The 115,343-nt window shown below is 46.1% G+C and carries 96 protein-coding genes, 1 pseudogene and 1 riboswitch (2 of these 98 running past the window's edge); of the genes and pseudogenes, 36 read left to right on the top strand and 61 right to left on the bottom strand.

Annotation, left to right across the window (positions count from 1 at the left end; genetic code table 11):
• The 22 genes from AB4Y93_RS05560 to AB4Y93_RS05455 form a co-directional block, all read right to left on the bottom strand.
• Positions 1–172: the start of an extracellular solute-binding protein gene (locus AB4Y93_RS05560; RefSeq protein WP_441889803.1), read on the bottom strand. It extends 1,430 nt beyond the left edge of the window; the window shows 172 of its 1,602 coding nt (coding positions 1–172); its start codon is at positions 170–172; its stop codon lies off the left edge, out of view.
• Between the two features lie 19 nt (positions 173–191).
• A complete protein-coding gene (locus AB4Y93_RS05555; RefSeq protein ID WP_441889801.1) occupies positions 192–2,555 on the bottom strand; it encodes a helix-turn-helix domain-containing protein in 2,364 nt (787 codons plus the stop codon).
• Positions 2,556–2,742: 187 nt separating this feature from the next.
• Positions 2,743–3,873, bottom strand: a complete 1,131-nt coding sequence (locus AB4Y93_RS05550) for a glycoside hydrolase family 88 protein (protein ID WP_441890512.1) — start codon at positions 3,871–3,873, stop codon at positions 2,743–2,745.
• Positions 3,874–3,897: 24 nt separating this feature from the next.
• Complete coding sequence (locus AB4Y93_RS05545) at positions 3,898–4,779, bottom strand: carbohydrate ABC transporter permease (RefSeq protein WP_167279993.1); 882 nt, start codon at positions 4,777–4,779, stop codon at positions 3,898–3,900.
• 11 nt (positions 4,780–4,790) lie between these two features.
• Positions 4,791–5,645 (bottom strand): ABC transporter permease, encoded by an 855-nt coding sequence (locus AB4Y93_RS05540; RefSeq protein ID WP_441890510.1) that lies wholly within the window; start codon positions 5,643–5,645, stop codon positions 4,791–4,793.
• Positions 5,646–5,787: 142 nt separating this feature from the next.
• Complete coding sequence (locus AB4Y93_RS05535; protein ID WP_441889799.1) at positions 5,788–7,428, bottom strand: extracellular solute-binding protein; 1,641 nt, start codon at positions 7,426–7,428, stop codon at positions 5,788–5,790.
• A gap of 489 nt (positions 7,429–7,917) precedes the next feature.
• The gene (locus AB4Y93_RS05530) at positions 7,918–8,247 is read right to left on the bottom strand and encodes a GNAT family N-acetyltransferase (protein WP_441889797.1); all 330 of its coding nucleotides are present in this window, start codon (positions 8,245–8,247) and stop codon (positions 7,918–7,920) included.
• Positions 8,248–8,357: 110 nt separating this feature from the next.
• Positions 8,358–9,611, bottom strand: a complete 1,254-nt coding sequence (locus tag AB4Y93_RS05525; RefSeq protein ID WP_441889795.1) for an ABC transporter substrate-binding protein — start codon at positions 9,609–9,611, stop codon at positions 8,358–8,360.
• A gap of 61 nt (positions 9,612–9,672) precedes the next feature.
• Entirely contained in the window at positions 9,673–11,244 is a 1,572-nt protein-coding gene (locus tag AB4Y93_RS05520; RefSeq protein WP_441889793.1) for a response regulator transcription factor, read from the bottom strand.
• Between the two features lie 14 nt (positions 11,245–11,258).
• Positions 11,259–13,079: a cache domain-containing sensor histidine kinase gene (locus AB4Y93_RS05515; protein WP_441889791.1), complete on the bottom strand. Its 1,821-nt coding sequence runs from the start codon at positions 13,077–13,079 to the stop codon at positions 11,259–11,261.
• Positions 13,080–13,137: 58 nt separating this feature from the next.
• The gene (locus AB4Y93_RS05510; RefSeq protein ID WP_441889789.1) at positions 13,138–13,950 is read right to left on the bottom strand and encodes a carbohydrate ABC transporter permease; all 813 of its coding nucleotides are present in this window, start codon (positions 13,948–13,950) and stop codon (positions 13,138–13,140) included.
• 1 nt (position 13,951) lies between these two features.
• A complete protein-coding gene (locus tag AB4Y93_RS05505; protein ID WP_441889787.1) occupies positions 13,952–14,866 on the bottom strand; it encodes a carbohydrate ABC transporter permease in 915 nt (304 codons plus the stop codon).
• 90 nt (positions 14,867–14,956) lie between these two features.
• Positions 14,957–16,273: an ABC transporter substrate-binding protein gene (locus AB4Y93_RS05500; RefSeq protein WP_441889785.1), complete on the bottom strand. Its 1,317-nt coding sequence runs from the start codon at positions 16,271–16,273 to the stop codon at positions 14,957–14,959.
• Between the two features lie 566 nt (positions 16,274–16,839).
• Positions 16,840–18,210, bottom strand: coding sequence for a hypothetical protein (locus AB4Y93_RS05495; protein ID WP_441889783.1), 1,371 nt, complete (start codon positions 18,208–18,210; stop codon positions 16,840–16,842).
• Positions 18,200–18,787 carry a sigma-70 family RNA polymerase sigma factor gene (locus AB4Y93_RS05490; RefSeq protein ID WP_441889781.1) on the bottom strand — a complete coding sequence of 196 codons (588 nt, stop codon included), beginning with the start codon at positions 18,785–18,787 and terminating at the stop codon, positions 18,200–18,202. Before AB4Y93_RS05490 ends, AB4Y93_RS05495 begins: the two co-directional genes overlap by 11 nt.
• 133 nt (positions 18,788–18,920) lie before the next feature.
• Positions 18,921–19,577, bottom strand: a complete 657-nt coding sequence (locus AB4Y93_RS05485) for an HAD family hydrolase (protein WP_441889779.1) — start codon at positions 19,575–19,577, stop codon at positions 18,921–18,923.
• A 23-nt stretch (positions 19,578–19,600) separates the two neighbouring features.
• Positions 19,601–20,161 (bottom strand): AAA family ATPase, encoded by a 561-nt coding sequence (locus AB4Y93_RS05480; RefSeq protein ID WP_441889777.1) that lies wholly within the window; start codon positions 20,159–20,161, stop codon positions 19,601–19,603.
• A 299-nt stretch (positions 20,162–20,460) separates the two neighbouring features.
• Positions 20,461–20,919: an NUDIX domain-containing protein gene (locus AB4Y93_RS05475; protein WP_441889775.1), complete on the bottom strand. Its 459-nt coding sequence runs from the start codon at positions 20,917–20,919 to the stop codon at positions 20,461–20,463.
• Positions 20,916–21,440, bottom strand: a complete 525-nt coding sequence (locus tag AB4Y93_RS05470; protein ID WP_441889773.1) for a GrpB family protein — start codon at positions 21,438–21,440, stop codon at positions 20,916–20,918. The genes AB4Y93_RS05475 and AB4Y93_RS05470 overlap by 4 nt, the downstream gene beginning before the upstream one ends.
• Before the next feature lie 679 nt (positions 21,441–22,119).
• Positions 22,120–23,997: an ABC transporter ATP-binding protein gene (locus AB4Y93_RS05465; RefSeq protein WP_441889771.1), complete on the bottom strand. Its 1,878-nt coding sequence runs from the start codon at positions 23,995–23,997 to the stop codon at positions 22,120–22,122.
• Positions 23,994–25,721 carry an ABC transporter ATP-binding protein gene (locus tag AB4Y93_RS05460; RefSeq protein ID WP_441889769.1) on the bottom strand — a complete coding sequence of 576 codons (1,728 nt, stop codon included), beginning with the start codon at positions 25,719–25,721 and terminating at the stop codon, positions 23,994–23,996. Before AB4Y93_RS05460 ends, AB4Y93_RS05465 begins: the two co-directional genes overlap by 4 nt.
• A gap of 3 nt (positions 25,722–25,724) precedes the next feature.
• Complete coding sequence (locus AB4Y93_RS05455) at positions 25,725–26,201, bottom strand: MarR family winged helix-turn-helix transcriptional regulator (protein ID WP_441889767.1); 477 nt, start codon at positions 26,199–26,201, stop codon at positions 25,725–25,727.
• Between the two features lie 290 nt (positions 26,202–26,491).
• On the opposite strand from AB4Y93_RS05455, the gene AB4Y93_RS05450 reads away from it, so the two are divergent.
• On the top strand, positions 26,492–26,977 hold the full coding sequence (locus AB4Y93_RS05450) for a C40 family peptidase (RefSeq protein WP_441889765.1): 486 nt from the start codon (positions 26,492–26,494) through the stop codon (positions 26,975–26,977).
• 122 nt (positions 26,978–27,099) lie between these two features.
• A complete protein-coding gene (locus AB4Y93_RS05445) occupies positions 27,100–27,603 on the top strand; it encodes a GNAT family N-acetyltransferase (RefSeq protein ID WP_441889763.1) in 504 nt (167 codons plus the stop codon).
• Positions 27,604–27,699: 96 nt separating this feature from the next.
• Here AB4Y93_RS05445 and AB4Y93_RS05440 read toward each other — a convergent pair whose 3' ends face one another.
• Complete coding sequence (locus AB4Y93_RS05440) at positions 27,700–28,629, bottom strand: manganese-dependent inorganic pyrophosphatase (protein WP_441889761.1); 930 nt, start codon at positions 28,627–28,629, stop codon at positions 27,700–27,702.
• 217 nt (positions 28,630–28,846) lie between these two features.
• Here AB4Y93_RS05440 and AB4Y93_RS05435 point away from each other — a divergent pair, with 217 nt between their 5' ends.
• From AB4Y93_RS05435 to AB4Y93_RS05400, 8 genes are all read left to right on the top strand, one after another.
• Positions 28,847–29,623 carry a Cof-type HAD-IIB family hydrolase gene (locus tag AB4Y93_RS05435; RefSeq protein WP_441889759.1) on the top strand — a complete coding sequence of 259 codons (777 nt, stop codon included), beginning with the start codon at positions 28,847–28,849 and terminating at the stop codon, positions 29,621–29,623.
• 227 nt (positions 29,624–29,850) lie between these two features.
• On the top strand, positions 29,851–30,738 hold the full coding sequence (locus tag AB4Y93_RS05430) for a VOC family protein (RefSeq protein ID WP_441889757.1): 888 nt from the start codon (positions 29,851–29,853) through the stop codon (positions 30,736–30,738).
• 82 nt (positions 30,739–30,820) lie between these two features.
• Positions 30,821–31,513, top strand: a complete 693-nt coding sequence (locus AB4Y93_RS05425; RefSeq protein ID WP_441889755.1) for a metal-dependent hydrolase — start codon at positions 30,821–30,823, stop codon at positions 31,511–31,513.
• Between the two features lie 141 nt (positions 31,514–31,654).
• Complete coding sequence (locus tag AB4Y93_RS05420) at positions 31,655–32,332, top strand: response regulator transcription factor (RefSeq protein WP_441889753.1); 678 nt, start codon at positions 31,655–31,657, stop codon at positions 32,330–32,332.
• Complete coding sequence (locus AB4Y93_RS05415; protein WP_441889751.1) at positions 32,329–33,807, top strand: sensor histidine kinase; 1,479 nt, start codon at positions 32,329–32,331, stop codon at positions 33,805–33,807. Before AB4Y93_RS05420 ends, AB4Y93_RS05415 begins: the two co-directional genes overlap by 4 nt.
• A gap of 190 nt (positions 33,808–33,997) precedes the next feature.
• Positions 33,998–34,708, top strand: a complete 711-nt coding sequence (locus tag AB4Y93_RS05410; RefSeq protein WP_441889749.1) for a polyphosphate polymerase domain-containing protein — start codon at positions 33,998–34,000, stop codon at positions 34,706–34,708.
• A gap of 4 nt (positions 34,709–34,712) precedes the next feature.
• The gene (locus AB4Y93_RS05405) at positions 34,713–35,423 is read left to right on the top strand and encodes a DUF4956 domain-containing protein (RefSeq protein WP_441889747.1); all 711 of its coding nucleotides are present in this window, start codon (positions 34,713–34,715) and stop codon (positions 35,421–35,423) included.
• 20 nt (positions 35,424–35,443) lie between these two features.
• Positions 35,444–37,153 carry a CotH kinase family protein gene (locus AB4Y93_RS05400; RefSeq protein WP_441889745.1) on the top strand — a complete coding sequence of 570 codons (1,710 nt, stop codon included), beginning with the start codon at positions 35,444–35,446 and terminating at the stop codon, positions 37,151–37,153.
• A 229-nt stretch (positions 37,154–37,382) separates the two neighbouring features.
• Here AB4Y93_RS05400 and AB4Y93_RS05395 read toward each other — a convergent pair whose 3' ends face one another.
• Both AB4Y93_RS05395 and AB4Y93_RS05390 read right to left on the bottom strand, forming a co-directional pair.
• Complete coding sequence (locus AB4Y93_RS05395) at positions 37,383–39,050, bottom strand: ABC1 kinase family protein (RefSeq protein WP_441889743.1); 1,668 nt, start codon at positions 39,048–39,050, stop codon at positions 37,383–37,385.
• A gap of 14 nt (positions 39,051–39,064) precedes the next feature.
• Entirely contained in the window at positions 39,065–39,364 is a 300-nt protein-coding gene (locus AB4Y93_RS05390) for a phasin family protein (RefSeq protein ID WP_441889741.1), read from the bottom strand.
• A gap of 217 nt (positions 39,365–39,581) precedes the next feature.
• On the opposite strand from AB4Y93_RS05390, the gene AB4Y93_RS05385 reads away from it, so the two are divergent.
• A complete protein-coding gene (locus AB4Y93_RS05385; protein ID WP_441889739.1) occupies positions 39,582–39,788 on the top strand; it encodes a small, acid-soluble spore protein, alpha/beta type in 207 nt (68 codons plus the stop codon).
• 200 nt (positions 39,789–39,988) lie between these two features.
• On the top strand, positions 39,989–41,179 hold the full coding sequence (gene fabV, locus AB4Y93_RS05380; protein WP_441889737.1) for an enoyl-ACP reductase FabV: 1,191 nt from the start codon (positions 39,989–39,991) through the stop codon (positions 41,177–41,179).
• A 319-nt stretch (positions 41,180–41,498) separates the two neighbouring features.
• Here fabV and AB4Y93_RS05375 read toward each other — a convergent pair whose 3' ends face one another.
• Complete coding sequence (locus tag AB4Y93_RS05375; protein ID WP_441889735.1) at positions 41,499–42,518, bottom strand: LLM class flavin-dependent oxidoreductase; 1,020 nt, start codon at positions 42,516–42,518, stop codon at positions 41,499–41,501.
• Positions 42,519–42,790: 272 nt separating this feature from the next.
• Here AB4Y93_RS05375 and acnA point away from each other — a divergent pair, with 272 nt between their 5' ends.
• Entirely contained in the window at positions 42,791–45,499 is a 2,709-nt protein-coding gene (gene acnA, locus AB4Y93_RS05370; protein ID WP_441889733.1) for an aconitate hydratase AcnA, read from the top strand.
• Positions 45,500–45,553: 54 nt separating this feature from the next.
• On the opposite strand, the gene AB4Y93_RS05365 is transcribed toward acnA, so the two are convergent.
• The 4 genes from AB4Y93_RS05365 to aroC form a co-directional block, all read right to left on the bottom strand.
• On the bottom strand, positions 45,554–49,231 hold the full coding sequence (locus tag AB4Y93_RS05365) for a rhamnogalacturonan lyase family protein (RefSeq protein ID WP_441889731.1): 3,678 nt from the start codon (positions 49,229–49,231) through the stop codon (positions 45,554–45,556).
• 248 nt (positions 49,232–49,479) lie between these two features.
• The gene (locus tag AB4Y93_RS05360) at positions 49,480–49,944 is read right to left on the bottom strand and encodes a DUF4830 domain-containing protein (RefSeq protein WP_441889729.1); all 465 of its coding nucleotides are present in this window, start codon (positions 49,942–49,944) and stop codon (positions 49,480–49,482) included.
• 126 nt (positions 49,945–50,070) lie between these two features.
• Complete coding sequence (locus tag AB4Y93_RS05355; RefSeq protein ID WP_441889727.1) at positions 50,071–50,754, bottom strand: TerC family protein; 684 nt, start codon at positions 50,752–50,754, stop codon at positions 50,071–50,073.
• A gap of 88 nt (positions 50,755–50,842) precedes the next feature.
• Positions 50,843–51,898 (bottom strand): chorismate synthase, encoded by a 1,056-nt coding sequence (aroC, locus tag AB4Y93_RS05350; protein WP_441889725.1) that lies wholly within the window; start codon positions 51,896–51,898, stop codon positions 50,843–50,845.
• A 107-nt stretch (positions 51,899–52,005) separates the two neighbouring features.
• Here aroC and AB4Y93_RS05345 point away from each other — a divergent pair, with 107 nt between their 5' ends.
• From AB4Y93_RS05345 to AB4Y93_RS05320, 6 genes are all read left to right on the top strand, one after another.
• The gene (locus tag AB4Y93_RS05345; protein WP_441889723.1) at positions 52,006–52,899 is read left to right on the top strand and encodes a LysR family transcriptional regulator; all 894 of its coding nucleotides are present in this window, start codon (positions 52,006–52,008) and stop codon (positions 52,897–52,899) included.
• Between the two features lie 100 nt (positions 52,900–52,999).
• The gene (trhO, locus tag AB4Y93_RS05340; protein ID WP_441889721.1) at positions 53,000–53,923 is read left to right on the top strand and encodes an oxygen-dependent tRNA uridine(34) hydroxylase TrhO; all 924 of its coding nucleotides are present in this window, start codon (positions 53,000–53,002) and stop codon (positions 53,921–53,923) included.
• Between the two features lie 6 nt (positions 53,924–53,929).
• Positions 53,930–54,184 carry a DUF1450 domain-containing protein gene (locus AB4Y93_RS05335; protein ID WP_167279957.1) on the top strand — a complete coding sequence of 85 codons (255 nt, stop codon included), beginning with the start codon at positions 53,930–53,932 and terminating at the stop codon, positions 54,182–54,184.
• Positions 54,185–54,188: 4 nt separating this feature from the next.
• Positions 54,189–55,082 carry an oxygen-dependent tRNA uridine(34) hydroxylase TrhO gene (gene trhO, locus AB4Y93_RS05330; protein ID WP_441889718.1) on the top strand — a complete coding sequence of 298 codons (894 nt, stop codon included), beginning with the start codon at positions 54,189–54,191 and terminating at the stop codon, positions 55,080–55,082.
• 134 nt (positions 55,083–55,216) lie between these two features.
• Complete coding sequence (locus AB4Y93_RS05325) at positions 55,217–55,591, top strand: MerR family transcriptional regulator (protein ID WP_441889716.1); 375 nt, start codon at positions 55,217–55,219, stop codon at positions 55,589–55,591.
• Positions 55,588–56,349 (top strand): SDR family oxidoreductase, encoded by a 762-nt coding sequence (locus AB4Y93_RS05320; RefSeq protein WP_441889714.1) that lies wholly within the window; start codon positions 55,588–55,590, stop codon positions 56,347–56,349. The genes AB4Y93_RS05325 and AB4Y93_RS05320 overlap by 4 nt, the downstream gene beginning before the upstream one ends.
• A gap of 261 nt (positions 56,350–56,610) precedes the next feature.
• Here the strand turns inward: AB4Y93_RS05320 and AB4Y93_RS05315 are convergent, their stop codons facing one another.
• Positions 56,611–58,224: a response regulator transcription factor gene (locus AB4Y93_RS05315; RefSeq protein WP_441889712.1), complete on the bottom strand. Its 1,614-nt coding sequence runs from the start codon at positions 58,222–58,224 to the stop codon at positions 56,611–56,613.
• Entirely contained in the window at positions 58,221–60,053 is a 1,833-nt protein-coding gene (locus tag AB4Y93_RS05310) for a cache domain-containing sensor histidine kinase (protein ID WP_441889710.1), read from the bottom strand. Before AB4Y93_RS05310 ends, AB4Y93_RS05315 begins: the two co-directional genes overlap by 4 nt.
• A gap of 161 nt (positions 60,054–60,214) precedes the next feature.
• Between AB4Y93_RS05310 and AB4Y93_RS05305 the strand changes: the two genes are divergently transcribed.
• From AB4Y93_RS05305 to AB4Y93_RS05290, 4 genes are all read left to right on the top strand, one after another.
• Positions 60,215–61,072 (top strand): carbohydrate ABC transporter permease, encoded by an 858-nt coding sequence (locus tag AB4Y93_RS05305; RefSeq protein ID WP_167280079.1) that lies wholly within the window; start codon positions 60,215–60,217, stop codon positions 61,070–61,072.
• The gene (locus AB4Y93_RS05300) at positions 61,073–61,903 is read left to right on the top strand and encodes a carbohydrate ABC transporter permease (protein ID WP_441889708.1); all 831 of its coding nucleotides are present in this window, start codon (positions 61,073–61,075) and stop codon (positions 61,901–61,903) included.
• A 113-nt stretch (positions 61,904–62,016) separates the two neighbouring features.
• Entirely contained in the window at positions 62,017–63,327 is a 1,311-nt protein-coding gene (locus tag AB4Y93_RS05295; protein WP_441889706.1) for an ABC transporter substrate-binding protein, read from the top strand.
• A gap of 194 nt (positions 63,328–63,521) precedes the next feature.
• Positions 63,522–64,466 (top strand): ribose-phosphate diphosphokinase, encoded by a 945-nt coding sequence (locus tag AB4Y93_RS05290; RefSeq protein WP_441889704.1) that lies wholly within the window; start codon positions 63,522–63,524, stop codon positions 64,464–64,466.
• A gap of 1,023 nt (positions 64,467–65,489) precedes the next feature.
• Here the strand turns inward: AB4Y93_RS05290 and AB4Y93_RS05285 are convergent.
• The 6 genes and pseudogenes from AB4Y93_RS05285 to AB4Y93_RS05260 all read right to left on the bottom strand — a co-directional run.
• Positions 65,490–66,056 (bottom strand): NUDIX domain-containing protein, encoded by a 567-nt coding sequence (locus AB4Y93_RS05285; RefSeq protein WP_441889702.1) that lies wholly within the window; start codon positions 66,054–66,056, stop codon positions 65,490–65,492.
• A gap of 468 nt (positions 66,057–66,524) precedes the next feature.
• Positions 66,525–67,511: a Gfo/Idh/MocA family protein gene (locus AB4Y93_RS05280; RefSeq protein WP_441890507.1), complete on the bottom strand. Its 987-nt coding sequence runs from the start codon at positions 67,509–67,511 to the stop codon at positions 66,525–66,527.
• A 76-nt stretch (positions 67,512–67,587) separates the two neighbouring features.
• The gene (locus AB4Y93_RS05275) at positions 67,588–68,520 is read right to left on the bottom strand and encodes a DMT family transporter (RefSeq protein ID WP_441889700.1); all 933 of its coding nucleotides are present in this window, start codon (positions 68,518–68,520) and stop codon (positions 67,588–67,590) included.
• Between the two features lie 126 nt (positions 68,521–68,646).
• Positions 68,647–68,810: riboswitch (FMN riboswitch) on the bottom strand.
• A gap of 84 nt (positions 68,811–68,894) precedes the next feature.
• Complete coding sequence (locus AB4Y93_RS05270; RefSeq protein ID WP_441889698.1) at positions 68,895–69,950, bottom strand: LLM class flavin-dependent oxidoreductase; 1,056 nt, start codon at positions 69,948–69,950, stop codon at positions 68,895–68,897.
• A gap of 206 nt (positions 69,951–70,156) precedes the next feature.
• Positions 70,157–70,324 (bottom strand): hypothetical protein, encoded by a 168-nt coding sequence (locus AB4Y93_RS05265; protein ID WP_441889697.1) that lies wholly within the window; start codon positions 70,322–70,324, stop codon positions 70,157–70,159.
• Between the two features lie 115 nt (positions 70,325–70,439).
• Positions 70,440–70,574, bottom strand: a pseudogene (locus AB4Y93_RS05260) (glycosyltransferase family 2 protein); the annotation flags it as partial.
• Positions 70,575–71,183: 609 nt separating this feature from the next.
• On the opposite strand from AB4Y93_RS05260, the gene AB4Y93_RS05255 reads away from it, so the two are divergent.
• The 6 genes from AB4Y93_RS05255 (at position 71,184) to AB4Y93_RS05230 (ending at position 77,021) form a co-directional block, all read left to right on the top strand.
• Positions 71,184–72,047, top strand: a complete 864-nt coding sequence (locus AB4Y93_RS05255; protein ID WP_341805857.1) for a PRD domain-containing protein — start codon at positions 71,184–71,186, stop codon at positions 72,045–72,047.
• A gap of 46 nt (positions 72,048–72,093) precedes the next feature.
• Positions 72,094–72,582: a PTS sugar transporter subunit IIA gene (locus tag AB4Y93_RS05250; RefSeq protein ID WP_441889695.1), complete on the top strand. Its 489-nt coding sequence runs from the start codon at positions 72,094–72,096 to the stop codon at positions 72,580–72,582.
• Positions 72,583–72,607: 25 nt separating this feature from the next.
• Positions 72,608–74,053, top strand: coding sequence for an N-acetylglucosamine-specific PTS transporter subunit IIBC (gene nagE / locus AB4Y93_RS05245; protein WP_441889693.1), 1,446 nt, complete (start codon positions 72,608–72,610; stop codon positions 74,051–74,053).
• A gap of 96 nt (positions 74,054–74,149) precedes the next feature.
• Positions 74,150–74,413, top strand: coding sequence for an HPr family phosphocarrier protein (locus tag AB4Y93_RS05240; protein ID WP_441889691.1), 264 nt, complete (start codon positions 74,150–74,152; stop codon positions 74,411–74,413).
• A gap of 9 nt (positions 74,414–74,422) precedes the next feature.
• A complete protein-coding gene (gene ptsP, locus AB4Y93_RS05235) occupies positions 74,423–76,177 on the top strand; it encodes a phosphoenolpyruvate--protein phosphotransferase (protein ID WP_441889689.1) in 1,755 nt (584 codons plus the stop codon).
• A gap of 250 nt (positions 76,178–76,427) precedes the next feature.
• Complete coding sequence (locus AB4Y93_RS05230) at positions 76,428–77,021, top strand: hypothetical protein (protein WP_441889687.1); 594 nt, start codon at positions 76,428–76,430, stop codon at positions 77,019–77,021.
• Between the two features lie 62 nt (positions 77,022–77,083).
• Here the strand turns inward: AB4Y93_RS05230 and AB4Y93_RS05225 are convergent, their stop codons facing one another.
• The 4 genes from AB4Y93_RS05225 to AB4Y93_RS05210 all read right to left on the bottom strand — a co-directional run bounded on the left by AB4Y93_RS05225 (position 77,084) and on the right by AB4Y93_RS05210 (position 82,946).
• Positions 77,084–78,664: a SagB family peptide dehydrogenase gene (locus tag AB4Y93_RS05225; protein ID WP_441889685.1), complete on the bottom strand. Its 1,581-nt coding sequence runs from the start codon at positions 78,662–78,664 to the stop codon at positions 77,084–77,086.
• A gap of 57 nt (positions 78,665–78,721) precedes the next feature.
• Positions 78,722–80,665, bottom strand: coding sequence for a TOMM precursor leader peptide-binding protein (locus AB4Y93_RS05220; protein WP_441889683.1), 1,944 nt, complete (start codon positions 80,663–80,665; stop codon positions 78,722–78,724).
• Positions 80,662–82,557 carry a putative thiazole-containing bacteriocin maturation protein gene (locus AB4Y93_RS05215; protein WP_441889682.1) on the bottom strand — a complete coding sequence of 632 codons (1,896 nt, stop codon included), beginning with the start codon at positions 82,555–82,557 and terminating at the stop codon, positions 80,662–80,664. The genes AB4Y93_RS05220 and AB4Y93_RS05215 overlap by 4 nt, the downstream gene beginning before the upstream one ends.
• A gap of 170 nt (positions 82,558–82,727) precedes the next feature.
• Positions 82,728–82,946 carry a hypothetical protein gene (locus tag AB4Y93_RS05210; protein ID WP_441890505.1) on the bottom strand — a complete coding sequence of 73 codons (219 nt, stop codon included), beginning with the start codon at positions 82,944–82,946 and terminating at the stop codon, positions 82,728–82,730.
• Positions 82,947–83,271: 325 nt separating this feature from the next.
• Between AB4Y93_RS05210 and AB4Y93_RS05205 the strand changes: the two genes are divergently transcribed.
• From AB4Y93_RS05205 to AB4Y93_RS05195, 3 genes are all read left to right on the top strand, one after another.
• Positions 83,272–84,153 carry a pirin family protein gene (locus AB4Y93_RS05205; RefSeq protein WP_441889680.1) on the top strand — a complete coding sequence of 294 codons (882 nt, stop codon included), beginning with the start codon at positions 83,272–83,274 and terminating at the stop codon, positions 84,151–84,153.
• Positions 84,154–84,263: 110 nt separating this feature from the next.
• Positions 84,264–85,526: an oxalate decarboxylase family bicupin gene (locus tag AB4Y93_RS05200; protein ID WP_441889678.1), complete on the top strand. Its 1,263-nt coding sequence runs from the start codon at positions 84,264–84,266 to the stop codon at positions 85,524–85,526.
• Between the two features lie 82 nt (positions 85,527–85,608).
• On the top strand, positions 85,609–86,286 hold the full coding sequence (locus tag AB4Y93_RS05195) for a cupin domain-containing protein (RefSeq protein ID WP_441889676.1): 678 nt from the start codon (positions 85,609–85,611) through the stop codon (positions 86,284–86,286).
• Between the two features lie 93 nt (positions 86,287–86,379).
• Here AB4Y93_RS05195 and AB4Y93_RS05190 read toward each other — a convergent pair whose 3' ends face one another.
• Genes AB4Y93_RS05190 through AB4Y93_RS05180 form a run of 3 tightly spaced genes read right to left on the bottom strand, consistent with a single transcriptional unit; the run spans position 86,380 to position 90,285 of the window.
• Positions 86,380–87,468, bottom strand: a complete 1,089-nt coding sequence (locus AB4Y93_RS05190) for an ABC transporter ATP-binding protein (RefSeq protein WP_441889674.1) — start codon at positions 87,466–87,468, stop codon at positions 86,380–86,382.
• A complete protein-coding gene (locus AB4Y93_RS05185) occupies positions 87,465–89,162 on the bottom strand; it encodes an ABC transporter permease (protein ID WP_441889672.1) in 1,698 nt (565 codons plus the stop codon). The genes AB4Y93_RS05190 and AB4Y93_RS05185 overlap by 4 nt, the downstream gene beginning before the upstream one ends.
• Before the next feature lies 1 nt (position 89,163).
• Complete coding sequence (locus AB4Y93_RS05180) at positions 89,164–90,285, bottom strand: ABC transporter substrate-binding protein (RefSeq protein ID WP_441889670.1); 1,122 nt, start codon at positions 90,283–90,285, stop codon at positions 89,164–89,166.
• Positions 90,286–90,453: 168 nt separating this feature from the next.
• Between AB4Y93_RS05180 and AB4Y93_RS05175 the strand changes: the two genes are divergently transcribed.
• The 4 genes from AB4Y93_RS05175 (at position 90,454) to AB4Y93_RS05160 (ending at position 95,400) form a co-directional block, all read left to right on the top strand.
• Entirely contained in the window at positions 90,454–91,362 is a 909-nt protein-coding gene (locus tag AB4Y93_RS05175) for a LysR family transcriptional regulator (protein WP_441889668.1), read from the top strand.
• Between the two features lie 88 nt (positions 91,363–91,450).
• Positions 91,451–93,088, top strand: coding sequence for a spore germination protein (locus AB4Y93_RS05170; protein ID WP_441889666.1), 1,638 nt, complete (start codon positions 91,451–91,453; stop codon positions 93,086–93,088).
• Positions 93,089–93,110: 22 nt separating this feature from the next.
• Positions 93,111–94,214: a GerAB/ArcD/ProY family transporter gene (locus AB4Y93_RS05165; RefSeq protein WP_441889664.1), complete on the top strand. Its 1,104-nt coding sequence runs from the start codon at positions 93,111–93,113 to the stop codon at positions 94,212–94,214.
• Positions 94,207–95,400 (top strand): Ger(x)C family spore germination protein, encoded by a 1,194-nt coding sequence (locus tag AB4Y93_RS05160; protein WP_441889662.1) that lies wholly within the window; start codon positions 94,207–94,209, stop codon positions 95,398–95,400. The genes AB4Y93_RS05165 and AB4Y93_RS05160 overlap by 8 nt, the downstream gene beginning before the upstream one ends.
• 64 nt (positions 95,401–95,464) lie before the next feature.
• Here AB4Y93_RS05160 and AB4Y93_RS05155 read toward each other — a convergent pair whose 3' ends face one another.
• The 16 genes from AB4Y93_RS05155 to AB4Y93_RS05080 form a co-directional block, all read right to left on the bottom strand.
• Complete coding sequence (locus AB4Y93_RS05155; RefSeq protein WP_441889660.1) at positions 95,465–96,322, bottom strand: TolB family protein; 858 nt, start codon at positions 96,320–96,322, stop codon at positions 95,465–95,467.
• Between the two features lie 28 nt (positions 96,323–96,350).
• A complete protein-coding gene (locus AB4Y93_RS05150) occupies positions 96,351–96,956 on the bottom strand; it encodes a pentapeptide repeat-containing protein (RefSeq protein WP_441889657.1) in 606 nt (201 codons plus the stop codon).
• A gap of 97 nt (positions 96,957–97,053) precedes the next feature.
• Positions 97,054–97,440 carry a GIY-YIG nuclease family protein gene (locus AB4Y93_RS05145; RefSeq protein ID WP_441889655.1) on the bottom strand — a complete coding sequence of 129 codons (387 nt, stop codon included), beginning with the start codon at positions 97,438–97,440 and terminating at the stop codon, positions 97,054–97,056.
• Between the two features lie 228 nt (positions 97,441–97,668).
• Positions 97,669–98,634, bottom strand: coding sequence for a hypothetical protein (locus AB4Y93_RS05140; protein WP_441889653.1), 966 nt, complete (start codon positions 98,632–98,634; stop codon positions 97,669–97,671).
• Positions 98,635–98,869: 235 nt separating this feature from the next.
• Positions 98,870–99,325 carry an SRPBCC domain-containing protein gene (locus tag AB4Y93_RS05135; protein WP_441889651.1) on the bottom strand — a complete coding sequence of 152 codons (456 nt, stop codon included), beginning with the start codon at positions 99,323–99,325 and terminating at the stop codon, positions 98,870–98,872.
• Between the two features lie 74 nt (positions 99,326–99,399).
• Positions 99,400–103,242: an S-layer homology domain-containing protein gene (locus tag AB4Y93_RS05130; RefSeq protein WP_441889649.1), complete on the bottom strand. Its 3,843-nt coding sequence runs from the start codon at positions 103,240–103,242 to the stop codon at positions 99,400–99,402.
• 161 nt (positions 103,243–103,403) lie between these two features.
• Positions 103,404–104,504, bottom strand: coding sequence for an AbrB family transcriptional regulator (locus AB4Y93_RS05125; RefSeq protein ID WP_441889647.1), 1,101 nt, complete (start codon positions 104,502–104,504; stop codon positions 103,404–103,406).
• A 33-nt stretch (positions 104,505–104,537) separates the two neighbouring features.
• A complete protein-coding gene (locus AB4Y93_RS05120) occupies positions 104,538–105,188 on the bottom strand; it encodes an MBL fold metallo-hydrolase (RefSeq protein ID WP_441889645.1) in 651 nt (216 codons plus the stop codon).
• A 51-nt stretch (positions 105,189–105,239) separates the two neighbouring features.
• Positions 105,240–105,641, bottom strand: a complete 402-nt coding sequence (locus AB4Y93_RS05115; RefSeq protein ID WP_441889643.1) for an RrF2 family transcriptional regulator — start codon at positions 105,639–105,641, stop codon at positions 105,240–105,242.
• Positions 105,642–105,871: 230 nt separating this feature from the next.
• The gene (locus AB4Y93_RS05110; protein ID WP_441889641.1) at positions 105,872–106,051 is read right to left on the bottom strand and encodes a hypothetical protein; all 180 of its coding nucleotides are present in this window, start codon (positions 106,049–106,051) and stop codon (positions 105,872–105,874) included.
• Positions 106,052–106,150: 99 nt separating this feature from the next.
• Positions 106,151–108,517 carry a glycoside hydrolase family 95 protein gene (locus AB4Y93_RS05105; RefSeq protein ID WP_441889639.1) on the bottom strand — a complete coding sequence of 789 codons (2,367 nt, stop codon included), beginning with the start codon at positions 108,515–108,517 and terminating at the stop codon, positions 106,151–106,153.
• Positions 108,518–108,586: 69 nt separating this feature from the next.
• Positions 108,587–110,308, bottom strand: coding sequence for an extracellular solute-binding protein (locus tag AB4Y93_RS05100; protein WP_441889637.1), 1,722 nt, complete (start codon positions 110,306–110,308; stop codon positions 108,587–108,589).
• A gap of 79 nt (positions 110,309–110,387) precedes the next feature.
• Entirely contained in the window at positions 110,388–111,296 is a 909-nt protein-coding gene (locus AB4Y93_RS05095) for a carbohydrate ABC transporter permease (protein WP_441889635.1), read from the bottom strand.
• A 14-nt stretch (positions 111,297–111,310) separates the two neighbouring features.
• The gene (locus AB4Y93_RS05090; RefSeq protein WP_441889633.1) at positions 111,311–112,273 is read right to left on the bottom strand and encodes an ABC transporter permease; all 963 of its coding nucleotides are present in this window, start codon (positions 112,271–112,273) and stop codon (positions 111,311–111,313) included.
• Positions 112,274–112,431: 158 nt separating this feature from the next.
• Positions 112,432–113,958: a response regulator transcription factor gene (locus AB4Y93_RS05085; RefSeq protein ID WP_441889631.1), complete on the bottom strand. Its 1,527-nt coding sequence runs from the start codon at positions 113,956–113,958 to the stop codon at positions 112,432–112,434.
• A protein-coding gene (locus AB4Y93_RS05080) for a sensor histidine kinase (RefSeq protein ID WP_441889629.1) crosses the window boundary here: on the bottom strand, positions 113,951–115,343 show its 3' portion. 398 nt of this gene lie beyond the right edge of the window; 1,393 of the gene's 1,791 nt are visible here — the last part of the coding sequence; the start codon falls outside the window, past its right edge; the stop codon is at positions 113,951–113,953. Before AB4Y93_RS05080 ends, AB4Y93_RS05085 begins: the two co-directional genes overlap by 8 nt.

Below are 115,343 nucleotides of genomic sequence, written 5' to 3'. Positions count from 1 at the left end.
CAGCATTTCCGTTTAATTCAGCCCAGTAGGTAAGCGTATGTCCTTCTTTTGTTTGAGTGGAATTCCCTGCTTCGGGCTGTTGTCCTTCGTTATTCGATTGCTTGCAGCCGGTCAGACTAGTTATCGTGAAGACTGCGATCAGGAGGATCGTCATTATGTGGTGTTTCATCATCTTATTAGCCTCCTACCCGCTAATTCATTTCTTTGTATTTGCCTGGTGTAATTCCTTCATACTTTTTGAATACACGGATAAAGGTCGCAGCATCATTATAACCAACAGCCTTTGACACCTCATTAACGGATTCTTGATTTTCAGTCATCCGGCGCTTTGCCTGCTGAATCCGATACTTATGAAGATAATCGAGCATACCTTCTCCCGTCTGCGTCTTAAACAGCTTGGACAAATAACTGCCCTTCAGATCAAAATACTCTCCGATCGTATTCACGTTCATATTCGAATCACTAAAATTCTCTTCAATATATCCAGCAACACGTGCCGTTAGATCCCGCAGTGACTCCGCACGCTCATGGGTAACATTTGATTCCAGCCTAGTTGAAGCGAAAGCGCATACATCCTTTAGTAAAGAATGAAGCTCCTGCTGCATCTCTTGAACCGTATCACAGGCGAGAATACTGTCCATCCATTTCGGATTATCGTTCAGCACACTTCCCTCTCCATTACCCAGTTCATTAATAGCCTTCACCATCGTCCCCACCAGATTAAACATAAAGCATTTGGCCAGCGTTAACGACATCACCGGCTTATGGAAGTTACGTTCCGTAATCTCATTCATGAAGTCGGAGGCTTGTTCAAAGTCGCCAACCTTAATCAGATTAATCAGCTGCTGCTCAGCCTGCAGCGGATAATAATAGCCGAATTGGACGTCCTCCGAAGGCATCGTACGAATCTCGTCATACGTAATGATGCCTTTTTTGCCAAGCACCATTTTATATTCCATCGCATCTACCGCTTCATTGTAGGCTGCAGCAATACCCGGTAATAAGCTATGCTTGCCGCCAATCGCAACCGTAAGGTCCATATCATAACGCTTCAAGAAGCGCTGAGCTTCCGTCGCGATCTCATGCAGATCCTTCTTATAATCGCCGTCACCCTTATCTTCCGCAGATAAATTAACGAGACAGACCATCATATCATCCACTTCTGCCACATAACCTGCATGTTTATATCGTCCTGCGAGTTCCTCCACGACGTTACTGATGATGAACTGGAGGAATCTTCTGCGGTCATTATCGTCGATGCCCGGCAGCTTCTCGTAAAGGCTTTCATCATTCTCGATCACAAATAAAATAACCGCGTAATCCTCTGAGATTTGCTCCATCCGATAGGTCTTGAAAGCTTCTTCGTATGGAATAGGAGAATCCAACCGCCCTTTGAGCAGCCTGCTCAGCATATTCGACCGCAGGACATTATGGTGCATCTGAAGCTGCATCGCAATATTGTCCTTCTCGCTTCGCGTCCGGCTGATGGCCCGTTGAATAAAGCTAAGCTCATTCCATTCGGTATGCTCATCGGTTGTATTTTTATCCGATAACGATTGCACCAGCTTCTGAATAGGCGAATAATTGCGACGCATGAAGAACCACGTGAGCACCCCTGCACCCATCACGCTAATTAGAATACTTACTAAGGTAAGCTTGCGCACATATTCAGCTTTCTGCCAATAAATACTGCTTGGAATAACAAGCGCATACTTGAGGTCCGACACGGAGGATTGCAAGTAGAAGATTTCCGAATCACCCGATTTCATTGAGGTTGGCATCTCTTTACCACCGCTCATTACCTTTTGCAGAACAGCCTCTTCGCCCTGCTTCTTCGGCAGATTCGACAGCAGCACCTCATTATTGCGATTCAAGATGAGGACATAACCGCCGCTATAGCCCGAAATGTTTTCTATTGCATCTTGGAATCTCGCCAGATCCGTCATAACAACTACCGTACCAGCCTTCCTGCTGTTCAAATCCTTCGGCAAGTGAGTGATATAAGCAATGGCGGTCTGAGTCAAGCGTGCATCGGTATGCGGCAGTACCGTAAATTGATTATGCTCGGAGCCCTCAATGGCTTTCACCCATCCGTCATAATTCATCTGTCCCGTCTCATGTAAGGTTGCGAACGCCGTCTTCATATCCCGGACGTTGCCAGAGCGCAAGACCGCATGCTCCCGCTCCCACGTCACGTAAAATTCATCTATGGATGCATAGGAGGATTGATAGGTTTGAAATTCCTTCACGAGCTGGTATGCATCGAATTGCACATCCGCTTCGGACCTGTTCGAGTACATTAAGGTTTGCAGCCTGGCATTCCAGGTCAGCTCCATCGTCAGCCGTTTCATCTGATCAACCTGATTGTCGATGGTATAGCCAACTTGTTTGAGCAGCGAATCATTGGCGCGATGAATTTCGCTCCGAAGGGCTGCACTCGACTGTGAATATACAATTAAGCTGATTAGGATAGGTACAAATAATACCGCACAATAGGAAATGAGCCAGGTCACAATGATGCTCTTCCGTTTCTGCCATATGGATCGAATGTTCAAGCCGAAATCTCCTCGCCTTAGCTTTAGACCCTTATTATAAGCATAGAAAAGGCACATTCGGAAGTAACAATATGTTCAAAACAATTGACGATAGCTCAACTGACCGATATTTCCACCCTAAAACAGCACAAATAGCCCGATTGGATTCCTCCATTCGAGCTATTTGTTAGGATATCTATAAAGCTGATTAGAACATGCGCTGTTTCCAGCCGTTTAATTTGGCAATCGCCTCAACGAAGAAATAGTCTCCGTAGATGAGCGATACATCGACATTTTGTCCGGCTGGTTTATGTCCGGTGCCATGCTTTAAAATGGCCTCATGCGATGGTTCATCCCATGTACCGTAGTTAGCATAAAGCGATCCCAGAATCCGCTCCGCTGCTTCGCGGTATACGCGCCCTTCCTTCTCTGTCAGAAGAGCAGCCAGCTCGATCAGACCCGATGCTGCAATCGCACCAGCTGAGGTATCCCGCGGCTCTTCATCCATTTGCTCCGATGCCCGGAAATCCCAATGCGGAACATGATCTTCTGGCAAATTTGCAATGAAGTAATGGGCAACACGCTGCGCAGCCCGCAAGTATTCAATATTGCCCGTATAACGGTATGTATTCGCCATACCGTATAACGCCCAAGAAGCGCCGCGGCTCCAGCCCGAATTTGGTGCTGCCCCTTGGCCACCGCGCACCTGGTCGAGTTCGCCGGTTTCAGGATCAAAGCAGACAATATGATTGACGGAGCCGTCTTCCCTGATAAAATGACGGAGCACGGTATCGGCATGTGCGCTGGCGATATGCGCAAATCGTGGATCTCCGCTTTCTGTCGATGCCCAGTACAAGAGAGATAGATTCATACAAGTATCGATAATCGACCACCCATGCATATCACCATTCCAGGCACGGATAAATCTGCCGTTCAGATTGAACCGGCCGGTCATAAAGTTGGCAGCAAACAAACCACGGCGCCGAGCATCTTGATCACCGGTAATCCGGTATTTCGCAACCGCCGTAGGTAGGAAATGAAAGCCTACATCATGATCGAAGGAATTGGGTACAAGCATCTGTGCTTCAAGCCGCGCATCCCAATTCCAAGCTGACGTCTTATATTCCTCCTTACCGCTCACTTCGTTCATCAGCCAGAGAATGCCCGGCCAAAAGCCCGAGGTCCACCAGTCAATCTTCTGATCATCATATATGCCGTCTGCTTTCGCAACATGCGGAGACTTATCTCCGATTTGAATGATCATGCGCTCTACCTTCTCTTCGAGCTGCTTCCAAATCTGTGAAGTGTCAAGTGTCCGTTGCTCTGAACTAGTCTGCATCATCCTGCCTCCCAAATGTCGAAATTAGCCTTTAACCGAACCTACCATAACGCCTTTTACAAAGAAACGCTGGACGAATGGATAGACACATAGAATGGGTACCGTCGCAACCATAATGGTTGCATATTTGATCGTTTCACCGATCTGGAACCGATCTCCTGCTGAAGCCCCTGAAGACATGCTGTCTGTAGAGTTGGCAATTAGAATTTCTCGCAGCACCAGCTGCAAAGGGAACAGCTCGCGGCTTCTAATAAAGATGGACGCGTAGAACCAGCCATTCCATTTGTCTACGGCATAATACAGGATCATAACCGCGATAACAGGCATGGAAAGCGGAATTATGATGCGGAACAGAATCGTGAAATGATTCGCGCCATCAATCTTGGCCGATTCTTCGAGTGCCTCCGGAATACCCTTAAACGCCGTACGCATAATAATCAGGTTAAAGGTACCGATTGCAAACGGAATAATGGTTGCCCATAAGGTATTAAGTAAGCCTACTCCCTTCACCACTAAATATAATGGAATTAGGCCGCCTCCGAAAAACATGGTTAATAGAATGAGTCCCATAAACAGATTATTCCATAGCACATTGTTGCGGGAAAGCACATACGCGCCAAGCGCTGTCATAATCAGATTAAGCACCGTGCCAAACACAAGGATGAACAATGTATTTTTATAACCGGTCGTAATACCCGGGTTCTTGAATACGCTTGTGTAGGCCTCCCAGCTGAATCCTAGCGGATGCCATAGAATGCCTTTGTTCGCTACAAGCTGTCCTGCATTACTGAAGGAGGCGAACAGCACATATAGCAGCGGGTATAACGTCGATACGATCAATATCGTCAGAACGGCGTAAATAATTACGTCGAATACTCTCTCCGAGAAGGTCGCCTTTATTTGCATCTATTCTCACCTCACCATAAGCTGCTTTTGTTCACTTTGCGGCTGATATAATTGGCGGTCACGAGCAAGAGCAGGTTCACAACCGAGTTGAACAAACCAACCGCCGAGCTGTAGCTCCAGCCAAACTCCAATAACCCTTTCCGGTATACGAAGGAGGAGATAACATCCGCCGTATCGTACGTAACCGGGTTGTATAACAGGATGATTTTCTCAAAGCCAACGTTTAGCATATTCCCCATCCGCAGGATGAACATGATCGTGATCGTAGGCAGGATGCCTGGAATAGTAATGTAGAAAATCTGCTTCAGCCGGCTTGCGCCATCCATCCTTGCCGCTTCATACTGCTCCTGATCGATACTCATCAAAGCCGCGATATAAATAATTGACTCCCAGCCAATTCGCTGCCAAATCTCTGACAAAATATAAATCGGACGGAACAGCTCAGGCTTCTGCAGCATCGCTTGACCGTCATACCCAAATAGCATAAACAATCTATTAATAATGCCGTCACCATTCGTAAAATCAGTAATAATCCCGCAAATAACGACAAGAGAAATAAAGTAAGGCATATACGTGATTGTCTGGGCTACCCGTTTGAATGTCTTGTTGCGAACCTCGTTAATGAGCAGCGCCAGCAGAATCGGTGCGGGAAACTCAAAGATTAGCGAATATAAACTGATGACAAGCGTATTCTTCAGGATCCGTGTAAAGTAATAGCTGTTGAAAAAATCATGAAAATGCTTTAGCCCTACCCAATCGCTGCCCAGAATGCCCTTCATTGGCGAATAGTCTTTAAATGCAATCAGTGCCCCGTACATGGGAATATAGTGAAAAATAATATAGTAGGCGATGACTGGAAGCATCATCAGATACAATAGTTTGTTAAGCTTAAAATCGCTTACGATTCGGTTCTTCTTGATTTGCGGATTTGCCACGTTGGTGTTCACCTCGCTCCATATTGAGGGAGAGGGAGAAGGCATAGCCCCCTCCTCCTCGAACTTCTATCTATTAACGGCTGTTATAACGGTCAAGAGCTGCTTGCTGAATCTCAATCGCTCGATCCAAGTTGAGCGATTTCATCTTCTCAACATACTTGTCGAACGCCTCAACCGGGTCAGTACCCAATATGATCTTGAGCGACATTTCGTCTACAAGTGTATTGACGTCATTCATGATGGCTGCATATTCGGAAGATTCCTCCGGAGATGGCGTGATTGGCGGCAGCTGGTATTTCGCTGCGTCTGTTTTTTGCCATGTTGTAACCGCATCACGCTGGGACTGAAGGGCGAAGAATTGTTCTGCATAACGTTTGTCCTGAACGAATGGACCATTATAGCTGCCGCGTGCATACAGCGAGATTGCTTGTGCAGGAGCAAGCTTGTCCGGGTTCTTGAGCAGAAGATCTGTGTAGGTCGGGTAGTCATTTACCAAGTTGTAGCTGACACCTTCCGTACCAAAGTTGAAGAATAATCCACCTTCTTTGCTGTAACCGTAGTCGAGCATTTTGACAGCGAGCTCTGGATCTTTCGCTTGTGTAGTAATCGCAACTGTACCTTCGGATGCGTACGCCGTGTTATGCTGGCCGAATTTTGGCGTGTCGCCTTTCTTCAGGACAGGATATGGTGCACCGACCAAAACAGCTTTAGGATCCTTCGCTTCTACAAGCGGCTGCCATTTGCCAATACCGCCGCCGGCATTGCCGATCGATGCCCCCGTTGAGCCGGATGCGATATTGCTGTCAACCGATTTGGTGTCTGCTGTTGCGATGTTTTTGTCGATCAGACCCTTGGAGTACCAATCACGGAACAATGCTAGATATTGCTTGTAGCCGTCTTGCTCAGGGCCAAACACAACCTTGCTGTCCTCTTGGTAGAAGCCGCGTGTTACACCAAATGCGCCCATAAAGGCACCGTTGCCGCCATCATTAAAGAAGCGTGGCTTGCTGTTAAACGTAAGTGGCGCTGCTGCACCTTTCTTCTCTTTGAACGCGGTAAGAGCAGCTGTCCAATCGTCAATCGTTTCCGGCACCGGCAGGCCAAGCTCATCGAGCCAGTCTTTGCGGATAATAGGGCCTTGGAAGACACGAAGATATTCGTCACCACGGATGAACGGGAACGCGTAGTAGCTGCCGCTGTCCGTTTTTACCATTTTGTCGATGTCCGGATTGTCCTGCAGATACTTCTTCAGGTTAGGTGCGTATTTATCAATCAAATCATTCAACTTCACGATATAGCCGTCTTGAATCGCTTTCTCTGGACCACCCGGGAAGTCTCCGATGAAGTTGTACTCCACCATATCCGGCAGCTTGCCGGAAGCGAGCATTACGTTAAAGGCTTCTTTTACTTGTCCCGTTGGCGGTTCGGTGAACTCCAGCGGTACACCGGTCACTTTCTGCCAGTCTTGGAAGAACGGAATATCTTTGTGTGATTCTTTCACGCCAATCAATTGACCGTTAATCTCGCCCCAATACGAAAGCGTCTTATCTGTCTTAATCGGATACGTTGTTGCTTCTGCCGGCTGTTCAGCCGAATTATTGCCGTTACTGCCCGTGTTGCTGCTCGAGCTGTTCTTATCATTATTAGAAGAACATGCTGCAAGCATTGTTCCCAGCAAAGCGATGCTAAGTGAACCTGCTACCCATTTTTTCATGACCCTACCTCCGTTTATTTGTGTAGTGAATGGCTACATCCACAGATTAACGAATGAGGGGAGGTGTCGATATGGGCAAAATGTGCAATGGGATGAGGATTTGATAAGGGGGAATTGACGATTTCGCCATTTAGATTGATTGATGGAAAAGAGATGAAGTGATGATTTGTACAATGCAATGGGGAAAAACGAGAAATGATGGAAAAGAGGAAATCCAAGGATAACTGATTGGGCAAAGTTTTGCCGGAATGACGGATATGTATCTCCTTACGGCCGCTGTTGCCATCGTGAAATTTTGAACAACTCGTTTTCAACGAGATTTCACGACTGGCAAAGGCGTACGCTTCGCTCCTCCAGGAGATACATTTCCTCTATTCCTACCCCTTCTCGAAGTAAGGAGAAAAAAATAAAAGAAATGGATAGAGGTCGGGATGATTTCCGATACCTCTATCCATTTCTTTTATTGAACAATTTTCAACTATGGAACATCTAAATCTTTTTTCTCCATAGTCCTCCCGAACAAGGAACGAACCCACAGTCTGTATAGAACGCTTGGTGCTTTATATCGTATGTTAATGTTACAATTTCAAGCCCAGCTTGTTCAGACTCTTGGAGTAGTCTCTTTACTAAGGCCTGACCTATTCCTTTTCTCTGATGCTCGGGGTGTATAATGATATCTTCCATATAACCATGTTGTAATCCCATTCCCGCGACATAACCAAATGCAATAAGCTCATTCTTGTCATCCCTGAGACCAGCCCAAAAATTGCAACGTTCAAATAATGCTGGATAATCAGAATGCCGTCCATCCCAACCCACAAGCTCTCTTAATAGTGGGACTTCACGCGGTTCAATAGGTAAATTGATTATAATTAGTTGTTCCAGTTAATCATCTCTCCCAATATCATTAATAATCCAACTTAAAGCTATCAACTCGCTAACAGCTCATTTAAATTTTGCTCCAGATCCTTGAGACCTTTGACGGGATCCAGCCGGTTCGCGATGATATTCTGAAGCTCTTCTGACAGAACGGTGTACAGGGCCGCGTATTTATCTGTATTCGGCGCCAGCTTCACATGCTTTGCAGCCTCTAGAAACAGCTTGCGGTAAGGAAGATTCTGATAGTGGACATCATTTTGCACAATTGGATTGGCCGGAACATGACCCGCTTCCCCCCAGGTCAAGCTGCCTACCTCAGAGAAGTACTGGATGAAGGACATCGCCGCTAGCTGCTTCTCCTTCGTCACATAGGTCGGTATAACCAGAGTATGCGAGCTTCCCCATTGCTCATTCCCGCCAAATAAAGATGGCAGCTCCATAATGCCGCTATGAAGTGAAGCATCTCCGAGATGATGCCCAGCCTCCCATATACCTCCTATCCAAAATACGGCCTTGCCATTATGGAAGGTATCCCATGGCGTTTTATCATTTAGATCACTTAGACCATTCGCATACAGCTCCTGAAAAAATTGAAGGACTTCCAGTGCTTTATCATTGTTGACAGCCGCATGTTTCAAATCGGGAGTAAGCAGCTCACCCCCAGCCTGATAATACATATCCAGGAAGGGCTCCTGAAAATATGGTGTATTAACTGCAAGCGGCTGTACACCAGGAAGACGGTCCCGCAGCAAGGTAAGGAAATCCATAAAAGCCACTGGAGTGATCTGATGCAGCATAGAGGTGACGTCACTCTCATTCATACCGGCTTCCGCCAGCAAATCCTTGTTGTAATAAAGCATGTGAAAATGTGTATCCAGCGGAACAGCATACGTTTTGCCGTCATAAGCGACGCTTTTTCTATTCTCTTCCGCAATTGGGCTGACATCGAATCCGGACTGACGCATCAGCTCGTCGAGCGGTATAATTTGCTTTGCTTTTACAAAAGGTGATACCCGGTCGGCATGAGCAACGGCCACATCAGGCCCTTTCCCAAAAGATAATGCCGTGCCTAATCGAACATAGTATTCATTGGATTCCAATCTAAGCTGCCTGACGACAACTCCCTGTTGGGATTCGTTGTAGGCCTTGATGATCTGTCCAACATAGTCGCCTTCACCGCCTCCAAATGGATTCCAGAACAGAATCTCGACCGGCGATTCGGAAACATTATGGTTTGTGTTCCGTGATTTACTTGGACCGGTACATCCTGATAATAGGCTTATACACACCACTATGCTAATCACGTTTACCAATCTTACAGAAAGCTTTTTCCCCACACTTTCACCTTCAGGAATCCGTATTTTTTCAAAACACTTCTTTATCCTCTTTAACCAAGCTTCTATATTCGGATGGGGTTGCTCCTGTTATCTTCTTGAATACTTTGGAGAAGTATTTGGGATCTGGGATTCCAACCAGCTGTCCAACTTCGGCAGCTTTCATCTCTCCAGCAAGAAGTACCTTTGCTTTCTCAATACGTACTCTTGTGACATATTCCAGGAAGCTTTCTCCCACTTCTTTCTTAAATAAATTCGCAAAATAATTTTTGCTTAAATGAACAAATTGACTAATCGATTGCAAAGATATCTCCTGCTGATAATGCTGTTGAATATACTGCGTGGCTTTTACAATACTGTTCCGATCACTGTTGTAGATACGAATCATATGATCCTGCAGCTCGGCGAATGCCTGGATGAACCACTCCCGGCTTTGTTTAATCGTCTCAAGCTTGGATAGTTGATCAAAATATTGCTTTTTCAGATGGAGCACTTGATCTTGATCATTGGATACATCTGGCCACATGGAAGTTAATATCATAAGCAGCTCAAGAGATATGATCTGCACAAGATCCGGATCCTTCCGTTTGCCCAGCTGATCAAACAGGCTGCCCACATATTCATTCAGCTCTTTCGTTTGCAGCCCATAGAGAAGAGTATGAATATACGACTGACTCACCTTGATTGGTGTGCCGCTCTCCTCTTCTGCAGTGGTAAGCTCCGAATAGGCAATGACTTGTCCAATCCCTAAAAACAATCTTTGTCTGGCGGAAGCCGAAGCCTGGTTATAGGCCTTACTTAATTCCGTCCATTGATTAGCTCTGCCGCTTAATCCAATCGTACAGTCCAGCCCATAACCATCCGCCAAATTGGATAAAATGCTCCTTGCCAGCTGCTTTGCCCAATGTTCATCCGATTCTGCCGCAGTACCATTCGAACGATTAGGTATAGGCAAAAGAACGTTTATTTCCCCTTGCTTATCTGCAAAGACGGCAAATTTCCGATCTCCCCCTATGTGTTCAATCGTCTCATGAATGACATGCTGCTTCTCAATAAATCCACGGTCTGTCGAATGAATAAAAATGTGCAGGAGATAAGCAGGCATGTGCAGCTCACCCAGCTCTGCTTCCTCGAGATTTCCCTCTTCATATGAACTGCCTTCGATCAGCCCCAGCAGCAGCTTTTCCTTGCGCGCCGGCTCGTCGATCGTTGCTTTTCCTCCAATCGAATCTAGTGAGTCCTTCACATTCATCAGCGCTTTCTCGAAGTCCCGCGGCATCATATCCGACTTGATCAAATATTCGGATACACCATGGCTAATCGCTTTTTGAGCATATTGAAACTCTTCGAGATTGCTTAAAATAATAATTTTCATCGCGTATCCGCTGTTTCGCACTTCTTTTATGAGCTGAATGCCGTCCATAATTGGCATCTTTATATCCGTGATGAGAATATCAGGCGGATTCAGGTGAATGAGCTCCAATGCCTCTTTCCCATTGGCAGCTTCACCCGTCACTTCTATTCCTGCCTTTTCCCAGTCGACCATAGAACGAATGCCATAACGTACGATAAATTCATCTTCCACAATGAGTACCCTGTACATCAGCTGAATCTCTCCTATTCCAAGTAAGGAAGCCGGATTGTAATAACGGTGCCCGATTCCGGCTCGCTTACAATATCGATGCCATACGCCTTGCCGCTGATCAGCTTAATTCGTTCATCAACGTTAGCGAGCCCGATTCCCCCCGTCTTTTCGCCCGTCTCATGATGCCTGAGAAGACTCTTTGCAAAAGCAGGATCCATCCCTTTTCCGTTATCGGAAATTTGGAAGCGTATGCCTCCATCCGAACCTCTGACACATGTAATATCAATTTGCCCCTGCTGCTCGGAATCGGAAAAAGCATGTAAAATGGCATTTTCAACGATTGGCTGGAGGATCAGCTTAGGTGTCTGCAAATGGCGGACCGCGTCCTCTACGTAAACATTGGTTTCGATATTATAATGAAAACGGAACTTCTGAATGCCGAGATAGCACTGTACATGCTCAATCTCCTCTTCTACCGTTACCGTTTCTTTCTCTTTGTCCAAACTAATTCGGAGCAGACGTGATAAGAGGCTAACCATCTCCGCTGCATTATTCGCTTTCTGGATTAGTGCCGTCCACTTAATGATATCAAGGGTATTATACAGAAAATGAGGATTGATCTGCGCCTGCAGCGCCTTCAGTTCCGCATTTCTCTTCTGGTTCTGCTCTTCGTATACAGTCTTCAGCAGCTCATCAATCCTGGCGACCATGTAATTAAAGTTACTGCCTAATATATCAAATTCGTCGCTATGCTTCCTTACCCGGAATCGAACGGTCAAATCCCCCGACATGACCTGCCTCATCAGCCGGATCATCTTAAGGATCGGGTTACTAATTGAATTAGCCAGGAATATGGCCGTCACAATGGATAAGACAATACATAGTAGCGCAATAATCCAGAACATTCGAAGCAGCCGGTCAGAATCCTTATATAGAACTGATTCAGAGATGACATTAACAACGATCCAGTCGTTGGTATGCAGCTTTTTGAAATTAACAATCAGCTTCTTCCCATGCTCATTAAGCGGAAAGCGGAACTCCTCCTGGCCGGAGTGTACAATCTGACTATAGCCTTGTTCGCCAAGCACCTCACTAACATTTCTCCCAATCATGCTATTGTCGCCATAAGAGACGATTTGCCCCTGCCCGTCAATGACGAAATTTTGAATATCCCGATCGTTATTCGTTGAGCTCGATCCCAATTCTCTCAACACTTCACCACGAATATCCAGTACAGCAATAATGCCCACCGGACTGTCGTCAGAAGACTTATAAATCTGTTTGGCTAGCGAAAATACATCAACACTCTGCGTATTCAAGCTGTCTACATACGTGTTAAAGCGAGTTGGGAACCATCTGAAATTGCTTCCATCCTCAAGCGTCGTCAAGAAACCGCTTACGTCTTTTGGCGTGCGATTCTTCCAACGGTAAATACCTTTTATATAATGATCCTTGGAAATAAACGATATGGATTGAATGTCCTGATTAATTGCAATAATGGTGGAAAGCTTCGTCGTAAGCGACAAGCTGTCGATATCATAGGAATTCGAGGAGCTCTCCCGATCCATGTCCCGAAGCATCCGAACAATCTCTCCGTTATTGACAACCTGCATCATCAAATCTTTATAAATGCCAAGACGAGTATCGATATTATCTGCCGTCTGCTTCAGCAGCTGCTCCGAATACTCGGTTACCTTTTCATTAATGGTTGATTTGGAGAGAGAGTAGGAGATGGTGCCCATTATGATTAACGGTGTAAGAGAAAATAGAAATAAGAGCAGCATCCATTTGTAGCGTATGCTGCTCTTCCATATATTCATCGAGGGCAACGCCCAGCCGAACTTTTTTATCATTATTCCTCGTTGCTCCTGCAGGACACGCGGTTCACTCTTGCCAGCGACTTCATTGTCATTAGCCTTTCACTCCAGACATCGCCACACCTTGAACGATGTGCCGCTGAAGGAGTGCGAAAACGACAATCGTTGGAATCGCCGCAATGCCGCTCGCTGTCATGATCATATTTAAAGACATAATATTATTCGATAAAAAGGTAGGCAGTCCTGCCGATAATATCATATTTTCTTCCGATGTAATAGAGAGATATGGCCATAGGAAATTATTCCACGATAAAATAAGAAAGAATATTCCCACCGAGACCATCGCTGATTTCGTGAGCGGCAAGCAAATATTCCACCAGATTCGAAAATTCCCGCTTCCATCAATTTGTGCAGCTTCAATATAATCCTTCGGAACACCATCCATAAACTGCTTGAGCAGCAGGATGCCGATTGGATTGGTTATGCCAGGCAGGATAATTGCCCACTTGCTGTCAATCAGATTCAGATGCAGCGTTGTTTCATAAAGCGGAATCAGGATAGCTTCCGTTGGAATAAGGAGACCTGAAGTAATAACAATAAATAAGATACCTTTACTTTTAAACGGCAGCTTGGAGAACGAATAAGCCGCCAGAGAGCTGAGAAATATCGATAGCAGAGTTGTAATGACACCAATAACAGCACTGTTCCAGGTCCATCTTAGGATCTCGGAACCCGTAATAACCTTCTTATAATTGCTTAACGTCAAATCGGTAAAATGAACCCAGTCTGCCATCGTATACACATTCGTTCCGTCCGGCTTCAAGGAGACTAGCAGCATCCAGATGAGAGGGAATATGAATAGAATCGCCAGTACGATTGCAATGATGTTAACAGCCCACTTGTTCATGTTATTCCCCTCCATTCTTTCGATCCGTTAGTTTAAATTGAATGACCGCAATGAGAAGCATGATGATGCAAAATACGATTGACTGAGCCGAAGCAAGACCAAACATATCCTTCTTAAAGCCCGTCACATAAATATAACGAATCATTGTATTGGTGGAATCACCCGGACCACCGCCGGTCATGATTTGAACTTGACCAAATAATTTCAAACAGCTGATCACTTGATAGAAAACCTGGATTTTCATCACTCGCGACAATCCCGGCAAGGTAATATACCAGAACTTGCTCCAAGCTCCCGCTCCATCAATCGTAGCTGCTTCATAATGATCCTGAGGAATTTCCTGAAGTCCCGCTAGAAAGAGGACCATGACGAAGCCTACTGTCCACCAGTCTGTCGCAATGGTAATGGCCCACCATACGAATCGGTGATCGGTCAGCCAATTAATATCCTGAGGCAATCCAAGCAGTCCTAATAAAGCATTTACCGGTCCATTCTTCGGGTCAAACAGTTTCAGCCAAATAAAGCTCATAACCGATACCGACATGACATACGGCAGAAAATAGACGGAACGAATAAGCGTCCTCATCCAAATCCGTTGATTAATAATTAGCGCTAAAATCAGGCCTAATACGATAACCGTTGGAGCACAGATGAGTACAAAATAAAATGAGTTCCATAAATACTTGTAAAAATCGCTGTTTTCAAAGATCCGCTTATAATTGTCTAACGCCACATACCGCTGYATCCCTTGAATATTCCACACATGCAGACTAATCCAGCCGCCTCGAAGAACAGGCCACAAATAGAAAATGATAAACGGGATCAAAAACGGCACTATATACACAATAGCCTTCAGTTCGGCTATCGCTTGAATTCCTATTTTTTTCTTACGCAGCTCTATCGGTTTCATCTCCATATTACGATCTCCTTGCTGTTCATTCATTAGGGGGAGCCGAGGCAGCAGAGATTTTAACCCCCACTGCCCTTGCTCTCCTTAGCGAGCCTGTTAGTTAGCCAAAATCTCGTTGATTTGCTTCTCCATGTCCTTCAGGCCATCTTCAGGCGATTCATTATGGAAAATAACGTTCTGCAGCACTTCGGAAATCGTCGTAATAATCGTTGTATAATTATCGGTTTGTGGTGCGAATTTCACAGTCTTCTGTGCTTCAATAAAGAACGAACGATATGGCAGCTTGTTATACTCGTCACTATTGGTTACATTACTATTCGCAGGAACATGCCCTGCTTTCCCCCAAGTCTGACCGCCTACTTCAGAGAAGTACTTCATAAACTTAGCAGCTGCTTCTTGCTTCTCAGCCGAGACATATGAAGGAATAACAAGGGTGTGCGAGCTTCCCCAATGGGTTTGGCTGCCAAAGATTGCAGGCAACGGCATTGCACCGATATGCTTCGAAGCATCACCTAGCAGCACGCCTGCTTCCCATACACCACCAAACCAAAATGCGGCTTTGCCATTGCTGAACGTATCCCAAGGATTCTTATCGTTGATGTCCGCATATTGTTTCGAGTAGATTTCATCATAGAACTTCAAGACACTGAGTGCTTTATCGTTGTTAATAGCTGCTTTCGTCATATCCGCAGACAGGATATCGCCGCCAGCCTCATAATACATATTCAGGAACGGCTCTTGGAAATAGGGTGTATTAACGGCCATTGCCTGCACATCCGGAACAGCTGTTTTAATTTGTGCCAGTGTATTCAGGTATCCTTCCGGGCTCATCGTGTCAAATTTAGGAGTCTCATCCGCATTTAGAAGATTAGCCTTTTTGAGAATGTCCTTATTGTAATAAAACATGTGGAAATGGGTGTCCAGCGGTACAGCATACGGTTTGCCGTCATACGATACGCTTTCCATATTCGATGAACTGATCTGGCCAAGATCGAAGCCAACCTTAGTCGCAAGCTCATCGATCGGAACAAGCTGCTTCGCTTTCACGAATGGAGAAATCCGGTCAACGTGGGCTACAGCTACATCCGGCCCTTTGGAAGAGGAAAGAGCAGTGCCAAGCTTCGCGTAATATTCATTTGATTCCAGCCGCAGCTGCTTCACCACGACCTCTTGCTGGGAGTCGTTAAATCCTTTAATAATTTGATCTACGAAATCGCCTTCCCCGCCACCGAACATATTCCAGAACGTAATTTCTACAGCTTTGCCGCTCTTGCTGCCTGAAGTCTGCTCATTTGCTTTGTTATTCGCAGCTTCGCCAGTGCCTCCGTTATTGTTCGACGAACATCCGGACAGAGCCAAAGTCAGCGCCATTCCTGCGGTCAGCATCATTCCAGCTTTCTTTTTTGCTAACATGTTTCGACTACCCCTCTCATCTTAACCATGGTTGGGAAAGCGCTTTTACAAGAATGTAAGTGCTTTCTTAATACACACTTTACCGTGTTTGCTTCATCAGCCAAACCGATAAAACGCTCAACTTAAGAGTACAAAAATAAGATTTGCTCAGTTCTGAGCGAGTCAGGGGTAGACGATCTTACGATTGGTGTAGAAATGAAAGCAATTCAACGAAGAGGCTGTCTCATAAGTCATGGTCTCTTTGGTAGGGAGAGTCTAAAGTGCTGCGTAAAAGGTTTGGGCCTCCGATCGCTGTTGTTCCCGGATTTCTTGATTACAACTCGCGTAGCGGTTTAAATCCGGGAACAAAGCGAACTATAAGCTTTCTGAAAGAAAGCTACATCGGAAGCATACACTTTCGCTTCTCCAGCTCAAACCTTTTACTCCGCACCTCGTCTCCCTCACAGGGCAGACCCATTCCTAAAAATATAGCCTATTCGTTTCGAATAGGGATGGTAGGAATGAATTAAAAAGAGGCTGCCCCATAGTCATTGTAATGACTTATGGGGCAGCCCCTTCGGTACTGCTTATTCCATATCGAGTGGTAACCTCCAAGGTCCTTTGATTAAGAAATGTGGTTCTGCCAGCGAAAAACGAAGTACTGTTTGATCAGGCTCTGTTTCGAGGTGGATCGTCTTCATTAAGGCAGAGTTCTTTTTGTCATGCTCCCAACTAAAAGAATCATTATAATCTGAACCTGGGTATCGAATCATAAAATATAGCAATGCGCTAGGCTTCAACGGATCAAATTGTACATCCACATCGAGTTCCACGGTTGTTTCAGTAGTACGTCTAATATGAGTAAATCGGACTGGGAAGCTGCTAACTTCTGCTGGAACGTCAATGATCTGTTTCTTGCCAACTTCGGGGAGAGGGATTGAGACTTCTTTTGAGAACACTTCCCTGTCCGATACTTCAATATTGGGAATAACAACCGTATATGGTGACACTCCGTCTTTGAGCTCATAAAATTGAAAATCAGATGAATACGATTGTGCCTCTGACTTAACAAGTTCTGCTTTCTTACCATCACCATCCTCGACATACAAGCCGCTATCCTTGAGAATTGGGGATACCCCATAGGAATTAACAGCATGGCTTGACTCAGGGAGTTTAGAGATCATTTGAACACGGACGATTCCGTCATCTAGCCTTGTTGGGAATGCTGTCACGCTTACACCCTCATGTACATCGGTTGAGCCAAGATGTTCAAGATCATCGGCCGATCTAGGTTGGACCAGCTTCAAAGGACCAATAGTTGTACCGTTAATGTATAAAGTGATCGTATCCGAAACAGACACTTCCGTACCTCTCTCCGGGTTGTAAGTACCGTACCAGTCTCCGGCAGAGGATAGTAAAGATGCTTTAAATTTATAGGTTCGATCATTAATCTCAGCTTCGAATTCCTTCACTTCAGGTATCTGTACGCCGCGTAGTGTAATCGTTGCGCCATTCGATTCTAAAACGATGCCGTCTATCGTCAACTTTCCTGCATCAATTGACTGCACATAAGGCTTCTCCAGCACGTAAGTCAGTTGCTCAGGATCTCCCTCCTGAACAACCCCAATACCAGGGAGATATTGAAGCACCTTCTTGAGTCCAGCCTGCACGGAAGGAGTAGCCCCAACCGCAGCAAACAGAATAGCAAAAATAGCCGCAACCACAGCAATCTGCCGGTATCGGAATTGGGGAAAGCTGGCTGTAGTAGTAGGGTGCAGATTAATCTCCTCAGATTGGATCCTTGAGAGCGTACGAGCCTTAATTCGGTTGATTGAGGCAATATCACCTTCAGTTATAGGCTGAGAGGATGCCTCAAATGATTCAAGCAGATCCAATTCTGCTTGATCCTCGTCGTGTTGGTCTATCAACTCATATATGGCTTTTTCCTCATCTTTCATGATTTATCCCCCTCTCTTCAGCATCCTTCAGCCCTAATGCCTTCTCGAGTGCAATGCGACACCGATAGAGCCTGCTTTCTATAGCTTTCTTAGTAAGGCCGAACATTGCTGTAAGTTCATCCAGGTTCTCATAATAAAAATACCTTCTCCAAAACAAACTGCGGTCTGGCTCACTCATCCTTCGAACAAAGTCGATAAGCTCCCGGGTTGATTCACGGGAAAGTACATTTTGTTCAGTGGGATTGGGACTGTGTAAGGATTCCACATCACGGAGCCTCGTCACTTCAGTACCTGGACGCAGAAGTTTGCGTCGAAGATCCAATGCTTTGTATTTGGAAAGGACAAGCAGCCATGTGCGGAACGAAGCGCGGCTTTCCTCATAGCTGTCAATATTATGCCAGGCAGCCAGAAAAGCGTCACTCACACATTCTTCAACATCCTCGACGCTGCCTGCGCCAGATAACACGCGTCTAACGAGAGCTTGAACGCTCGGTCCAAAAAGATCTATTGCTTCTTCTAAGGCGTGTTTGTCGCGGCTTTTGAATCTTTTAACCCATTGATGCTCTTCATTATTCATTGCATGAACCTCCGGCGTTGTTCTACTGATTACTACGTGGTTGTTTATGTAGATCACTCACGGAGTGTGGATTTTTTTCCAAATACCGCTATAAAATAATAAAAAGCCGCTCTATCAGAGCGACTCCTTGTCTTCAATAAATAAACGGAATTAGCTCTTCCAGATCATAGATGACGGCGTCTGCTTCGACATCCGAGGAGTATGAGGAGTTATGTTTCCACACAGCCCTCATACCAACCGCGCGGCTTGCTCTTATGTCGGCATCTGGATGGTCGCCTACAAAAACGGCTTCCTCGGCTTGAACACCTAGTTTAGTTAATGCACGCTGGAAAATAGCCGGGTCTGGCTTCCGCAAGCCTTCCCATTCGGAGATAAGAACCTCGTCAAAGAAATGGCTGATCCCGAGAGCTTTGAAATTATCGTATTGAAACTGTCCATAGCCATTCGATATTAGGGCGATTTTTACACCATGACTTTTTAGCCGAGAAAGCATATTGATCAGATTAGGGAATCCGATACAATGCTTTTGAAAAGAGATAAGGTAATCCTGCAGCGGCTCTTCCCAGCTCATATTTTGAATATGGAATTCACTCAGCAGCTGTTCATAGACCTTGTCCTTCCACACATAACCATGCTGATCAAGTTCGATAAACCGTTTTACGAAAAGGTCTTTCTCAACCAAATGAAACTGAGGGACTCGGTCATATTGATCGTTAGTAAATAATTCAAGCGAAGTATCCCGATCGAGCAATGTGCCATCCAGATCAAAGAGTACAGCTTTAACCTTCATTTTCAGGAGTCTCCTTTACACTTCTATTTCAAATGAAATCGTTGTTTAATCAAGTAGGCTGTTACATCTGGAGCAAGATCCTTCGTCTGGATTCGTATGTAGTTCTTTCTTGTAATCTCGCCAGGCAAAGAATTCAACCGATGTTGCTCCATCGATAGCATTAAGTTCTTTTCAGATTGCTCAACATCCCGCTTTGTTGGTTTATGCTGCAGCCGATGTGGAGTTCGATTACGAATTAACCTTTCCTCAAGGGCAGCCTCAAGCTCAACAAAGCAAACCTCATGCCCTTTTGATTCAAAAATAGCACAAGTCTGCTCAATGAACTCCCAGTCATTCGGCAGGTCGAACGCCCAAACATATGTGAATATTAACCCTGCTTTGTCATTCTGAGCCATCTGCTCAAATATTTCTCTGCGAATCAAATCAGAAATCCGCCACATCTCAGGACCAAATCCAAAATAAGGCTGCAGCAGCTCAATCGTCTGATGATTATGGAACAGCTTTAACGAAGTGATTTTTTCAAGCTCGTGACCTATCGTCATCTTCCCAACAGCTTGTGGACCAAAGATCAGGATAAACTTCATATCACCATCTCCTCAAAGGAATTATCGCTCTGTATCAAACGTGAACAAACACGTCTTAGGAAAAGCACCTTCTGGTCCATTACATTGTTCAAACATCACGTGTTGCTCGTTTCCATCTTGTTTGAATTTAATTGACTTGCAAGTGAACTCATATCCAGCGTCACTACTATAAGCATCTCTTGTACTTGGGGAGCAGTCTGTTCAGTGCTAGAGCACGAAGATAAGCTTAAACTAACCAGAATGAGTAGAAGGATTGAAATATATCTAATATTCATTGAGCCACCTTTATGATTAAGCTATTAATTCACATCGCCCAAATAACGTGTATCACGATCCATGTTTTTTATTGGTTTGACAATTGCCTTGGGATATACCCTGATCTCATCCAGCTTGTTGATCTCGATCCATTCGATACCCACTTGGTTCGCATCCGGAATCGTCACATTCTCAAAGGTTGGATGAGCAGAAATGAGCGAGCATTGAAAATAAAACTCTACCTGATGCGCCTCAGAATCCGATTCTGCAAATTCGTGGTTTTTTCCGATATATTCTCGAACATAGATGAGGTCTCCAACAGTCACCTTTTCACCAAGCTCTTCTAAACACTCTCGTCTCACTGCATCCTGCAGGTTCTCACTTAATTCCTGTCCTCCACCTGGAAAAATATAAAACAACCCTTCATCATCTTTATTTACCGTCAATAAAATTCTCTCATCTCGAATAATAATAGCTTTAGCTGAGTTACGAATTGGTCTCATGTTAACCCCCGAAGATTCATATTTTTTATTAAACAATTAATAAATTCCGTTTTGGCATCGGCATATGCCAGCTTATCTGTATGGTGTGATAAAGCCAACATTTCCTTAAGCTGCTCATAATCCCTTCGAGCCTCAGCATCCTGAATCAAATGATCACGAAAAGCAAGCTGTCTCAATAAATAAGGGCTCCCCGACTGATACATATGTATTTGATGCGTTCTGGGCTCCCCTTTATTAAAATAATGCCGGTCAGGCAATACATTGGTTCCTTTATACGCATACCCTATTTTTTCTAAGCATGGAACGCATTCATCCCCGTCTTGAAAATCTTCTAATTCAATAGCGATATCAATAATTGGCTTTGCTCTCAGATGTTTCACAGCGGTACTTCCGATATGATGAACAGCCACAATAGTTCCGCCTATCTCACTTTCGATTCTTTCCTTCTCTTTCAAAAACACTTGCTCCCACTCCTCTGTCCAAGGAACAAGAAATACTTCTCCTTGCGGCAGACCAAGCATGTCTTTCACTCCTCTATCTAATCGAATGAATCACAAATACCATATCCTGGGACTAACAATTATACTATGTCAGGTTTAATAAGAGAAGGAGGTTGAGGTACGATCTATGGGAAAAATAAACGAGGTTGAATACTTCCGTCCTTAACAGAAAGTGATCGGAAATGGCTAAAAGGAACTGTGGGTACTTGAGTGCGGTGGCGGCAAAGCAATCTAGAATTAATCGTATATGGCTCATCATAACAAATGACAACGTAGATGCATTAAGATTTTATCAAAAACGCGGCTATCGACTATCCGCCATATATCCTAACGCAGTAGTTGAGGCAAGAAAACAAAAGCCCTCTATCCCTCTTACCGGAAATTATAATATCCCCATTCAAGATGAAATCGAGTTAAAAAAAGATCTATAACTCAATACAAAAAAAAGAGAAAGCGCAATAAAATCACGCTTTCTCCTTCAATCTGCCTCCCCCCAAATCGATGCGGGGGAGGCTTTACTGTTGAGGTTTAGGGCTAGGGGGGATGGAGAGTTTGTATCTCTGGAGGAGCGGAGCGTTCGCCTTTGCCATTCGTGAAATCTCGTTGAAAACGAGTTGATTCGAAATTTCACGATGGCAACAGCGGCCGGAAGAGATACACACCCGCAATCCCTTGCCTTCCCCTACCCCACAGCATCACCCTAAACCGCCTCGATTACCTTCCCTGTGAACTGACTATTATACAAATCCGCATAGAAGCCGCCTTGCTCAATAAGCTGCACATGGGTACCCTGCTCAATGATCGAGCCTTGGTTCATCACGAGAATCAGGTCGGCATCACGAATCGTCGACAGACGGTGCGCGATAACGAAGCTTGTTCTGCCTTCCATCAGATGGCCCATTGCCTTCTGAATGAAGACTTCCGTACGTGTATCAACACTGGAGGTTGCTTCATCAAGAATGAGAATTGACGGGTCAGCCAATATAGCGCGGGCAATAGTCAATAACTGCTTTTGCCCTTGCGAGATATTAGAAGCTTCTTCGTTCAGAATCGTATCATAACCGTCCGGCAACGTTCGGATGAAGTGATCCGCATGCGCGGCTTTAGCTGCGTTTACGACATCCTCTTCCGTTGCCCCTTCACGTCCATAAGCGATATTATCACGTATTGTACCGTTAAAGAGCCATGTATCCTGAAGCACCATCCCGAACATGCCCCGCAGATTACTGCGTCTCATATCGGTAATATTGACACCATCAATGGTAATCCGTCCATCACTCAGCTCGTAGAACCGCATGAGCAGGTTAACCAGTGTTGTTTTACCAGCACCCGTTGGACCAACGATCGCCACAGTCTGACCAGGCTGCACATCAATGTTCATGTTATCGATCAATGTTTTGTCAGCTGTATAACCAAACTTCACATGTTCGAACTTAACGGAACCATTAGGACGAGCAATCGTTTTTGCAGGATTTGCCTCCAGTACTTCCTCTTCCTCATCCAGAAGCTCAAATACCCGTTCTGCAGAAGCGATCGTCGATTGGATCACGTTCGAAATATTCGCCAGCTGCGTAATAGGCCAAGTAAACTGTCTCGTGTATTGAATGAAAGCTAGAATATCACCGACCTCAATCGCCTTTTTCGTCACGAGAATACCGCCAACGATGCTGACAAAGACGTAGCCAATGTTACCAATGAAACTCATGATCGGCATAATGATGCCAGAGATAAATTGAGCACGCCAGCCCGCATTATACAATTCGTCATTCATTTTATTGAATTTCTCAATCGATTTATTCTCATGTCCAAAAGCTTTAACGATTTTATGGCCGGTATACATCTCTTCGACATGACCGTTCAGCTTACCAAGCTCGGCTTGCTGCTTCACAAAATATTTCTGCGAGCGTTTCGCAATAACTGCCGTTGCCGCCAAACTGACCGGAATCGTTAAGAATACGATCAACGTCATCAGCGGACTGATGGTGAGCATCATCACGATAATACCGACCAACGTAATGACTGAAGTAATTAGCTGAGTTAAGCTCTGCTGGAGCGTATTAGCGATATTATCCACGTCATTGACGACACGGCTTAAAATATCACCGTTAGACTTGGAATCAAAATACTTCAGTGGCAGCCGGTTGAATTTCGCATTCACCTGCTTACGCAAATCATACACGGTATTCTGCGCTACACCCGCCATCAAATACTGCTGAATATAGCTGAACACGGAACTGATAATGTACAAGACAACAAGAATGAGAAGGATTTGAGTAATCCCATCAAAATCAACTCCTGGACCGCCGCTTTGCTTTCCAAAAACACCTTCATACAGCTTTGTCATCGCTTTACCCATAATTTTAGGGCTCACGATACTAAATACGGTGCTGAGTATAGCTGTAAGCAATACAAGCATCAGCTTGGTTTGATGCGGCTTCAAATAAGCCATTAAACGGAACAACGTTCCTTTGAAATTTTTCGCTTTTTGTACCGGCATCCCAAAACCGCCGGGACCTCCCATACCAGGGCCTCTACCTGGACCGCCTGATGGACGACCATTACCTTTTTGCTGGCTCACGCGATCTCCTCCTCAGACAGCTGCGACGATACGATTTCCTTGTAGACATCGCATGTTTGCATAAGCTCTTTGTGATTGCCGATTCCCGCAATACGCCCTTCGTCCAGAACAATAATACGATCAGCATCCATAACGGTACTTACACGCTGCGCTACAAGCATCACTGTAGCATTACCGATCTCTGGCTTAAGTGCCGCACGCAGTTTTGCATCCGTCTTGAAATCCAGCGCGGAGAAGCTGTCATCAAACACATAAATCTCCGGTCTTCTCACCAATGCACGTGCAATGGACAATCGCTGCTTCTGGCCACCTGATACGTTATTGCCGCCTTGTGCAATTGGCGCATCATAGCCATTCTCCATCCTGCCGATAAATTCCGAAGCCTGTGCAATAGCTGCAGCATGTTTGATTTCTTCGTCATTTGCTTCTTCATATCCGTAACGAATATTTTCCGCTACCGTGCCCGTAAAGAGAACTGCCTTTTGCGGCACAAAACCGATTCTGTGGCGAAGATCCTCCTGTGACATATCTCTGATATCCATGCCATCAATAATGACTTGTCCGTCATTTACGTCATAGAAGCGCGGAATCAAGCTTACAAGTGTTGATTTTCCCGCACCAGTACCGCCAATAATAGCTGTAATCTCGCCTGGACCTGCCTGGAACGAAATATCTGATAGCGCTGGCTGCTCTGCACCAGGATAGCTGAAAGTAACGTTTTTAAACTCTACGTACCCTTCCTTACCGTTATTCTTCTTGGTTACCGCTTTGTCTGTCAAAGTAGGCACCATCTCGAGCACCTCATTAATACGCACAGCCGATGCCTGTGCACGAGGAATCATAATGAGCATCATCGACATCATTAGAAGCGAGAACATGATTTGCATGCCATATTGGATAAAGGCCATCAGTGAACCAATTTCCATATTGCCGTTGTCGATCCGAATACCGCCGATTGCGATAATAACAATTGTCGAAATGTTCATGATCAGCATCATAAGCGGCATAAGAACCGCCATAATTTTGTTAACACGTACCGCAGTATTGGTCAAATCCGCATTCGCTGCATCAAACTTTTTGTTCTCATAGCTAATACGGTCAAACGAGCGAATAACACGAATCCCCGTTAAGCCTTCACGAAGAACAAGGTTTAACTTATCAATTTTCACCTGCATCGCTTTAAAAAGTGGAATTCCTTTGCGAACAACGAGGAAGATCGCACCAGCAAGCACCGGAATAACGACTACAAATACAAGGGACAGCTTCGCGTCCTTTGAAATCGCCATAATAATACCACCGATACACATCATCGGTGCAGTGATCATCATACGAAGAATCATAATAAGCACTTGCTGCACCTGCGTAATATCATTCGTAGTCCGAGTGATCAGGGACGCAGTGCCAATCTTATCAAACTCCTGCAGAGAGAAATTCTCGACATGTCCAAACACCTTCGTGCGGACGTCCCGTCCAAACCCCATTGCAGATTTTGACGAAAAATAACTGGCCAGCACGGAGCATATCCCGCCCCCAGCGGCTACAAGCAGCATAAATCCGCCAATCTTCCAAATATAAGCTTTGTCTCCTGTCTGGACACCTTTGTCAACGATATCAGCCATTAATGTTGGCAGATACAAATCCGACAGCGTCTGCAGGAAAACGAATACTAACACACCAATAACAAATAGCCGAAATGGCTTCAAATAGCGGAACAATTTCAACATGATTTAATCATCTCCACCTGAATCAGTCTGATTCAATTGTTCGAAATAGACACTGACCTTCTTGAGCAGACGAGTCAAATTTTCCGTATCATCATCGCCCAAATATTCAACAAGTCCGTTCATTCGATCCATATATCCTCTTAATGCATTTTTGGCTGTCTCGTCTCCCTCAACGGTAAGCGATACCCTCACTGCTCTTCTGTCTTTGGGATCCTCTTTACGGACTACCAAGCCTGTTTCTTCTAATTGATTGAGAAGCTGCGTCACCGTCGGCGAAGTAACACGTAAGAATCTGCTTAATTCAGATACTTTGACCCCTTCATCACTTTGTTTACTCATTCGTTTAATCACAACAAGTAACCGAAGCTCACTATGCTTTTTCTTAGGCTCCATCGGCTGATGATTCCAGTTCATTTTATTGAACAGCATAAACACTTCAATCAGTTTCCGCGCTGCGGTCTCTTCTCCACCGCCGGCCATTTGATCACCTCAACTTTAAATATGTAAGTCACCAATTATTTTAGCACTCATATTAATAGGCTACCTAATTATATTTCAACATTTTGCCCTCGTCAATCTAAATGAGATTTATTGCAGGTGATTATTAGCAGATTCTCATTTATTTCTCATAAAGATGAATGCCCTTACGTTTTACTTGCCTTTCTCTCTAATTGTAAAAATTTATGCTGTTTCGATTGTGTTATAGTAAATCCAGTCAAGATGGAATCTGAATTCGAATGAATTTACAAACGAAAGGAAACCATACAACCATGAAAACACTAAAATCCCTTAAAAAATTAATGACTTTAAGTATTCTTGCTACAATCGCAATGTCTGCTTTCACTTTAAGCTCCACTTCGAACCATGCAGAGGCTGCAACTGCAAAAACCCTTGCTTTAATTAGTGAAGGGAAAAATTACTTAGGAGTGCCTTACCAATACGGTGCCCCAGTCGGTATTACATATGCTTTTGACTGCTCCTCCTTCACGAAATTTATGTTCGCTGGCCTAGATGTTAACCTGCCTCGTACAGCAAGCGAGCAAGCAGCTGTTGGCAAAAAGGTTCCAAAAACGGAACTAAGCACTGGTGACCTTGTATTCTTCAGAACAAATGGAATCAGCATCAGCCATGTAGCCATCTATGCCGGTTCTAAAAAAATTCTGCACAGCTCCACTAGCCAAGGCGTAACCGTATCGGATATGTCCAGCTCTTACTGGAATACCAAATATGTAACTGCACGCCGCGTATTAAACTAATCTTATTTCACATACAAATGGTTGAGCTTCTAAGCTCAGCCATTTTTTTATATGTTTAAAGGATAATTTGTCATTCCTATGGAATTGTTGGTGGAAGAGCAGATGCATTTGGAGGGGTCGACTTGGAGATTAGAGTTTTGGATATAGAAGATGCTGAATGTTGCCATGAGCTTCGGCTGCAATCTTTGCTGGACAGCCCCGAGGCCTTCTTAACCACTTATGAGATTCAGAGCGCTCGGCCCATAGAAGAGATCCGTCAGCAGATTAAACCTGAAGATGGGCGTTTTACTTTAGGTGCCTTTAAGGACAACCAGCTTGTTGGCATGGTTACTTTCGTTAGGGAAATCAGACCCAAAATCATTCACAAAGGAAATATCTACGCTATGTATGTTGCACCAGGTGCTCGAGGTCAAGGATTAGGTAAAGCCTTGATTCAGGAACTGGTGAGAAGAGCCTCCATACTGGATGGCCTGGAGCAAATCAACCTGACCGTCATTTCCGATAATGCTGCAGCCAAACGGCTTTACGCCAGCTGTGGCTTTAAGGTGTTCGGGATTGAACTTAATGCTATGAAATCCGGCGGGCAATATTGGAATGAGGAAAATATGGTGCTGTTCTTAACGTAAAAAAGACCGTTTTCTCAAACGAGAAAACGGTCTTTCTTCTATTATATAGTCTTATTTGCTCAATGTTTCGGTCAGAACCAGAAACTTCGAGCTATATTATTTGCTCAAAGTTTCGGTCAGAACCGGAACAATTTGCGATTTACGCGAAACTACGCCTTTAAGAAGAGCTTTGTTGCCTTCCAATGTTACATTGTAAGCTTGTTCAACCGCAGCTGCTTTGGAACCCAAAGTAAGTGCGATGGAATCGCTGTTCAGGATGTCTGTTACAACGAGTACGAACAGATCAAGACCTTTTTGTACGATAATTTCGTTGATTGCTGCTTCAAGATCAGCTTGGCGAACAAGTACATCGTTCGTATCAACCGCATTTACTTGAGCGATTTCAACTTTAGCGCTGCCCATCGAGAACTCTTTAGCATCAAGGGACAGAAGCTGTGCGATTGTTTTGTCGCGAAGATCAGCGCCAGCTTTCAGCATTTCAAGGCCGTATATGTCAGCGTCAACGCCAGCGATTCCAGCCAGCTCACGAGCTGCCGCTACGTCTTGATCTGTACAAGTTGGCGATTTGAACAGAAGGGAATCCGAGATAATAGCGGAAAGCATCAGACCTGCGATTTCTTTGCGGATCTCTACGCCGTTTTCTTTGTACAATTTGTTAAGGATTGTCGCTGTGCAGCCAACTGGCTCAGCACGGAAGTACAAAGGACCAGCAGTCTCGAAGTTTGCGATACGGTGGTGATCGATAACTTCAACAACGCGAACTTTGTCAATATCGGAAACGCTTTGCTGGCGTTCGTTATGGTCAACCAAAATAACGTTGTTTACTTCACCTGCTACTGTCTCAACAAAACGTGGAGCTTCGGTTTTGAATGTATCTAGTGCATATTGTGTTTCGCCGTTAACGTCGCCAAGGCGTACTGCTTCTACGTTAAAACCTAGTTTCGCTTTCAATTCCGCATAGGCAATCGCAGAACAGATTGTATCTGTATCCGGATTTTTATGCCCGAAGATCAATGTTTTTTCCATTGCGTGCATTCTCCTTATTTCCCATTAATAGAAACCTAAAACTGATTATATCGCATTATGCGTTTAATTCCTACTACACCGATTTGGTCAAAAGTTCAATCCTACCGCTGTATTGCTCGATTATTCCAGCCTTTGAAGCTTGCCTATTAACAGAATTCGATGGTATAGTACCTCAATATATAGAAATCCGTAATTAAGAGAATAGGAGAGCCTACTTATGTCTTATAAAATTGCTTTCTTTGACATCGACGGTACATTACTTGATGAAGAAAAACAAATTCCACAGGATACCATTGATGCGATCCGTGAACTGCAAGCAAGTGGTGTTCCTGCTGTAATCGCTACGGGCAGAGCGCCGTATTTCTTCGCTCCGATTGCTGAGCAGCTTGGCATTGATTCTTATGTCAGTCTAAACGGCGCCTATGTCGTGTACAAAGGCGAAGCGATCTATCATCGTCCGATTCCTCGCGAAGACGTGGAGATCTTAGTGAAGCATGCTAATACAAACAACCATACACTTGTCTACGAAGGGCATAATGCTTTTTACCGGAATACGGAGTCACATCCTCATGTCTTTAATTCCGTTGCATCCCTGCAGGTTGCACAACCTGGCTTCGACCCGGACTTCTGGCAGAAGGAAGATGTCTATCAAATCTTCTTACATTGTACCGCTGACGAAGAACATCTATACGAAGAAGCTAATCCAGGTCTGCGTTTCATCCGCTGGCATGAGACGGCAATGGACGTTCTGACCAATGATGGCTCCAAGGCTCAAGGCATTAAGGCGCTGCTGAAGCTTCTTAATATCGCTCCAGAGGAAGCTGTCGCTTTTGGGGACGGCCTGAATGATAAAGAAATGCTGGAGGTAGTTGGTCTTGGTATTGCCATGGGTAATTCCCACAAAGAGCTGATGCCTTTCGCCAACTATATTACTTCGCATGTGAGTGAGAGCGGCATCCGCAAAGGTCTTGTACATGCCGGTCTAATTAAATAATGTGATTGAACAGCCCGCGGATCCCGCGGGTTTTTATTTATTTCTAGGTAATCATGTATCGTAATCGGCTTTTTTTTCCAAACTAACCATTGACTGTTGACACCGTCCTTTAAGTCCTGCTCTCCCCCATCTCTCAAGCTCTCCTTTACCAGTCCATAACTTGACAACACTAAATATATTATTTATATTTATTTACAAAAAGTAACCGAGTGAAGGAGGGCTTCATCATGTCCATAAGCATTCATCCAGACACAAAACTTGGCGAAGTAAAACTTAAAATCAGCAATTTGACACAATCTCTTCGCTTCTATACGGAAATTGTTGGACTCAAGGTATTAGCTCAAACCGAACATACCGCCGCTTTGACAGCTGATGGCCAGACAACTCTCGTATTGCTTGAACAAATACCAGATGCTGTTGTAGCACCGGAACGCAGAAGAACGACCGGGTTGTATCATTACGCTTTGTTGCTGCCAAACCGCAAGGAGCTTGGCATAGTGCTCAAACGGCTGATTGCCAACCGAACATCAATCGGACAGGCTGATCATTTGGTAAGCGAAGCGCTGTACCTCTCGGATCCCGATAATAACGGAATTGAGATTTATGCTGACAGACCACGGTCTGAGTGGAAACGCGATGCCAATGGCGATTATGTCATGGCAACGGATCCGATCGATTGGGAAGGTCTATTACAGGAAGCCGGCGAAGAAGATATATCGAAAGGTTTGCCGCCTGAGACGATTATGGGCCATGTCCATCTTCATACAGCAGGCCTTCCGGAGTCACGGGCCTTTTACACTGGCTTGCTTGGCTTTGATATAGTCGGCGATTACGCCCAGATGCGGGCCTTATTCGTATCTGCTGGCGGTTATCATCACCATCTTGGACTTAACATATGGGCAGGAATTGGTGCACCCGCTCCTTCGCCGCAATCAACTGGTCTTGATTATTACACCATCGTGTACCCGGACCATGGCGAGCTGTCCTCCACCCTCGAGCGTCTGCTTGCCGCTGGCGTAACCGTCGAACAGCAAGATGATGGGACTGCCTTTGTTACTGACCCTTCAAGTGTTCGTATTAAACTTACCACCAAACTTGTCCAACAAAACGATTAAGCTTATGCTTACGATGCAAGAATCATCACGAATAGTCTTATCCTGACCATTTGTGTGATAATTCTTTTAAGGAGCTGTTATAATGACAGATATTATTTTCCACGGTCATTCTTGCGTACAGATTTCATCGGGTGACAACTCGCTTGTGATTGACCCCTTTTTAAGAGGCAATGAACTTGCAGTCACTAAACCGGAAGATATTAAAGTAAACTCCATTCTTCTGACACATGCTCATGTAGATCACATTCTAGATGCGGAGCCGATCTCCAAAGCGAATAATGCTCCAGTAGTTGCTAATGTCGAGCTTGCTACTTATATGTCCTGGAAAGGCGTCGAGACCATTGGCATGAACATTGGCGGTACCGTTGATCTAGGTTTTGCCAAAGCGAAGATGATTCAGGCTTTCCACAGCTCTGGCATTACAATTGCAGAAGAGCAGCGTATTATTTATGGCGGTATGCCAGGCGGCTATATCATTACGATTGATGGGAAAACCATTCTCCATACTGGCGATACGGGCTTATTCGGAGATATGAAGATGATCGGCGACCGTTATGACATTGACGTAGCTCTCATCCCAATCGGTGATCACTACACGATGGGACCTGAAGATGCGCTGCAAGCAGCAGAATGGTTCGGCGCGAAGCTGACCATCCCTGTTCATTACAACTCGTTCCCGATTATCCGCCAGGACGCAGAAGCTTTTGTGCAAGCACTCGAGGCAAAAGGCTTAAAAGGCCAGCTGCTCGAACCAGGCCAAAAGCTATCTATATAAGTACTGCATCAAAGCTGTCTTCCGACTATGGAAGACGGCTTTTTTTATTTTTTAATATCCCATTAATGAAATACAGCCCAAAAAAAGACGATAATAACAAGACAAGTTATTAGGTTAGGCAGAAAATCGAGGTGTTTTTCTTTGAAAGGAATCAGATTATTGCTCGCGGATGACGAGCCGAATATTTTACAGTTTCTTGAGCTCGGATTACTAAGTGAAAGCTTTGATATACGCACTGCTCTGGATGGAACAGCTGCTTTGGAACTTGCTAAAGAGTTTCAGCCGCATGTCATGATTCTGGACGTGATGATGCCGGAGATGAACGGTTTTGAAGTATGTCATGCGATCAAAGAATCCGGGGCTAACGTGGCTGTCATCATGCTTACCGCAAAAGACGAAATCGAAGACCGGGTCAAAGGGCTGACTCTTGGCGCTGATGATTATGTGGTCAAGCCATTCAGCTTCGAGGAGCTGCTGGCCCGTATTAAAGCACGTCTGCGCAACCAATTCCCGAGTCTGTTAGGTGATGCGTCTTACGGCCCTTTCCGTATTAATGATTTGAAAAAAGAACTGATCTACCAGAATCAAACGCTTGAGCTGTCCCCCACCGAATATGAACTGCTTAAATATATTGTTCAGAATAACGGCATTGTGCTTAGCAAAGCACAAATCTTGGACAGTGTATGGGGCTATCGTTTTGGCGGAGAAGAGAATATCGTCGAGGTCTACATCCGTTCGTTGCGTGACAAGCTTGGCGATAAGGAGCACCGGCTTATCCGTACTCTTCGAGGTGTCGGCTACCGGATGGATCTGACATGAGACTTCCGCTCTTGTCCCCCCGCTCCTTGCGGTTCCAGCTGCTCCAGCGCTCCCTGCTTGTCGTAGCTGTGCTGCTGCTAATGATTGGTTTTCTGCAGTATGTGTTGATGAAAAATTTCCAATATAAAAATAAAGCTGAAGCACTGGAAGCTCAATTAATATCGCTTCCCCATGATTGGTTCAACGGAGGCAGATTCGGAGGAGTCGGCGGTAATACACCAAGTGGTGCACCGCCTGATAATAGGCAGCCTCTACCATCTCCTTTTTATTATCAGCCCGGCTTGTCCTTAGCTTCTATTGATCTCGACGGCAGCTTCACGGATCTCTCTAACAACGAAGGGTTAAGTGCGCCGCAATTATCGAAGGAGCAATACAAAGAGCTTCTGCAGGAGCCAAGCCGCAGCACCACTCATGGGAACTATCGCATTTTGACTGACAGCAGCGGTACCAAGCAGCTTGTTGTCTTTCATGTAACTGGTCCACCGGGTTATCCGGATGGCATAATCCAGGCCGGAACAGATATAGCCGCCTTGCAGCAGGTTCTTCTAACCCAGCTTGCCATCTTTATCGGACTATCTATCGCTGCACTAGCTGCCGGGATATCCTTCTATATTCCACTGCTTCGCCGTACGCTTAAGCCGCTGTCGAACATGGTGCAGACCGTCAGCCAGACAGATGCCGCTAATTTGAACGAACGTCTTCCTCTTTATCATGGTCAGCAGGAAATCGATCAATTAGCAGCTGCCTATAACGGGATGATGGAGCGTCTGGACGATTCTTTCGAGACGGAGCGTCAAACGACCGAGCGAATGCGGAGGTTCATAGCGGATGCCTCACATGAATTGCGGACACCGCTGACGTCCATCCAAGGCTTTATTGAAGTATTGCTTAGAGGAGCCGCGGTTAATCCCGAACAGCTTCGCTCTGCCCTAACCAGCATGCAGATGGAATCAAAGCGTATTAATAAGCTGGTGGAGGATCTGCTGCTGCTGGCCAAGCTGGATCAAGCTCCGGCGCCTCTTAAGGTTGAGCTGACCTTGGAACTTCTTTTACAGGAAATGGAACCGCAGCTTAGACTACTAGCGGGTAACCGGATCGTGAACCTGGCATTCGAGCAAGATATTCAGGTATCTGCACATCCCGATCAAATCAAGCAAGTGGTGTTAAATCTTTTCCTCAATGCCGTGCAGCATACGGATTCAACCACCGGGAACGTGTCGCTAAAGCTTTCAACAGAAGGAGAAGAAGCTATTATCGAGGTTGCTGACAATGGCTCAGGAATCGGAGAAGAGCATCTTCCCCAGTTATTCGAACGGTTCTACCGGAGCGAATCATCGCGGACACGCAAAAGCGGCGGTGCCGGTCTTGGCCTCGCTATAAGTAAATCCATCATTGAAATGCATCAAGGCACTATCGAAGTAGATAGCTTTATTGGATCCGGCAGTACATTCCGGATTAAGCTGCCTCTGCTATAAGCTTCTCGATATGAACGTTAATAAGGCTATCCTGTCATCATTCATGACGGGGTAGCCTTTTTCATGTGACTCCAGCTCAGTGCGACATTCAGCGTTCTTTCAGCCAGCATTAAGATTAGCATCAGAATCAGCCTATACAATAAGTTTTGTTAAGAGAATGTAAACGCCATGAGAGAAATGAGGTGGAATCATGAGCAAGCTCAAATATAGAAATGAATTGAAATTTTTCATCAATCATCTGCAGTATTATACGATTCGCCAGCGCTTGAAAAATCTCATGCAGCCTGATGAACATGTCGGGTCTACAGGTGAGTATCATATCCGAAGCTTGTACTTTGATGATATCAGCAACTCGGCATTGCATGACAAATTAGGCGGCTTACGAGACCGGAAGAAATACCGGATTCGTATTTATAATGGCCAAGACAAGATCATTCATTTTGAGAAAAAGCTCAAGCGCATGGACTACATCGCCAAAGTGAAGGAGCCGCTCACAAGAGACATGTACGATCGCATCATGGCTGGCGATTATGAGGTCTTAAATGTGCCGGACAAGCCGCTGTTCATGGAAATCTACAATGAGATCCACGACAACCTGCTCCGTCCGAAAGTGATTGTTGACTATGTTCGTGAACCCTATGTTTGTGAGAACGGGAACGTACGAATTACTTTTGACAAGGATTTGCGGACAGGCCTGCATGCGGTAGACATTTTCGACCCGGACCTGGCTCCTATTAAGGCAATTGATGAAGGCTTCATTATCCTGGAAGTGAAATACGATGAATACATTCCGGGCTACATTCAGACAGCACTTCAGCTGGAAGGGCTGAACCGGCAATCGGCATCCAAATATGTCATCTGCCGCAAATTTCTGAAATTCAACACATGGGAGGATTACTAAACCAATGGATACAACTGCAACAACTACTGCGAATGATACCAACACGTTTACCGATTTACTTAAGAGCTCCGTCCTCGACAACTTCAGTACAAGCATCGATATATGGAAAATGCTTATTACGCTTGCTATCGCTTTTCTGATCGGACTCTTTATTTACACCTTATACAAACGGATTTTCAGCGGTGTTCTCTATTCAAAAAGCTTTAACGTCTCGCTAATCGGGATGACCATTATTACTTCCGTCGTTATTCTTGCGGTCAACTCCAACCTCGTCCTCTCACTCGGTATGGTTGGTGCACTGTCGATCGTTCGTTTCCGTACACCAATCAAAGACCCAACTGACCTGATCTTCCTGTTCTGGGCAGCAGCCGCTGGTATCGTAACAGGTGCAGGCTTCTTCTCCCTTGCTGTCATTGGTTCTGTTGTGATTGGACTTGTCCTCTTCCTCTTCGTGAAAGGCGGCAAAGTCGAAACCCCTTATCTGCTTGTTGTAAATTGTGCGGATGACGAAAGCGAGAAAGCGATTCATACACAAGTTGGCAAACTGGTTAAACGTTATAACGTGAAGCAAAAAACCGTTTCTACTGGAAATATTGAAATGACGCTGGAAGTTCGTCTTAACGATCAAGAAGGCCGTTTCGTGAACGAATTATCACAGATCGCCGGCGTAAGAAATGCCGTTCTGATCAGCTATAGCGGAGATTATGTATCGTAATAGATGGGATGGTGCTTAAGATGAAAGCGAAGCTTGTTCTAACGCTCTTCTCCATCATCCTCGTCATTGGATTAACAGCCTGTGGATCCAAGCCGGAAGCAAGTAATGACGGAGGAACAACCGCGGATAAAGCGGCAACCCCCAAGGAGGAGCAGTTTTTAGACGAAACCGTATTTCCAAAGGATAAGGTTGTTGATGTCAAAATTACAATCGATAAAGACGAGTTCCAGGACATTATTGATAATGCCAGCGCAGAGGAATACCATACCGCATCGGTTGACTATAACGGCGAGCATTACGATAATGTCGGCATTCGTGCCAAGGGCAATCTAAGTCTCCGAAGTGTCGTGCAGATGGATGATTCCGATCGATACAGCTTTAAGCTGTCCTTCGATGAATATGTGAATCAAACCCTTGGTGGCATCACCAAGATTAATCTTAACAATAACTATAGCGATGCTACTTACATGCGGGAGTTTCTCACGTATGAATTGGCTGAACAGATGGGATTGCCAACACCAAAGTTTTCTTTTGTAAATGTGTATGTGAATGATAAACTTTGGGGCTTTTATTTGGCCGTTGAACAGATTAGCGATGAGTACTTGGAACGCAACTTCGACAATGCCTATGGCGCGTTGTACAAAGGGGTTATGGGTACAGGCAGCGACTTGCTTTGGATCGATGATAAGCTTGATTCCTACCCGGGTCTTACTCAGAAATCCAAGTCCTCCAACAATGATATTCTAATCGACATGTTAGACGAGCTGAATAACGGTACCGATCTGGAAAAATATATTAACGTTGATGACGCTCTAGGCTATATCGCCTTGAATACAGCAACCGTTAATATGGACAGCTATATTGGCGGCAACAAACAAAACTATTATTTGTACGAGGATGACGGCGTCTTCTCGATTCTGCCTTGGGATTATAATATGGCCTTTGGCGGTATGGGCGGCGGCAATTCAAGCAGTCTCCTGATTGACGAACCGACTCAAAGTGCAGTAGCTGACCGGCCTCTTGTCGCGAAGCTTCTAGCCGTTGACGAGTATAAAGAGAAGTATCATGAGATGCTTCAAAAGATGATTGACGGTTATTTGTCGGATGAGAAATTCACAGCAAGAGTAAATGAGCTGAACACGATGATCTCATCGTATGTCAAAGCCGATCCTTCCTCGTTCTATACGTACGAGCAGTATGAAGCTGGAGTGAGGTCGCTCATCTCAACAAATGCGAGCACTGTGAGCAATATCTCTCAACAGCTCGACGGCACGATCGCCTCTTCCGGCGATGGCTCCGGCAGCGGCGGCGGATTTGGCGGCGGTGGTGGAGGCGGATTTGGCGGCGGTGGTGGAGGCGGCTTCGGCGGCATGCAAGGCGGCGGCCGCCAACAAGGCGCAGCCCCAGCCGCAGATGATGCGGCTCAAGGCGCCAATGGTGCTGGCGCTCAGCAGCAAGGCGCGGCTCAAGGCGGAGCTGATATGGGCGAGCCGCCTGGAGGGTTCCAGGGTGACGATAAGGGTCAACCACCGGATGGGTTCCAAGGTGGCGGCATGGGCCAAGGCGGTGGCGGCGGTATGAGAGGCGGCGGCTTCGGAGGCATGGGCGGTATGGGCACAACAACGAACCAGCAAGATAACTCCGGCGAGGCTATCAAAGCTGGTATAGCCATCCTTGTCATGCTCCTGGCTCGTCTATTCATCAAGTACTTCAACCGCAGAAGATTATAAATATCATTACAAAAAGGAGCAGGGAGATCCCCCTGCTCCTTTCAACTGTCTCTCAAAAAATAGATAAGGAATAGAGGCAATGTATCTCCTGGAAGAGCGAAGCGCTCGCCTTTACATGCACTTTGCCACCTTTAAAAATTGTTCAAGCAAAGTGCAGGTAACAGCGACTGTAAGGAGATACATTCCGTTATTCCCCAATCTATATAAATAACTCTTTTCCTCTAATCCGCTATCTGCTCCGGATTATCGCCACAATCAACCAAACAAACAAAATAGTCGCAATCCCAAATCCTATTTCAATCGCCGGAATATTCCACAGCACCGTACTCTGATGCCCCATCGATGAGCCGATAATGAGGCCCACCATAATAATACTAAACGACAAAAGTACGATACTTAAACTCAGCCGGTTGCTGATTTGGTCCATTTTTTTCAGGACAGCATTTAACTCCGGAATCGCGAGGTCCAGCCCTAGCCTGCCTTTTCGCATGGAATTGAGCACACTACGCAAGCTGAGCGGAAGATCCGATAACAGCTCCAAATAATCAGGAAGATCATCCATCCACTTCCGGGCAAGCCGGCGCGGATCCAGCTTTTCGATCACCAGCTTACGGCCAAATGGCTCCGCAACATCAAACACACTGAAATCGGGATCCAGCGCCGTTACTACCCCTTCCATCGTCAAAAAGGTTTTACCAAGCAAAGTCAGTTCAGACGGGATACGTATGCCATGACGAAAAGCGAGCGCAAACAGCTCGTTAACGGATTCGCCTAGCTTTACCTGGCTGAGAGGCACTTCATAATATTTGTCCCTCATCTCGTCAACATCAGCTCGAAGCACCTTCCTATTCGTATCTTCCGGGATAAACCCCATGCCATTAATCGCCCGAATGATGGTACTTGTACTTTGATTGCGCAGACCAATAACAAATGTGGCAAAATGCTGCTTCATATCCGGAGATAATCGTCCGATCATCCCAAAATCAAGAAAAGCTAAGGTCCCATCAGGTAAAGCAAGCATATTACCTGGATGCGGGTCCCCGTGGAAAAACCCGTCCACGAGTACTTGATGAAAGATGGCTTTCGAATATCGCTCAGCAAGCTTTTTGCAATCATGCCCCTCTTCATCGAGACGTTCACGATCCGACAGCTTTATTCCTTCCACATAGTCCATGGTCAGAACAAGCTTACTGGAATATTCCCAATAAATTGCCGGGATGATCACTCCATCAAGCTTGCTGCTTTGCTGGGCGAATCGCTCTGCATTGCGGGCTTCCAATCCATAATCCAGCTCAGCCCGGAGCGCTCTTGCAATCTCATCCATCATATCGCGGAGCCGATAGTTACGCGCCCATTCCAGGCGATTTTCAGCTACCCGTGCAAGCTCGGACAAGATATCCAGATCGGTCTCAATAACCTTTTGAATGTAAGGCCGCTGCACTTTTACTGCTACGTGAGTACCATCCATCAGCTTGGCCCGATAGACCTGCCCGATTGAAGCTGACGCCAACGGCACTTCACTGAACTCGGCAAATAAACGCTCAATTGGCGAACCAAGCTCATCTTCAATAATATGTACCGCTTCCAGGTAAGAGAAAGGCTGAACATGATCCTGCAGTCGTTCCAGCTCTGCAATGATTCCCGCAGGAATTAGGTCAGGCCGTATGCTTGCCATTTGCCCAAGCTTTACGAATGTTGGACCAAGCTCCTCTAGAAACATGCGAAGCCGTTCGCCGACCCCGCGTTTACGAATGTCCTGTCTTTCACCGCCATGCAGCAGCAAACCGGTATCCGGCAGCCCCAGATCTTTGACAAGATACCCGAAGCCGTTGCGGACAAAAGCGATGGCAATTTCCCTATACCGCTGCAAATGCCGGAATTTCGATTTTATGCTCATACATGCGCCTCAGTTCAATCAACCGGTGTTTCTTTATGTTCCAGCGCCGCCACTCGCTGCTCAAGCTGTTCATATTGCTCCCGTGTCACATATCTTTCTCCAACTATCGCTTGAACTCGATCTCGGATCATTTCTTCAATCTTGTTACGTGTTTCCTCGCCTTTCTTCAGAAGCTCATCCACATAAACGGATGACTCCGCTTTGGTGATTTCTCCTTTTTTCACCCATTCATCTGCCAGCTTCTCAAGCTGCTCCTTGCTTGTCACCGCAAACCCAAGTCCAAACGATACAGCCCTTCCGAACAAATCCTTCACCTTAATCACTCCTAACCAGCCATTATGGAATATATCCAGTTTATGCAACTTGGCCCGATTACAGTCATCCACCTGAGCAAGGGAACCATTATCGGTAAAATCAGGAGGAATTAACGAATAATCCTTTTTCGCTTTTCGCATAATAACGTCAAGAAGCTTACGCTTACGATGCAAGAATCATCACGATTAGTAATTCATTTCAGGAGGCATATAACAGATGTCGAACCGCAACTCATTGTTAGTCCCGGGAGCTCGTGCTGCACTTGAACAATTAAAGTACGAGATCGCGCAAGAGCTTGGCATTACACTCCCCGCTGACGGCTATTATGGCCATATGACCACTCGTGAGATGGGGTCTATTGGTGGATCTATTACAAAACGTCTCGTCCAGCTTGCAGAGCAGCAAATCGCTAGCCGTTTCTAGTAAGCTGTGTTTTAAGCTTTTTTATACAAATACAACAAGGGCTGAACTCAGGCAGATCTACTGCCTAATGGGATTAGCCCTGTTTTTTATGAAATCCTTCGAGCATGAACTTCCATTTGGAGTTGAAAATCGGTAAAATGAATTAGCCCCATACTAATTAACCCATACATATGAATTTAATGAAGAAAGGAATTTACCATATGATTATCAAACCAAAATCTCGCGGCTTTATTTGTACAACCGCTCATCCAGTAGGCTGCGCTAAGCAAGTTGAGAGTCAAGTAGAATATGTACAGTCACAACCAAAAATTGAAGGTCCCCGTAACGTGCTTGTTATTGGCGCATCTACTGGCTACGGCCTGGCATCACGGATCGTGGCTTCGTTTGGCGCAGGTGCAAGCACTGTCGGCGTTTTCACCAGCAAAGGAGCAGAAGGCACCCGTACAGCTAAACCAGGCTGGTACAACTCCGCAGCTTTTGAGAAAGCTGCTGCAGAAGCCGGCTTGAAATCGTTTAGCCTCTCTGGTGATGCATTCTCCGACGAGACGAAAGCAAGAACCATTGATCTGATCCGCACAGAGCTAGGCTCAGTTGATCTGGTCGTATACAGCGTTGCTGCACCACGCCGCATTCATCCGAAGACTGGCGAAGTGTTTAGCTCCGTTATTAAACCAATCGGCCAAACTTACACGAACAAAACCGTTAACTTCCATAATGGCGTTGTTACAGATGCTACGATCGAACCGGCTACTGAAGAAGAAATCAGCCAGACGATTACCGTTATGGGCGGCGAAGACTGGCAAATGTGGATCGACGAGCTGCAGGCTGCAGGCGTTCTTGCTGAAGGCGCAACAACCCTTGCATACTCTTATGTTGGTCCAGAAATTACGCATGCTGTATACCGTGACGGAACAATCGGCAAAGCGAAGAACGATCTTGAAGTTACAGCGCGCCGTCTGACCGAGCAGCTGTCGTCCACTGGAGGACGTGCTTATGTAGCGGTTGCCAAAGCATTGGTTACGCAATCAAGCTCAGCGATTCCTGTCGTTCCACTATACATTTCGGCCCTCTTCAAAGTGATGAAGGAAAAAGGCATCCACGAAGGCTGTATTGAGCAAATGTACCGTATGTTCGCAACACGCCTCTATGCTGATGGTCCGACACCAGTTGACGAAAAAGGCCTCATCCGGATGGATGACTGGGAAATGCGTGCAGATGTACAAGCAGAAGTAGACAAGCTGTGGAGCGAGATTACGTCTGAGAATGTGTACGAGCTGTCTGATCTTGAAGGCTACCGCCGCGAGTTCTTCCAGCTGTTCGGCTTTGAAACCGACGGCGTTGATTATGAAGCAGACACAAGCCCAGAAGTAGACATTCCAAATCTTCGCTAATTGTTATAAGTAAAAAGACGGAGCAGGCTCGCCTGCTCCGTCTTTTTATGCTCCAAACAAAAGGCCAGCTCTGCTCGATTAGGCTTGCTCAGCCTACTCCAAGCACCTTAACGATGTCGCGCATCGTTAAGACACACTAATCAGAGCTCTTTCGCAGCCTTAACGATGCCGTACATCGTTAAGCAACACCAAATCAGTTCGATTTTGCCTATTTCGGCCTATTTCACGTACCTTAACGATGTCGCGCATCGTTAGGGTACACTTAGTAGCGCTCTTTCGCAGGCTTTACGATATCGCACATCGTTAAGCCAACTCTCCTTTACTGCCCTTTCAGTCCAAGCTGAGCAATCAGCTCATATGACTTCAAACGCTCCTGATGATCATAGATTGCACAGTTGATAATCACTTCATCCGCTTGAGTCTGCTCAATAAACGCATTTAGCTTCTGTTCAACAGTCTGCGGGCTGCCTTTAATGGATGTACGCAGCTGATTACGAACAGCCGTAAGCTCATGAGGATTTGCTTGCCCTTCTAGCTCAGCTGGAGGCTGAATTTTTCTAGGCACTCCGCCTCGAATAAGGTTGAGGAACTGCTGCTCCAGCGTTGTACCAAGCCATACGGCATGTTCATCCGTATCGGCTGCAATCGCGTTCACTCCCACCATTGCATATGGTTTATCCAGATAAGCCGATGGCTTGAAGCTGCTGCGATAAATGTCCAGTGCAGGCAGCGTAAAGTCCGGCGAGAAATGGCTCGCAAAGCCAAACGGAAGGCCAAGCTCTCCAGCCAGTCTTGCGCTGAAGTCACTCGATCCAAGCAGCCAGATCGGTACATCCAGCCCTTCACCAGGCACAGCACGAACAGCACGCTCGGATTCGGGTCCTTTGAAGAAGCCGCGAAGCTCCTCGAGCATTGCTGGGAAGTTCTCACCGCCACCACCGTACAAATCACGGCGCAGCGCCATCATCGTCTGCCGGTCGCTGCCAGGGGCGCGGCCAAGTCCAAGATCGATCCGCCCCGGATAAAGCGATTCGAGCGTTCCGAACTGTTCGGCAATAACAAGCGGGGCATGGTTTGGCAGCATAATACCGCCTGAGCCAACACGAATGGTGGAGGTGCCACCGGCAATATGACCAATCACAATGGAGGTTGCCGAGCTAGCAATACCAGGCATACTGTGATGCTCAGCAACCCAATAACGGGTATAACCCCATTTTTCCGCGTGCTGGGCAAGATCAAGGCTATTCCGCAAAGCATCTGATGCGGTAGAACCTTCAATAATAGGTGCGAGATCTAATATAGACAGCTTGACGTTGCCAAGCTTTTTAGTTGTTGACATCTTTAACACTCCTTCTCTTCATGACATCATGTCCATTATAACGAAGTTCTTTTCTCTCCGCTATACATTAGTAAGTGACTTGCGGAAAGCAATAGGCAATTCCTTCTTAGTCTATGCAATAATCCCCCGAATTTCCGCTATTGTCTGTCTGAATCTGCTTTACGAACCCCATAACTCGAGCTATAATAGAGATATAACGATTTTTGAAATTGAGTTTCACAGAATGAAACAAGCAAAATCGTCAACATTATTCCAAGGAGGAATTCCCGCACATGGCAAACCAAGATCAATACTCTGTACGGTCCAGCCTGGAAGTCGGCGGCAAGTCGTATGCTTACTATCGTTTGCAAGGACTTGAAGACCAAGGACTCGGCGAAATTTCTAAACTTCCATTTTCCATTAAAGTATTGCTCGAAGGCGCTGTTCGTCAATTCGACGGCCGTGCTATTACGAAAGAGCATGTAAAACAACTGGCTGACTGGGCGGTTAACCGCGATGACAAAGAAATTCCATTCATCCCTTCCCGTATCGTACTGCAAGACTTGACCGGTGTACCGGTTGTTGTTGACCTTGCAGCAATGCGTGAAACCGTTAAAAAAGCTGGCGGCGACCCTAAAAAAATCAACCCGCTTGTACCTGTCGATCTCGTAATCGACCACTCGGTAATGGTTGACGCGTTTGGTTCCCCAGACGCACTGGAAATCAACCAACGTATCGAGTTCGAACGGAATGCAGAGCGCTACCGCTTCTTCCGTTGGGCACAAACGGCATTCGATAATTTCCGTGCTGTACCACCAGATACAGGTATCGTTCACCAAGTAAACTTGGAGTACCTGGCATCCGTCGCTGCTACAAAAACAGTTGACGGCGAAACTTTCGTATTCCCTGATTCTCTTGTAGGTACTGACTCCCATACGACTATGATCAACGGTCTTGGTATCGTTGGCTGGGGCGTTGGCGGTATTGAGGCAGAAGCTGGTATGCTTGGTCAACCACTCTACTTCGTAACTCCTGAGGTTATCGGCTTCAAACTGACTGGCAGCTTGGCAGAAGGCGCTACGGCGACTGACCTTGCCCTGACAATCACACAATTGCTTCGTAAAAAAGGCGTTGTAGGCAAATTCGTCGAGTTCTTCGGTTCCGGCTTGTCCAACATCAGCCTGCCTGACCGTGCTACAGTTGCCAACATGGCTCCTGAGTATGGCGCAACAGTTGGTTTCTTCCCTGTCGATACAACTACGCTTGAATTCTTGCGCGCTACTGGCCGTACAGAAGAGCAAATCGAGCTGGTTGAAGCTTACTACAAAGCTCAAGGCATGTTCCGTACAGATGCTACGCCAGACCCTACCTTCACTGAAGTGGTTGAGCTTGACCTGGCTACTGTTGTACCTTCCCTTGCTGGTCCTAAACGTCCGCAAGACCGTATCGAGCTGACTTCGATGAAAGAAGCTTGGAACGAAATCGTTCGCAAGCCAGTCGATAAAGGCGGTTACGGCCTGACAGAAGAGAAAACAGAAGAAGTTGTTACTATTAACCACGCTAATGGCAAAGTCAGCGAAATGAAAGCAGGCGCAGTTGTACTGGCCGCAATCACAAGCTGTACAAATACTTCTAACCCTAGCGTTATGGTTGGCGCTGGCCTTGTTGCGCAGAAAGCTGTCGCTCGTGGCCTCGTGAAACCAGAATACGTGAAGAGCTCACTGACTCCAGGTTCCCTGGTTGTTACTGACTATCTCGTAAAAGCTGGCCTGCTTGAGTCGCTTGAAGCTCTTGGCTTCCACGTTGCAGGTTATGGCTGCGCAACATGTATCGGTAACTCCGGTCCATTGCCAGACGACGTTAGCCAAGCTATCGCTGACAATGACATGACAGTTGCTGCTGTATTGTCCGGTAACCGTAACTTTGAAGGCCGTATCCACGCGCAAATCAAAGCTAACTACCTGGCATCGCCGCCACTGGTTGTTGCATACGCACTTGCTGGTACAGTTAACATCGACTTTGCAAGCGAGCCAATCGGCTTCGATCCGCAAGGCGAGCCTGTCTTCCTGAAAGACATCTGGCCAACAAACCAAGAAATCGCTGATGCGATGAGCGCTTCGTTGTCCCCAGAAATGTTCCGTGCTAAATACGAGAATGTATACACGCAAAACGAACGTTGGAACGCTATTCCAGTACCAGAAGGCGAACTGTACGAGTGGGATCCAAAATCCACTTACATCGCTAACCCGCCATTCTTCGACAGCCTTGCTGACGGCATCCGTAACGTTGAAGACATCAAAGCAGCAAAAACTTTGCTTGCGCTTGGCGACTCGGTTACAACTGACCATATCTCGCCTGCAGGCAGCATCCGTCCAGATGCTCCAGGCGGTAAATATCTGATCGCTAACGGCGTTGAGAAGAAAGACTTCAACTCCTATGGTTCCCGTCGTGGTCATCACGAAGTGATGGTTCGTGGTACATTCGCAAACATCCGTATTCGTAACCACATGGCTCCAGGTACTGAAGGCGGCTTCTCGACTTACCAGCCTACTGGCGAAGTAACTTCCGTATACGAAGCATCGATGCAATACCAAGCAGACAAAACTAACCTGGTTGTACTCGGCGGTAAAGAGTACGGTACAGGCAGCTCCCGTGACTGGGCAGCAAAAGGTACGTTCCTTCTGGGTGTTAAAGCCGTTATTACAGAAAGCTTCGAACGTATCCACCGTTCCAACCTGGTTGGTATGGGTGTTCTTCCACTTCAATTCCAAGCTGGCCAAGGCTGGCAGGCACTTGGTCTGACAGGCTTTGAAACATTCGATATCGTTGGTCTGACGAACGATGTTCAACCTGGTGACCTGGTTTCCGTTATCGCAACTCGCGAAGACGGTTCGCAACTGGAATTCAAAGTTATCGTACGTCTTGATTCCCTTGTGGACGTTGACTACTACCGTAACGGCGGTATCCTGCAAACTGTACTGCGTCAAATGATTCAGAACTAATTCATTCTTAATAAGAAAGGTGAGCCTTCGCGGCTCACCTTTTTTGCTTATACCCTATTTATTCTTACCCGATTGATCATGAGGAACAACGACGGTAACAGATTTATTCGTTACATTACCGGCTTTGTCGGTTGCTGTGTACGTAATGGTATAAGTACGTCCATCCCCACCGCCTGAGCGTTCAGCACGAAGGCTGAATGACTGATCCAATGTGCCGTAATCAGCGCTTTGAATATCCGCATCCTTCCCTATAGCCAGCGTCTCATTGCTGGTGATGGAGGTAAGCACAACGGACGTAATGCCCGAAGTAAGATCTGTCCCCTCTACAACAGCATTTACATTAACCAGCATATGATTGGCCGGCCACAGCTCTGTTTTATCGAGCGTTACCTTCAATGCAGGTGCTGTCTTATCGACTTGAATGGTAACCGTATGCGCAGCCTCAACATTGCCTTTGTGATCCTCGCTCCAGTAGACAAGCGTATGCTCTCCATCTTCGGTAACTTGAAGCGACGTCCCCTTCTGTTTCGCGCCTCCATCCAGCGTATAGTAAGTCGCTTCAACACCGGAAACATTGTCACTAGTCGTTAAGTTAACCGTTACATCATGGTTCACCCATCCACTTGGAGCATTATCCGATGTAGATGGCGCAGTCGTATCTACAAGATAAATATTAGGCGCTGCTGGCGTATCCATTCCGTTACCTAGATAGAAGCTTGTATGCGGCGGCTGATTATAGCCTGTGTTCTGCCACGCGATACCCAGCCTGTATATCGGATCATGCATCAGCGTACGAATCTTCTGATCCGTTACAGCTGTTGTGGAATAAATACGAAGAGCACTGCTGTCTTCGGTCCTAACAACAACCTCTTCTCTCCAGTCACCTATAAGATCGGCTTGAAGAGACGGGTTACCCTTTGTCCCGTTATTAGAAAATGTGCCATTGAAAGTCGCAAGTCGATCGAGCTGATTATTCTCATAGTCCCATTTATCAATTCTCGGAACACCGTTACCTGTCGCAGCATTCCAATCATGATCCAAAAGTTCGCGGCTCAAATCGCCGTCCCACCAGATCGCAAAGTTAGAAGTTGGGATTTCGGTCGATATTCTCGTACCTTCTGCATTAAACATGAAGCCGTTCATATTGCTTTCTGTAGCTGCCGACTTCGTTGCATCTATAGCCCAGGATTCTTCACCCTCATATCTTGGATCCACATCAGCCGACAAGCCCCTGCCGGTATCCGCGCCAACCTGAGGCTGTCCATATAACGGTGTGCCTGTCCGCGCATCAATCATCGTTGCCGAGTATGGGCTGCCTGTCTCCTCCTGCACCGTCCACAACTCAAGGCCAAGACGCGAAGGGATCAGGTCACCTAGATGCATGGCATCGCCATGACCGAGCTTTGTATTCCAAAGTAAAGTGCCATCATCATCTACAGCTGTATTGCCGGTAATGATCTCATCCTTGCCGTCCGCATCTACATCACCCACACTAAGCTGATGGTTCCCTTGTCCGTATCCAGGATTCGGAGAATCATATTTCCATACTTTGCTCAGCTCACCATCTCTCCAGTTGTAAGCGACGAGCACCATTCGGGTATAGTAACCACGTTGCAAAATAAGGCTTGGACGCTGTCCATCCAAATAGGCAATCGCTGCGCCAAACCGGTCAATCCGGTTACCGTACGTATCTCCCCAGTCTCCGATGTTACCTCTTGGCGGATCATAATCCTCCGTAGCAAGCGCTTTGCCAGTTGCCCCCTCGAATATCGTAAAATATTCTGGACCATCCAACACATAGCCACCAGAATTGCGGTAATCCGCTGCTGCATCGCCAATTATGGTTCCGGTACCGTCAATCGTTCCGTCAGCTGTCCGAGCTGCAACCTCTGCTTTGCCGTCTCCATCCAAGTCATAAACCATTGGCTGCAAATAATGTGCACCGGAGCGAATGTTAGGACCCATGTCGACCCGCCATAGACGTGTGCCGTCCATTTTGTAAGCGTCCAAATACGTATTGCCTGTAATACCCGATTGGGAGTTATCTTTCGAGTTGCTTGGGTCCCATTTCAGTACAATTTCATAAGTTCCGTCCCCATCCAGATCACCTACGGACGCATCATTCGCACGGTACGTATAAGCCTCGCCAGCACTTGTTACACCATCGGCAGGCTTTTCAATAGGTACCGTAAGGTAGTTAGTGTCCCATGGTGTTACTGTCTCAGAAGGCTCCTGCTCCGTACCGTTCAGCACAGCACGGACGTAGTACGACGAATCTGAAGTGCCATCCGCATCGACATAGTTGGTACTAGTTTGAATGGGATTGGAGTTAATTTTGACGCCATTACGATACAGATTGAATCCAAGAGTGTCCGGCTCTGTACCCAGCAGACGCCAGGAGACAAAGACTTGTCCATCTTCTTGGATTGCAACAAGCCCTCTGTCCAAGTCCTCCATTTGTCTGGCTGGAACCTGCTTAGGCGTCTCGCTTATACTTACCGCTGCAGACTCCGTATCGCCCTCACCGTCATAGGCATACACACCTGTTACTTTGAAGGTATAAGCCGTTTCATTCTCCAGTCCGTCAATAGAAGCAATGTACTCGCCTTTAGGAATAGTAGCGGCAAGCTGTTCTGAACCATCCGCGTTCACAACGTAGATATTCGCTGCTTTATAGGCAGGATCAAGAGGCGCTTTCCAGCCGATCAATACTTTACCATCATGCCCTTCCGTCGAAACATCCGTCACAACAGGGGTCTTGTCCAGCTTATTAACTTGCAGCGTATACGTACGGGAGACATCTGTATAATCGTTCGAGGTTACGGTTACGTCTACCGTTGTTGAAGGTTCAGTTAAAGGTAAGGTAATGGGATCACCGCTTGCTACACTTGAATCCCCTACTTTTAGATTGACACCATCAGCGTTACTTGCTGTTGGAGTAATGGTCAGCTCATTCGAGGCGTACGGCACATCAAAGCTGTAATTCTCATTCGTTGGGTCAAAAGAGAAGGAAGGATTAAATTCGCCAGCACTCAGCTGCAGATTCGAAAGAGCTAGATCAAGCGAAGTCACTTTTACGTTAGACAGATTGTAACGTCCGCCGCCAGCGTTGGTGAAAAAGCCGAAGCTGCTAATTCTTTCCCGCGCACTGTAGAAATCTTCATTCGAAGTCACGATTGCACCTGTATTCAAATCAACGATACTCAAGGCGTATTTCTTCTTAGGGATATTATAGATCATCGTAAAACGGTACCAGTGTGTGGAGTCGTAGGTGACGAGGGTTGGGCCATTATATCGTTTGAAGATTCCCGCATCCATCTGGAAGCGAGTGACTGCTGCATTAGTCGCATTAACCTTCCCTTCCATCACCCAGAAGGTTCCACCTTTGCTTGTTGGCATATTAATGTCGAACTGCAGAATCATACCTCCGGTCTGAGGAGCAAAACGTTGACCGAAATAAGAGGAGCCGGTTAGATCATGGCTGATAGCGGCATAGGTGCGGCCAGTTGCCTGATCATTCTTGATCTCGACAACAGGTGCGGTTCCTTCCTTCGTCCAATTGTTACCGCTTCCAATTGTGACCGGACCTAATGGATATGTAGAGAAATCCTCATTCACAATAGCCGTATCAGCCGCGTAGGCGGGAGCTATGTTCAAGGGAATTAATAAAGTAAAGACCATTAAAGCTATTAACAGCTTGGAATAAGTCGATTTTTTCTGTGAAAAATGCATTAAATTCAGCCTCCATTCATTGTAACTGCCATAGGTAAAGATGGGGATCCTGGTCAAGCTCCTCCTTTCTTATCCGATGTCTGATACATGAACTTAACTATGCACTTTCTTCTCGTTGATTGTTGGACCAGCCCTATCATAGGGGATTTACTTGGAAATCTCTACTCAAATTTCAGTACTAAACGTTCAAAAATCAGTGCATTTGAAATTAGAGCAAGCGTATTTAACAAAATAAAAAGGGTAGTCGATCATTCCGACTGCCCTTCTCTTTGCCCTGTGAGTGGTTCTTCATTGATCGGCGTTACTTTACCCGGCTCAATTCGAATAGTTCCATCTACTTGTTCGATCTCGTTATTAAATTCCAAATAACCACCAATAATCTTTCCGTGTGATTCTAAGATATAACCTACGATCTGATTATATTGATTGGTTTTCTCCTTCAATATATATCCGGTTTCTATAACTTCCTGGTTAAGAAATGGAGTCAAATCCACTTGCCCCTGAGTTCGTATGGTATCCATATGCTCTTTATAATCACGTAAAGTTCTCGCTGCGTATTTGATTTCTGAGCCAAACCGATCAATATTCCACCCGTAATCCTTCAGATAAGCAATATGTTGTTGATTTCCAATTTCAACATGTTCCTTCTTATCTTCCGTACATCCGGTCAGTATAATTAGAATGACGATAAGAGCTACTATTTTTAATTTCAAAGCGTCTAACCTCCTACTATTTTCCTTTTTATTCAAGACGCTTCTTATGAAACAAAGTTGCACGAACAGGCATAAAAAAGCTGTCCCAAAAGCAGTAAATCTGCTCTTAGGACAGCTCTTCCATCTTTATTCATGCGCTGTTGTTGGATGCTTCTTCTTCCATTCATTCGTCCATAAGCCGGCTCCAAGCACGGCTACAACTGCAATGGCAATAATAAGCCACCTGACAACCTGATTATCGTCGAACCAATCTTTCCAAGCTGGCTCATGGGTAATCATCTTCGAAGCGGTGTAAGCCAGCACAGCCGAGCCCGCATAGATGATCCAAGGAAACTTGCTTAGAAGCTTGATAAACAAGGTGCTTCCCCATACCACGATAGGTATACTGATCAAGAGACCGATGATCACAAGCAGCTTATGGCCTCCTGCGGCTCCCGCTACTGCAATAACGTTATCAAGTCCCATTGCGGCATCTGCAATGATGATCGTCCACACAGAAGCCCATAGCGTGTTGCCTGCTTTAATGTTGCCATGGTCCTCTTCCTGTACCAGCAGCTTATATGCGATCCACAGAAGTACGATTCCCCCTGCAGCGAGCAGCCAAGGAATATCGAGTAAGTAAACAACAAGTAAGGTTGCAACAATTCGAAGTAATATCGCCCCAAATGTGCCATATAGGATCGCTTTCTTTTGCTGCTCTTTCGGCAGCCTCTTCGCTGCCATACCGATAACAATCGCATTATCGCCAGCAAGAATAAGATCAATAAATACAATGGACAGCAATGTAGTTAGAAATTCAAACGGCGTCAAGTCCAATTCCCCTTCTTTCTTGCATGATAAACCATAATAACAATCATTATAGTTTATTTTTCACAAGGGTTGTAATAATTATTGATAATTAATCATGAAGGGCGGTGTGGCGCTTGTACAAATCTTCAACAACCATGCAGGCCATCGCTTCCACTACTGGCACAACACGAGGGCAGATACACGGATCATGACGACCGATTGTTTCAATCGTATGCTCTGTGCCTTCTTCGTCAACCGTTTGCTGCGGCAGAGAGATCGAAGAGGTTGGTTTAACCGCGATACGGAAAACAATATCTTGACCCGTGCTGATCCCACCAACAATACCGCCAGAATTGTTAGTCAAGAAGCCATTTGCGTCCATTTCATCATTATGCTCGCTGCCAAGCATCGTTGTAGCTGCAAAGCCTGCTCCAAATTCAATGCCCTTCACCGCACCGATAGACAGCATTGCTTTCGCCAATTCAGCATCCAGCTTATCAAATGCCGGTTCGCCAATCCCCGGTTTCACACCGCGAATAATACATTCTACAACGCCACCGCAGCTGTTGCCTGCTGCCGCCAGCTCTTCCACGCGTTTGACCATTCTCTCCGCCGCATTCAGATCACCTGCACGCATTGGATTTTTTTCAATGATGGATTCATCAAGTGCCTCACATTTAATACCACCAGCTTCTTTCGTGTAAGCAATGATAGATACGCCACGTCTTTCCAGCAGTTTGCGTGCAATCGCACCCGCCGCCACACGACCAGCCGTTTCACGGCCCGATGCACGTCCACTTCCACGATGATCGCGGTGGCCGTATTTTTGCACATAGGTGAAATCCGCATGACCGGGACGGAACAAACGACGATTCGATTCATAATCCTTCGATTTCATATCTGTATTGTTCAGCATAACAGCGAGCGGTGCGCCTGTTGTTTTGCCTTCAAATACACCAGACAAAATGCGGATAATATCATATTCCTTACGTGGTGTCGTAACCGAGGATTGACCTGGCTTACGGCGGTCCATTTGTACTTGAATATCCGCTTCTGTAAGCTCAACTCCTGGAGTAACACCATCAATAATAACGCCTACTGCCTCGCCATGCGATTCTCCGAACGTGGTCATTTTGAATTGAGTGCCAAAGCTGCTTCCTGACATATAAAAAACCAACCTTTCTCTTTTGACTATCTCGATTAAATTCATTATAATTTCAAAAGAGCAATAAATGAAATCACAATACAATAGCCTTGCGATAGAGAGGGTTTATGCCAAACGGATTAAATAACTTAGAGAGCTACCGTATTTTTTTGTATACGGCAAGAACAGGCAACTTCACTAAGGCGGCTCAAATTCTTCACGTTACTCAGCCGTCTGTTAGCTATGCCATCAAGCAGCTTGAGGATTCACTTGGCGTCAAATTATTTGACCGTGGCTCTAAAGGAGTCAAGCTTACTATCGAAGGCAAAGCACTGTTCGATTATATCGAGCAATCGTTCCAGCTTATTGAGCGTGGCGAGCGTAAGCTGCTGGAGCTTGCGAATATGCATGGCGGTGAACTTCGTATAGGCGCAAGTGGTCCAATCATTAAACATATTCTTCTGCCTTATATTGATAAATTTCATGCTGAGCATCCACAGGTTCGAATCCGTCTTCAGCAAAGCAAGACCAATGAAATTTCCAAGCAGCTAAAAGAAGAAAATATTGATCTTGGCTTCGTGCATCTGCCATTTGACGATCAAGAGCTTGCTATTCAGCCCCTAATGGCTATTCAAGATTGTTTCTTAGTTGGTCAAGCCTACCGAGAGCTTGCCGCAGAACCGATCTCCGTTCGGGAGCTTCTTACGCTTCCTTTATTATTACCCACGGCAGGCAGCAGTACGCGCTTGTTTGTTGAGCATTGGCTTGCTGCTCATGGCATTTATAAGGAGCCGGACATTGAACTGACTAGTACGGAGATGATTATCGAGTTCACACAGCGAGGTTATGGGACTGCTTTTATTACCCGTAGATTTGCACAGCAGGAGCTGGATAACGGTACGTTATTCGAGGTTCAAGTGCTTGAGGCGCTGCCTACACGTGCCATTGGTGTCGTCACAAGAAAAGATGCAACATTGCCAGCCAGCTCCTCTATTTTCCTGAAAGAGGTAATGGCCCAATAAATACCTTGATTTCGACAAGAAGTATCGCTTGTTCGTTGTTGACTAAGTGATTTAAGAGTTTTAACATATAATGATAATCTTAAATAATGGAGCGTTAGACATGAGCGAAAACAAACCTTATCGTATTCTTTTGTACTATAAGTACGTGCATATAGATAACCCTGAAGAGCTTACAGCCGAGCATCTTCAGTTCTGTAAAGACCTTGGTGTAAAAGGCCGCATTCTTATCTCCGAGCAGGGTATTAACGGCACTTGCTCCGGTACAATTGAACAGACAGATGCTTACATCGCGCATATGCGCAGCAATCCGCTGTTCGCTGACATGGTCTACAAGATTGATGATTCCGAAGGCCATGTGTTCAAAAAAATCTTCGTTCGTCATAAGAAGGAGCTTGTTACACTCCGTTATGACAAGAAGCTTGATCCGAACGTACGTACAGGCAAACACCTGTCGCCGAAAGAATTCCACGAGCAGTTGCAGCGTGATGACGTTATAATTATCGACGGCCGCAACGATTATGAATATGATATTGGCCACTTCCGTGGTGCGATCCGTCCTACGGTTGAATCGTTCCGTGAGTTTCCGGAATGGCTTCGCAAGAACCTGCCTGAAGATGCAAAGGACAAAACCGTCCTGACCTACTGCACTGGCGGCATCCGCTGTGAGACTTTGACAGCCGTACTTCTTGAAGAAGGCTTCTCTGATGTTGCCCAATTGGATGGCGGCATTGTCACTTATGGTAAAGATGAAGAAGTAAAAGGCCATCTATGGGACGGCAAATGTTATGTGTTTGATGAGCGTATTTCCGTACCGATCAACCGGACAGACGAAGATATTATCGTCGGCAAGTGCTATCATTGCGGCAAGGCTGAAGACCGCTACATCAATTGTGCGGACGACCTTTGCCACCGTAAGCATATTTGCTGCCCTGAGTGTGAAGCTGAGCATGAGAGCTACTGCTCGCCAGAGTGCAAAGTGAATGACGAACCAAAACGTCAATTAAAAGTTTTATCAGGTCGGTGATATAAGATGGGACTAGGGCTTGTTGTCGTCGAGGTATGTACCCGTAACGAGATGGCACTGCTGCCACTTGAGGAGATTGAAGATAAATTCCCGGAAGCGGCAGTCATGCGCACGGATTGCTTGAATATGTGTAATTTGTGCCGGGCAAGACCGTATGCCATGGTGAATGAGAACCGTATCTATGCAGATACGAAGGAAGAATGCCTCAAGCAGGTAGAAGAAGCTGTGCAAGAGGAAATCAAACAGTTTTTTGGAGAGTAAGCCAATGACCGATACTATCGAAAATAAGCTTTACCGCATTTTGCTCTATTATAAATATGTGCATGTGGAAAATCCTGAGCAATTGACCGCTGAGCATCTGCGCTTCTGTAAGCAGCTTGGCGTGAAGGGCCGCATCCTCATCTCTGAGCAGGGCATTAATGGTACTTGCTCCGGCACAATTGAGCAGACCGATGCTTATATGGCGTATATGAATGAGCACCCGCTCTTTAAAGACATTACCTATAAGATTGATGAGTCAGACGACCATGTATTCAAGAAGCTGTTCGTTCGGCATAAGAAAGAGTTAGTAACGCTGCGTTACGACAAGAAGCTTGATCCGAATGTGAAGACTGGCAAACGCTTGTCTCCCAAGGAATTCTACGATCAGCTGCAGCATGAAGATGTGATTGTCGTTGACGGACGGAATGATTACGAATATGATATCGGTCACTTCCGCGGTGCAATTCGTCCTACTGTTGAATCGTTCCGTGAGTTCCCAGAATGGATTCGCAAGAATTTGCCTGAGGATGCGAAGGGTAAGCCAATCTTAACGTATTGCACAGGTGGTATTCGCTGCGAGACGCTGACGGCGGTTCTTCTTGAAGAAGGCTTCTCTAATGTTGCCCAACTGGAAGGCGGCATTGTCACGTACGGCAAGGACGAAGAAGTAAAAGGTCGTCTATGGGACGGCAAATGTTATGTCTTTGATGATCGTATCTCCGTGCCAATCAACCGGACGGACGAAGATGTTATCATCGGCAAATGCCATCATTGCGGCAAGCCGGAAGACCGTTACGTGAACTGCAAGAACGTCACATGCGACCAGCGCCATATCTGCTGCGAGGAATGTGAAGCAGAGCATGAAGGACATTGTTCGGACGAGTGTAAAGCTTATTAATACATTAGAACGCCACAGGGATTATCCTGTGGCGTTTTTCGTTAAAGGAAAATTAATTTTTGTCGTACTTCTTGACTTAAACCAAGGTTTAAGTCGTATGATATTCCAGTCGACAATAAATTGGAGGACTCCAGATGAAGTATTATTCTATTGGCGAAGCTGCTGCCCGATTAAATATTCCGGAATCAACCTTACGTTTTTATGAAAAGAAAGGCTTGCTGCCATTAATTGAGCGTGATGAAGCTGGCAGGCGATTATTTTCAGAGGATCAAATTTCACTTCTTGTAACAGTTGGCTGTTTGAAAAACACTCACATGTCAATAAGTGAAATCAAGCAATATATCGATTGGATCATCGAAGGGGACAGCACCCTCGAGCAACGGCTTGAGATGATGAACAAGCATAAGCAAGATGTGCTGAATGAAATTTCGTTAATGACAGTATCCCTGAAAGGGATTGAAGAGAAAATTACACGTTATACCAATCGCATTCAGGAGGCGTTATTATGAAACTTACAGGAAATACAATACTGATTACAGGCGGAAGTTCGGGAATCGGATTAGCTTTTGCAGAACGCTTCTTAGGAGCTGGCAACACCGTCATTGTTACTGGACGACGTGAGAATGTCCTGCAAGAGGCACAAGAAAAAACACCTGGTCTCATTACTCGTGTCAGTGATCTGGATAGTGAAGCTGAACGTATTGCTTTGTATGATTGGGTTACGACAAATTACCCAGAGGTTAATGTGCTGGTTAATAACGCAGGAATCCAGCAGCGTTTCAGCGTGCTAAATGCGGATGTAAAGAATGACTGGAGTTATTTTGCCAAAGAAATTACAACCAACATCGAGGCGCCTTTCCATCTTTCTATGCTGTTTGCTCCCTTCTTTGCAGCTAAAGAAAATGCGGCGATTATCAACGTTACATCCGGACTAGCCTTTACACCATTTGCGATCGCACCAATCTATTCGGCTACAAAAGCGGCTCTCCATTCCTTTACGATAAGCCTGCGACACCAGCTTTCAGCTACTTCGGTTGAAGTCATTGAGGTTGCACCTCCAGCAGTAAACACCAACCTTGGCGGAGCAGGTCTTCATGTGCATGGCGAGCCTCTCGATGCCTTCGCTAACGGTATATTCCAAGGGCTCGAAGAAGGCAAAAGCGAAATCGGCTATGGCACCTCCGTAGACCGCCTCCGTATGTCACGTGATGATATCGACAAATACGCAGCAAATATGTACGAGGCAACAAAAAATATGATTGAATAACAAACCAATCCTGCTATACCAAAAAGGAGCTGCCTAACGGCAAGCTCCTTTTTTTATGGTTTTTTCTTTTGTGAGCGCACTTTTTAAGAGAGGTTAAACAAAAACGAAGAAGTTCAAATGATTCTGGAGAAGCGCAGCGTTCGCCTTTGCTCGGGGATTCCCACCTATTAAATTCCAATCTAGGAATCCCCGAGCAACAGCGATCGGAAGAACATTTGAATTCGTAGTTTGCAGCATGAACCTTTATTAAACTTCTGCGCATCACAATTTCCGGTACTGGTTAGGCGACTGCCCTTCAAACTTCTTAAACACCTTGCTGAAATATTTATCATCATCATAGCCGACCATCTCGGCGATCTGAGCGATTTTTAGATTCGGATTTTGCAGCAGCAGCTTGGCTTTTTCCACCCGAATACGCCCCAGATAGTCGAATACGTTCTCTCCCATCTCTTGCTTGAATCGGCGTGAAATGTATTCCCGGCTCAAATAAAAGCGCTCCGATATGTCTTGCAGCGTAACCTCGCGGTTATAATGCTGCTCCATATATTTCGCAATATCGCGCATGATGCTGTGCTCTTTGTTACCACCAGCACCGGTTAGTGCCGCAAAAACAGTAAGTCCGTTCATAAGCTCACGTCTGCACAGCTCCAATGAAAGCCTTCCTTGTTCATCCAGCAATAAGAACAATGGCAGACCAGGAGGTGGTTCAGAACTAGCTTGCACCTCCTGTTTCGCTGCAAGATCCTGACGCCAGCGACTTAGCATGGATTCATACTCAAACCGCCATAGTTCAACTTGTTCCTGACTAATAGCCGGCAGATCCCGGGCAGCATCCAGGAAACTCTCCACCGCCGTCTCAATATCTTTCTCTTTCCCGCTCCAAACAGCGAGCCGAAAACGTTCCTCATAAGATGCGATACTTAAGGAATAGACACCTGTTGTAAAGCCTTGTTCACTTCGATGAATATAGCTGCTCTCCGCAAGCAAATTCCGTTGTTTCAATGCTGTACGTGCAGCTTGGTACGATAAGAACAATCCATTTGGAAAAGGCTGCGCCTGCCCTACTCCATAATGGAACCTTCCATGAATCGAATTCAGGATGCCTCCTGTTATGAGCGCTAATAGAGCTTCCCATTCCGTGAGCCGATGCCACAGCAAAATAATAATCTCATGATCGCTGTTCCAATGCCGGAAAGCGAAGCCGCTATTGTTCTGCTTTAATATCTCATTACACACATTGATCAGGCAAAAAGTAAGCAAATCCCTGTTTCCATTAAATTTGCGGGAGATTTGTGATGCCAGCATTCCCGTGCTTAGAATAATGACTTGGCACTGCTCCACATTTTCAAGCCCGAACTCTCCCTTCAGCACTGCCGGCACCGTCACCTGAGCGTCTGATCCAGCTTCACTGATCATGGTCGAGAAAAGCTTATCCCGGTATACCGGCTTAATCTGGTTGATCTCTATACTGCGCTGCTGATCAAGTCTACGTGCCTGATCCTCCTGTTCCCAGCTAAGCTTCGCTTTCTGAAGAGCTTCCGTTAACTGCTCCGGGTCAATCGGCTTTAGCAGATAATCCTGACCGCCATATTTCATAGAGCTTCGCACCAGATGGAAATCATCATAACCGCTGATGACAATTGATTTGCTCTTGCGTCCATGCTCCTTCATCCAGGCCAGCAGCTCCACGCCATCTCGGCTTGGCATCCGCATATCCGTAATCACGATCTCAGGCTGAATCTTCCCTAACAGCTCAATTGCTGAATCGCCATTATCTGCTTCAAAAATCTGATGAATGCCTAGCTGCTCCCAATCGATCAGCAACTTAATGGCTTCACGTACATGCTGTTCATCATCCACTATGAGTATATTCATGCTCGTTCCTCCAGCTCTTGTACAGGTAATCTCAGCGTGACCGAGAATCCGCGCGAAGACGCCGATTCAATACTCATCTCCGCTTCCTCGTTGTAATAGAGCTTCAGACGCATCCATACGTTGCTGATGCCGATACTCTTCTGTTCCTCCARCAGCGCTCCTGTTGAACGGAACAATAGCTGCTGAAGCTCCCGCAGCTTATCCGGGTCCATCCCGCTGCCGTTATCCTCAATCCGCACCGTCAACCATCTGCCTTCATCCGTTACTTCGGAGAACAACTGCAGGATGCCATTTCGCCCGGATGTCTCATAACCATGCTTAAAATAGTTCTCAATCAACGGCTGCAGCAGCATCTTAGGTACCTGCACATGCAGCGATGCCGGATCAATCTCATAATGAACCGTCAGCTGTTCATTAAACCTCTGCTGCTGAAGCTCGAGATAAGCTTTCGCATGGTTAAGCTCCATCGCAAATGGTACAACGGATTCACTTGTATTCATATTGTAACGCATCATTTTCGCAATAGCAGTGATGAGTGTGTAGACCTTTGGCGCACCTGCATGAAGAGCAAGCGTTCCAATAGATTGTAGAGCATTATACAGAAAATGAGGATTAATTTGAGCCTGCATCGCCCTAAGCTGATTCGTCTTATTCGCAATCTCAAGCCGATATTCGCTATTGATTAAGTCCCGGATCGTATGAATCATCGTATTAAATCGCCTTGCCAGAATACCGATTTCGTCCTTCCGCTGCACCGGTACTACGACATTGAAATTCCCGGACTGAACCTGATTGATATGGCCAATCAGCCGTTTGATCGGCTTCGTAAACTGGTAGGTGACCAAGAAGCTGGCAATGACTGCAAGCACCATAAATATCGCGATAACGAAAGTATTGATCGTCCTGATCGTCGTGGCACTTTCGTACAAATACGAGTATGGAAGCTGCTTCACAACGACCCAATCCATATAATTGGTACTCAGTGTATCATAGATCACAATGCCGGAAAATGACTGATCTTTCCACTTAATGACGCCATTTTCCTGCTTAGAGGCCAGCACCTGATCAGTCCATTTCAGCTGTGACTGGTCTTCCTGGCCATTAACGGAACATACAAAATTCCGGCTACGATCGATAATATAAAGCTGCTCCTCGGACGACATCGTAAGCTGCTTGCAGATCTGATTGAGGTCATCTGATTTGACATCCATCGAGAGGTAACCAATGACCTCATCGCTTGGTGTCCGGATGATCGGCCTGCGCAAAGTGAAAACGTTTTCCTCTTTGACAGCATGACTCCAATCCAAATTATAATGACCACTTGTATGCGTCGCTTCAACGAACGGCTTAGGGCTTGTCCCATGGCCGGCCGGCCACTCCAGCTGCTGATTGATGCCTCTCCGGAAAAATCCACGCGCCATCAAATACGTAAGCTTGCCATCCCCAATTTGCAGCTGAATTTGCAGAATCCCATTCGTTGATTGGTAGATGTTCAGCATATGGGTGTAAATCTGCAAATTGTTCTTCTCATCGAACAACGGCACATTCACATTTGGGGAATCGCCTCTCTCGATCAAGGCATAGAGCGAATTGGACTTATTGATATTCAAATATACGTCAAGCGAGTTTTCATTGATCTTGTCCATATAGCCTAATATATTGTTTTTGCCTAAAGCAAGCAGATTCTGATTCTCGTGAATCGACTGTTCCGTGACCTTATCCTTGATGTAATAATTCGAGATAATCATCGATACGGTAATCGGAATAATCGTAACGGCAAGCAAGAGCGCCATCAGTTTTCGGTTAATACTTGTTGCGAACGCAAACATGACGTCCTACCCCCAAGGTCAATATATTACACCAAACCCATCATATCTATCGGTGGTTCAAATTTCAATAACTGTTTATAGTCTAGCTATACACATCGACATTGAAGTCACATTTTCAAGGGGGATCAAAAGTGAACTTACGAAAAAAATCAAACGAATGGATGCAGCAGCTTGTATTTGTCGGACCTGGTATGATCGTCTTCACGATTATCGTACTTATTCCGTTCCTGCTTGGCTTCTACTTCTCGTTCACAGAATGGAACGGCCTCGATCTGGATAAGGCCAAATGGATCGGTATGGATAACATCCACCGGATCTTTACGAATGACGACAAATTCTGGGCAGCCTTTAAATTCACACTGAAATTTACGGTCGTTACGGTTGTTGTGACGAATATATTGGCGCTTCTCCTTGGGCTTTTGTTAACCCGCCCAATGCGAGGCCGGAATACGCTCCGGACGATTTTCTTCCTGCCAAACATGATTGGCGGCATTCTGCTTGGTTACATCTGGCAGTTCATTTTCACCAAGGGCTTCAAAACAATCGGCGAAATGACAGGCTGGCACTTCTTCGAGCTTCCTTGGCTCGGTACTCCTGAGACCGGCTTCTGGGGACTCGTGATCGTCTTCGTCTGGCAGACTACCGGCTATATGATGGTTATTTACATCGCTGCAATTGTAGGGGTACCAAAGGACTTGATGGAAGCAGCAACGATTGATGGCGCTAGTTACTTGCAGACGGTTCGCAAAGTGATTATGCCGCTCGTTATGCCTGCCATTACGGTATGTTTATTCCTTACCACTTCTGGCGCTTTCAAAATGTTCGATCTGAACTTGTCCTTGACCAAAGGCGGCCCGGGTACCTCTACCCAATCGCTTGCTTATAACATTTATGCCGAGGCGCTTGTTAACAACCGCTATGGATTAGGTACCGCTAAAGCTATGCTCTTCTTCTTCGCGGTATCGATTATTGCCGTCACACAAGTGTGGCTGACCAAACGGAAGGAGGTCGAAGCTTAAATGACAGCTTCCCGTTCCAGGCTCTGGGCTATTGCAGCCGCAGCCATCTTGCTTGCCTTGCTCTTCATAGCACCTTTTTATTTCGTACTCGTTAATTCGCTTAAAGGTTTAGGCGAAATTATGGTGGACGCAGCATCGTTCCCGGACAAGTATCTTTTCTCGAATTACTCGAAGGTTTGGGATATTATTAAGTTTCCTAAAGCACTGTGGAATTCCATTCTAATTACCGGCATCAGCGTCACAGGTATCGTCATTATTAGTGCGATGACCGGCTATCGGATTGTTCGGAAACCAACCGTTTTCAATAAAATTTTATTCACCTGCTTTATCTCAGCGATGATCATTCCATTCCAATCGGTCATGCTGCAGCTGGTACGCGTAACGAGCTTCCTGGAGCTTCGCGCTAACCTGTTCGGTATTGTCGTTTGTTATCTCGGCTTTGGATTGTCGCTGTCGGTGTTCCTGTTCCATGGCTTTATCAAGAGCGTACCGCTTGAGATTGAAGAGGCTGCAGTTGTTGATGGCTGCTCCCCTTATGGCGTATTTTGGCGGATCGTATTCCCGCTGCTTCGTCCGATTATCGTTACGGTTATTATCTTGAACGGCTTATGGATTTGGAATGACTACCTGCTGCCTGTTCTTATTATTGGCTCCAACAAGGATTTGACGACTATTCCGCTTGCGATTACCCGCTTCTTTGGGCAATATACGAAGCAATGGGATCTCGCTTTGGCCGGTCTGACCATGGGGATTACACCAATCATTATCATGTTCCTTATGCTTCAAAAACATATTATCGAAGGCATCTCTTCCGGATCGCTCAAAGGGTGAAATCAATATTTTGCACTTTTCACGACAAAAACGTCTGTGTTTCTTGGCTTTAAGCTTCCATATAATCAAACTTGTAAAGAGAACAGATCGACCATAATGGGGAGGTTAACGAAATGAAAAAGCTTTCTATTCTTCTCGCTGCAGCTATCCTGACTTTGACGGCTGCCGGCTGCGGTAACAACAGCAACAACAATAATACAGGTTCTGAAGCAACGAACAAGCCTGCTGAATCTGCTACTGCAACAACAGAAGCAACTACAACTCCGAAGAAAAACGTAACGATCAAGGTATTCCAATTCAAAGTTGAGATTGCCGATGCACTTAACCGTATGGCTGAACAATATGAGAAAGAAACTGGCGTTAAAGTTGAAGTTGAAACCCATGGCGGCGGCGAAGATTACAATGCCCTGCTGAAAGCTGAAATCGCTTCCGGCTCCGAACCGGAGATCTTCAACTCCGAAGGTAACGCCGCTCTTGAAGCTTACTACGACCGTGCAACAGACTTGTCCGGAGAGGGTTGGGCGAAGGATGTTATCCCAGCAGCTGCTGCTCCTGCACAAGTAGATGGCAAATTGCTTGGTATGCCGATGAACATCGAAGGCTACGGTATCTTCTATAACAAAGACCTGTTTGAGAAAGCTGGCATCACTACTCTTCCTAAAACGTTAACAGAGCTTGAAGCAGCAGCGAAACAACTTCAAGCAGCAGGCATTACGCCATTCTCGACAACAAATGAATGGTGGTCGATCGGTCACCACACGATCAACGTTGCACTTGCTGAGCAGCCAGATCCACTTGCTTTCATCAATGGAACAAAAGACGGCAGCGCAAACTTCAAAGATAATGATGTATTCAAAAAATGGATTAACTACGTTGACGTTGTTTTCAAATACAGCCAAAAAGACAAGCTGACAACTGACTATGCTACACAAGTTGCAAACTTCGCTTCTGGTAAAACAGCGATGATTCAACAAGGTAACTGGATCCAAGGCGATGTAGATAAAGTTGCGAAGCTGAACGTTGGCCTTCTCCCTATTCCAATTGACGACAGCGGCAATGCACACATCTACACAGGTCCTGCAAACTTCTGGATCGTAAACAGCAAATCCAAAAATGCAGAAGAAGCAAAAGCGTTCCTGAACTGGATGGTTACTTCCGACACAGGTAAATCGTACTTGACGAAAGAATTCAAATTCATCCCTGCTCTTACTTCGATCAAACCTACAGCTGATGAAATCGGCCAAATGGGTGTAGCTGTATCTGAACAAGCGGCAACTGCAGGCGGCTGGCTGTGGGGCCATTATCCAGACGGCGTACCACAAGGCTGGGGTGCTGCCATGCAAGAATACCAAGGCGGGTCCATTGATAAAGATCAGCTTCTCGACAAGCTCGAGAAAGCAGTCCAAGATATCGTAAGCAAATAAGAAGGTTAGGGCGGTTTTGAAAGGTCTCAAGCGGACTTTTCAAGACCGCTCTTCTTTTTCGAACACAGGTCATTTTGAATTTGCAAACAGAAAGGCTATAATGGGACTAACTGTATATCGCAAGATAATGGTTTTACGAGGCAAGAGTTACAATAAACATACATCTTATATTCTTTTGAGGAGAGTTCAAGCGGATGCAAAATGTAAAAATCTTTTCCGGTTCATCAAACCGCCCGCTAGCAGAAGAGCTATGCCGGCAGCTTAACGTTCCGCTTGGGGACATTGAGATTTCCAGGCTGCAAAGTGGAGAAATCAGCTTAAGATATATCGAATCGATTCGTTCAGCCCACGTCTACATCGTTCAATCCTTGTCTCATCCTGTAAATGAGAATTTAGTCGAACTCATGATCATGATTGATGCAGCAAAGCGGGCTTCCGCTAAGACGATTAATATCGTTATGCCCTATTACGGCTATGCTCGTCAGGAACGCAAAGCAGCCCCGCGTGAACCTATTTCCGCCAAACTTGTTGCTGATGTACTCACAACGGTTGGCGCTGACCGCATTATCACCGTGGATCTTCATGCCGATGCGATTCAAGGCTTTTTCGAAATACCGGTTGATCACATTACAGCTCTAGATCTTATTACCGATTATTTGAAGGCAAAGAACATTAAGAATCCAGTCGTTGTTTCCCCGGACGCCGGACGTGCAACAACCGCTGAGAAGCTTGCCAACTATATGAACTGTCCGTTTGCGATTATGATCAAGAATCGTCCAGCTCACAACAAGACGAAAATCACGCATATTATCGGTGAAGTCGAAGGTATGACGCCGATTATTATTGAGGATTTGATCGATACAGGCGGTACAATTGTGAATGTTGTTGAGGCTTTGCACAAGCGCGGTGCTAATGACGCTTATATCTGTGCTACGCATGGCTTATTCTCGGAAAATGCACTCGAGAAGCTGTCGCATCCCTACATTAAAGAGGTCGTCATTACAGATACGATTGCAATTGATCCGAACCATTCGGAGAAGTTTATTGTGCTGCCTATGGCAGAGCTGCTTGCTACGGCTTTGAAGATCATTAATAACGGCGGGTCGATAAACACGTTGTTTAAGACGAAGCAAATGTAAGAGAGTTAGTTATGTGCTGCAGGAAAGTATCGTCTTCGGTTGCGTTGGGATCATGAAATTTGATTAGAATTTTTAATGTGATTTCATGACTCCCAAAAGCAAACGCTGCACTCCTTCAGACAATACTTTCCCTCCACACACTCTCCCTTACAAATGCTTTGTCCCTCCCCCTGTTTATCTAGGGGAGGGACAGGGAAAATAAGAGAGCCCCGGACATAGTTCCGGGGCTCTCTTTGCATTAATCCAGTGGGCTCGATGTACCTGATGGAATGTCGATTTTGAATCTCTCCTCAGGTAAACGGAGCTCTTGTGTCGTATACAGAATATACTCTAAGGAATTGTTCGTTGGTTCAAGTTTAACCCAATGGTTAACTTTCCCGACCCCGATGCTCACTAATTTACGCGTCTTAATATTAACCGGGATGTAAGATTCCTCTCCGGAGTCAACATTCTTTAGGTAGAGCCGCGCTCGGCTGTTTCTTTGGAATAAATTAATTAAATCAATTCGATATTCATATGCTCCATCCGCCGTCATTTTTAAGGTATCACTTTCCATCTTTTGTTTTGTCCATCCATTTGAATTAACACTACCAATTAAGGTAGCTGCGAATAGGATTATTAGGACAATTCCAAGAAAGAATTTTACATATCCTTTTCCGTTCGTTGGAGACCATCCATTAATAAGCAACCCAGTTAAAATCAACGTGCCTATTAGTATTGGGATACATACACTCACTAGGTACGTAGTTCCTATAAGATCCATCCCTCGTTGAAGATATGCCGTTGAACTGAGAAGGAAATAAACCACTGATGATATACTAAATAAAATTACTGCTATTAATACTAGACGCAACCACACAGATGCTTTTCCCATTTGAGATTCTTTATACGTCATTTTTTACTCACGGCTCTCCCCTAACTCAATGTCGTAACGAGAAGCGAAATTAATCGTTTTGTTTCCTTTCATATTAAAATAAAACTGACGCTTCAAACTGTCGTCAGTTTGAAGCGTCAGTTTGGAGTTTACTTCGTCCGGTACAACCCGTATTTCTTAAGGCTTTCGCGGATTGGATGGGTATCTTCATGCAAGCCGCCTTCGCCGCCGTTCAGAGCGATATCGACCTGCCATGCTGTCAGATCAGCAACGTTCATCGACTCCATCTCTTCAAGGCTGAAGAAGCCTGCACCGTCTACCTCCACGTCGTCAGGACGTGGCACGCCGTCTATGTACTCCATTTCAAAGGTGATATAGACATCATGAACGGAATGTGGCCGGTCACGCAGGCCGATAATTTTGGTAACAATCGCACGAACGCCTGTCTCTTCCCAAACTTCACGGGCAATCGAGCCTCTAATTTGCTCCAGCTGCTCGATATAACCGCCTGGCGTTGTCCAATAACCTTTACCAGGCTCTTGGGCCCGGCGAACGAGTAGTACTTTATTATCTTTAACGACACAAGCTCCTACTCCAATGCTGTAGTTGCCCCAATGTACAAAGCTGCAGCTTGGACATGCCTTACGGTCTTCTCCACCAATGTTCCGAACTTCTAATTTATCCCCGCATGCGAGACAAAAATTAATATTTTCCATATAAAAGTCTCCCTCATCGCTGATAATTGAACTCGATCATAATATAGTGAACATTATACCTTAGCTATGCCGCGATATGCCCATATTTTTTTATGTGAAACTAACGTTCTTTTCAGCTTTGTTTAATATTGGCAGGACATAATTAACCATACTCCCTATTTGATATAGCTTGTCTTTTGGCCCACATCCCAGATGTGGGCTACTTTTTTTGTCTAAGTGAATCAGGCTGTATTCTATCCAGCAAAATTGCACTTTAGTTCGGCTTTATCTTAGCTAAATTGGATATGATACAGCATAATCGGCACCTTGCAACCAGAAATTGGCTTATCAATATAGGATTGTATTAAATCCAATGTACGTGTCTGCATGACAATCCCACAGCCTGCTAATAAGAGTGTGGTCTACTCCAAAATTAAAAAACACTGCTCCAGTAGCTGAAACAGTGTCTTTGTAACCTAATAATATTTATTATTCAAAAGGATAACGAAGTCCCCATTGCTGACGGATGCCATCCATCATGCGCATTAGCTGCAGCGTTTCATCGAGCGAAATAATATCGCTCTCGAGCTTGCCTTCCCGCAGATATTGTCCTGCTGCCTCTGCTTCATAAACATAACCAAGTGTTGTGCGATCATCAGCAAACGTCTCTTCCGTTCCGTCTTCTGCAGTAATGGTCGCAGTTTTAGCGTTAAAGAACGATGGAATACGGATCGAACCTGCAGTACCGATTATGAAGGCGTCACTTCCTGAATTCAGCCTGATCGCTGCATTCAGCATCGCGGTTTGACCACCCTCATACGACAAAAGGATGCTGCATTCCTCATCGACGCCTGTCTCACCGAGCTGTGCTGTGCTTAATACTTGCTTTGGATTCGCACCAAGTAACATAGAAGCAAAGGATAACGGATAAATACCAACGTCAAGGAGCGCGCCGCCGGCAAGTGCCGGGTTAAACAATCGTCCTTCAGGGTTCACTCCTGTACGGAAGCCAAAGTCTGCTTTAATCAGGCGTACCTCGCCAATTCGGCCTTCAGCAATCCATTCGCGGACTTTACGGATAACTGGCAGGAATCTTGTCCACATGGCTTCCATCAAGAAAATCTTATTCTCTCTGGCGAACTGTACAACTTCCTCTGCTTCTTTCACATTTACCGTAAATGGCTTCTCACAGATTACTGCTTTGCCTGCACGCAGACACTTTAGTACATGTTCCTTATGCGAAGGGTGCGGCGTTGCTACATAAATAATATCGATCTCAGCATCATTAACTAGTTCTTCATAGCTGCCATAGGCACGAGCAAAGCCGAACTTTTCTGCAAAAGCTTCCGCCTTTTCCTTTGAACGGGACCCAACCGCAGTAAGCTCCACATCTTGTGCATGTGCCAAGTCACGGGCAAATTGGGATGCAATCCAGCCTGCTCCAAGAATACCCCATTTTATCGTTTTATTCTCCATCATTCCTACACCTCCAACCGCAGTATATCAGCATTTCACCTGATGTGAAAGCGGTTTAAGACTCAGAATCCATTCCTTAATTCTGCTGTCTCGAAATGAAGTATAAGGTAAACCATATAAATACAAAGCCAACAAGTTGAGCCGTTGTAATCACTTGCCCGAATACCGTCCAGTTGAGCAGCACGCCCACCATCGGAAAACTAAGCTCGGCAATGGTTGCATAAGACGCCTTAATAACACTTAACCCTTTATAATAAACAAGCAAACTGAGAAGCCCCGGCAGCAGTGCTTGCAGCAGCAGATTGACGATAACAGCCGCAAGATCAGTCCCCTCGGACATCTTCCATGCGGCCCCTTCGGACCAAGTAATGACCAATAACAAAGGTAATGCCAGCATGAAGCGAAGCGATGTAACCGTCTCATATTTCATGCTGCCAAGCAGGTAACGCCCCATCACCGTTGAGCCGCCCCATAATGCAGCTGCACCAAGTGACAACAAGCTGCCTACCTGAACAAATTCGTTCATATGGCCAAATGGGAGAGAAAAGCCAAACGTAAGCAAGTATGTCCCAACAAGCGCGATTACAAGCAGTGGTCCAATCTTTGCTGGCAGCAGTTCTTTCAGCAGCACCCTTGCCAACACGATGGCAAACAAAGGCTGCAGCTTCTGCAAGAGCAGTACGGCATTGGGGTTTCCGTGCGCGAGCCCTTGCGTGAACAAGATCGTCGCCAGCGCCGAGCCTCCCCAAGAAATAAAGAGCAAAGCACCTAATTGACGGAGACGGACTCCTCGCAGCTCTGCACGATGTTTCCATAATACGGGCGCCGCGGCAAGGAACAAGATCACATGCTCCAGCAATACGATTTGTGTGGAAGTGAGTGTTTTTAACAAAATAATACGAAATACCGGATCAACGCCCCATAGCGCTGCCCCCAGTACGACCAGCCAGAATTCTGCCCGGATTGGTGTTTTTGTCCGAATCATTGGTGCTGCGGTAACGTTGTTCATCTTAATTACTCCTTCTGAATACAGGACGAGAGCAAAAAAGCCCCGACTCACGCTTATCGCGCGAACCGGGGCCAACTTAAATAAACATGCATATCAGCGGTTTCCCGCCTACTGCAAGCTTAATCAAGTGATCTTCTATCATCCGGACTATACCGTCGGCCTTGGAGTTGCACCAAGTCAGTCCCCTTGCTGTTGTCAGCTCAGGGAGTCGCGGGCTTTGCTTACGCATCTTAATAGATAGATAAACATTTACCGCCGGTCAGGAATTTCACCCTGCCCCGAAGATCCTTATTCCGTTTTTTTTAATTGATTGGATTGAGTATAACGCCGTTTATCCGAGTTGTCTAGTGTGAATAGTAAGATTTAGAAAGCGTTTATTTCTTTAATGCCGCTCTAACGAGAGGAGCAACTTTTTTCGCCAACAGCTCAATCGAATTTGTGACTTGGGAAAGCGGCATACCCCCGATGTCCATCTGAGCCATAAACCGGGAATGACCAAACAGCTCATGCTGTGAAATAATTTTCTCCGCAATCAGCTCAGGGCTGCCTATAGCAAGAAACTGGGCAAGCATTTCGAACTCCTCCCACGAAAGTGGTTTTCCACTTTCCTTGCCGCCCATAAACTGCGAATAATAGGTGCTGTAACCTACGAAGAATTCATCCAATGCCTGCTCTGTTGTCTCCGCAACATAGCAATGACCGGTAATGGCAACTCGCAAATCCTCCTGCCCATATCCAGCAGCAATGCCCGCTTCTCTATAACAATCGACCAAATGCTTGTATTTGGCCGATTCTCCCCCAAGCAGCGCCAGCGCCATTCCTGCCCCTTGTTTACCTGCGAGGGCTGCACTTTCTGCCGTACTGCCAACACCTACCCATAGCGGAAGCTTTGGTTGTGCCGGGCGTGGTGCAATCTCCGCTTCATCAAGAGGTGTTCGAAGTCGGCCGCTCCATGTTACTCGTTCAGACAAATTGAGCTGATTCATTAATTCCAGCTTCTCTGCGAACAGCTCTTTATAATCATCCAGTTCGTAACCGAACAAAGGAAAAGATTCAATATAAGCACCACGTCCGGCGATAATCTCCGCACGTCCATCCGAGATGAGATCAAGCGAAGCAAAGTCTTCGAACACTCTTACCGGATCTGCAGTACCAAGTACCGTTGTTGCACTCGTTAGTCGAATGCGGGATGTAGCCTGTGCGATCGCTGCCAATACAACCGGAGGTGAGGATAGTACAAAGTCCAGCCGATGATGTTCACCAACCCCAAATACATCAATCCCTGCTTCATCAGCGATAATAGCAGCCTTAATAATTTCTTTCATTCGATCTCCGGCATTTTTTAATTCCCCGCTTTCGGAATTAACCGCAAGATCACCTAGTGTATAAATACCAAATTCAAATTGTCCGTTATTCTGTGATGAATCCATCTGTTTGTCCTCCTCAGCAAAGCTAAACGTGATGACATCATCTAATGATTAGCCATGCTTCCGTCCCTATCCAAATACGTAAAGTAAGTTATATACGTATAGTAAGTGACCTATCTAAGTAATTGTGCCTAATATTACAGCTTTCGTCAAGCAAAGCCGCAAAAAAAAGAAGCAGCCAATTCCGTGCAGGCGATGCAGAATAAGGATTACTCCATCTGCGCGGCATACCATTGAATTGTTCGCTTGAGCCCTTCAGTTAGTATGTACCCTGGCTTCCATTGTACTTCATTCGTCAGCCTTGTGACATCTGCCCCTATGAATAGAGGCTCAATTGGCTCATCTTTTCCGAATCTGGTGAGACTATCTTCCCCCATCTGCTCTCCTATTAGCCTACGAGCTGCTGTAATTAGACAGGCTTTCCGGAAGCTAATTAACTGTACCTTGGCAACGGCTTTCCAACAAGGCAACAAGCGCATCTGCTGCGTCCTCAATCTCATGAAAATCTGGCACCTTACTATTCCGAATCTCCCAGTGTGGAGCCATCTTCCGGATAATCTCGACATACTGATCGGAAGATCCTCTGTTAATAAGTATCCCATGATTAAATAAGGGGACATGGTGCATCAGCCACCAGGGCAGCAAATACTGTTCATTGTAGAAATGGGAAATAAGCGTTGTCACTTATCACCGCCTCCACCTATGTTTCTATTAAAATACCTTATCGTCCATTATATGAGAATCAGTACGAAGTGGTTCACCACCGCCTCTAGTTGAGCGTGGATTTAGGGTCTTCATATACCCGTTCTTTCATTTTATGGGTATATATCATGATCGCTTGACTCTAATCTCATTATTATTCTGTTCACGCCGCCTTCCCCCCAGGTTGACGTTGTTGTGGTAACCCCCATTGTTCCCGTTCCTACAGAGGGAACTGGTACTGTGCAAGTAAGTGTTATCAACTCAGGCAGCGTACTAGTCACCAAAAAAAAAACTCATCGTTGAGGCACGTAATGGGATCATCGTCCCAGCAGGATGAATGAATATTTTTCAATTGACGTAAACGGTTACATGTTTTATAGTGATATCGAGCCAAATATATAACAAGCCTTTTGGCATGTTACTAGTCCGACTAGGCATGAGCCAAGGAGAGTATCCGCCCGTAATACGGCGGTCTCTTTCCTTGGTTTTTTTGTGCTCAAAATGGGGAATTTACTACTGAGAGGAGGGATTGGCGTGGGACTTACGGGGCTGCTTCGGATCGATCGGATTGTTGGGAACAATGTCATACTTACGATGGAACCGAACTCATCGAGAGAATATGTGCTGTTTGGCAAAGGCATCGGCTTCTCGTGCAAGGGCCAAAAACATATCGATGCGGAGGACCCACGAATTGAGAAGCGTTACCGGCTGGACGACCGTGACAAAGCCTTGCAATACCACTCATTACTCGAGGAGCTTGATCAGGATGTGGTGCACATCTCTGAGCAGATCATCGATGAAATTAGGGAAAGGCTTGGGACACCTGTCGATCCGAAAGTGTATTTTGCCTTGCCAAGTCATATCCAGTTTGTCGTCTACCGGTTAAGAAATGGCATGGAAATCGTCAATCCTTTTCTATATGAAACGAAAATGTGTTATCCCCAAGAGTACAAAATTGCAGCTAAAGCAGCCAAGATGATTAGCGAGAAATTCGACGTCATTATCCCTGAAGATGAAGTTGGATTTCTAACGTATCACGTGTATTCAGCAGCAGGGTCCGTAACAGCGGGACAGCTTGTTCAGCTAACGGAGCTGATGAACGAGATCGTTGAGCGAATTGAAGAATGGCGCGGAGCACCTCTGCAGAGGAAAAGCTCTGATTACGCAAGGCTGATCATGCATCTTCGGTACATGATGGAACGCATTCTGCAAAGCAAAGAGTCGGCCAATCCGTTCGCTGCAGAGATTAGAGACAAGATACCTACTGAGCATCGTCAGGCGGAAGTAATTGCTCAAATGATTGGAGAAAGACTTAAGCTTACAGTCTCTCCCGATGAAGTTGGTTACCTCGCCATGCACTTGTATCGGTTATTCCGGTCCGTAGATGCAGACAATTAAACATACAGACAACATGACTATACATGGATAGCAAGGAGTAGATCATATGAAATGGTTTGGCAAAAAAACAAATAATGCTGTAAGTGTAGCTGCACCAATCAGTGGTAAAGTTGTTCCGCTTAGCGAGGTGCCAGACGAAGCATTCGCACAAGGCTTAATGGGTGACGGCGTAGCGATCGAGCCTACTGATGGACTGGTCATTGCACCTTTTGACGGAACTGTAAGCCATCTGATCGATACGCATCATGCTTTGATTATTGAGCATTCATCAGGACTGCAGCTGCTCATTCACGTTGGTATCAACACCGTAGCGCTGAACGGCGACGGCTTCAAAGCACATGTGAAGACTGGGGATGCCTTCAAAGCTGGTCAAACGCTTCTCGAATGCGACCTGGACAAAATCCGCAGCGCTGGTTATCCGGTTGTAACGCCAATTATCGTGGCGAATGAAGACGGTGCAGAGAAAGTAGAAAGCACCTATAAGACGGTAAAAGCCGGTGATCCGGATACGATTACGGTCGTTATGAAAACCTAAACTATTGAACATGGAGTGAGATAAGATGCTCGGATTCCTGCAAAAAATCGGTAAATCTTTAATGCTTCCTGTTGCAGCACTGCCTGCGGCAGCTTTGTTACTACGCTTTGGGAATATCGATTATGTCAAAGATTTTGGATTTGGTAACTTCGGTGAATTTCTGAACCAATATATCGCCCCATTCCTTGCTGCAGGCGGATCTGCAATCTTTGATAATCTGCCTCTGATCTTCGCCATCGGTGTTGCAATTGGGATGGCCGGTGATGCGGTTGCGACACTCGCTGCTGTAATTGCGTACCTCGTCCTCACCAATGTGCTTAGCAAAATCCCTACTGTATTTACGGGACTTGTTGAGAAAGACACGACGCTTAATATGGGCGTGCTTGGCGGTATCATTGCAGGTCTTGTGGCTTCTTACCTTTATAACAAATACCATGATATCAAACTGCCGGACTGGCTCGGCTTCTTCGGCGGCAAGCGTTTTGTACCGATTGTTACCTCGTTCGCAATGGTTATTGTTGGTCTAATCTTTGGTCTGATCTGGGGACCTGTACAATCGTGGCTTGATACGTTCGGCCGCTGGATTGTAGACCTTGGCGGAGTTGGTGCATTCCTGTTTATGACGGCGAACAGACTTCTTATACCATTTGGTCTGCACCACGTTATTAATGCCATCGCTTGGTTCCAAATTGGTGACTACACAGATGCAGCAGGTAATGTGGTTCATGGTGACCTGCACCGCTTCTTCGCAGGCGATCCAACTGCGGGCATGTTCATGACAGGCTTCTTCCCAATCATGATGTTCGCCCTTCCGGCTGCAGCATTTGCGATCATTCACACAGCCAAACCGGAAAAACGCAAGCTCGTCTCTTCCATCTTTATTGGTTCTGCTCTTGCCTCCTTCCTGACAGGTATTACAGAGCCGCTCGAATTTGCTTTTATGTTCGTAGCACCAGTGCTTTATATCATCCACGCCATATTAACTGGTATCAGTGCATGGCTGGTTGTTGAGCTTGGTATTCATCATGGCTTCGGCTTCTCGGCTGGCTTCCTTGATTACGCGATTAACTATCCGCTGTCAACAAAGGGCTGGTTGATTATTCCAATTGGTCTGGTTTACGCTGTTGTGTATTACGTCCTGTTCCGCGTCGTTATCGTGAAGTTGAATTTAAAAACACCTGGACGTGAAGATGATGTCCTCGAGGAAGAAGAAGGCAACGGTGAAGTGGTTAACGCCGACGATAAAGCAGGCAGAGTTCTTGCAGCACTTGGTGGTTCCGATAATATCGAGAGTATCGATGCTTGTATTACCCGCCTTCGTCTCATCGTAAAAGACGAGAAAGCCGTAAATGACGCAGAGCTGAAAAAGCTTGGCGCAGCAGGCGTTATGCGTCTTGGCAAAGGTGCCGTTCAGGCTATCTTTGGTACACAATCAGAACGTTTGAAAGAACAGATTAAAAAACGCATGTAAATAGATATATTTAATTAGAGAATGCTTACGAAGTAAGAATCGCCAGATATGGCTAGAGGTAAGCCACATTAGTGGCAATTCTTTTTAGGAGGATCTATGGTGGAGAAATCATACGTAGTTGCAAACCCGACGGGCATTCACGCCCGTCCTGCTAAAAAAATTGTTGAAGCGGCAAAGCTGTGCGAAGGTACGGTTCACATTGAGAAAGGCGGACGGAAAGTGAGCGCGAAAAGCTTGGTTAACGTGCTCTCGATCGGCGCCAAACAAAATGATACCTTAACGGTCAGTGCCGAAGGAGAGAAAGCTGAAGCTGCGGTTGACGCTATTGGTGCTGTACTCGCTTCTGCGGAAGCAGAGTAGGAGGCAGTTATGATGGCAACCGAGATTAAAGGGATCGCCGCATCGGAAGGTTATGCAATCGGCCGAGCGGTCATCCTCCGTGAAGAGACCATCCCGCAAGGCGTAACTTATGTCGATGCGGGAGAAGAACAAGCCGAGCTTAGCAGGTTCGACGCTGCGGTAGCTGCTGCTCGCGGTGAGCTTGAAGAGCTTTTCGAGAAGATGAATGCGGATGGCCGTGAGAATGAAGCCGAAATCTTTGAAGCTCATTTGATGCTGCTTGAAGATGAAGAGTTAATCGGAGCTGCGCAGGAGCGGATTAAAGGACAACGTTACAGCGCTGAGGCTGCCATGAATGAATCCGGCGAAGAAGTTGCTGTGATGCTTGCTGCCCTTGACGATGAGTATTTGCGGGAACGTGCTGCCGATGTTCGTGACGTCAGCCGCCGCGTAATCCGTAAGCTTGGCAATGGCTCCGAATCCGAAGTTGTTCAAACCTCGGCAGCTGGATCAACTGAAAAGTCCATCTTGTTTGCTGTCGATCTGACTCCATCGGATACGGCTCAGCTTGACCCTTCCGTTATTGGCGGATTTGTAACTGCAGCCGGAGGACGCACCTCTCACTCTGCTATCATCGCACGTTCGGTCGGTATTCCGGCTATCGTTGGCGCTGGTGATGCTGCACTTCATATCGAGGATGGTCAGCTGGTTATCGTAGATGGTACTGCTGGGATTGTTCTTGTTGAACCTCAAGCAGAAGAGCTTGCTCGTTATCAGACGTTGCAGCAGCATGCGGCAAATCAACGCTCGGAGCTGGACCAATTCCGCGGCAAAGCATCGGTTAGTGCGGACGGTCACCAGGTTGAGCTTGTTGCGAACATCGGTTCCGTTCAGGATGCCCGCCAAGCTCAAGAAAGCGGAGCCGAAGGGGTTGGCCTGTTCCGTACAGAATTCCTGTACATGGGCCGTTCTGATCTGCCGACCGAGGATGAGCAGTTCACTGCTTATAAGGAAGCGGCAGAAGCATTTGGCCAAGATGCTCCAATCGTCATTCGGACGATGGACATCGGCGGCGACAAGGAGCTTCCAAGCCTTCAGCTCGAGAAAGAAGACAATCCGTTCCTCGGCTATCGGGCAATTCGGATTTGTCTGGATCGTCCTGATCTGTTCAAGACACAGCTTCGGGCCGTCTTAAGAGCAAGTGCATTCGGCAATCTGAAAATTATGTTTCCGATGATCGCCACTCTTGGTGAATGGCGTGCGGCTAAGGCATTACTCGAGCAGGCAAAAGAAGAGCTCAAGAGCGAGAACATCCGCTTTAATGAACAGATAGAAACCGGTATTATGATTGAGATTCCTGCAGCAGCTCAGATGGCTGATCGTTTCGCGCGTGAAGTTGACTTCTTCAGCATCGGGACCAATGATCTCGTGCAATACACGATGGCTGCAGATCGGATGAATCCGAAGCTTGGTTATTTATCCGACCCGCTCCACCCTCCTGTCTTACGTCTGATCCACCAAGTGATACGGGCAGCGCATCAGGAAAACAAGTGGGTGGGCATGTGCGGCGAAATGGCCGGAACACCAATCGCTCTTCCTATCCTGCTTGGTATGGGTCTGGATGAGTTCAGTATGAGTGCATCCGCTGTCCTCCCTGCCCGGGCTATCCTCTCTCGTCTCGATCGTTCGAAGCTTGCCGCTCTTGCAGAAGCCGTGCTTGATATGGACGATGCAGAGGCAGTCCGGACTTATGTAGAACTACAGGTTCCGGAACTTATGGCTTAAAAATAAAAAGACGACTTTCAACCAATCATCTTTGACGAAAATCCCGATCAGAACTTCTGATCGGGATTTTGACTTATTTTATTTCAGGACCATTTTTGGGTCAGATCGATTTTCGTATAGTAAACAGAAACAAAAATCTTGAAAGGATCTTAGATTCTTACATGCTTAGGGTTGCAGCCTATTTTATAGGGATAAGTGCCCTTTTTTCGTTCAAAGCATATTGTAGAGTATAATAAAAAGGAGGAACACCATGTTACGCAACCAATCTTTTATGCCACAATCGGCTGTTATGCCTGAGTATCACCAACAAATGCAAACAAACCCGAATCAGGCCAATTGGGGTCATCAAATGATACAAACAAACCCGAATCAGGCCAATTGGAGTAATCAACAGCAATCAAGTCCAAACCAGGCTAATTTGGGACCTCAAGCCGTTCAAAAGCAGCCTGCTCCCCCCTCATATCATTACAGCGTTGATTTTAGTCAGATGCATCACTTTCCTTACATGTACGACGACTTCCACCACATGCATTACAACCATCCCATGATGGATAACTACCATCCCATGATGGATGACTACCATCCCATGATGGATGACTATCATCCGATGATGCATGACTATCATCCAATGATGCATGACTATCATCCGATGATGCATGAAATGTGGGATGAGCACATGCTCTTCGACCATCATCACGATGGATGGGAGCTCGATACATTAGATTATCATCATGCTTGGTTCTATCCTATGATGCATGTGCATCATCACCTGCATTACCCAGTCAAATGCCAGCCAACTGGTGAACTGCAAAAGAAAGCAGAAGCTTATCAGCCTGAAGGTTAATATTATAAAAGAGTAGATTGAATGCTAATGACATTCAATCTACTCTTTTATTTCAAAATCATTTATTGTGATAAACTGCCCTCAAGCCGCGAACGACCCCGACATGGGCCAATCGGGATTTGGATCAAGCTCGTTTGTCCTAGCGGGGTCAATCCATAAAGCTCATTCATGGAATTAACATCAAAGCCTAGCAGCGGACGTCCTTCCATTCCGGATGCACAGGCAGCAAGCAGCAAGCGCTGAACCAACATTCCCGTTTCCATTTGTTGAATCCGATAGCCGCGGTAACCAAGCTCGGCATGAAGATGCCTCAGATCGCCCGTCAGATGAAAGCTCAGCGGTACCTGGAATAAGTTCACGTTATCCAAGGACATCCCACTCTGAAGCCATGGCCTTTGATCACCAGCTCTAACAAGCTGCAACGCATGCGCTATATTATCATAATGATAGGCACCATTACGAATTCCTTCAACGCCATAAAAGCAGCCATATAGGTTTACACGTGGCACTGGACTCTGGATCGAACCATCCAGATCATTTCGATAGTGATAGGATATCATAATCTCTTGCAATAGTGCCGCTAAATCCGACTGACTCACTGCTTCTAGCACAAATTCATTTTCGGGCGAGTAACGCTGCCTGCACACCTCTGCTAAATCATACGTCAGTCTATTTACTTGAGGCAAAGCATGATCATCGTTTTGATAGACTACCATTTGCTCCCTTCCTAGCTGTTTAAATGAAAAGATGGAGTCCATGATGGACGCTTCATTGAGCTTGGTCAGCATGGGATAGTCTAATACTTTTTTTGAACGCATATAGTGATCGTGCTTAATGATTGGGAGCTCATTACATAATTCTGCTGACGACATCCGATTTTTATGGCTAATGTCATGGCGGAACCATTCCATGCTTGATTCTACCGCAAGCGGAATTACAGCATATACACTTTCCTCCGCTTCAGGTAATCCAAGCAAATGGTTGATGGCACGGTCAAGAAACTGAAAGTACACTCCCACTTCAAAGTCAAAACGCTTCGCCACCTCAAGCAGCTGGCCTATTAACAGACCTGCGTCCAGCCCCTGCAAACGATACGAGAAATTATTGTATTTATAAAAGTTTTTCCAAAATACAGTCGATACAAAAGCAACCGCGAAACAGCTTGTTACGTCGCAGCGATTGCCTAAGGCCTTGCACACATAGGAATCAAATTGACCTTCACGCAACAAAATCAAACGATGATGAGCCGCATCATAATGATAAATCCCATAAGGTAATTCCTCCAGCTTCAAATACATATAAATTTCGCTCGGATAAAGGCCTCCGCCTGAAGGAACAAATCGTCTGCAAAGCTGCAAGGAGCTTTCCCATTCCTCCCCCGTATATTGCTCAACAACAGATTGACTAAGCTGTGCCAGACCGAAGGTGTACCAAAGAAAATACCCGATATCCCGAAGGGTTGGTTTCTCTTGCCCTCTCTTGTCCGTTAGTTTTAACGGAACATCAGAAGCGAGAGGAAATACAGGCAAATGACGATATAACTTATACGGCAGAGGCGCGTCCTCCCAATCAACCTCCACGTCTTGCGGTTTCGTTTTGTCAGGCTCGTATTGCAGTTGGTGCAAAAATACCTTCAGACTCATTTCTCCTCCTCCTAAGTTCCAGTACAAGGAAAAAAAGCATACATGAGAAGAAACTCCTTACGGAAATGGATGCGGATGACAATTAAGTTGTTCTTGCTTAAGCTGCTCCTTCACATAGCCCAGCTCTGCTGGTATTCGCAGCACCCGCTCCAGGCCAGTCAAGCGGACAAGGTGTTGGCCAAACGTCATGGGAAGCATGCCGGGAATGAGCACCTTCACACAATGAAGTCCATTTCTCAGCGTCTCTGGCGTTGATTGATTAACAACAATTACCTCCAGATTCAGATTACTGAACGTTTTGATCAACATGTTTAATTCATCGGTTAAATCCGCATGCTTTGCCCTTGGTTTAAAAGCTTCTTTAAACGAGAGGACTGGACGATCATTAGCGAGCAGGAAATTCAGACGTTCCTCTGCTTCCTTCAAGCCGTACAACATGGAGTGATCCTCCATCTGCCGAACGAGAAAAGGATCATGCAGCATTTGTTCATATTGCCCGCGGTTCACCTCTAATTTTTCGTTAAATGCAAGCAGCATGCCCGCTATCTCATGAATTGCACCTTTTGCCGCTCTCACGGGATCAAGATGCGCCCCTGCGGCGCAAATCATATTTATACCTTGATTTGTTCTGTTTTTGGCAAGCACCCACACACTTGGAATGCCATGCTCCATCGTCGAATCGAACACATGCACATCATAACCGAAGACATCGCGCAGTCGCTCCACCATTAAATTTATTTCAAGATCGCCTGTGGAATAGGGATCTAAAGGAACGAGCTGCAGCTGCGCATACCACGTCATTAGAAAAGAATCCCGTTCTAAAACCTCCAATATGCCGTAAAATACAGCTTCCTCCAAGCTTCCTCCTATAGCGCAGCCATTTGAGGTTTCATATACAAAGCCGTGACCGCAGCCGGAGCTGTAATAAGCGAGCAGCTCTGGCACGAGAATCGGTTTCTCCTGCAAGAACGAATACCCCCACACCCAATCGATTTTTCTGCTTGGATCAAAGGGTTGAAACGGAAAATCGGGCCGCTCATACTGCTCCTTATCATGTGTTCCTACTCGAGAGGGGTCCAGTGCAATCTTCTCTGTTAAATGATTGAAACTGTCATGAACCGCTGTTTTCTTTCCTCGCGGCGATATGCCGCAATAACGTTCCAATCCTTCCAATATCGCCGTCATTTCACTGTCCGCAAAAGAATTCGTACGCCCCGCGCAGCCTTCATCCCCTGAGAACATCGGTAAAATGATGCTTGCGTCAGCAAATGGCGATATAAGGTCAATCATTTTTCCGTTCAATAGGCCGCTGCGATTGTCCAGATAATCATGGGAAAGAACCGCCTTTAACTCAACCATTGAACGGGTGCGGTAGCTGTTTTCACTGATTTTCGGACTGGACTGCAGCGTTATTCGCGAAGCTATGGCAGTGTCATCCGGTATTTCCCCACATACGGTACACTGCGGATCTGGTAAAAAAAAATGAGCCGAGCTGTTGAGCGTTTGCAAGTGTATGAGCTTAATATGATTTTCAAAAAGAGACGTATGACGGATAAGAAAGTTGTGGACTTCTGCTGCAATAAGATGAGCCATATGCAATAGCCCGCTGCGAGAAGACCAAATATCAGGGAAAACTTCTCCATGCATGAACAAATGATGCAGCTCCCACATGTCCTTCCGATCATTTCCAGCCATTAAATGCCGCAAATCAGCGCATTGTGAGCAGCCTGCCTTCCCATGAACGACAAGCGGACCAATAACGCCTTCACCAAATGCTACAAACCCGCGCAGCCACGGAATACCCGATTTCTTAAAAACATTCTCTGCGATAAGATGAGAGGATGCATCGTTGCCATCACTAAGCACGAGTGCAAGTTCAGTCGTTTCTGGTAACTCGGAAGCCAGTTCATTCACTCTTACAAGCTGACAACTTGCAGACAATATATCGTTTACATAGTCCGCAAGCTGACCTACGCCAACAATCGCCACAATAGCGCTCATTCTTCAACCACCTCTCGAAGCGAGATGCCGTATACGCCCGCCAGCCCCTCTCTCAAAAAAGGTTCTGGTGTTAAGTCAAATACGAGTAAACGCTTGTGGATGCGATTCAATTGCTGCACGGCCATCTGCAAAACCTCTCGATGCTCGAATGGATCACAAGCGGGTATCGAAATAGAGTCCATATTAGATTCTTTTACATGTATTGCAGCATGTTGTACTTTCCCCGCCATTTGATCAGCTTTGTTTTGAGCATCAAATAAAGCAATCATTAACACGCTCCGAAGTGCCCGAGTTACATTGAGATCAGCGGCGTCATACCACCGGTCATTTGCTTGTAACCACACCGTAGGAAAACCTAATACGTCCTCACCCAGTCCGAACGATGGTGCTTTTTGCATCGTAGTTAAGGCATTTATATAGTAACGGCATCGTTCATCACTTACATCACTCAGCTTCACTAGCTTGATCGACGGTGTATGAGTTTCATACAACTTTATCCGTGCATTCATTAGATACTTTTGCAAAGCGCGGCAAACGCCTTCCTCAATCGTCTCGCCCGTACCTACGCTGGCAATCTCATCAAATCTCATATGCGACACGTAAGCCTCGATTCCACGAAGACCCGCTTCCCTTCGTGCCTCTTCATGCTTATAACCATTACAAATCATTTCAGGAAGTAAAAGCGCAGGGCCAACCGATAGCGGATCAACAGGCTGAACACAGCACTGTGATAGCGGAAGCTGCCCTACCTCCCCTTCCTCCCAGATATGGAAAATGCCTGTCTCCGTTGATGTTAGCTGACTGAAGAAAGACAGCAATTCACTTGAAACTCGTTTCTCTGCATCTGTTCCCGCTTGCAGCCGGGCATCCTCGATCCTCTCGACGAATCGGTGACCATGAACGAATGGATGGGGAAGAAAAGAATGCCAATTCCCTTCCAACGTCTCTAAATTAAGTAGAAACAGTTTATTATTTTTCTCTAGTTTTGTTACTTCTGCTGCTGTTTTCAACCATTCGAAGACGATTACATTAGCCAGCAGCGCTTCCGCAACGGGCGAAGCAGTATGAACATCTGTATCCTTATAAATCGCAGAATGATGGATTCTGCGCCATGCTGATTCCCAATCACACTCCGAATCAGAATACGAAAGCGGAACCGCTAGACCAGCTTGCTCAAAAATAACAGCCAGCAGTAGAACCTTGTTTTTTTGTCGGCAAATTTCATTAAGTAATCTTAGCTCCGGTTCTCCATCTTGATCCGAGACGAATAATACAGCATCATATGGCTCTACGATCGAAGACCAATCCACAACCAGATTCTTCGGCAAGCTGATCTCATCCACCTTGACCTCTGAATCAAACTTACGATAATGCTGCTCCAGCTCCCAAATCCGTGTTCGATTCGCCATTTCCAAGTTCAAGCCTAGAAAGTGAAAATGCGGCATGCCAGATTCAAATAATGATTTGACAAGAGAAACCAAAAAAGTGCCAGTTCCAACGACAAGCACGCTGGACTGACGATACAATTGAAATCGGTATGCACCTGACCCGTCAAAGCTGTCCAGGAATTCAATTTGTGAGTCATATTTCTTAACGATACTCTCTTGCAACTGATGCGGACGATCCTGACTTACATCTTGGACATAACCATTCGCATACAATACTTTTGCAATCTCATAAACATGATTACGGTGTTGTTCTGGCAATCCATCCGTTAAATCATGCATCGTATGCTCACCATTAAATACAGGTATTAATTTTTCAATCCATTGATCAATTGTGCTGCCTTCCATCCGAAATGAACCAATATTGTTGCGGAAAAAGACACTTCCGTCCGAACTGGGGAGAAAAAAAGTATCGCCTCTCACTTTAAGACGCGTGGAAGGATCCAAATTTCATTCCTCCTTTTTATGAAATTTATCTATTCGTCACATGACTTCCTTAATAAAGGTATGTAAGGCCACTTGTCCGTCATGCCCGCACATGCATAGAAAGACATCTCTGCAAACCAAAAGCGTTTGCAGAGATGTCTTGAACCTTTATTTACATGCATAGATAACTTTTAACGACAACGGGCACAGCCGCCGCAACGGGCACAGCCGCCGCAACGGGCACAGCCACCACAACGTGCGCAGCCACCAAAGCCTCCACATCTAGCACAACCTCCACAACCTCCACAACCTCCGCATGAACAAAATCCAATGCAAAAGCCGATGCAAAAGCCGATACATAGACGAGCATTATTAGGATCCACTTGACCTTGACCCGCATTCGGCTTCATACCGCTCGCTTTAAACGCATCCGTATTCAGATTTTGAAGGTTGTTCTTAAATTCATTCATCTTAGTAAGCCTCCGTTATGTTCATGTGATGATCATCAGCACCCACAAATAGGAGATGCAAATGAGAACAGCCCAAACTGGTCATATGCCGATAATCGTTCATGAGATATACGTATGAAAAAAACTCCGCTAGTGTTACTAGTCCATTCGCCTAAGTAGCGTCTCTTTTGTTTAGGCACCCTCTTTACATACTTACTTTTTTATAGTATCTTTATTTTAAGATAATCACTAAACAACAACATCCAGATAAAGGGGTGCTTGGATCATGACAACATTTCGTGCAGTAGAAGGCGTATTTCAAGGGCCTCCGGTCCATATGGTCGGCGACGGCTTCCGGGTATCCAACTATTTTCCAGGAGGCACGAACTTCGGTCAGCGCTTCAGTCCTTTCATTCTGATGGATTATAATGCGCCGTTCGTGTTCCCTCCAAGCACTCAAGTTAAAGGCGTTGGCGCACATCCCCACCGCGGCTTCGAGACGGTAACGATCGCTTATGAAGGGTATGTCGAGCATCATGACAACAAAGGAAACCACGGCATTATCGGCCCCGGCGATGTGCAATGGATGACGGCAGGCTCAGGACTGCTGCACAAGGAGTATCATGAGAAAAGCTTCTCCGAGCGCGGCGGTTTGTTCCAAATGATTCAACTGTGGGTCAATCTCCCCCGCACGCACAAAATGCATCCGCCAAAATATCAGGAGCTTCTGAAAACAGATATGGGATATGCCGAGCTTCCCGATGACGGTGGCATGGTACGTGTCATCGCCGGCAGCTTTAATGGCGTAACCGGCCCTGCCCAAACCTTCACTCCAGTTAATCTGTTCGATATCTCGTTCAAAGCCGGTGGCAAAGCCAGCTTCGAGCTTCCCGCGACTTACAATACAGCAGCCATGGTACTGAAAGGCAGCGCCGTCATCAATGGAGACAGGAAAGCTGTTGAAGGAGATTTCGTGCTTTTCACAAATACGGACGGAGTGATCCATATTGAAGGGCAAACGGATGATACACTCGTAATCGTTCTGAGCGGCGAACCGATTGATGAGCCGGTCTTCCAGCAAGGACCGTTTGTGATGAACAGCCGCCAGGAAGTATTTCAAGCCTTTGTCGACTTCCAGGATGGAAAAATGGGTCCAGCCGATTTCTAATACAGTGACGGCCGGGCAGATTGCCCGGCTTTTTTTCTGCCAGCCTGCCTCATATTAACCAACCTCTCCAACATAAGCATGCTTGAAGAGCTTAAATAGGAGGGAATGGTATGAACGACTCGAATTCCGGCAGCAATTCCGATGCTTCTTCTAATAGCCAGCCTGCTGCTTCCAACGCTTCCACTGGCACTAAGGCCGGGAATAGCGAGCCTTTTGTCGTGCCCCAGCCTTATCGGTCAATTGATTGCGCAGGAGGCCCTGATCTGGGCCCGCGTGATATTATGCGGGATTTGGAGAATCCCGATATGCTGCGGCCTCCAGTCACCGATAACGGGCTGGTGCCGAACCTGAAATTTTCGTTCTCCAATACGCATATGCAGCTTAATCAAGGAGGCTGGTCCCGCGAGATTACCCAGCGAGAAATGCCCATTGCCACAACTCTCGCAGGCGTAAATATGTATCTGACGCCCGGCGGCGTCCGTGAGCTGCACTGGCATCAGCAGTCCGAGTGGGCCTACATGATTTGGGGCTGCGCACGTATAACATCCATTGACCAGGATGGGCGCAACTTTATTGCTGACATTGCGGCAGGCGATTTGTGGTTTTTCCCAGCAGGACTGCCTCATTCCATTCAAGGGCTGGAGCATGGCTGCGAGTTCCTGCTTGTATTTGACGACGGTAAATTCTCTGATCTGAACACATTATCGATTTCCGACTGGTTCGCGCATACACCGAAGGATGTTTTATGTGCCAATTTTGGCGTCCCTGAGAACGCATTTGATTCGATTCCAACGGATCAGCTCTATATCTTCCAAGACGAAGTACCTGGATCTCTGGAGAGCCAGCAGGTTCACTCTCCATACGGAACCGTTCCACAAAGCTTCAAATACCGGTTGCTCGCGCAGACACCAATTGTTACGCCAGGCGGTACGGTTCGTATCGCCGATTCAACCAACTTCCACGTCGCAAAAACAATAGCCGCAGCACTTGTTGAAATTAAACCTGGCGGAATGAGAGAGCTTCATTGGCATCCGAATAATGACGAATGGCAGTATTATTTGACCGGACAAGGAAGAATGACTGTATTTGCCGGCAATGGAGCTGCCAGAACATTTGATTATCGGGCTGGGGATGTTGGCTATGTCCCTTTTGCCTATGGGCATTACATTCAGAACACAGGTGATCAATCCTTATGGTTCCTTGAAATGTTCAAGAGCGACCGATTTATGGATGTTTCCCTGAACCAGTGGATGGCGCTTACGCCAAAGGATCTCGTACGGGATAACCTGCATGTTGGACCTGAATTATTGAATGCTCTACGTAAGGAGAAGTGGCCAGTCGTCAAGTATCCAGGCAAATCTTACCTGAAATAGGCGGACGTCATGCCGGGCGAATGCATAGGATATCCCATTAGTCTTCAATCCTTATGCCCTTTAAAAGAAAGGCGGAGAACTAGTGGCGGTATCCTATATGGATTTCACTTCCCCTAATGTGCAGTTTTGGTATGACGTTAACAAAAATACAACTTTCAAAAAAGACAACCGCAACTTCATCAATACGCTGTCGTTTGAACAGTTAAATACACTTGGCAATGTATCTTTGCTTGATATTTACCTCAGCAGATCAAATGTTGTGGAGCCTCATATCCATCAGAACGCATCTGAGCTCGTTTATTGTATTTCAGGTTCTGCTGTCGTATCGCTGATCAACCCCTTCACTAAACAATTGCTTAATATCCCGATTCAGCCTGGCCAAGTAGCCAACATCCCGCAAGGCTGGATGCATTATGAAATCGCTACAGTCGATAACACGCATCTGCTTGCCATCTTCGACGCTCCTGTACCCGAATTTATTGGGTTATCCGATATGCTTCGCCTGACCCCACCTGGCGTGTTCGCCCATACTTATTGCCTGAACGAACAGATGGTCAAAGATACATTAGCGCCAATCACCGATACGGTCATCATTGGACCACCTGCCAATTGCCAGCCGCAGCCCATGCCGCGTGAGCAGGAGGAACAGCAGCAGCCCTACCCCCAATATCCCTATGGACCACAACATCATCCACAGCAATTCCCGCAGCCGTATCCGCAGCCATTCGGATTTTTTCAGCAGCCAAACTATTTCTTCTAATATGTGGTGTTAAGCCTGAACGGATTATAAAAGAGACAGTTGTACAGACCGCTTCCAATCGGTACAGTACAACTGTCTCTTCAACTTTAAGCTTTATGCAGATTGCTGAGGGAATACAAAAGCATCTGATGCGCTGATATGCAAGCTGCCTTCCATACCCGCATCCAAATAATCGTCATTTAGGAATGAAATCGGCTGACCATCTGCGGTCTTCGCCAGCACCCTCCAACGTTTACCTTCAAATACACTATGCAGGATATGAACAGGCAGATGATTGGCCTGCGTCGAAGGAATTGACTGCCAAATTGCTGAATCCGGACGGAACAGCAGATCAACAGAATCTGCTCCTTCCGCTTTCGAATAACCAGGCGAAATTCCAACAATCTCATGCTCGGCAATTCGAACCGTCGCATGCTCACCATGACGGACAAGCTTACTCTTTAATCGATTGCCTGCGCCAAGCAGCATGGCTGCTGACAAAGTGGCCGGCCGGTCATAACAAACCTGCGGACGATCAATCTGATCAACAGCACCAGCACGCATAATCATAAGCCGGTCTGCCATCGCAAATGCTTCATCTGGATCATGTGTCACATGGAATACCGTCGTACCAAGCTGACGGAGCAAGTAAGCCATCTCGGAGCGCATCTCGATGCGGAGCCTCATATCCAAATTAGACAATGGCTCATCAAGCAGCAGCAGATCAGGCTTTGTCGCCAGCGCTCGCGCAATCGCAACACGCTGCTGCTGACCGCCGGATAATTGCGGCGGAAGCCGATCCTCAAGACCCTCCAGATGCAATAGCGCCACCAGCTCTGCGATTTGTTCGCGGATTGCGGCTGCAGGGATCTTTTGCCTGCGTAAACCATAAGCAATATTATCGTAGATCGTCATATGCGGCCATAACGCATAGTCCTGGAATACCATGTTGATTCCACGTTTCTCTGGCGGAACTAATCGCGATACCGTTGCCACTGTTGCTCCACGCAGGCGGATTTCCCCCTCATCCGGCTGCTGCAACCCCGCGATAAGCTGAAGCAAAGTTGATTTGCCGCAGCCGGAAGGTCCAAGCACACTAATTATTTCGCCCTGCTTTACAGAGAAATTGATATCTCGCAAAGCCATATGAGAGCCGCCATAGGATTTCCCCAGTCGTTCAACTTCTAATATTGTGTTGGTCATTGTTTTACTCGCTTTCTTGAAGGTTTTATGAGCAGCTCCATCACAGCAATAATGAGAATAACAATACCCCCGCCCGTCAGCGTGGCAGCTGCCGCGTATCCAAACTGCAAATCCTCGAATGCCTTGTTAATGACGACTGGAAGTGTCATGAAGTTAGGCGGATACAAGATGGAGGAGATCGCCAGATCGAATACGCTTGCGCCAAATGCGGCAAGACCAGCATAGAGAAGCGCTCCTTTAATTAAGGGAACAAGAATGGAAATTACCCTCTGGTGGAAGGAAGCACCTTGCATCTGCGCTGCAGACAATAACTGTCTTGGTACTTTGGCCATCGCTCCAATAACAACCCTCGTAATGACCGGGATAACCCCCGCTACACTAGCCAGGATAAGGATCCACGGCGTGCCGTAAAGCAAGAGTCCGATTTTCTCCAGCCATGCTTGATTCCAGATGAAGATGTAGCCGATTCCTAGTACAATCCCCGGCACGGCCAGTGACACAAGCGAAATCACATCAATCGTCTTGCGAAGCTTGAACTGCGAATAGGTCAAAACGTATGCGACAAGGAAGCCAACTAGTAGACCTATAACAGCCGCTATTGCAGCAATCTCTAGGGAATGGGCAAGCCCTTCGAGCAAGGTTTCATTATCTCCACCGAACAAAGCTTTATAATAATCAAGCGTCAGCTCCCGCCCTTTGCCTGCGGATGAACTGCCGGATATAGACGTGAGCAGGTTGGAGCCAAATGGAATACCAATCACAACAGCTAGGAAAACGATATTGCCGATAATGAGATAAATCCCGCCTTTACGCGGTTTTTTCGGTTCTGATCGAGTAGCCCGTGATGATAAGAAATCATACCGGGACTTGCGCATCGCATACAGCTGAACGCTCATCGCGAGTGCAATTAAGAGTACCAAATAAAAAGATAACGCCCCGGCCATATCGAACCGGATCGGTGATGTATACAGAGCCGAATAAATCGAGTATGGCAAGGTCGGAAAGCGGAAAATCGTTGCAATCGATGCCGGCAGACCAAAGTCGCCTACGGTATCCATAAAAACAAGCATCGCACCCGAGCAAATAGCCGGAAGCAGCAGCGGAGCTTCAATCGTCCGCCATACCGTCCATCTCGATCCTCCGGATAAACGCGCCGCCTCACTGAGTCGGTCAACTCTCCACTCTAAGGCGGAATAGACCGTCAAATAAGCAAGCGGAAACTTACTAAGCGTCATGACGAAAATAAGTCCAATCGGCTGGAAAATAAACGAGTGCAGACTTTGCCAGCCAAACCACTGTGCGGCAAGTCCGTCAGCTGATGCAAACATAACCCAGCCTTGCGCCAGTATGAATGACGGCGTAATGATTAGAATCCACACCGCAAAATCCAGCAGCCGTGCGCCGCGGAACGCCCAATTGGCACGAGCCATAGCAATGGCTGTCCCAACAATCGTCCCCAGAACCGTAGTGCCTATTCCCAGAGTAACGGAGTTTTTGAATGACACATACCAAAGCGGCCGTCGGAACACATCAAGCAGCAGTGATAAATTCCCGAGCTTCAAACGACCAAAAAATACTCCCGGCAGGAGTACTTGGATCACAACAGCAATTAGCGGCAGTAATATAAGTAGGAAAAGGACGGCCAGCACGAGCCAGCCAGTCCGGTTTCCTTGTGATGGGTATCGGAACCTCACGTTATTTGACCGCTTTATCCGCAAACCATTGCTTAATCTCGCCTTCATGCTCGCCAGCCCAGCCCGCTTCTGCCACAACCAGCTTCGCATCTGCCGCACGATCAGCCTTGGCGTTAACTCCTTTTACGGATGGTTCGAAGTAGCTTTCATCACCTTTATCAATTAATGCCTGCTGGGTTGCCGGATCAAGCAGGAATTCAACAAATGCTTTTGCAGCATCCAGATGCTTGGATTCTTTTTGAATCGCCGCTACACGTACCGATGCAGGAGCACCTGCAGCTGGCCAAATAATATCAACCGGTTCACCTGCATTTTTGAGGGTGTACGCATTACTCTCTTGCAAAGCTGCTGCTTTGATCTCACCGTCAGTTAGTGCTTTTGCTACGTTAGGGTTTTTCGGATACACATGCACATCATTTTTGAGCAGGCTGTCAAAATAGCTTTTGCCTTTATCCATGCCTTCCGATTGGAAGAACCATGCTACAAACGGATAAGCTGGGGCTGCTACAGCTGGATCAGCCATACCAACTGCACCTTTGAATTTGGCATCAAGCAGGTCATCCCATGTTTTTGGAGCGCTGTTTGCGTCAAAGGCTTTCGTGTTATACACGATAACGGATGCGGCATGCTCACCTGTTGGGAAGTAAGTATTGTTAGCTGGAACAAGACCTTCCGCAAAGTCCGTTAAGCCGTCCAGATTGCCTGGTGCCCAGCTGTCCAACAGCTGTCCGTTTTTGCCCATTTGGTCGATTGTAGGCATGGAGTCCATCCATACAACATCCCAATGCGGATTACCTTTCTCCGCTTCGATCCGGGAAGCGATCTCTGCCCCATTACCAGAGACGATCTCAAGCTTATAGCCTGTTTTCTCTTCGAACATTGGTTTTACGATATCATCAAAGTCGTTCAAATACACAACAAGCGGATCACTCTTGTCAGCTGTATCTGCAGCCGGGCTTTCCGTAGCGGTTGGCTCCGTGCTTGCTTCTGTAGTTGCTGCAGCATTAGCAGCTGCCGCTGTATTCGACTCATTATTGCTGTTGTTGCCACATGCCGACAGTGCTGCTGTTGCCATCAATACGCTGACAAGCATTAGACCCTTCATTTTATATCCATTTACCATTTCTCTTACCCCTCCAGTATCTTCTTCTTTCATTCTCAGATTAACGAGGTTTTGTAAATGGAAGATTAAGCGAATGATAAGATTACATGAAATAACATCTATCCATATTGATAGGTTCATCGAAATTATCTATAGTATGGCAAGAAGAGATGAGGAGATGAACCCAAGATGAATATCCAGCAGCTACGCGTATTTGCACATGCAGCACGTCTATCCACCTTAACAGAGGTAGCCGCAGAGCTTCAGCTCAAGCAGCCAACCGTAAGCTTTCATTTGAAAAAACTCGAGGAAACAATAGGTGTGGAGCTGTTCTATAAACACCCCCGGCAGCTGCGTCTGACCGATGCAGGACAAACGCTTCTTCCTTATGCCAAACGGATCTGTGCCCTGCTGGATGAATCCAGCCAACTGATGAAGGAGCATCGGGAGCAAGGACGTGGACAATTAAAAATAGGTGCCAGTTATACGCCTGCAACGTATTTCCTGCCGCCTTATTTGGCTGCTTTTCAAGCCAGCTATGAGAAGGTAATGCCGCAAATGACGGTAAAGAAAGCCGGAACCGTTATGAAGCTGCTGAAGGAATTCGACATTGATGTTGCGATTGTATCGTTAATCGTACGACCGTTGGATGACGTGGAGATTATCCCGCTTGCAGATGATGATCTGAAGCTGGTTCTGCCGTCTAACCATCCGCTCACCCAGCAAGAGCACATTACAATCGAGGATCTTAGAACGCAGTCCTTCCTTCTGCATGAGCATGGCTCGACTTCCAGGGAGCTGTCCGATCTGTGGGCTAGAGACAACGGACTGCAATGGCAGGTTGGCATGGAGCTTGGGGCTATTGAGACGATCAAGGAATCTGTCAAGCATGGCATTGGTGTTGGTATTCTTCCATGGCGGAGTGTAACAAGAGAAGTAGAGTCGAAGGAGCTTGTCCTTCGCGATTTACCTGGGAAAGTCCAGCAGCGCCATATCTGTCTGGCTTATCGGAAGGAAGATATGATGGCCTATCATGTCCGGACATTTATCCAGTATATGAAGGTTTCCTTCCTTGACCACCTGACAACTTCCGGTTAATTATTATTGCTTTGTGACTAAAATCAAGCAAACTTTGGAAAACTTGAAAGACACAGTAGTTAAATGCAGCTTAGGGAGGAATACATCCTTGTCTTTCCTGTCTTCCATCGTTGATCATATCCCGAACTGGAGTGTTTTTTGTCAGGCTGTTATTGCACTCCTTGTTCCAATCATGGCCTCGAGGATGTATAAAAAGCTTCGTTCTTTCGTTGGAAGTGGCAGGAGCATTGACACCAATACTACGGATCAAAATTTAGACTCCACTCCTGCCGCCACACCTTTCAGTGGAGATTACCAGTCCGATTTACATGCTATTCATACGAAAATTGGCAGCAATAGCGACTTACATACCAGAGAACTTCCGTTGACAAAGCTGAATACGCGAGGAACACTGTTTTGCGTAAATGGCATGCAAAATGAACGAGTTCTTAATATGAAGATTATGGAATTTTTAATGTTTAAGGCAACAGACGATTTGCTGGCCGATCCAAGCAAAGCTGAGGATTTGCTTCCATTCAGCAGCCTGTCCACTATTTCCGATATCGACAACTTTAATCGCTCTGTACTGTTCGGACATGCTGGTCTACTTATCGAAGGCATGCCGTATGGCCTGCTGATAGAGTTTCCCAACGGGGCTAACCGTTCGATTGAGGAGCCTGTGTCTGAAGCTTTGATTCGAGGTCCAAGACTCGGTTTCTCAGAGGTATTGAGCGAAAACACGTCTATGCTGCGCCGCCAAGGTTTTAGCGACCAATTGGAGATGAAAAGCTATCGCGTTGGTACACGATTACAGAAGGATCTTGTACTTGCCTACATGAAGGATATCGTTAATCCTGATCTGCTTCAGGAGGTTCAAACTCGAGTCAGTAACCTGAATTCAGACTTCCTTGCTGATTCCGGATATATTGAACAATTAATCGAAGATAACTATTTAAGCCCTTTTCAACAAGTTCAGAATACCGAACGTCCCGACCGGGTCATCAATGCTTTACTGGAAGGACGAATTGCTATTTTGCTGGACGGAACTCCTTTTGCTTTAATCGTTCCCGTTACCTTTAGCATGCTTATTCAAACTCCTGAGGATTATTACGAGCGATGGATACCGGGCTCACTGCTGCGGATGCTGCGTTTTGGAGCTGCATTCGTGGCTTTAATGGGTCCTGCTCTTTATATTTCGTTAATTGCCTTTCATCCCGGTCTGATTCCGACCGAGCTTGCTCTATCCATTATCGAGACAAGGCAGGGTGTTCCATTTCCCGCGCTGATCGAAGTACTCATCCTTGAAGTCTCCATTGAAATATTACGGGAGGCGGGGATTCGATTACCGAAGCCAATTGGACCTGCCATGGGCATTGTTGGCGGTCTAATTATCGGTGACGCAGCCGTTCAAGCGGGGATTGTTAGTCCCTTCCTCGTCATCGTTGTAGCAGTAACTGCAATCTCCTCCTTCTCGATTCCAACCTACAGCGCTGGAGTCACGCTTCGCCTCCTGAGGTTTTTAGGTATGTTATTCGCAGCGTTCCTCGGGATGTTCGGAACGGTTCTATTCTTCTTGTTGCTGTGCAGTCATCTGACCAAATTAAAGAGCTTTGGTGTTCCTTATCTCACTCCGGCATCTCCATTTCGGGCAACGGACTGGAAGGATCTCTTTTTCCGTGCCCCTCTCTCCCTGATGAAGCGGAGACCGGCTATGCTGAAGACAAAGGACAGCAAACGAAAATCATAAGGATATCGTTAGGAGGATTACCTTGTTCAATCGTACAGATGATAAAATCACGACTTCGCAAGCGGCTGTCTTCCTAACGAATACGGTGCTTGGCGCCGGAATTCTCACCATGCCCCGTTACATTACCCAAGCAATGAAGACTCCTGATTCCTGGGTAACTATTCTGCTCGGCGGTATCATCGTCATGCTGGCTATTCTTCTCATGGTCAAATTATCTCAACAGTTTCCGGGGCAGACAGTCTTTCAGTACGCCCGCAAAATTGCCGGGAAGTTTCCCAGCAAATTACTGTGTCTGCTGCTAGTCGTTTATTTTATCATGATCGCGGGCTTTGAGATCCGATCTCTCGCAGAGGTTACGCTGTTCTTCCTACTGGAAGGTACGCCAATCTGGGCTGTTATTCTTCCATTTATTTGGGTAGGCACTTATTTGGTCTTAGGTGGCATTAATTCTATCGCCCGGGTTTTTCAAATCATTTTCCCGATCACCATATTAGTGCTGCTCGCTTCTTACGGATTTAGCCTTCGTTTGTTCGATATCAACAATTTTCGCCCTGTTCTCGGCAACGGCGTTCTCCCAGTCCTTCATGGCTTAAAGTCTTCTGTCTTGGTCTATACGGGCTCGGAGGTTGTCATGACTCTGGTTGCCTTTATGCAGCATCCCAACCAAGCTGTCAAAGCGATGATGGGAGGCATTGCGATTCCATTCGCCTTATATTTTCTTACGATCGTCTTCGTTATAGGTGGTCTCTCCATAGATTCGGTCATCACCAGTACCTGGCCAACGATAGACTTGATTAGAAGCTTTGAATACACAGGTTTTTTTGTGGAACGATTGGAATTTCCGTTAATGGTTATTTGGCTGATGCAAATGTTCTGCAATTTCTGCAGTTTCTTTTTCCAGGCCTCTCTCGGGATATCTCAATTATTTAAATTTTCGGTTACTCCTGTCATCTATGTTATGGTTCCTATAATCTTCCTGGCGGCAATGGTGCCGAGGAGTCTTCAGGATTTATTTGCCCTCGGTGACGCCATCGGGACGATAGGACTAACACTGTTTGTGCTGGTGCCTGTTCTGCTCTCGTTCATCTGGATCATACGGAAAAAGGGATTAAAACAACATGTATAAAACATATAAAATCCTATTCTTATATCTTCTCCTTCCTTTCGTATTGACGGGCTGTTGGAGCAGTAAAGAAATCGAAGATCTTGCCATGTACACCGGCATAGCGCTTGATATTGGACAACCGGCTCCTATCGAGAAGGAGTTCGAAGCGAAAGGTGCGGAATATTCCAAGAACAATAAGGTAATGACCACCCTCCAGATTGTTCCGATGAAAACCATAGGCACTAAAGACAAAAACAATACAGGTACAAATAAACCTTATCTCAATGTCTCTGGCAGTGGTGATTCCATACTGGAAATCTTCCGCCAGTTCTCTATCCGTCTTGATCGGCCAATTATCGGACACCATCTTAAGGTCATTGTCATTTCCTCTAAATTGCTGAGAAAACAAACAATTGAGCAGGTAACTGACTTTGTCCTGCGTGACAACGATATTCGTCCCAGCACCAAGGTGTATATCAGTCAGGGTGAAGCCAAGGAAACACTAGAATCTAGTGAGCCCAATGAAGTACCTTCCTTCCATATTACGGGCATGTACCGAAATCAACTGAGAACCAGCAAAGTGCTTGATTCCGTTACTCTATCCAAATTAGATGCATTGATGAAAACGAAGAAAAGCTTTGTTTTGCAGAATATTGTATCAGGAGGCGGGGAATTGGAATTTTCCGGGGCTGGCATCATAAAAGGAGCTTCCGGTCATTGGATCGGAAACTTAAATCAAGAAGATGCGGAGTGTCTCGCTTGGATTACACAAAAAGGGGAAACTGGATCGATTAAAGCCTATGACTGGGACAACCAACCGTTAACTTATGAAATCAAATCGATGAAGAGCAAAATCACCCCCCATGTGAATGACGGGAAAATATCCTTTAAGGTTCATCTCGCTGTGGAAGGACGCCTCATTGAAACCTGGAACAAAAATAACATCCCTTCTACAAGTTACTATGCTGAGAAAACCAGTCAGATTATTGAGGAGAAATTGACCCAAATGGTACAAGCGCTAATGAACAAGCTGCAATCCATATATAAAGTAGATGTTGCCGGATTCGGTCACCGTCTTGCCATTGTGTACCCTTCTGTCTGGAAGCAGGTGAAAGAGGATTGGGATGAAACGTTCAGCCGTTCAAAGGTCAACTTCACCTACGACATAAAGGTTACGGATTTTGGTTCATTAACTAAACAACAATAGCTGTATATGAAAAAGCCGCCTGCTGTCATCCACGAATCAGACAGCAGGCAGCTTCCATGTACAATTATTTGTCCAATCGATAACTCACAAAAGCAAGCTGCTTGCTGTCTGGTGACCAGGAGTTGACGTTGATCGTCCCTTGCCCGCCAAACAGCTGAACAAGCGTGCGGTATTTACCGCCAACGCTTGACATTAGGCGGATCTCCACATGCTTGTTCGCCGGGTGATCACCTGGTTCAACATCGCCTTTCTGGTAGGTAATATAGGCAACCGCCTGACCGTCAGGCGATACATGCGGGAACCAGCTGTTGCTCTCGTCAAACGTCATTTGTGTCTGCTCGCTGCCATCAGCCTTCATCCGCCATACCTGCATCAGACCCGTTCTAACCGAGTTGAACCAAATATACTTGCCATCCGGCGAATATTCCGGACCATCATCAAGGCCTGGGGTATCCGTCAGCTGTACTTCTTCGCCGCCAATCGCTGGAATCGTATAAATATCGTATTGGCCTTTTCGTTCCGCACAATATGCAAGTGTATGCCCATCAGGCGACCAACCATGCAGATAGCTTGGTCCCATTGGTGTAACCAATACTGGATCTCCACCATCCAGTGGGAAAATATAAATACGAGACTGCCCATCTTCCTTCGTATGATGACTCACAGCCAATTCCGAGTTATCAGGAGAGAGGACATGATCGTTATTGCAATGAATGGCAAAAGAAGAATAGATCTCTTTGCTTTCACCTGAAGCGATATCAAAACAATAAATCCTGCCCTTGCTGTTATAAATAAATGTTTTGCCATCGCTTGTCCAGTTGGGTGCTTCGATTAAATAATCGAATTGCGCCAGGATGCGGCGCTCGCCTGACTCTACATCAACTGTCTCCAGAAAACTGGTGATGCCTGCGGATTCCGCCATACTCGTTTATCCCCTTGTTTACGAATCGTTATTCTACCTTTGCGCCAAGCGACCTCAGCAGCATAATCCCCTGTGCGGTGTCCATCCGTGCGCCCTTCACATGAAGCGCTTGCCATGGTACACCTTCCAGCTCCGCCCCTCGCAGATCAGCGCCGCTCAGATTGGTTTGCGTCAAGTTCGCACCTGTGAAATCACATTTACGAAGATCGGCTTTTTCAAGTGACGCACCCATAAGATCCGCCTCTACGAAACGAACCTCCTTCAAATTTTGCTTATCCAATTTAACATGCCTTAAATTCGTATACGACCAATCGCCTTGTACAATCGTAATCCCATTCAACTCTGCGCCTGTGAAGTCAGAGCCTGTCATTTTACAAAATGAAAAATTAGTTACGAACAGATTCGCATGTTCAAAGCGGCAGTTCGTAAAGGCCGACTCCGTGTGAATAGAAGCATTGAGCAAGGCGCCGTGGAAATCACATTCCATAAATCTGCAGCTCGATGTTGAAGCTTCCTCTAAGGAGGTATTGATAAATTTGCATTTAATAAATGTACAGCGGGTCAGCTCGGATTCCCTAAAGTCTTGTCCGCTGAAATCAATACCTTCGAATTGTTCGTCCGTATAAGTCAACATAGATCACACCTCCTGCTCGTTGATAGGTTAACGATTAGAGAGAGAATTGTCAATCTATGTGACAGGCTTCGCTTTCTGAAGGTTATTATATTTAAATCTAATTGGCCCGAGGCCGGCGGTTATAGCCAATCTGCTCATAAGGCTGAAGCTTCTCAATCCATAACTCAAGGAGTGCGTCGACTTCCGCCTGATATTTTTTCAACTCGGAACGGTCGTTCAGATGCTCCTCGCGTGGCTTGATTGAATCCAGCTCTTCAAAGACAAAACAGCTGGCACCATATTTGTTCCAATCCTGCTGTAATTCAAATACAGTGTTCATATTTGTCTGCTGCATAAAGGCCAATCGGTTTTTCGCCCCATCAAGATCCATGCTGCCTAATACTAGTATTTTGCCGTTCTCTACATTCCGAATTTGATAGACGCCCATCCGACGAAAAGATTGCGAATAGGCTGTTCCTAGTTCTCTCTTGCGTTGCTTTTCCATTGTTTGATCATCTCCTCCATACTTATTTACTAATTTACTAAACAAGTAACGAATTCAAAGATAGCATATGCTCTGGCTATGCGTCAACATAAGCCCAAACCAAATAACTCGTATGGGATCAAAGGGACTAGGTGCTTTTTCCAGATTGGCTAACGAATTCGTAAGCTTGTCCACGACAACGAATAAAAGCGCCGGGATGCCATGTTCATCCCAGCGCTTTCTTTATTATTAGGCAGTTAACTTAATGATTCTCAACGACGCACTAGCAATTGGCTGGTCTGCCACCCCGCCAAACGGCGGATATTGGATGACCGCGCTTATATTGATCGCGACTTGTGTACTTGTTGGCGGTATAAGAGCACGAAGCTCCACTACATCACCCGCAGCTAATCGTGCAATGGCAGTCGCCCCTACATTATTAACTTGCTGACCATCTGTGACAGCAAGCCCTGAAGTGGTCGCCGGATGTAACACCCCATTAATGAAAATCCCAAATGCACAATGGGTTGGCGGCGGCAGGAAGGAAACGCTCCAATCTGTTGTATAATCGCCTGCAGTCGGTACCGTCAGAGAAGTAGCCGTGGCTATAATTCCACCTGCCATAACGGATGACGGCTGATCAAATTGATTAAACCGAACAGCCTGACCGTTGATTAATGTTTGCGCCGCATTGTCATAAATGTTGGCATAGGCAGGCGAGAATGCTCCGGCCGGTCCTTGCTCTCCTTGAGGTCCTTGAGCTCCTGCCGGACCTTGTATACCCTGCACACCTTGCGGCCCCACTGGACCTTGAATACCTGTAGGCCCCTGCGGACCTGTAGGCCCCTGCTTTTCAAAAATATTAATCGTATTATTAATTTGATTGATCATTGTATTAAACGTATTTTGCTGCACAGTCGTTAAGTTAACGGTCTCCATGATAATAAACAGCTCGTTGATAATAAGTTGCTGTTCAATAACCTTATCAATGATAGACACTTCTATTCTTCGAAGCAGATCAATGAAATCTCCAATCAGCTTCAGAAGCAGCTTTTTGCGGCACATTCCGGATTTCCCTACAAAGTCCATCAGCCGGCTATTTTGCATCATTAACCCACGATTATGCTCGGCATCCATGTGTGTAAGCGCTGTTGGAAGCTCATTATTGATGCCTTCCAAGATACTAATTAAACGTGCAAACTCAGCATCCGTCATACTAATTCTGCAAGGTTTTCTTTTATGACGGCAAATAATCTTGCGTTTACAATGCTTATGCTTTTGGGATTTCCGGGTTACGGCTGTCAAACCTGCACCTCCAAGGTTGTTGTCCCGCTAATCTATGTCGGACAAGAGCCCCATGGTATATGCACTTGTCATGCTTGGCTTAAAAAAGGCTATTCTCACAAAAAAGCCGTGTAAATGGAAGATCCATTTACACGGCTTTATCCAATTAACGAGCTTCAGCGAATCTTTTGATTGCATCCATATAATCGGACTCCGGATAGCTTGCTTTCGCATGCTCATATCCCCGATTTCCTGCTGTCCAATTACAGGTAAACACCAAACGTGTTGCCTCCCCTTCAGGAATGAGCTTAAAAGTCATATCGCAATAGGTCGTCTCATGATTGGGATCATAAGCTGGTGCAGCATGCTGCTCATAGGCGAATTCCACATTAGGCTCATAGAGGCGGACAAAACCATACACATGAAGAGTATTATCCCCATCTGCACCTTGACCTCGGAACTCAATACGTGCTCCTGGTTCAAACGTGGAGTCGATTGAACAGCCAAACAAGGTTTCTCTTGTTCCTTCTGATGTCGTAATGGCTGCCCATACACGATCTTTTGGAGCCTGTATGAGACTTTCAAATGTAAGCTGATTACGACCTAATTGAACGTCTTGCATTCTATCACATCCCAACATTGGAATACACTCTAGCCTAGCATAACACGAGGAATATGGTAATTTATACAAATTTCTTATTGCTCTAGCAGACGTAGCAACAGCACTGCTGCTTCGGCACGTGTAGCTGTCCCGTTTGGAACAAATAGATTGCCATTACGGCCTTTTATCAGCCCTTCATTCTTCAGTGCGTCTACCGCTTCTTTTGACCATTTTGGAATATCCGCTTCATCATTAAAACCTGCAGCAACCGTACCTGCTGGCAGCTCAAGCGCACGGGCAATCATCACCGCCATCTCTGCACGGGTAATGGTCGCGTTCGGACGGAAGCTTCCATCTGCATAGCCATTAATAATGCCAGCATTTACAGCGATCGCAATGGCGTCATCTGCCCAATCCTGTATGGCGGATCCATCTGTGAATGTAACCGCTTGGCTTGCACCTTGCAGCTTCAAAGCATTCACGAGCATAACGATAAACTCCGCACGGGTAACCGTATTGTCAGGACGGAATGTGCCGTCCGTATAACCCGTCACAATTTGTTTCTCTGCAGCTTGCTTGATCAGCTGTTCTGCCCAATGTCCGCTCAAATCTGTAAATACTGACGCAGAAGAAGCTATGCGTGTAACCGTTACTTTGTACGTTTTAATAGTTCCGTTCTCCGCTGCTACTGTCCATTCCAGCACGTTTACGCCAAGCGCCAGATTTACTTTGGATTGCGAAGACGGCACCTGACCATTCAGCTTCAAGCCTATTCTGGCTTTAGAATCAGAGACAGCAGCAATTGCATCTACCTCTACAGCTTCCGTCTCCGCCGTATAGGATGTAACGGAAGCTGTGAAATCTGGTGATAAACGGATAGCTTGGTTATTCGCGGATAGAGCAAGCGATTTCAAGTTCGCATCACTGGACAAGGTAGAACCACTGGATGCTGGCGACGGTGCAACTACTCGGACGGTTCTACTCACCTCAACAGCTGCATTTCCTGCGTTATCTGCAGCGTTGTAGCGAATCGTGTAGACACCAACGGCGTTTACATTCACGGAGTCTCCCGATACGATAACCTCCAAGCTGCCCTGTCTGCTATCTGTCGCAGTTGCCCCTTTATCCGTATAGGCGGATCCCTTATTCATTTGAATTTCTGCATCCCCGTTAAGCGTAATGACCGGTTTTACGGTATCAATAACCCATGTAAAATCAGCAGGCGTGTCATCTGTATTCCCAAAAAAATCCACTGCCCGGACATAAAGGGTATGTGTTCCGTCCACCAATTTCGAGAAGGTCACCGGGGAGGTACAAGCCGTATAATACTCTCCGTTATTGTCCAAGCTGCATTCAAAGCTAGAGCCTTCCTCCGTGCTGTCAAAACGAAAAGCTGGTGTACTGTCGTTAGACAGCACAGCCGGGTTCTCCGAAATAGAAGTCTCCGGTGCTGTTGTGTCTACCTGTGAATTTAAGTATGTTCCATATACATTTAATTCGTTAATAGACCACCAGCTGCTGGAGGTACCTGTCTGAACAAGCTTGATGTAACGTACCCCTGATGCGGTTACATCAATATTCATAGCACCGCTGCTGCCATCACCGGCTGCAACTGCACTGCCCCATTCCACGCCGTCGGCTGATACATACAGCTCGTAGCTTTTGGCATAATCCGTACCACTGGATTCCGTTACAACCTTTGTAATATCAGCAGGAGTTTTCATGTCCACGATGATATATTGGCCGTTAGCCATTGCTACACCAGCACTCCAGCGCGAATTCGATCCATCAAACAGATTAGATGGGTCATCCCCACTCGTTGGTGATGATTCCGCTGTCCAGCCTGTACGATCAAGTGCACCGCCTGTGACTTCAAGTGTCACCGCAATTGCTGTATGACTTGCTACTGAGCGATTGCCGCTTCCATCCTTCGCAACGATTTTGTACGTGTAGCTGGTAGAAGCCTTTAATCCCGTGCTGCTATACGTTGTAGCATTAGTTGATCCAATAAACGTATTGTTCCGGTACACATCATAGCCTTCAACCCCGACATTATCTGTCGAAGCCGTCCAGCTGAGGTTAATCTGGCTGCTGGAGACAGCTGTAGCTGTCAGTTCTGCAGGAACGGTTGGCGCTTCAGCATCTCCTCCTACAAACTCGTTCAACGTCTGCCTCATATTGCTGCTGGAGGTCACACTTCCACCTTTTCCATTCACGATATGTGTAATTTCACTTCCTGCGGTACCATTAAGCCAGATCGTTGTCAAATGATGCAGCTTAATTCCAGGATTAGAAGGCGCTTCAATCGCATTCTCCAGCTTAATCGCTGCATCCCGGAAGTAAGAATAGATGCCAAGCCCCCATGCCTCATGGCTGGTTACCCCGTCTCCAATTTTGTAAGAAGCATAACCGTTCACCGTACCGTTATTGCTCATCCACGATTCTTGATCTGGCACGTCATAAGGAATTTCGGATTGATAGAAATACAGCCGTCCGCCATTACCATTCCATATTGTTTGGTATTCATTATGATGCTCGTTAAATAGGCCGTAAATAGTGACATCATCGCCGTTCACAATAAGACCATTCTTCGATACGTTAGAGTCCCAAGCAGCCCCGGCTCCATGATCGGCACGCCAAATCCAGAAGTGATCACCGATCACATTATTGCTGTTGATTTCAAGAGCAGTATCATTACTTCCGTTCACATGGCCGCCTGTCCGGAAGTACAAGTCGGATAATGAGATCGGATTCGCCGAATGATCTGCTGTACTGCCTGACTCCCCTACTTTCAACAGTACAGAGGATTTCTGTACGCCCGCCTCAATGACAAGCCCGGAGATGTTAACGCCATCTACATCATCTGCCACAATGACATCCTGTCCATGATCAGGGATAATGGTCGGCAGCCCGATGCCATATACAACGGTATTCGGATTGGTGATATGGATTGACTCGTTCAGATGATAGATACCCGGTGTGAACAACAGGTTTTTTCCATCTTCCAAGGCCTCATTGATTGCGGCCGATGTAGCAGTACCCGGCTTCGCGATATAAAAGTCATCAATCGAAATGGAATCACCTGGCGTATTGCCATTCGCCCAGCTGACACCTTTCGTGTTGCCCGCCAATGAAGGTACAAACACTTGGTATTCACCATCATTATCGATGTAAAGATAAGGCTTTTCACGCACGACTGGCGTTTTATCTACAACCGTATAAGGTTGCGTAGGAAACACACCTGACGGTTCATTCTTATCCCCAACAAACACCATATTCCATACGCCGTTTGACCAGCTGTTCCACTCGCTGTTACGAGAGAACCATTGCTGTTGAGAGGCTGGAATAACGTTCCCATCAATCTTGGAATCAGCAAGATAACCACCACTTGCCCATCCCGCATCCCATGATGCTGTAAAATCAAATAAATGCATATCTTTGCTGACTACATGTACTCGGCGCATCGGCGCAGCCTGAGAGACAGCGAATCTGACAGTCGCATTAGGATCGGTTGGAGCAATTTTCAAATTCTCAATCGAACGCCAGAAGTTACGGGTCGCATTGCCGTTATCCCATTTGGCATCCACATTTAAGGCGCCTGTTATGGTTACATCATCCGGATTCTGACCAAGCCCCGCAACGGATGTGTTGAATCCAACATTCATATTGACATTATAGGTACCTGGCTTGAAGAGAAGCGCGTATCTTTGATCCCCAAATTCATTTTGTTCCTGCTCGCCATACACGGCACTGGTAACGCTTTCAATATCAGCTTTAGACATGGCATCATCAAAGACATAAACATGAGGACCAAAAATCGTGGAATTAGCTGAGGAGCTTGGAATAGCAGCATGAGTGACTGTGGGATAAACGGTGTTAAGACTGATGGCTAGCGCCAATGTGGATATGGCCGCCGTCACCTTCTTCATCTTTTTCATTATTGCCTATTTACCTCCCAAATCATATTGGATGGAAGTCTAGGTGGCAGGTCTAGTTAAATAATAACGCTTTCATTTCCAAATGGAGTATAGGCGAACTATAGAACATTGGTGTTGTAAAATTAAGGACTTGAAACAAAATGTCTCAAGTCCTTAATAAATTACTGCGGCTGCTCCGTACCTGAGCCTTTTAACTTGATCTTGAATAACAGTCGCAGAATAGGCGGTACCGCGAAAAAGATAAAAAAGGTCCGGAACAATTGATACCCCGATACCATCGACAGATCGGCATCAATCTCATGTGCCAGTATCCCCATCTGGTCCATTCCTCCAGGTGCGAGGCTAAGCAAAGCGGTAGATCTAGAGACTGGATGCAGTACAGTGAGCAGCTCACTAACTCCCCAGGCAAAGAGCATGAGGACTAATCCGCTTCCAATGGCAAAAGAAAACGTCCTTACCTTCCGCTGAAGCTTGCCTGGCTTAAGCAATAAACCAACATACGTGCCAATCATCAGCTGAGCCGCGCTGATTAAGCCCGAAGGAAGTGCAGGACCATGCAGGCCAGCGCCTTGCAGAGCAGCTGTAGCAATGGCTGGTCCAAGCAGGAACGCAGTTGGGAAGTTGATCCGGTTACCAGCTACCGCACATATCGTGCAAATTGGAGCAAAGATAAGAATATTTGGGAACAAGTCCGCCCAAGTCGCTTGCGTTGTCGTTAGTGACACCGCTGCTGCTGCAGCATCATGCACCTGACCAAAGATCGGGCTGAACACAAGCAGCGGAATACCAATGACAATAATCATCAGCCTGACCACCTGCGTAACGGTGACCACCGTCAGGTTAACGCCTTCCGTCTCCTCCGCTAAAGCCAGCACCTGCGATAATCCCCCGGGTATGGCTCCGAGTAATGCGGTTTTGAAATCCGTATCCGACAGCTTGGACACTGCGAAAGCGATACTCCCGCATAATAGCAGCAATATGATCGTCATCAGGCACATGGTTGGCAGCTGATGTCCCATTTCTTTCAGAGCTGCCCCTGTCATCGAAAGACCAATCGTATAACCAACTATAATCATGCCGGAATTGCGAATTTGACCGGGCCACCTATATTTGCCCTTCCATACATTTGATCCGATCAATACCGCAATCATCGGTCCAAGCAGCCACGGAATTGGCGTATTTAGAAGACTAAAGATCATTCCACCGCCAACCGCGGTCACAAGTGTAATTAGAAATTTGAAGCTATTTGATTCCACTGTCATTTGCCTGCCTATCGTTATTAATTTCCTTATCTGTTAATCATACAGGAAAGTAAGGACACCTGCATAATCGGACAGCGTATCCTTCGTGATAGTAAGCTCACGAACTTCCTGCGTCTTAACGCCTGCAGCTGCCGTGAATTTCTCGACCTTTTCGAACATCAGCTTTCCTGGAAGTCCCAGCGCTTTTGTCCGGTAATGCATGGGAATCGCTATCGTCGGCTGAAGCTGACGCATCACCTCGGCGGCTTCAACTCCACCTAATACCATTTTACCTCCTGACGGAACCATCAGAATATCTACCTTACCTATCTGATGAACTTGTTCCTCCGTCAGCAGATGTCCCAGATCCCCACAATGGCATACGGTCAAATCTCCTGCCTTGATAACAAAGACGATATTAGGTCCACGCTTCTTGCCGCCTGCTTTATCATGAAAGGTTGCAATCCCTTTGATGGATACCTCTTTTTTCTTATATTCTCTTGGCTGATTAACCAGCATATATTCACCGGACGCTACCTGAATCTGATTATGGTCTTTATGATTATGTGTCACAATGACAATATCCGATTCAATACCTTTAGGCATGCGATAGCCAAGAAGCCGCCCGTAAGGATCGATTAATACATGTGTTCCTTCGTCTGTTGTCAGTAAGAAAGAAGATTGCCCATACCATTTAATTTTCATTTCTCTCACCTTTATATGTGCTATTTTTTGCACAATTTAGAATAAAAAAACTTAGTCCAATAAATCCGCAATCGTATAATTGCCGAGCACAAAATAAACCTGTTCGGATATATCCCCCATAATCTTCTGGAAAGACTCGTTCACTTTCTTGCCGAAATGATGTTTGCCAGTCGTATCCAGCATACGATCCCACGGCGGCTCTTCTTCATGAACTGTCTGATATACCTCACGAAGCGTAACCTGCTCCGGCTGTTTGGCCAATTGATAACCACCTGAACGTCCTTGCTTCACTTCAATAATGCCGCCTTCGACAAGCTGCGATAAAATTTTGCGTAAGGCAGTTGGTTCACAATGAATTTGCTCTGCAATTTCGCTGCTGGTCAGCAGCTCCGACTGAGAAGCCAATACAATTAAAGCTTGAACGCCAAATCCAAACCGTTTCAGTGTAGCCATAGCTGCTTGACTGCTTCCTCCTTCAATCGTTTAATATGTGCTAATTTTAGCACATATTAAACTTTAGTACAAAACTAAAGCCCGCCTTTCTGCTTTTCGCAGAAAAACGGGCTTTAACTTTGTCTTTTTATGTGCTGCCGCCGATAAGAGCAGAACCTCTTCCACCATGAAAGCGTCCAACCTAAATAAAGGTGTATTCCATTGTCATTTTGGGAAAGCACCTTCTCTATTTATTTCTTCTTTTTGCAAGACTTCTTCTTATCCGTCGAGAATTGGATCGGAATCTCGTCAATCACATTACGAAGTACGTTACGGAATACAAATGCCGCTACGTTATTATAATTGCCATAGAAATCAGACAGATCATCATCAAAGAACTGAATGACTCTGATTCGGAACACTGGATACACGAATGTATTTCCAAAAATGCTTCTTAAGGCAACAAAATGAAAGAAACGGTTCGTACGGAATGCAATCCTGTACAGAGTTGCAATTTCTTGAGGAGATATCTAGATAGCAGCAGAAGTTAAAGTTACGAAGTAGGTGCGCCCTTCTTCCGCTTCAAACCTTCCATCCATCAGGGCAATCGCAGTACCTTGCTCATCCTCAACCTGCACGGATTCGGCATATCGGATCTTGCATGAGCCGCTTTTCTTAGCCTCAATAACAGCCTGCTTCAGCTTGCCGTCTGCCCACTGAATTCCAACGATATATCCACCTCTTGCCTTCAGGCCATTAATTTGACCATCTGCCCATGCAGTCGGCAAAGAAGGCAGCAACTCAATTTCGCCCAAATGGCTTTGGAGCAGCAGCTCAGCCATACCGGCACTTCCACCGAAGTTGCCATCGATCTGGAACGGTGGATGGGCGTCTAGCAAATTCGGATACGTTGATCTTGCAAGCAGGGTCTGAACAGCACCATATGCTTGTTTCTCATCTTTCAATCGGGCGAACAAATTAAGCAGCCATGCACAGCTCCAGCCGGTATGCCCACCGCCATTAGCAAGCCTGCGGTCCAAGGAAGCAATAACTGCTGCGAGCAGCTCTGGCGTGCTTTCATTAATTTCGTTGCCAGGGTATACCCCGTACAGATGAGAGACATGCCGGTGACCCGGTTCACTCTCTTCGAAATCCTCGTACCATTCTTGCAGCTGGCCGTGACGGCCAATTTTATAGGCAGGCAGGCGATCAAGCGCCGCAAGAAGCTCATCACGGAACGTTGACTCTTCGATCTCAAGCACATTAATTGCTTCCAAACAGTTCTGGAACAAGTCGCGGATAATGGCAATATCCATCGTAGACCCAAACGATACACTACATGCCTCACCATTGGCGGTCAGGAACTTATTCTCCGGTGAAGTCGAAGGATTCGTAACCAAATCGCCATTCGGACCATCAACCAACCAATCCAGACAGAACAATGCCGCACCTTTCAGAAGCGGATATGCTTTTTCACCTAGGAATACCTTGTCCAGGTTATACAAATAGCTTTCCCATACCTGACGAACAAGCCATGCTCCACCTAGAGGCCAGAATGCCCAGCTTGCACTTCCTCCAGTTGGTGTCGTCATCCGCCACAAGTCCACATTATGATGCGCTGTCCAGCCCCGGCTACCATAATGGATTCTCGCCGTACGGGAACCAACCACGCTCATCTCTTCCAGCATTGTAAAGAGCGGCTCATGACATTCGCTCAAATTACATACCTCCGCTGGCCAGTAGTTCATCTGTGTATTGATGTTTATCGTGTAATCACTATGCCACGGCGGCGAAACATGTGAATTCCATATGCCTTGAAGATTGGCTGGCTGTGTACCCGGCCTCGAGCTTCCCATCAGTAAATATCGGCCGTAATGGAAATACAGCGCTTCCAAATGCGGGTCATTTTTAGTTGCCTGATAATCCGTCAGCCTCTGGTCGGTTGGCTTATCTTCCTCTGACTCCACTTCAGCTAAAGAAAAGGATACACGGTCAAACAATGCGCGATGATCCTCTGCATGACGTTCGCGAAGGGCTTCAAATCCAAGTGCAGCAGCAGCTTGAAGCCGATCAACACAACGTGCTGAGCATGCCTTATGATCTGGAGACATATTATAGCCTGCGAAACCTGTTTCTCCTGCCAAAAACACATTAAAGTATGTGGCATTACGAACTTGCAGGACGTTATCACTGTTACTTAACGATCCATCTGTCTCTACCTGTAGGCGAATTTCAAACGGGAGTCCAAGTTCGTCCTCATAGAGAACATCCAGCGGATGATCTTTATGATAATTACCAGCCACATGACTTGGTGCTTGTCCAATGAGCCACAAAACGCCGTCTTCTGCCTGCTCAATCCGATAGTGAAGCAGCGAATCCAAAGTAAGATCACGGTTCATCGTACCTTCAAAAGCCTCATATCGTACAACTAATACTTGATCTGGCGTGCTTACGAAATATTCACCATGAATCTTCACCTCACCATCACGATAGTGAATCGATGCAATCCCATCATTTAATTGAAGCTCACGCCGATATTCTGATAATGCGATCTCCGAATCCTCACGCCGAATAATCGACAGACCTCCAAGCGGCAAATATGGCTCCACATCCCGCCCTTGCATGGTCGATTCGATTAACGCTTCAGCTTCTTCATATTTCCCGGAAAATATGAGCTGCCGTGCTTTAGCCAAATACCGTTGAGCTTCATAATTAATCTGATCCCGTGGAAAACCAGCCCATAACGTGTCTTCATTCAACAAAACTTGTTCCGTATCTGTACCGCCAAATACCATCCCGCCGATACGTCCATTCCCAATCGGCAGCGCTTCTTCCCATACTGCCGCAGGCTGCTCATACCAAAGCTTCCAATCCTTCTTTGCTGCTCCGCCCATCATTCATCCTCCATCCATTACGATGCCAAAGAGAGCCCGCATTAATCGGGCTCTCTCATCGTTACAAGCGTATTATTCGTTCCACAATTTCACGCGTGCTTTAACCAGGTCTTCACGGATGCTTTCTGCTTTTTCTACATCTGCCTTAACCAACTCTTGTTGGTATGCATCCCAAATTTTATCAAAGTCTGCTGGTTTAGCCAAGATTGCTTCAGGAATACGTTTCCAAGTAATATCAGTCAGTTTCTTCTCGATAACTACTGCTTCACTGTCGCCAGGAACTGGAATGTTCCAAGCTGCGCCCCAAGGCTTAACTTTGAACTCTTCTTCTTTAGGGAACAGATCTTTCCAAGTTGTCGCATTGTATGCTTTAAGAACTTCTTTCTCTACATCGTTAAAGCCAGCTACGATTTGCTCTGGGAAGTTTGTTGTGTAATAGTTGCCGCTTGGATCTTTCACGCCGTCGCCGTAGTGGCCGCTCAGCAGGTTGTAGAGACCAATACCTGTTTCTTTAGTGAAGTTTGTAGCGTCATTGATTTTACGATCGTTAACTTCTTGTGGAATAACGCGTTTGCCATCAACGACATTGTAATGCTTGCCTTCAATACCCCAGTTCATCAGCACTTGGCCTTCATCGGAAGCAAGGTAGTCTAGGAACTTAATTGTACGAACAGGATCTGGATTGTCTACGGAGATTGCTACACCGCTGCCTCCCATGAAGCCTGTTGGCCAGAACGATGCTTCTTTCACATCTGCAGACATCGTAACTGGGTAGTGGCCGTAGCCTTGATCGAATTTACCTTCTGCTTTCAGAGCTTTCTCGCCATCGCCGTAATCCCAGTCTTGGTCAATCAAGCCAAGCACGCGGCCGGAAGCGATTTTCGCTTTGTATTGGTCATATTTTTGAACGAAGCTTTCTGGATCAAGCAAGCCTTCAGCGTTCATATGGTTCAGCCATTTGAAGTATTCCTTCTCTTCTGGACGACGGAAGTGGTACGTTACTTTTTGTGTATCCACATCGATGTTGAACTCGCCGTCATCGGAACCGCCAGTCGCGAGGAACGCAGGGTTCGTTACCGAGATGTACATATGCCAATCGTCGGCGTTCAGCGTCAGACCAACGTTCGGGTTGCCGTTCTCGTCTTTTGGATGAAGAGCAAGATAATCTTTAATCGCTTTCTCGTAATCCGCTACTGTACGGATTTGCGGGTAGCCCAGCTCTTTTACAACACGGTGCTGCAGCTCGAAGCCGCCGCCTGCGTTGAAGTATTGCTGCCCAATACCGTTATACGATGGAATAACATAAATCGCATGGTCATCATCGCTGTAACGAAGACGGTTCATATTACCTTCAAACAGTTTTTTCAAGTGAGGAGCGTATTTATCAATCAGATCAGTCAAATCGAGTACAGCGCCAGCGTCAACAAATTTGGCGATGCTTTGTTTGGCACTGATCAGATCCGGATATTCGCCGCTTGCCGCGATCAGGGATGATTTTTGAACCGCGTCGCCTACTGCAAATTCTGCATCAAGAGTAATACCTGTTTTCTCTGTAAGAGTTTTACCAATTTCATCCTGCATGTTCGCCCAGTTTGGTGATGGATCTTCGCTGTAATACGTCAATTTGAGCGGTGAAGTATCTTCTGGAGCAGCCGACTCTGTATTTGTATTGCTGCTTGCGTCTGGGCTAGCTGTGTTCTCTTCATTATTGTTATTGCTGCCGCATCCAGCCAGCAAACCTGCAACCAATGTAGTTGACAGTGCGAGGCTTGACCACTTGCTGATTTGATTCATGAAATAACCCTCCTATTTATTTATGAAATCCATATTGTATTAACGGGTTTCCCCAGGAATACCACTTCTAATCATTAGATCAGCCTTTTACAGCGCCTAATGTCATCCCTTTGACGAAATACCTTTGCAAGAAAGGATAGACCAGCAGGATTGGAACGGTAACAACGATGGTAATCGCCATTTTTACGGATTCAGGCGAGACGGTCGACATCATTTGGGTCATGTTCGAATTGTGGATGTCCACGTTATTGCCTGATGTCGTACTTTGCAGTACTTTCATCAATTCGAACTGCAAGGTTGTTAAAGCTTCGCTCGAACCGTTGTACAGATAAGTATCAAACCAGGAATTCCATTGTCCAACGGCCAGGAATAGTGCGATTGTTGCAAGCGCTGGCTTCGACATTGGAAGAATAATGCGCCAATAGATTGTGAAATCATTCGCACCATCAAGCTTAGCGGACTCTTGCAGGGCAAACGGAATACTATCCATAAAGGAACGGATAACGAATACGTTAAAGGCACTTACGAGACCTGGAAGGATGTAAACCCAGAATGTATTCATCATGTGTAGGTCACGGATCAGGAAGTAGACTGGAATCAAACCGCCTGATACATACATAGTCAGCGCCAGGAAGACCGAGACGAATTTACGTCCTTGGAAATCCGGCCGGCTCAGCGTAAACGCGAGCATCGAGGCACTGATCAGACCAACCACCGTACCAGCTACTGTCCGGAATACGGAAATTTTGAAACCTGTAATCAAACCGCTGAAGGAGAAGATAACTTTGTAGTTTTCCCAAGTCCAATCACGCGGGAAGATCGTAATACCGCCTCTTACACTATCTACAGAATCATTGAATGAAAGAGCAAGCACGTTCAGAAACGGGTACAAAGTGATGATCATTACGAATAAGACGAAAACGTATACGAACACACTTAGTAGCCGGTCTGACAGAGGCGCGCCGCCCAATAGTCCTTTTGATTTCATGGTTGCACTCCCCTTTACATGATGCTTTCTTTAGTGATTTTTTTGAACAATCCATTAGCGGTAAACAGCAGGAAGATACTCACAACCGAGTTGAAAATATTAATCGCTGTACCAAACGAATAACGGCTTAATTGCAAACCATATTCTAATGCATACAAGTCAAGGACTTGCGAGTAATCTCGAACGAGATTGTTGCCAAGCAGGAACTGCTTCTCGAAGCCGATTTGAATCAAGTGACCAATCGACATAATAAGCAGGATGACAATCGTTGAACGAATACCTGGCAAAGTAATATGCCAGATTTGTTTAATTCGATTTGCTCCATCTACTCTTGCTGCTTCGTACATTTCTTGGCTGATGCCTGCAATGGCTGCGAGATAGATGATCGTATTCCAGCCCATCTCTTTCCACACATCTGAGATCGTTATAATTCCCCAGAAGTAATGTCCCTTGGATAAGAACTGAATCGGTTGATCGATGAGCCCTAGCCACATGAGAATTTCATTGACTGTGCCATGATCAGCGGACAGCATCTTAGTCACGATGCCCGCAACTACGACCCAGGATACAAAGTGAGGCAAATACGAAATCGTTTGGGCGAACCGTTTGAATGCCATACTCCGAACTTCATTAAGTAAGACTGCGAATATAATTGGTACTGCGAAGCCTGCGATAATTCCCATAAAACTCATCGCGAGCGTATTTCGCATGACCAGGTAGAATGTATCGTCCTGGAAGAGCGTTTTAAATTGATCGAAGCCTACCCAATCCTGCTCGCCAAATGATCTGGCTGGCTTGTACTTCTGGAAGGCCATCGTCCAGCCCCATAATGGGTAATAACTAAATACAAATACCCAGATTACGAAAGGCAGCGACATCATATATAAGTATTTGTTACGGATAGCTGTTCTCCAAAAATTTCTCTCTCTCTTTAACTTGCGCGTCTGCTGCTGAACGCTAGTTGTGACCGCTTTCATCGGTATCCCTCCTGCCTTATGCATTTATGATAACGGATTCATGGGGGATCCCGGTACCCAAAGGATTTGGCATAAAATCATATAAAAATTAGTGTAAGCGGATTCAATGACTAAAAAACGCATGTTTTTCTCAGGGGAGAGAAAAACATGCGTTCTACTTACGATTCTTTCTTCTTATAGACGGAAGGTGAAGAACCTACATACTTACGGAATTTGCTATGGAAATAGTCGACGTTTGCATAACCAACCATTTCCGCGACTTGATATACCTTAAGTCCTTGCTCAAGTAATATTTTCGCTTGTTCCATCCGTACTTTATCCAGATACGTGTTGAAGTTTTCCCCTGTAACCTGTTTAAATAGCTTGCCGAGATAAGCACTGTTGTAATTAAATAGTTCGGCAAGCGTCTCCATTTTGAGGTTCTCCTTGTAATTCCGGTGAATAAGATCGATCATACGCTTGATTTGCTTGTCAGCCGAAGTATTGTCGAGGGAATCAGCAATCTCTTCGATAATGGCAGTGACCCGTCTGGTAAGAGAGTTGAATCGGTATTCCCGGTACAGCTCCGGGATCCGCAGACGGTATTCACGGACAGGAAGCTCCGGACGCTTGGAAGCAAGCTTATCGAGAACAACCGATACCAGTTCTACAAACGCAGCCTTAATCTCGGCTTCTCCGAATCCCATCGCCTTCATCGCTTCGGCGGACTCTTCGATGAGCTGCCGGATCGCATCCCTGTTCACAATTTCAAGAGCCAGATATAGCTTCTCTGCAATCCCAGTCCAGTCAAGTTTGGTTTCGTAGATGCTTGCGGGCTGCAGAATATCCTCCTGCATGATCTTGCCGCCTTCCAGGAAGAACCTAAACTTCATCCGTTCCAGCGCTTTCTGATAAGCAGCCGGGATATCAGCAATACCAGCTGCTGCCTTACCGCCCGACACGACAGTAAAGTCGGAAGCATGCTCTTCACAAGCATCGGCAATTATCGTATACACATCACGACAGAAGGCCTCATTGTCCAGGCTTTTGTTCAACAAGATTAGCATGTACGGCTCCATCCCAATGGCTAGACCTGCCCCGGCTTGCTCAAGCCGTTCGGAGAGTCTGCGCTTGATCTGGGCATGTCCTGCCGTATCCTCTTCACTTCGTTCATACGTCTTAATCAGGAGCAATTCGTACGTCTTCCAATCAAGGGATGTTGGCAGCTGTGACATATTGCCGACTAAACTGCCTTGGGCAAGCAGCTGCTTCAAATCCTCCTCCACATTTCCTTGACGCACATCCTGTTGTTTTTGCCGGGCTTCATACTCGATATCCAGCTCTTTCTTCAAGGAATTCAAATAGTCGATCAGCTCATCCTCATCTACGGGCTTAAGTAGATAGCCATCAATGCGCTGGACAATAGCCTGCTTGGCATATTCGAAATCTGCATAACCGCTTAAGATCAGTACATGCATATTGCCGCCATTTTCTCGAATGGTCCTGATCAGCTCAAGCCCATTCATCTCCGGCATTCGGATATCCGCAATAAGGAGATCCAGCTCATACTGCTCGCATTTGCGAAGAGCATCTTTTCCGTTAGCTGCCGTATCTACAACCTCGTAGCCAAGGCTTTCCCATTCCAGTAAGGTGCGAAGACCTTCTCGGATCATCGGTTCATCGTCTACAAGCAATACTTTATACATATAAATCCTCCCCAAAAGGTAAGGTAAAAGAAACCTTTGTCCCTATACCTGGTTCGCTCTCGAATTGAAGGCCATGCTCCTGACCGAAGGTCAACTGCAGCCGAAGATGAACATTGCGTAGTCCAATTCTATTGTTCTCCGCGTCTTCCGTTTCGCTTAATTGATCAGCCACACTATCGATCTTCTCCTGAGTCATTCCCGCCCCATTATCAATTACTTCGATCCGAACAAGACCACCTTCACTAGTTGCACGAACGATCACAACGCCGCCCTCCACCTTATTCTCAAAGCCATGAATAACGGCATTCTCAACCAGCGGTTGAATGATCAGAGGTGGAATCGATACTTTCTCCACAATCGGATCGATATGAAGCTCGTAGGATAAACGATCCTCATATCTGAATTTCTGAATATCCAAATAACAACGGACAATATCCATCTCGTCAGCAAGATAGGTCATGCGCTGCGTCACCTCAATACTACGCCGCATCAGCTTGCCGAGCAGACGGACAACTTGGGAAATCTCCTTTTCCCCTTTCAAATGAGCCTTCATCCGGATCGATTCCAGCGCATTAAACAGGAAATGGGGATTAATCTGGCTCGCCATCATCTTCAGCTTGATTTCATTTTGCTTGGATTCAAGCAGGTTCTTCATCTTGTTCGTTTCCTGCACTTCTTCGACCAGACCGTTAATGCTCGATACCATGGAGTTAAATTGCCGGGATAACTGGCCAATCTCATCCTTGCCGTCAATTTCCATCACGATATCCAGCTTGCCTGTCGCAACCTTCGTAATATGCTTACTTAACCGAAGCATCCTCTTCGTAATAATGGTGGATACCCCGATAATGAGGAAAATAGCGATAATCAAACTGATTGCAATAACCGTAAGCGCCAATGATTTAATGTGATTGGCATCCTTCACGATGGTATCTACGGAGAAGACCGAGATGATCCGAAGCGTGTTTCCGCTTGATTCCGGTACAAGCGGCTCAATCAGCACGCGAGAAGCTTGGCCGTCGATATCCGCCGAATACATGCCGCTCTTCTCCTGTACAATACTTTGCTCGAAATCAATTTCTTGCAGCGTTTTACCGGTTCTCCCCATCCTGTTAGCCGCAACAATCTGGTTATTATCATCAACAATCATGGTCTCAAAAGATTCCTGATTCAAAATACTGTTCATCATAGACATATTTAACGTAATGACGAGGACACCACTTGTATTATTGTCTGCAAAATTAATCTCGCGCACCAGGCTTAAGTAATTTCGTTTATCCCGCTCGTCCTCAAGGTAATACCAGTTGACTCCGCTTCCCGGTGTCAATGCTTTCTTATACCAAGCCGTTTCCTTAATGGACTTGTCCGGCTGAATGAAGTCCCAG

Source organism: Paenibacillus sp. YAF4_2 (assembly GCF_052113225.1).
Lineage (GTDB): Bacteria > Bacillota > Bacilli > Paenibacillales > Paenibacillaceae > Pristimantibacillus.
The sequence above is the reverse complement of the archived record's forward strand: the minus strand, read 5'-3'. Positions and strand labels throughout refer to the sequence as shown.

Bases quoted from the DNA above. Each gene is read 5' to 3' on its own strand.
- AB4Y93_RS05145 (WP_441889655.1), bottom strand. From the start codon at position 97,440: ATGGAAAAGCAACGCAAGAGAGAACTAGGAACAGCCTATTCGCAATCT.
- AB4Y93_RS05395 (WP_441889743.1), bottom strand. From the start codon at position 39,050: ATGAGCATAAAATCGAAATTCCGGCATTTGCAGCGGTATAGGGAAATT.
- AB4Y93_RS05175 (WP_441889668.1), top strand. From the start codon at position 90,454: ATGAATATCCAGCAGCTACGCGTATTTGCACATGCAGCACGTCTATCC.
- AB4Y93_RS05450 (WP_441889765.1), top strand. From the start codon at position 26,492: ATGAAAACACTAAAATCCCTTAAAAAATTAATGACTTTAAGTATTCTT.
- AB4Y93_RS05280 (WP_441890507.1), bottom strand. From the start codon at position 67,511: ATGGAGAATAAAACGATAAAATGGGGTATTCTTGGAGCAGGCTGGATT.
- AB4Y93_RS05225 (WP_441889685.1), bottom strand. From the start codon at position 78,664: ATGAGTCTGAAGGTATTTTTGCACCAACTGCAATACGAGCCTGACAAA.
- trhO (WP_441889718.1), top strand. From the start codon at position 54,189: ATGACCGATACTATCGAAAATAAGCTTTACCGCATTTTGCTCTATTAT.
- AB4Y93_RS05210 (WP_441890505.1), bottom strand. From the start codon at position 82,946: ATGAAGCCGAATGCGGGTCAAGGTCAAGTGGATCCTAATAATGCTCGT.
- AB4Y93_RS05290 (WP_441889704.1), top strand. From the start codon at position 63,522: ATGCAAAATGTAAAAATCTTTTCCGGTTCATCAAACCGCCCGCTAGCA.
- AB4Y93_RS05140 (WP_441889653.1), bottom strand. From the start codon at position 98,634: ATGACGGATGCTGAGTTTGCACGTTTAATTAGTATCTTGGAAGGCATC.
- AB4Y93_RS05515 (WP_441889791.1), bottom strand. From the start codon at position 13,079: ATGATAAAAAAGTTCGGCTGGGCGTTGCCCTCGATGAATATATGGAAG.
- AB4Y93_RS05430 (WP_441889757.1), top strand. From the start codon at position 29,851: ATGTCCATAAGCATTCATCCAGACACAAAACTTGGCGAAGTAAAACTT.
- AB4Y93_RS05135 (WP_441889651.1), bottom strand. From the start codon at position 99,325: ATGCAAGACGTTCAATTAGGTCGTAATCAGCTTACATTTGAAAGTCTC.
- AB4Y93_RS05105 (WP_441889639.1), bottom strand. From the start codon at position 108,517: ATGATGGGCGGAGCAGCAAAGAAGGATTGGAAGCTTTGGTATGAGCAG.
- AB4Y93_RS05275 (WP_441889700.1), bottom strand. From the start codon at position 68,520: ATGAACAACGTTACCGCAGCACCAATGATTCGGACAAAAACACCAATC.
- AB4Y93_RS05460 (WP_441889769.1), bottom strand. From the start codon at position 25,721: ATGTTGAAATTGTTCCGCTATTTGAAGCCATTTCGGCTATTTGTTATT.
- AB4Y93_RS05295 (WP_441889706.1), top strand. From the start codon at position 62,017: ATGAAAAAGCTTTCTATTCTTCTCGCTGCAGCTATCCTGACTTTGACG.
- AB4Y93_RS05265 (WP_441889697.1), bottom strand. From the start codon at position 70,324: ATGGGGGAAGATAGTCTCACCAGATTCGGAAAAGATGAGCCAATTGAG.
- nagE (WP_441889693.1), top strand. From the start codon at position 72,608: ATGCTCGGATTCCTGCAAAAAATCGGTAAATCTTTAATGCTTCCTGTT.
- AB4Y93_RS05535 (WP_441889799.1), bottom strand. From the start codon at position 7,428: ATGAAAAAATGGGTAGCAGGTTCACTTAGCATCGCTTTGCTGGGAACA.
- AB4Y93_RS05545 (WP_167279993.1), bottom strand. From the start codon at position 4,779: ATGCAAATAAAGGCGACCTTCTCGGAGAGAGTATTCGACGTAATTATT.
- AB4Y93_RS05345 (WP_441889723.1), top strand. From the start codon at position 52,006: ATGCCAAACGGATTAAATAACTTAGAGAGCTACCGTATTTTTTTGTAT.
- AB4Y93_RS05090 (WP_441889633.1), bottom strand. From the start codon at position 112,273: ATGAAAGCGGTCACAACTAGCGTTCAGCAGCAGACGCGCAAGTTAAAG.
- AB4Y93_RS05405 (WP_441889747.1), top strand. From the start codon at position 34,713: ATGGATACAACTGCAACAACTACTGCGAATGATACCAACACGTTTACC.
- fabV (WP_441889737.1), top strand. From the start codon at position 39,989: ATGATTATCAAACCAAAATCTCGCGGCTTTATTTGTACAACCGCTCAT.
- AB4Y93_RS05240 (WP_441889691.1), top strand. From the start codon at position 74,150: ATGGTGGAGAAATCATACGTAGTTGCAAACCCGACGGGCATTCACGCC.
- AB4Y93_RS05200 (WP_441889678.1), top strand. From the start codon at position 84,264: ATGAACGACTCGAATTCCGGCAGCAATTCCGATGCTTCTTCTAATAGC.
- AB4Y93_RS05300 (WP_441889708.1), top strand. From the start codon at position 61,073: ATGACAGCTTCCCGTTCCAGGCTCTGGGCTATTGCAGCCGCAGCCATC.
- AB4Y93_RS05425 (WP_441889755.1), top strand. From the start codon at position 30,821: ATGACAGATATTATTTTCCACGGTCATTCTTGCGTACAGATTTCATCG.
- AB4Y93_RS05220 (WP_441889683.1), bottom strand. From the start codon at position 80,665: ATGAGCGCTATTGTGGCGATTGTTGGCGTAGGTCAGCTTGCGGACTAT.
- AB4Y93_RS05500 (WP_441889785.1), bottom strand. From the start codon at position 16,273: ATGTTAGCAAAAAAGAAAGCTGGAATGATGCTGACCGCAGGAATGGCG.
- AB4Y93_RS05155 (WP_441889660.1), bottom strand. From the start codon at position 96,322: ATGGCGGAATCCGCAGGCATCACCAGTTTTCTGGAGACAGTTGATGTA.
- AB4Y93_RS05375 (WP_441889735.1), bottom strand. From the start codon at position 42,518: ATGTCAACAACTAAAAAGCTTGGCAACGTCAAGCTGTCTATATTAGAT.
- AB4Y93_RS05490 (WP_441889781.1), bottom strand. From the start codon at position 18,787: ATGAATAATGAAGAGCATCAATGGGTTAAAAGATTCAAAAGCCGCGAC.
- AB4Y93_RS05520 (WP_441889793.1), bottom strand. From the start codon at position 11,244: ATGTACAGGGTACTCATTGTGGAAGATGAATTTATCGTACGTTATGGC.
- AB4Y93_RS05120 (WP_441889645.1), bottom strand. From the start codon at position 105,188: ATGAAAATTAAATGGTATGGGCAATCTTCTTTCTTACTGACAACAGAC.
- AB4Y93_RS05095 (WP_441889635.1), bottom strand. From the start codon at position 111,296: ATGAAATCAAAAGGACTATTGGGCGGCGCGCCTCTGTCAGACCGGCTA.
- AB4Y93_RS05320 (WP_441889714.1), top strand. From the start codon at position 55,588: ATGAAACTTACAGGAAATACAATACTGATTACAGGCGGAAGTTCGGGA.
- AB4Y93_RS05495 (WP_441889783.1), bottom strand. From the start codon at position 18,210: ATGAAAGATGAGGAAAAAGCCATATATGAGTTGATAGACCAACACGAC.
- AB4Y93_RS05400 (WP_441889745.1), top strand. From the start codon at position 35,444: ATGAAAGCGAAGCTTGTTCTAACGCTCTTCTCCATCATCCTCGTCATT.
- AB4Y93_RS05100 (WP_441889637.1), bottom strand. From the start codon at position 110,308: ATGAATCAAATCAGCAAGTGGTCAAGCCTCGCACTGTCAACTACATTG.
- AB4Y93_RS05485 (WP_441889779.1), bottom strand. From the start codon at position 19,577: ATGAAGGTTAAAGCTGTACTCTTTGATCTGGATGGCACATTGCTCGAT.
- AB4Y93_RS05475 (WP_441889775.1), bottom strand. From the start codon at position 20,919: ATGAGACCAATTCGTAACTCAGCTAAAGCTATTATTATTCGAGATGAG.
- AB4Y93_RS05470 (WP_441889773.1), bottom strand. From the start codon at position 21,440: ATGCTTGGTCTGCCGCAAGGAGAAGTATTTCTTGTTCCTTGGACAGAG.
- AB4Y93_RS05410 (WP_441889749.1), top strand. From the start codon at position 33,998: ATGAGCAAGCTCAAATATAGAAATGAATTGAAATTTTTCATCAATCAT.
- AB4Y93_RS05480 (WP_441889777.1), bottom strand. From the start codon at position 20,161: ATGAAGTTTATCCTGATCTTTGGTCCACAAGCTGTTGGGAAGATGACG.
- AB4Y93_RS05415 (WP_441889751.1), top strand. From the start codon at position 32,329: ATGAGACTTCCGCTCTTGTCCCCCCGCTCCTTGCGGTTCCAGCTGCTC.
- AB4Y93_RS05325 (WP_441889716.1), top strand. From the start codon at position 55,217: ATGAAGTATTATTCTATTGGCGAAGCTGCTGCCCGATTAAATATTCCG.
- AB4Y93_RS05205 (WP_441889680.1), top strand. From the start codon at position 83,272: ATGACAACATTTCGTGCAGTAGAAGGCGTATTTCAAGGGCCTCCGGTC.
- acnA (WP_441889733.1), top strand. From the start codon at position 42,791: ATGGCAAACCAAGATCAATACTCTGTACGGTCCAGCCTGGAAGTCGGC.
- AB4Y93_RS05435 (WP_441889759.1), top strand. From the start codon at position 28,847: ATGTCTTATAAAATTGCTTTCTTTGACATCGACGGTACATTACTTGAT.
- AB4Y93_RS05305 (WP_167280079.1), top strand. From the start codon at position 60,215: ATGCAGCAGCTTGTATTTGTCGGACCTGGTATGATCGTCTTCACGATT.
- AB4Y93_RS05315 (WP_441889712.1), bottom strand. From the start codon at position 58,224: ATGAATATACTCATAGTGGATGATGAACAGCATGTACGTGAAGCCATT.
- AB4Y93_RS05550 (WP_441890512.1), bottom strand. From the start codon at position 3,873: ATGCAGACTAGTTCAGAGCAACGGACACTTGACACTTCACAGATTTGG.
- AB4Y93_RS05285 (WP_441889702.1), bottom strand. From the start codon at position 66,056: ATGGAAAATATTAATTTTTGTCTCGCATGCGGGGATAAATTAGAAGTT.
- AB4Y93_RS05455 (WP_441889767.1), bottom strand. From the start codon at position 26,201: ATGGCCGGCGGTGGAGAAGAGACCGCAGCGCGGAAACTGATTGAAGTG.
- AB4Y93_RS05440 (WP_441889761.1), bottom strand. From the start codon at position 28,629: ATGGAAAAAACATTGATCTTCGGGCATAAAAATCCGGATACAGATACA.
- AB4Y93_RS05160 (WP_441889662.1), top strand. From the start codon at position 94,207: ATGTATAAAACATATAAAATCCTATTCTTATATCTTCTCCTTCCTTTC.
- aroC (WP_441889725.1), bottom strand. From the start codon at position 51,898: ATGTCAGGAAGCAGCTTTGGCACTCAATTCAAAATGACCACGTTCGGA.
- AB4Y93_RS05540 (WP_441890510.1), bottom strand. From the start codon at position 5,645: ATGATGCTTCCAGTCATCGCCTACTATATTATTTTTCACTATATTCCC.
- AB4Y93_RS05085 (WP_441889631.1), bottom strand. From the start codon at position 113,958: ATGTATAAAGTATTGCTTGTAGACGATGAACCGATGATCCGAGAAGGT.
- AB4Y93_RS05130 (WP_441889649.1), bottom strand. From the start codon at position 103,242: ATGAAAAAGATGAAGAAGGTGACGGCGGCCATATCCACATTGGCGCTA.
- AB4Y93_RS05230 (WP_441889687.1), top strand. From the start codon at position 76,428: ATGTTACGCAACCAATCTTTTATGCCACAATCGGCTGTTATGCCTGAG.
- AB4Y93_RS05180 (WP_441889670.1), bottom strand. From the start codon at position 90,285: ATGGTAAATGGATATAAAATGAAGGGTCTAATGCTTGTCAGCGTATTG.
- AB4Y93_RS05250 (WP_441889695.1), top strand. From the start codon at position 72,094: ATGAAATGGTTTGGCAAAAAAACAAATAATGCTGTAAGTGTAGCTGCA.
- AB4Y93_RS05270 (WP_441889698.1), bottom strand. From the start codon at position 69,950: ATGGATTCATCACAGAATAACGGACAATTTGAATTTGGTATTTATACA.
- trhO (WP_441889721.1), top strand. From the start codon at position 53,000: ATGAGCGAAAACAAACCTTATCGTATTCTTTTGTACTATAAGTACGTG.
- AB4Y93_RS05190 (WP_441889674.1), bottom strand. From the start codon at position 87,468: ATGACCAACACAATATTAGAAGTTGAACGACTGGGGAAATCCTATGGC.
- ptsP (WP_441889689.1), top strand. From the start codon at position 74,423: ATGATGGCAACCGAGATTAAAGGGATCGCCGCATCGGAAGGTTATGCA.
- AB4Y93_RS05385 (WP_441889739.1), top strand. From the start codon at position 39,582: ATGTCGAACCGCAACTCATTGTTAGTCCCGGGAGCTCGTGCTGCACTT.
- AB4Y93_RS05125 (WP_441889647.1), bottom strand. From the start codon at position 104,504: ATGACAGTGGAATCAAATAGCTTCAAATTTCTAATTACACTTGTGACC.
- AB4Y93_RS05365 (WP_441889731.1), bottom strand. From the start codon at position 49,231: ATGCATTTTTCACAGAAAAAATCGACTTATTCCAAGCTGTTAATAGCT.
- AB4Y93_RS05510 (WP_441889789.1), bottom strand. From the start codon at position 13,950: ATGAACAAGTGGGCTGTTAACATCATTGCAATCGTACTGGCGATTCTA.
- AB4Y93_RS05335 (WP_167279957.1), top strand. From the start codon at position 53,930: ATGGGACTAGGGCTTGTTGTCGTCGAGGTATGTACCCGTAACGAGATG.
- AB4Y93_RS05150 (WP_441889657.1), bottom strand. From the start codon at position 96,956: ATGTTGACTTATACGGACGAACAATTCGAAGGTATTGATTTCAGCGGA.
- AB4Y93_RS05115 (WP_441889643.1), bottom strand. From the start codon at position 105,641: ATGGCTACACTGAAACGGTTTGGATTTGGCGTTCAAGCTTTAATTGTA.